This window comes from Alistipes sp. UBA1686 (assembly GCF_002320215.1).
Lineage (GTDB): Bacteria > Bacteroidota > Bacteroidia > Bacteroidales > Rikenellaceae > Alistipes > Alistipes onderdonkii.
Genome location: NZ_DCKA01000004.1, coordinates 1 through 92,325 on the forward strand (window position 1 = coordinate 1; position 92,325 = coordinate 92,325).

The following is a 92,325-nucleotide window of genomic DNA, read 5'->3' on the forward strand; positions in this document are numbered from 1 at the left end:
GTCCAAACTTTGGGGTGCACATCAAGTGATCTTCCCCTTTTCACAGACCGCATCAGCGCTGCGCTTTCATATAATGCTGTTCCAGCAGTTTATAAAGCGATGACTGCGGATAAAGAATCTTTCCACCAAGAGTAGTATAAGGAATTTGGCGGTTGTCCCGGTAATTCTGCAAGGAGCGTTTCGAGATGCTGAAGATGCTGCAAATCTCCTCACTGGTCAGGTACAATTCATTTCCGATGGTCGGGCGGTGCGTGTCGATCAGAATATCGACGGCACGGATGGCTTTGACGATGTCGCGACGCAGTTCCTTGAACGCGGCGCTGTCGCGGGTGATGATCTCTTCGGTCATGCTACAGGCTTTTTATCAGGTTCTTTTCCAGAAGTTGCCGGATGTCGTCGTCCCGGAACAATACTTTATTGCCTAAGGCCGTATAGGGGATGATGCCGGCGGAGCGATAGTATTGCAAGGCTCGCTTGGTGATGCTCAAGGCCTTGCAGACCTCCTCAGCCGTAAGCCACCGGACAGTTGTCGGTTGGGCGGAGAGGGAATGGAGCGCAGACACTCGCTCCAGAAGACGTTGAAGGTGCGCCTGCATCTCTTTATAGGCGCTCGTTTCCATAAGGACGCAATCCATAATTGTTGGGTTTAGGTGATTTCTGCGTTAAGGATGTGCAAGATAATCCAAGTCTTCAGAAAACGATTCCCATGTCCGCTCCAGACCGTTCCAGTCCGCTCAAAGGAAAAAATGATCCGCGGTGACGCTGATGTCCGCCATAAATCGGCAAATAAGGTGATAAAAATCCTATTTGCTTTTTTATCAGATATTTCGTATATTTGTATAGAGTTGTTTGACAGGATGAACCTCGATGTAAGTTTATTCAAAACTTGCGTTTCTAAATCATTACCTCATAAAAAAACAACGCCGTAACTTATTCAGTTACAGCATTGCTTTGTAAATCCCCGGAACCCCGCTGAGGCTCCGGTTTTTGTTTTGCCGCGAAGCGGTCGAAGCGGCATTCTCCGGCGCCGCGGGCGGTTGGCCGGGAGGGGTTCCGTCCGGGGCGGCGGGTACTTCGTTGGCCGCAGGGCTATTCCTGTCCGCACATTTGCGGTTCGGCATCTATCATATGCCGGCCGAGCCGATCTGTGCCCCGGCGAATTGCCCGGGCTTGTAGTGTCGGCTGCGTCTTTGTCGCTCATGCGCCCGGGAGCCATGAGCCGGGTGTGTGGCAGTCCGAAATGCCGTCGATGCGATAGGCCATTGCCATGACCGGCAGGCCGAATGCGAAAATTACAGCCTCAGGTCCTGCCGGTGCGGCAGGCGGCCCTTGAAAATGAAATTGGGCTGTATTGAGTGCGTTTTTGGCTGATTTGTTTGGTATTTGAGGCGGGAATATCTAACTTTGTCCGAGCAAAATAATCGGTTCCCAGGAGTGGGGAAGAGGTGCAACGGGAGATGCGGAACCATTTTATTAATCTAACACACCCACAATGAAGAAAATTACCATCTTAATGCTGGCCTTCCTGGCCGTCTCCTGCATCGAGAAGAACGATGTCCGTCCCGGCAGCCCCTTGGATGTGGACATCGACCATTACCAGACGGCCCGCACGTACGATGTCCCCGTGAAAGAAGGTTGCATCACCGTAGTGAAGGCATACGGGGTGACGCTGGCCGAGGCCGAAAGCCCCATGACGATCTGGGTGCCGCGGATGACCCTGACCCGTTCGGACGAGGGGCTGACGACGACGTTCGTCCCGCGCGATGAGTACCCCAATTTCGCAGGCAACAAATCGCAGTTGTTCCAGGTAGTATGTTTCGAGGACTCCAGGCGCGGGGATTACGATTACAACGACCTGGTCATCCATGTGTTGTACCAGACCCGGCAGAATATCTTCGGGTTCGGCGTACAGCCCGTGGCGTTGGGGTCGACGAAATCCATCAAACTGGGATGTGTCGTTTACAAGGGCGGCAAGCGTGTCTTCAAGGGGTTGATCACCCCCGACGGTGCCGATTGCAGGTCGCAGTATTTCAAGTCGATGGAAGGGACGCTCAACACCTACGACAAGGTCAATATCAAGGTCGGGGAGTACCTGGGGTCGACGATCCGCAACTGGGACGTGTCGAAGATCGAAGGGAACGGCCCGATGCGCGTTGAGTGGTATATCGAGGTGGATAACGGCGTGGAACTCTATGCCTTGTCGACTGCCTACCTGAACGATTCGTTCGACAAGGACAAATTGCCCTACGGGCTGGTGATCACCGCCACGGGGACGGAGTATGTCGACGAGAACGGCGGCTACCTCTGCGGGTTCGACTGGTTCAACTATCCGCGCGAATCGGTGCATATCAAGGAGGTTTATCCCGAGCTGTGGAACTGGCTGACTACGGACAGCAGCTATGATTTTGCCGATATTTACGATGGCAGAAATGTCCCTGCGAATGCTTGCCCTGCCGCCGACCTGGGGCTGTTCGAAGCCCGGACGATCGACGTCACCAACAGGAAATACCGGGCTGACTGAGCCCGTGCCGATAGCGGCCGAGGCGGGCTGCGGTGCCGTCGCCGATTGAAAAAAGCAACCCTGCGGGGTTGCTTTTTTTTATGTGCGGGCTTGTTGTCATGCGCTGCGTGCCCCGGGGATGCCGGATTGCCTGATGCACGGTGTTGAATGCCCGATACTGGCGGCGTGTGTTGCGCCATTGCCGGCCCTGTTCGATCCTTCCCTTGTAGGACGGGGCTCCACTTTTTGTCAGGGCATCCACTCCAGAATCCCCGTCACGGGGTGGGCGGCGCGCCAGGCTTCGAATTCCGCATAGGTACCCACGCCATCGCGCAGTACGGCCTGGTAGTATTCGATACCCATGATCTTCTCCGCCTCCGGGGTTTCGTATTTGAGCCGGAGGATCGTTTCGCGCGTCCGGTCGGTCAGCACGGCGGCGATGCGGTCGGCTACCCGTTCGAAATAGCCGTCGTAGGCCGAACCTTTCGGCATGTGGATCATGTCGATCTGCCATAACTGGGCGTCGGCATCGGCATACCAGGCATGCCATTCGAGGCATTGGTCGGGGGCGTCGAGCAGGTTGTTGAAGGTGATGCTGCGGATGCGGTTGTTTTCGGCCAGGCGTGCCATGGCGGCGAAGCTGTCCGCAAGGCGCAGCGGCGAGGAGTAGATGTGGAAGTCGATGTCGCGGTGCGTCATCAGCAGTCCCGTGCGGAGCGATCCGACCAGATTGGGTTCGGCACCGACGGAGCGCCATGCGGCTTCGAGCCCGGAGTCGCGGATAACCTCGCGGGCGCGCTGCTGGTTGGCGGCCGCGATCTTCGTCAATTCATTCATCGTGCGGTAAATTCGGGGTTAATATACGGAGTTCATAAAGTGCGCCGGACAAAAGGTTCGTTCTGGCCGGCGGGTAGTTGCGTGTGCGGTTATTTGCCCAGCAGAATGCGTGCCTGGGCTATGGCGGCATCGGTGATGCGGCTGCCGGAGAGCATCTTGGCGATCTCGGTGATGCGCTCCTCGTCCGTCAGGCGCGTGATGTCGGTGCGCCCGTCGCGTTTGTAGACCACGAAATGGGCTGCGCCTTTCGACGCCACCTGCGGCAGGTGGGTGATGTCCACGACCTGCAACGTCGCGGAGAGTGATTCGATGATCTCGCCCATGGCGTCGGCGATGCGCCCGGAGACGCCCGTGTCGATCTCGTCGAAGATGACCGTCGGCAACTGCATCCGCCGGGCAAGCAGGGCCTTGAGCGCCAGCATGACACGCGAGAGCTCACCGCCCGAAGCGATACGCTCGACACTCTGGGGCGTCGCGTTGCGGTTGGCCGAGAAGAGGAACGCCACGCCGTCGCCTCCCGTGCGCCCGAGGTCGGGGAGCGGGGTGAGCGCCACTCGGAATACGGTTTCGGGCATGCCCAGCTGCGCGAGCGTCGCCAGTATCTGTTTTTCGAAGGCCGGGGCGGCTTTTGCGCGTGCCTTGTGCAGCCTGTCGGCCAGCGCGCCGGCCTTCTGTGCGGCCGCGTCCAGTTCTTTTTCAGCCGCTGCGATCTCTTCGTCGCCGTGTACGATGGCGGCGAGCTGTGCGGCATAGCGGTCGCGGGCTGCGATCAGCTCCGCTTCGGAGGCGACGCGGTGCTTTTGTTGCAGGGCGTAGAGGGCGTCGAGGCGTGCGGCGAGTTTGGCCAGCCGTTCGGGGTCGGCGTCGAGGCGTTCGCTGTCGGAGGCTACGGCGTTGTCGATGTCCTTCAGCTCCTCGAGTACGGAGTGCAGGCGTGCGGCGTATTCCCCGGCCGCGGGGAAATGTTCGCGGATGCGTGTCAGGTCGTTCTCGGAATTTTTCAGGAGCGTGAGCACCCCAGTTTCGTCGGCATCGAGGGCGTTGCGGAGCGTAGTGAGCACCTCGCCGATGCGGTCGGCGTTCTCCAGTACGGCCAGTTCTTCCTCGATGGCGGCCTGTTCCCCTTCGCGCAGGTTGGCAGCCGTGAGTTCTTCGCTCTGGAAGCGGAGCCACTCCTCGTCGCGGCGTCCGCCGGCGGCGGCTTCGCGCAGGGCGGCGAGCCGGCGCCGCAGTTCCGTAAGCCGCGTATACTGCGCGGTATATTGTGCGAGCAGTTCCCCGTTCCCGGCCACGGTGTCGAGTGCCGAGGTGCGGAACTCTTCCGAGGAGAGGATCAGGTTCTGATGTTGCGAGTGGATGTCGATCAGGCGGGTGCCGAATTCGCGCAGCTGCGCCAGCTGCACCGGGAGGTCGTTGATGAAGGCGCGGCTCTTGCCGGCCGGAGTTATCATGCGCGTTACGGTAGTCTCCGGCGCATAGTCGAGGTCGTTCCCGGCGAAGAAAGCCTCCATGTCGCGCCCCGAGAGGTCGAAGGTGCCTTCGACCACGCAGTTGCGTGCGGCGTCCTTCATGGCCGAGCCATCGTTCTTGGCGCCCAGCAGCAGGCCGAGGGCACCGAGCAGGATGGATTTGCCGGCTCCCGTTTCACCCGTGATGATGTTCAGGTGGGGATCCAGCTCCATTTCGAGCTTGTCGATAAGCACGTAGTTCTCAACCGACAGACGGCGTAACATGGCGGTCTTTATTTTAACAGTGATTCGATTTTGTCGACGATACGTCCGGCTACTTCGCTCTTCGGCATCAGGGGCAGCGGCTCGCGGCCGTTGCGGTCGATGAAGGTCACCTTGTTGGTGTCGCCGCGAAATCCCGCGCCGGCGTCGCGCAGCGAGTTGAGGACGATGAAATCGAAGTTCTTTCGCGCGAGCTTTGCCTCGGCGTTGGCCTGTTCGTCGTGTGTTTCGAGGGCAAAGCCGACCAGCAGGCGGCCGCCTTTGGCGGCTCCCAGCTCTGCGGCGATGTCGCGCGTACGGCGCAGGGTGATGTGCATTTCGCCCTCGCCCTTCTTGAGCTTGGTCTGCGAAACCGCGTCGGGCGTATAGTCCGCCACGGCGGCGCACATGACAGCGCCGTCGGCGCCGTCGAAAGCCCCGGTCGCGGCGTCGTACATCTCGGCGGCAGAGAGCACGTCCACGCGCTCCACGCCCGGAGGAGTCGGCAGCGACGTGCGCCCCGTGACGAGGGTCACCTGCGCACCGCGTGCGGCCAGCGCTCCGGCGATGGCGTAGCCCATTTTGCCCGACGAGTGGTTCGAGATGAACCGCACGGGGTCGATGGCTTCGATCGTGGCGCCTGCCGTTACGACGAAGTGTTTACCGGACAGGTGCTTTTTTTTTTCGGGGTTTTCCGCGGCGAGGAGGGTGCCGACATAAGCGGCGATTTCCGCAGGTTCGGCCATGCGTCCCTTGCCCGTGAGCCCGCTGGCGAGCTCCCCTTCGGCGGGTTCGGCGATCCGCACGCCGTGTCCGGCCAGCCGGCGCAGGTTCTCCTGGGTCGTGGGGTGGGCGTACATGTCCAGATCCATGGCGGGGGCGACGACCACCGGGCAGCGGGCCGAGAGGTAGGTCGTCAGCAGCAGGTTGTCGGCGATGCCGCATGCCATTTTGGCCAGCGTATTGGCCGTGGCGGGGGCGATCAGGTAGCAGTCTGCCCACTCGCCGAGCGAGACATGGGAATTCCAGGCCCCGTTCTCGGGGTCGAAGAACTCCACGAGGATCGGGTTCCTGGAGAGCGTGGCCATCGTCAGCGGGGTGATGAACTGCTTGGCCAGCGGGGTCATCACGACACGCACCTCGGCGCCCGCCGTCCTCAATAAACGACAGAGCACAGCCGCCTTGTAGGCCGCTATGCTTCCCGTGATGCCCAGCAGTATGTGCCGTCCGGCCAATCCTTCGGCCGGACAGGCAGTGCCTGCGCCGGGGCCCTGTATGCCACCTCCCTGCAAATTCATGGCGGTATCGTTAGGACTCCTTGGCCTCTTTGTTCTCTTTGTAGAAGAGTTCGCCGTCGAGGAACTCCTCGGTGGCGATGATCGCAGGCTTGGGCAGGCGTTCGTAGTAGCGCGAGATTTCGATCTGCTCGCGGTTCTCGAAGGTCTCCTCCATGGTGTCCGTCGGCGAAGAGAAGTCGGCGAGCTTGCGGCTGAGCTCGGTCTTCAGTTCGGTCGAGATCTGGTTGGCACGGCGGGCGATGATGTTCACCGTTTCGTAGATGTTGCCCGTTTCCTTGTCCAGATCCACCAGCTTGCGCGTGATGGTGTTGTTGGGGATGTTCTTCTTGATTTCCATTGTTATATGTTGTTGTCTTTGTCTTCGTCCTTCTTGTTGCGGTCGAGGTAGTCCCGTGCGTGCTTGGCCATGCGGTCGACCTCCTTGGTGTATTTCGATTCGGGGAACTCCTCCTTGAACGAGAGGTAGGAGTCGAGCATCGAGAGATAGCGGTCGGTCTGCTTGTTGGCGATCGAGTTGTTGGCGAAGCGGTAGCTGGCGTCCACGATCATGTACATGATCTCTTCGCGGTGATTGCTGTCCGGGAATTGTTTGAGCGCATTTTTCAGCGATACGATGGCCGATTTGTAGCGGCCTATCTTATAGTAGGTGTATGCGTTCAGGTAGGACTTGTCGTGCAGGCGCTGCGTCAGTTCGCCGTTGATCTGCTTGAAATCCTCGACGCGGTCGCTGTGAGGGTAGCGCGACATGAACTCGTTGATGGCGATCAGTGCCTGCCCGGTCATCGTCTGGTCGCGCGAGGGGCCGGGCGAGAGGTAGTAGAAGCAGAGTGCGTACATGCCTTCGGCGTCTTCGATGAAGGCGCTGCGGCCGAACTTGCGGCGGAAATCGTCGAACAGGGCCGAGGCGGTGTCATAGTCGCGGTTCTTGAACTTGCAGCGGGCGTTGAAGAACGAGACGCTGTCTTCGCGCGGCGTGCCGATGTAGTAGTGCTGGACGCCCTCGAAGAGCGTCGAGGCACGCGACCACTTCTCTTTCTGGTAGTACTCCAGCGCCTTGCTGTAAATCAGTTCGGGTTGTCCGCTTTTGAGCAGGGAGTTGATGCCTGCGCATCCGCTAAATGCGGTGACCAGAATCACCCCGCACACGGCGTATAAAAAAGTCTGCTTCATTGATAAATCTTTTACGGCGCTTTATCGCGCAAAGTTACGCATAAATTAACGATTTCCAAAAAAAATTATTGTGCGTAACAATAAGGTGCCGCGCCGTATTTCCCGCTCCCGCCCGGGCGGGAGGCCTGCGGGCCACCCGGGATGCCGCACGGCGGCATCCGAATCCGTGGCCGGAGGTGCTTCCGGCGCCGGTGGCGGACGGAGGGGAGCCTCTGCCCGGCGGTGGGGGCAGACAGGCGGCGAGAGGGAAAAATTACGGAAATCAGGGGGGCTGCGCGCCGGGCCCGGTGCGGAAATGCCGATCCGCGGCTTGCGCTACATCAGGGGCGAGACCAGCCGCAGCGCGTCGCCCAATGTGCGCCGCCACGCCGCGGGCCGCCATGTTTCCCGCGCGATCCGGCGGCACGAGGCCAGGTCGTCGTCGTAGGTGGCCGAGAGTGCCCGCACGACGCTCCGGTCGCGGATGAAAGCCGTGACTTCGAGGTTGTCCAGCAGGCTGCGGTAATCCATGTTCGCCGTGCCGACCGAGGCGGTATCCTCGTCGACGATCAGCAGCTTGGCGTGCAGGAAGCCGTTGTCGTAGCGGTAGAGTTCGACCCCGGCGTCGAGCAGGTCGCCGATGTAGGAGTCGGAAATCAGGTCGGTGAACGGCGAGTCGCTGCACGAGGGGATCATCACCTGTACCCGCACCCCGCCGCGCGCTGCCAGCCGGAGCGCGTCGAGCAACATGGCAGGGGGCAGGAAATAGGGCGAGGAGATGCGTACGGTGCGGTGCGCCCGGACGATGGCCGAGGCAAAGGCGTCGGCGATGGTCAGCCGCGAGGGCCCCTCCTCGGCCCAGGCCAGCTGGATCGGCAGCTGCCGCCGGATGCCGTGCGGGGCGATGTAGCGGCGGCTGTCGAGGTATTCGCCGCGTACGCGCGCCCAGTCGGCGATGAAGAGCCGTTGCAGGTCGGCCACGGCGTCGCCCTCCACGCGCAGGTGTTCGTCGCGCCATTTACCCATGTAATCCCCGTCGAGGTAGTATTTGGCGATGTTTATGCCGCCCAGGTAGGCGACCTTGCCGTCGGTGACCACTATCTTGCGGTGGTTGCGGTGCGTGACGCGCGTGGTGAACCACGGGAAGCGAACCGGTTCGAAAGCCGCAGTCTCGACCCCCGCGTCGTGCATGCGGCGCAGTGTCTTGCGGCTCAGGCGCCACGAGCCGACGGCATCGTAGATCACCCGCACCTCGAGCCCCGCGCGGGCTTTGCGGATCAGTATTTCGGCGATGGTGCGCCCGATGCGGTCGTCTCGGATGATGTAGTACTCCATGTGGATCGAGCGCGTGGCCCGTTGCAGCGAGGCGATCAGTGCCGTGAAGGCGTTGTTGCCGTTGTGGAGCAGCCCGACGCGGTTGTACCGGGTCGGGCGTGTGCCGCATCCGTGGGCGATGATCTGTTCGAGGCGGTCGCCGCGGCAGGCGGGGCAATCCGCCGTGGGGCCGTTGCGGCGGTAGCCGGCCAGTATGTAGAGCAGCGTGCCGGCGACGGGCAGCAGCAGGATCAGCGCCAGCCAGGTCGCTGCCGAGGCGGGGACGCGTTGCTGGCGCGTGACGACGGGGACGGCCATGAGCGCCCAGGCTAAGTGGAGCAGGAGTACGATATACATATCCCGCGCGAGACGCATACTCCGTGCCATGCGCCGCGAAAAAAGATTTGGAAATTAGAAAATAACTTTTTATCTTTGCTGTATACAATGGAAACAGGGTTCTGGCCTTCACCGGTCAGGATTCTTATTTTTTTTACGTTGTTTGTTTTACAGGGTTCCCCCGCCGCAAAGGGGAATACAGGAGGATTTTGGATGTGGGACGGGCATCTGCGGATGCCTAATGTGAGTTCGACGGGCCCCATGTTCGGAATCTTTCGCAGCGTTATGAAATTCAAGTGCGTCGGACTCGTTTAATATTATGGCAAAAGAGATTATTTATCTGACAGCGGAGGGTTACAAAAAACTCAAGGATGAGCTCGACCACATGCGTTCCGTCGAGCGTCCGGCGATATCGGCGGCTATTGCCGAAGCGCGCGACAAGGGTGACCTTTCGGAGAACGCGGAGTACGACGCCGCCCGTGAGGCGCAGGGTCTGCTGGAGATGCGTATCGCCAAGCTGGAGGATTCGCTCGCTAATGCCCGCGTGATCGACGAGTCGAAGATCGACAAGAGCAAGGTGCAGATACTGAGCAAAGTGTCGCTGCTGAACCACAACACCAAGAAAGAGGTGGCCTACACGATCGTCGCCGAGCACGAGGCCAACCTGCGCGAAGGCAAGCTGGCGATCGGTACGCCCATCGCCAAGGCATTGCTGGGGCACAAGAAAGGCGACCGCATCGACGTGGAGGTGCCTGCCGGGACGATCCATTTCGAGATCCTCGACATCAGCATCTGAGGCGCCCGATCCGCAGGGTGGCGGCGCCCATCGTCCGCCTCCCGGCATCCGGGTACGTGGACACGACATATATCCCCATTTTAGGGTATTTTTGCAGGGCCGTTTTGAACGGCCCTTTTTTATTGCTATCTTTGGCTCGGAAAGATGATACGCTACGCACCCAAAAGACTGTATGCGGCTTTGCTGCTGTTGGTTCTGCTCGCGGCCTACGCGGGGCAGAAGGTGCATATCTACAACGAAGACCATGCGCATTTCTCCGCGCACTGCGGCGATCTGGTGCCCGACAACGGTGCCCATACGATCATCGTCGACAGGTGTATCATCGACGATTTCTATTTCTTCCCCTACCTCGACATCGCGCCGACCGTGCACTCGTTCTATGCAGAGATGCTGGCCGTGCTGCTGCCCGAGGCAACCCGCTGCAAACTCTATGAGCAGGCGTCGGGCATTTCGCTGCGTGCGCCCCCTGTCGCGTAACCGGCGATCCCCTCCATTTTCCTGATTCATATTCCGGGTGCATGCAGCCCGGCCCATACTATTTATTATCTGACAAGCAATGAAAAAATATATTTTGCTGGCACTCGTCATGTGCCGGTGTGTACTGGTACTTGGTGTCGAGGCGCCGAAGAAAAGTACCGACGCCAATATCTTCGGCCATGTGGTCGACCGCGACACGCATGAACATATTCCCTATGCGACCATCGCCGTGACGGGCACGGCATTCGGCACCACGACCGACGCTTCGGGGCATTATTTCCTGAAAAACCTGCCCGAGGGCGCGCTGACGCTCGAAGTCCGCGCGTTGGGTTATGCCTCGCAGACGCAGCAGGTGACACTCAGGCGCGGGCAGACGGCCGAACTGAATTTCGAGGTGGTGCAGAGCGGCATTTCGATGGACGAGGTGGTCGTATCGGCCAGCCGTTCCGCCCGGCTGCGCCGGGAGGCGCCTGCGCTGGTGAGCGTGCTGGACGCCGGGTTGTTCGAGAAGACCAATGCCTCGTGCCTGGCACAGGGGCTGTCGTTCCAGCCCGGCGTGCGTGTCGAGGACGACTGCCAGAACTGCGGCTTCACGCAGGTGCGCATCAACGGCCTCGACGGCCATTATTCGCAGATCCTGGTCGATTCGCACCCGGTATTCTCGGCCCTGACGGGCGTATACGGCCTGGAACAGATCCCGGCCAACATGATCGAGCGGGTCGAGGTGCTGCGCGGCGGCGGCTCGGCGCTGTTCGGGTCGTCGGCCATCGGCGGCACGATCAACGTCATTACGAAGGAGCCTTCGCGCAATTCGGCGCAGATGTCGCATACGCTCACTTCGATCGGCGGCAGCAATTCCTATGACAACAATACGATGCTCAATGCTTCGCTCGTCACCGAGAGCGGCCGGGCGGGGCTTTGCGTCTTCGGCCAGAGCCGCCACCGTTCGGGCTACGACCACGACGGCGACGGCTTCACCGAAGTGCCCGTCATCAACAGCCAGTCGGTGGGCATGCGTACGTTCTTCCGTACGGGCGCCTATTCGCGCATCACGGCGCAGTACCACCATATCAACGAATTCCGCCGCGGGGGCGACATGCTCGACCGGCCGCCCCACGAGGCGCTGATCGCCGAGCAGATCGACCATTCGATCGACGGGGGCAGCCTTTCGTTCGACATCTCGTCGCCCGACCGCCGCAACCGCTTCAATGCCTATGCCTCGTTTCAGAATACGGCGCGCAAGAGCTACTACGGCAGCAAACAGGATCCCGATGCCTACGGGACGACGCACGACCTGACCGTAGCGGCGGGGATGCAGTATATCCACGAGTTCAGGAAGCTGCTGTTCATGCCCTCGGAACTGACCTTCGGTACGGAGTACAGTTACGACGACCTGGGCGACCGTTCGATCGGCTATGATATCCACACCGACCAGACGGTGCATATCGTGGGTGCCTATCTGCAGAACGAGTGGAAGACCAGGAAGTGGTCGCTGCTTGTCGGCGGCCGCCTCGACAAGCACAACCTCGTAGACCATGTGATTTTCAGCCCGCGCGTCAACGTGCGTTTCAACCCGTCGGAAGCGGTGAACCTGCGCGTGAGCTACGCCGGGGGCTACCGGGCCCCGCAGGCGTTCGATGAGGATATGCACATCGCCATCGTGGGCGGTAAGCGGGTGCGCATCCGGCTGGCGGATGACCTGAGGGAGGAGCGCTCGCACAGCGTGAGCCTCTCGGCCGACCTTTACCATACGTTCGGGAAAGTGCAGACCAACCTGCTGGTCGAGGGGTTCTATACGATCCTCGACGATGTGTTCGCGCTGCGCGACATGGACGATGCGGCCGACGGCGGTAAGGTCAAGGAACGCTACAACGGTTCGGGGGCCACGGTGCGCGGCTTCAATGTCGAGGGGCGCGCGGCCTTTACCCGCTGGTTCGAGTTGCAGGCGGGCGTGACGCTTCAGCAGAGCCGTTACAAGGAGCCCGAATTCTGGAGCGAGGACGCAGAGGTGCCGCCTGTGCGCCGGATGTTCCGCACGCCCGATGCCTACGGCTATTTCACCGCGTCGTTCAAACCGGTGCGGAATTTCACGGCCGACCTGTCGGGAACCTGCACCGGGTCGATGCTGGTGCAGCACATGGCCGGGTCGGGCGTCGCGCAGGACGTGGCCGTCTCGACCCCGTCGTTCTTCGACATGAATATTCGCCTGTCGTACGACGTGCGGATTTACAAGGAGATAACCATGCAGCTTTACGGTGGCGTGCAGAACCTGTTCAACGCCTACCAGAAGGATTTCGACAAGGGCGTAGACCGCGATTCGGGCTACATCTACGGCCCGTCGCTGCCCCGCAGCTGGTTCGTCGGTGCGAAGTTCAGTTTCTGATCCGCAAAGAGGGATGCCCCAAAGGAGGCCGTCCGGCGTCCCGAAGGGAATACGAAAAAGCGCATGCAGCATAGCTGCATGCGCTTTTTTCGCGGCTCCCGATCCCGGATACGAAAAACGTCCCGAAATCCGGGACGTTTTTCTTTCGTATCTGTCGCAGCGCGGAATTAAATCGCCTTGATTTCGTGGAGCACGTTGTTGGTCTTGCGGACTGCGTCGGCCGAAGCTGCGAATTTCTCGGCCTCTTCTTTCGAAAGGTCGATCTTCACGATCTTCTCGATGCCCTTGCGGCCGATGATCGCCGGTACGCCGATGCAGATGTCCGACTGTCCGTATTCGCCTTCGAGGTAGCACGAACAAGGAACCATTTTCTTCTGGTCGTTGAGGATCGCCTCGACCATCATGGCCGAAGCGGCTCCCGGGGCATACCAGGCCGACGTGCCGATGAGTTTGGTCAGCGTCGCGCCGCCCACCATCGTGTTGGCTACGGCCTCATCGAGTTTTTTCTTCGATGCGAACTGCGAAACGGGTACGCCGTTGACGGTGGCCTTCGAGACGAGCGGAATCATCGTCGTGTCGCCGTGGCCGCCGATGACCATGCCGTCGACGTTGTTGATGTTGGCGCCCGTAGCCTTGGCCAGGTAGCACTTGAAACGCGACGAGTCGAGTGCGCCGCCCATGCCGATGATGCGGTTCTTCGGAAGGCCCGACGCCTTGAGCGCCAGATAGGTCAGCGTATCCATCGGGTTGGCGACCACGATGATAATGGCGCGGGGCGAATATTTCACTACGTTCTCGATCACGCCCTTCATGATGTTGGCGTTGGTGCCTATCAGCTCCTCGCGCGTCATGCCCGGCTTGCGGGGAATACCCGAGGTGATGACTACCACGTCCGAATTGGCGGTCTGCTTATAGTCGTTGGTGACGCCCACGAGCTTGGTGTCGAAATCCATCAGCGTCGAGCACTGGTACATGTCCAGCATCTTGCCTTCCGAAAGACCTTCCTTGATGTCGATCAGGACGACTTCGCTCGCAACTTCGCGGCAAGCCATCACATTTGCGCAGGTTGCGCCTACGGCACCTGCACCTACTACTGTAACTTTAGACATAGCTTTTTATTTTTTGTGTTTAGCCTATCAGCTTTTCGTAATCCGCGGCGCTCAGCAGTGCGTCGTACTCGGCCGGGTCGGACATCCTGACCTTGATGAGCCAGCCTTCGCCGTATGCGTCCTTGTTGACGATGGCGGGGTCGGCGTCCACGGCGTCGTTGAATTCGAGGATCTCGCCGCCGATGGGCAGGAATGCGTCGCTCACGGTTTTTACGGCTTCGATCGAGCCGAATACTTCGCCCGCGGCGAGGGTTTCGCCTACGGTCGGCACGTCTACGAAGACGATGTCGCCCAATTGGCTCTGTGCGAAGTCGGTGATGCCGATTACGGCCGTGTCGCCCTCGACGCGGCACCACTCGTGGTCGTTCGAGTATTTCAGATTTGCGGGTACGTTCATGGTGTGGTTATCGTTTAAAATTCAAATGCGGTTTTTTCATTGCAAATATAACTGTTATTTCCGTAACAGCAAGGATTTATGTTATATTTTTAACTCAATAACCGTAAGGGTATCCGAAGTTTTTGGGATGTCGTAAATATTTGTTAATTTTAAAACAACTTACGTCACGACGGAAACCCTGAAACCACAGCCTATGAAAAAACGATCCTATTTGATTGCCGCAGGATGTACTGTTGTCCTGTATGCCCTTTCGGCCTGTTCCGATCATGCGGCGAATGATACCGCGCAGGCCGGAAATCCGGAAACTATGTCCGTGGCCGAGGCACGCCGCTATTTCGAGCGTGTTGCGGCACCGACCAGAGCCGGGAGTGAAGAGGGGACGCTGACGCTCGGGACTTATATGCCCGACTGGTCGCTGGCGACGGTCTCGGCCGGGGAAGTGCTTTCCAGTACCGATGTGCCTGTCCGGGGCGAGTTCCGCTATTTTCGTTATCGGATCGACGAGTACGGCGAACCGCGTTTTACCCCGATCTACCACAAACTGGTCGTCGTAAAGGATTCCCGCAGCGGTGTCATGAGCAGCTATCTGCGTTTTTATGTTCCCGATCCGGACTATGCCGCGGGGCGCACGGCCGACGACTACGACAGGCTGCTCAACAGCGGCTCCAAGGGGGATTTCACCGGGCTGGCGGTTTACACCTCGCTCGACGGATTTCCGGTTCATGCGGTTCGTTATGCCGGAGGAGCATGCCAGGCTGAAGCGTTCCTTTACGATAAGTCGCGGACACAGGCGGAAAATACTGCCCGCCTGGGCGAAATGCTGGATGGCCTGAGTGTCGTGTGCAGCCGGGAAACAGCGGTGACACGTGCGGAGGCGGAGTCAGAGAAAAGCGAGCCGGTTGACGGCGGCGGTATAGAGGCGGTTGTGGTTTCTGCCAAGCGCCCTGTAAACCATATCAAATATGAGCGTTCGGATACGGATCCCGTCAAGCCTACCGAAGAGGATCGGGGCCCTTCGGGCAGCGGTGGCGGCGGTGGCGGTGCCTCCTCTAATCCGGGAAGTCCGGCCAACACCCGTTATCGGGAAAATGAAAATATAATGCTTGCTTCCGACAGCAGGGAAAAACTGGAACCGTTGCTGGATTCGTTGCGCCAGGATTGCATGGCCGGGAAGATTATCGGTTCGATCCGGGGGAATGTAACGATCCGCACCGGTTTTTTCGGAAGTTCGGTGATGATCCCGACTGCCTATACTTTCGAAGGCGGTACCGTATGGGACGATTTCGAGATCAGGATGGGGTCTCGGCTCGACGATATCACTTTGCTCGAAGAGCTTTTCCATACGCACCAATGTTCGGGCAAAACCCCCGAAGAGTACAGGGGCATGCGGCTCAATAACGAGATCGAGGCCAAACTGTGCTGGTATATGTATCGGTTGAAAATCGGGAATATGAACGGAGTCAGTAAATATATCAGTGAAGGCGAGGGGCGACGGATATTTGGAACTTTGAGTAAATATATTATGGCCGGAAATATAAAAAGTGATAATTTTCGAGAAGAATATCGGAATGCCGCGTCCTTGCTAAGGAGTATGAGCCGTTCATACGCGGATGTTACGCTATATCCTTTTTCCGAGGATGCTGTGAACGTCGATGTTTTAATGAAAATGATGGAGGATTGTCCGGAATATAAAAATGAATAGCATATGAAAAGAGTGTTTAGCATCATTATTATTTTGGGGCTTGGATCAACTGTTTCCGCTCAGGATTACTATACGGGCCGGGATCGTATTACTGCAGACGGGATTACATTTTTGGCTTCTGTCTACCAGGGCGTAATTCTATCTTTGGCCAATATAACCAATACCCGGGAAAATGCACCGGAAGTTTATAAGGATGGCAGCCCTATCGAACCGGAATTCGAAGAATACGCCGTTGCGAATACGATCCCCGGATGTGTGGAAAAGGCTTTTACAGAGACTTTTACGCGGGAGGAGTATGAACTGTTGCGAACAGATGCAGAAGCCGTTCTTACAATAGGTTATGTCATTTCACCAGCGGGTGTTACGGAAGAAGTTTCGTTTACAATAGATTATGTTCCTTGTATGTTGGCTATTCCGCCATCCAAATTCGCATTGCTGGAAAAGAATCTCAAGCGATATGTGAAATGGGACGTTAATCTTTTCGGCCGGAAATTGCAGTTTATGCATGGGATGAGTTTTGTCAACTTTTCGAAGATACGCCTTCAATATCCGTCATCGGAACCTGAAATTCCGGACTTGACGGTGCCGACAGGGCCCCGCAATCCCGGGGATGAAGAGTTGAAACCTGCTCCGTGGAATTGACGTTGCCTTTTCGAGCGTGCGGCCCTCCGGGAGTTTTGCGATCGATTCTAATGATTATGGCAATTCAGCTTTTCCCGGCGATCACGAATTCGATCTCCCGGAAGAGGTATGCGTGCCGCGTGCCGTCGGCGTGGCGCAGGATCAGCTCGCCCGAGGGGCGTACGCCTTCGAGGACGGCCTCGACGAGCGTGCCGTCGGGGCGGCGGTAAGGGTGTGTTTCGCCCAGCCGGTACATGCGCTTCCGGTACTCTTCCTGCAAGGCCGCCTTTTCGCCCCGTACGAGCTGGTCGTAGCGGCCCATGCAGCAGGCATGGAAGGATTCGAGCACCTCGCGGCGGTCGAACGTGCGGCCGCTGGCGACCGCCATCGACACGGGGTTGGGCAGTGCGGGGTCGAACGCACGCTGGTTGACGTTGATGCCGATGCCCGCGATCGTCCGCGCGAGGGTCGGGCCCGAATAGCTGTGTTCGATGAGGATGCCGACCAGTTTTTTGTCGCCGACATAGATGTCGTTCGTCCATTTGATGCGGGCGTCGATGCCGAAGGCGGCGAAGGTGTCCGTAAGCGCCAGCGTGACGGCTTCGGAGAGCAGGAACTGTTCGCCGACGGGCAGGAACACGGGTTCGAGCACCAGCGTGAAGGTGAGGTTCTCGCCTTCGGGGCTCGTCCACGAATGCCCCCGCTGCCCGCGCCCGGCGGTCTGCCGTTCGGCCCAGACGATGTCGCCGTGGCGGTATTCCGGCCGCTTGGCGTCGTCGTTGGTCGAGGTGGTTTCTGCGATGCGGTAAATCATGTTATTGCTTGAAAAGTTCTCCGAGGGTTTCTGCGAGCGCCTTGCCCCGCAGTTCGCGGGCGACGACTTCGCCCGTCGAACAGTCGATCAGGTAGTTGGTCGGGAATTTGGTGACGGAGTAGAGGTCGCAGACACGCCTGTCGGCGTCCGTCAGGTTAATCCACGCCATCCCGTCTTCGGCGATGGCTTTTTTCCATGCCCCGGCGTCTTTGTCCGTCGACAGCCCGACGACTTCGAATCCCTTGTCGTGATAGGCCTCGTAGGCAGTCCTGATATGCGGCATCTCGCTGCGGCAGGGCACGCAGTCGGCGAACCAGAAGTCGAGCAGGAGGTAGCGGCTGCGTTTCATGACCTGGCTTAACGTGACCGGGTTGCCGCTGGCGTCGTTCGCCGTGAAATCCACGTATCGGGCGAGTTCCCGCGACCGGAGCACGCGCTCGATATGTTCGAGGGGGCGTTTCATCAGCCGGCAGGTGCGCAGGTGAGGCGGGAAGAGGCTGACGATCGAATCGACCCGGGCCCGCGAAATGTCCTTGTCGTAATGGATAACGCCGTCGACCATCGCCACTCCGAAGATATTGTCGGTGTTGGCCGCGAGGTTGCGCGCCGAGGAACCGATCAGGCTGTCGAGCAGCGCGGCGCGGTAGGCCTGGTCGTGGTCTTCGAAATTGTAGGCATGCAGCGCCCGGTTCACGAATCGCAGGTGCGCCCCGAAAGCGTCGTTGGCCGGGGTGCCGGAGGGATAGTACTCGATTTTGTCGTGGTTGCTGGACTCCTCGGCATTCAGGCGTCCCTCGATGCGGATATTGCCCGGCTCGATATAGAGCACCGCGGCGGTTTGTCCGTTTTTACGCACGAGGGCGGCTGCCGTCGGTTCGTCGTAGCGCCCCTTGTAACGGAACGAGCCGTCGGGGGCGGGAAGCACGGCGAGCGTGTCTTTCGTGACGGATTCGACCAGTGCGACCGAGTCGTTCAGCCCCTCGATATGTCCCGTAAGGGTATAGCGGAAGCCTGTCGGGCGGCATCCGGACAGCAGTGCCGAGGCAGTCAGCAGGAACAGTGTCTTTTTCATGGGGGGGGCGGTTCGCAGACCGGGGGTTATACCGATACGCCGAAGTCGCGCAGGGCGTCGTTGAGCGAGGTTTTCTTGTCGGTGGACTCCTTGCGCTGGCCGATGATCAGCGCGCAGGTGATGCTGTATTCGCCCGCGGGGAACTGTTTGCGGTAGCTGCCCGGGACGACCACCGAACGCGGCGGCACGTAACCCTTGTAGGTGACGGGCTCCGGCCCCGTGACGTCGATGATGTGCGTCGAGCCGGTGATGACGGTGTTCGAGCCGAGCACCGCCTCGCGGCAGACATGCGCCCCCTCGACCACGATCGAACGCGAGCCGATGAAGCAGTTGTCCTCGATGATGACCGGGGCGGCCTGCACGGGTTCCAGTACGCCGCCGATGCCCACGCCGCCCGATAGGTGGACGTGCCTGCCGATCTGGGCGCAGGAGCCTACCGTGGCCCACGTGTCGACCATCGTGCCCGTGTCGACATAGGCGCCGATGTTGACGTACGACGGCATGAGGATCGCACCCGGGGCGATGTAGGCGCCGTAGCGCGCCACGGCGTGCGGTACGACGCGCACGCCCAGCTCCTCGTAGCCGTGCTTGACCTCCATCTTGTCGTACCACTCCAGTTCCCCGGCCTGCATCTTGCGCATGGGCTGGATCGGGAAATAGAGGATGACGGCCTTTTTGACCCACTCGTTGACTTTCCATTCGCTTTTGGCCGGGTCGACGGGCTCCGCCGTGCGCAGTTGTCCTTTGTCCACCAGTTCCACGACTTGCCGCACGGCCTGCCGTACGGGTTCTTCGCTGAGCAGTTCCCGGTTTTCCCAGGCCTGTTCGATTATCTTTTTGAGTTCGCTGTACATGATTTTCGGTTGTTTTTGCAAGCCAAAGTTACGCAAAAACTTCGGTTTCCCGGCTTGTAGGGTGAAAAATAACCCTTTTGCAGGCCGGTAAGGGGAAAAATGTGTGTGGTTTCTTATTTTTTCCTAACTTTGCCACGATATTCACCCAAACTCCGGAATGCTATGATGAAATTGACACGCAAGGCCGTGGCCCTGGCGGGCGCGGCGGCGATGATGGCAAGTTGCAACCACATGAAGCAGATAAAACACATGCCCTACCCCGAGACGCAGCGCACCGACGTGGCGGACGACTATTTCGGGACGAAGGTCGCCGACCCCTACCGTTGGCTGGAAGACGACAATTCGGAGGCGACGGCGGCATGGGTCAAGGCCCAGAATGCCGTGACGCAGGATTACCTGTCGCAGATTCCGTTCCGCGACGCGATCCGCGGGCGGCTGACCCAGTTGTGGAATTACCCCAAGGAGGGCATCCCGGCCAAACACGGCGATGCGTGGTACTATTTCTACAACGACGGGCTGCGGAACCAGTCGGTGCTCTACCGTACGACGGCTCCCGGTGCGGAGGGCGAGGTGTTCCTCGATCCCAATACGCTCTCGGACGACGGGACGGTGGCGCTTTCGTCGGTGGCTTTTTCCAAGGACGGGAAATACTGCGCCTGCGCGGTGGCCGAATCCGGCTCGGACTGGGTGGAGATTCGTGTGATGAACACCGCCGACCGCACGTTCACGACCGATAAGATCAACTGGGTCAAGTTCTCCGGCGCCGAGTGGGCGCCCGATTCCAAAGGTTTCTATTACAGCGCTTACGACGCTCCTGAAAAAGGAGTGTTCTCTTCGCAGAACCAGTTCCAGAAAGTCTATTACCACCGCCTCGGTACGCCGCAGTCGGCTGACAAGCTGATTTATAAGGATGCCGAACATCCGCTGCGTTACTTCTCGGCATGGCCCTCGAAGGACGGCAAATGGCTCTTCATCTCCGCTTCGGAGGGTACGTCGGGAACCGAGATACTTTATAAGAAAGTTTCCGAGCCGAAATTCCGCACGCTGCTGCCGGGCTTCGAGGCCGATTACGCGCTCGTCGAGTGCCGTGACGACCAGCTCTATTACATAACGAACAAGGACGCGTCGAACTATGCGCTGATGAAGGTCGACCTGAACGCCCCTTCGGGCGTAACGGCGGTCATTCCGGAAAATGAAAAGAGCCTGCTCGAAAATGTGACCGCCGCCGGGGGATACTTCTTCGCCTCTTATTTGCAGGATGCGCAGAGCAAGGTCGTTCAGTACGGCTTCGACGGCCGGCCGGTGCGCGATGTCGCACTGCCGGGCATCTGCACCGCCTCGGGGTTCAAAGGCGAGGACGAGGCTGCCGAAATCTATTATTCGGTGTCCGGATACACGGCTCCCGCCACGATTTACAGGTACGATGTCGCCTCGGGCGAATCGACGCTGTTCAAGGCCCCGGAAGTGAATTTCGATCCCGCGCTGTTCACCACCGAGCAGGTGTTCTACACCTCGAAGGACGGCACGAAGGTGCCGATGTTCATCACGCACCGCAAGGATCTGAAGCTCGACGGCAAGAATCCGTGCTACCTCTATGCCTACGGCGGGTTCCAGATCAACCGCACGCCCGGTTTCCGTCCCTCGGCCATCATGTTTGTCGAGCAGGGCGGCGTCTTCTGCGAAGCGAACCTGCGCGGCGGCTCGGAGTACGGCGAGGCCTGGCACAAGGCCGGGATGCTGGAGAACAAACAGAACGTCTTCGATGATTTCATCGCGGCGGCCGAGTACCTGATCGCCAACAAGTATACCTCGAAGGACAAACTCGCCATCGCGGGCGGTTCGAACGGCGGACTGCTGGTCGGCGCCTGCGAGGTGCAGCGCCCCGACCTCTATGCCGTCTGCCTGCCGGCTGTCGGGGTGATGGACATGCTGCGTTACCACAAATTCACGATCGGCTGGGGCTGGGCCGTGGAGTACGGCTCGAGCGAAAACGAGGAACAGTTCGACTACATCTATAAGTATTCGCCCCTGCACAATATCCGCGAGGGCGTGCAGTACCCTGCGACGCTCGTGACGACCGCCGACCACGACGACCGCGTCGTCCCGGCGCACTCGTTCAAGTTCACCGCCCAGATGCAGCATTGCCAGGCGGGCGACGCCCCGATCCTGATCCGCATCGAGTCGAAGGCCGGGCACGGCGCAGGCAAACCCACTTCGAAGCGTATCGACGAGGAGGCGGACACCTATGCGTTCCTGTTCCAGAACATCGGGGTGCCTTATAAACCCGTTGCGAAGTAGTTTTCGGTATATTGCCGGCTGCCTTCACTGGCCATGGAAGGCACCGGCCGATTTTTAGTCAGGTTAGTAAAATAAGGTATAATGAAAGTCTATAAATTCGGAGGTGCGTCGGTGAGGAATGCCGACGGGGTGCGCAACCTGCGCAAGATTATCGACGATGAGCAAAACCTCTTCATCATTGTTTCGGCCATGGGCAAAACGACCAATGCGCTCGAAAAGGTGTTCGAAGGGGTGCAGAAGGGCGACAAGAATCTTTCGCTGGAGCATGTCGCGGCACTGCGCGAGTACCATGCCGGGATCATCGGCGACCTGTGGCACGGCCCCAAGCGGCTGGAGAAGGTCGATGCCCTGTTCGACGAACTGGAGCGCGTGGCTGTCGGTACGGTCTACAAGCCCGGGGATGCCGAACTGTGGTACGATACGATTGTGGCGTTCGGCGAGCTGGTGTCGACGACCATCATTTCGGAATACCTCAATTATGCCGGGGTGGCGAACCGCTGGATCGACATGCGCCGCTGCTTCCTCACGGAACAGCGCCACAAGGATGCGGGGGTCGACCTCGAAGCTTCGGAGCCGCTGCTGAAAAACGCACTGGCCGAGTGCGTCGAGAACATCTTCATCGGGCAGGGCTTTATCGGCGGGGCACCCGACGGGACGACCACGACGCTCGGCCGCGAAGGCTCGGACTACTCGGCGGCCGTGGTGGCGAACATCCTCGACGCCGAGTCGATGTCGGTGTGGAAGGATGTGGACGGCGTGCTGAATGCCGACCCCAAGATTTTCCCCGACGCCGAGCAGATTGCCGAGCTGAACTACCTCGATACCATCGAACTGGCATACAGCGGCGCGCAGATCATCCATCCCAAGACGATCAAGCCGCTGCAGAACAAGAATATCCCGCTCTACGTGCGTCCCTTCGGCGACAAACGCAAGCCGGGCACCGTGATCCGCGGCATGTCGGCGCCGGTCGTCGTGCCGATCCTGATCCTCAAGAAAGACCAGGTGCTGCTCACGATCCGCTCCCGCGATTTTTCGTTCGTGCTGGAGGAGAAGTTCGCCACGATCTTCTCGCTGCTGGAGCGTTTCCGCATCAAGACCAACCTGATCCACAACTCGGCCGTGAACCTGAGCCTGTGCGTCGATAATTCGTGGCATATCGACGAGGCGATCGAGGCGCTGCGCGAGGCGGGCTTCGACGTGATGAAGGCCGAGAACATGGAGTTGCTGACCGTGCGCGGCTATACCGACGAACTGTGGCGCAAGTACGCCCGCGGCCCGCAGGTGTTCGTGCGGCAGGCGACGCAGTCCACCGTGCGCGTGGTGCGCAAGCGCAGTTAGCGGCGGGATCGGACGGGGAACGGCGGATGCGCCGTGCCTGTATAAAACCGGAAGCGGCCCCGCGGGGCCGCTTCCGGTTCGCTATTTTATTTCGGAGCCTTGCCGCATGTTGCGCAGCACCGTCCAGGTCGAATCGTCGCGGATCGCGCCGCTGCGTTTCATGTTCCAGATCGTGCGGGCGATGTATTTTTCGATGTCGCGCTGGAGGCGTTTGTAGAGCGGGCATTTGGTGTAGTTCTCGTTGTCGAGCAGTACGTCGCGGATCGAACGCAGCGAGTTGGTGTAGTTCGCCATCTCGTTCTTGAGCGCCACGCCCTGCTTCTTCGAAGCCGTGATCTTGGCGATCGACATCGCCCGCAGCTTCTCGCACACGGAGTTCAGCAGGATCATCACCACGTTGTCCATCAGCGTGTGCCCGTGCATGAACAGGTAGGCGTTCTCGGGTGTCAGGCCGCGGCCCTTGAGCTGCTCCTCGAACTCCTTCATCGGCTCGATCATCTTCGGGTTGCGCTTGCGGAGCATCTCCTCGCGTTTGGCCACGTTGCGCCGGAGCCATTCGAGCGTTTTTTCGCCGTTGTCCGCCAGGTCGAGGTAGCCGATGCGCACCGCCGACTTGAAGTCGATGAGCGGAAAGACGTTCTCCGAGGAGAGCTGCGCCGAATAGGCGTACCAGAGGAACAGCGGGTAGATCGTGCAGGAATATTCATGCATGAAACGCACGAAATCGAAGATCCGGGTATCGTTCTTGGTGGCCTTGACGCAGACGTTGTGCAGCGAGGGGGCGTAGCAGAGGAAATTCTCGGTGGCGTAGGCGTAGGTGTGGAACATGTAGCGGGCGTTGTTGACCTCGCGCGACTGCTCCGTACGGTCGGCGAACAGGAAGTCGAAATCCGAGTCGACGCACAGGATCAGTTCGTCCGACGAGCGGGGGATCATGCCCATCAGCACCTTCTTGCCCTTGGGCAGGTCGGCGCGGTTGGGAACCGAGATTTCGAAACGCATGTAGGGGTTCTGGAAATGGTCGAAGATGCCGCGCCAGAAAGCCACGTCCTCGTAGCCTTCGACATAAACCTTCACGAGCCGCTGGTCGGGGTTGGCCGGCAGCGGTTTGGGCAGCTCTTCGAGCGTGGCCGGGCGCGTGAACGGGTTTAATTTGCGCAGTTTTTCGCGGAACTTTTTCGCCATACGCTAACAAAGGTAATATTTTATTATTTTTGCACAAAATAAGACGTCCTAAAAGGACGTTCGATTCCTACTATTCGAACAATATGGCAGACAACGATTGGAAAGCGAGGCTCGGGATGGTCTACTCGACCAACCCCGATTTTCAATATGACACCGGCACGGCCGAAGGGCCCGCGACATTGCCCCCGGCGCAGCAGGATCTGCGCGTGTGGCTCGACCGCAAGCAACGCGGGGGCAAGGTCGTGACGCTCGTCAGGGGATTTGTCGGGTGCGACGCCGACCTGCAGGAGCTGGCACGCCTGCTGAAAACCCGGTGCGGCGTCGGTGGCACGGCCAAGGACGGGGAGATCATCATCCAGGGCGACCACCGCGACCGCGTTGTGGAGATCCTCGCCAAGGGCGGCTACCGCTGTAAAAAAGCCGGCTCCTGAGATGCGCAGGCTGCTGTATACCGCACTGTTCCTGTGCGCCCTGGGTGTCGCGCCGAAAGCCCGGGCGCAGTATTACACGTGGGGTTCCGACCCCACGGGGCTGAAGTGGAGCACGATCCGCACGCCCGACGTGCGGATGATCTATCCCGATACCGTGTCGGGCGTGGCACGCCGCACGCTGTTCTACATCCGCACCGTGCAGCCCGACATCTCGTACGGGTTCCGCCACGGCCCCATGCGCATCCCCTTCGTCATGCACCCCGAGAATTTCCAGTCGAACGGGCTGGTGATGTACCTGCCCAAGCGTGTGGAGTTCCTCACTTCGCCGGCCATCGACGGCTATTCCATGCCGTGGTACAAGCAGCTCGTGGCGCACGAATACCGCCATGCGGTGCAGTATAACAACCTGAACCGCGGCGTGATACGCGCCCTGAGCTATATCCTCGGGCAGCAGGGCTCGACTATCGGCCTGTTGTGCATGCCGATATGGGCGATGGAGGGCGATGCCGTGATGTCGGAGACCGCCATGTCGTCGTTCGGCCGCGGGTTGCAGCCTTCGTTCTCGATGGGCTACCGTGCCATGGGGCGTGTGGGGCGCGATTACAAGGGGCGCCGCGACCGCCGCAACATCGACAAGTGGTTCTGCGGATCCTACCGCGACTACATCCCCGACCATTACGAACTGGGATACCAGATATGTTCTTATGCCTATGCGCGTTACGACGAGAACGTGTGGGACAGGGTGGCGTGGTTCGGTTCGCGCAACCCCTATATGCTGGCCACGACCCGCATCGCGCTCGAAAAATATTACGGCACGAATGTCCGTGAGCTTTTCCGCGAGACCTTCGACGCGTTGGAACGTCATTGGGATTCGCTGCCCCGAACCGGGGACAGCGCCGCGCCGCTCGTGGCGATGCCCGAAGGAAACTACACGACCTACCAGTGGCCGCTGCCGCTCAGCGACACGACGGTGCTGGTGCTCAAGACCGATTACGACCGTCCGTCGCGTTTCGTGCGGCTCGACACCCGTACCGGTGCCGAGGAGCCGGTGTGTTATACGGGGCTGGTCTCGACCCGCCCTGCGATGTACGGCGGGCGCGTATGGTGGACGGAGTACCGCCGTTCGAAGCTCTTCGAGCAGCGGGTCAACTCCCAGCTTTGCTACATGGATCTGGAGCGGGGGACGGCACGTACTTTCGTCGGGCGGCGCAATGCGCTCTATCCGACGCCGGCACCCGGGGAACTGGCCTGGGTCGAGTATAATCCCGACGGGACTTATACGGTCGTAGTGCAGCGCGACGGGCAGCCCGAGCGGCGTTTCGGCACGCCCCGCCATACCGAGATACACGGGCTGGCGTGGGACGACGTGACGCTGGCCTACTATGTCATCGTGACCGACGACGCGGGCATGTGGCTCGGACGCATCGACGACGAAGGGGTGTTCCCCCTCACCGAGGGGGCTTATATCACACTGAGCAACCTCAGGGCAGGCGGCGGAAAGCTCTATTACGGCTCGATCGCCTCGGGCAGGGACGAAGCCCACTGCTACGACCTGATGGCCCGCCGCGAATACCGCATCACCACGTCGGCCTTCGGTTCGTTTTCCCCGGCGCCGTGGCACGACGCCGCGGACGGCGAAGGGGTGTTGCTGACCACGTATGACCGCAGGGGGTACCGCGTCGCCGCACAGCGGGTCGCGGACAGTACGCTGGTCCCGGTCGCCCCCTCGAAGCTGCCGCTTAACGTCGTGAACCCCGAACGCAAGCGCTGGGACGTGGTGAACCTCGACACGGTGCGGTTCACCGGGGCCGATTCGCTACGTCAGAGCGGTACGTTCCGCGCCAGGCGCTACCGCAAGGTGCCCAACCTGGTGAACGTGCACAGCTGGATGCCCGTGGCGTTCAATCCCTTCGATGCCGTGGACGAGCATAATATCAACCTCAATCTGGGCGTTACGCTCCTGTCGCAGAACCTGCTGTCGAATACCGAGGCTTATGCCTCCTACGGCTGGAACCGCAACGAAGGGTCGCTCTTCAACCTCGGCGTGCGTTACTTCGGGCTGGGCGTGCACCTCGACCTGGACGCATCGTACGGCGGCAACCAGCTTTTCTATTCGCTGGTGTCGTACGATCCGCAGACGGGCGATCCCATTTACCAGAAGCGTCCCAGTCCCGACAAATACTACTCCATAGGGCTCGCCGCGACGCTGCCGCTCTATTTCCAGCGGGGGTACCACACCCGCCAACTGTCGGTGTCTGCCGGCTGGAACTATTCGAACGGCATGGTCGCCAACCTCGACAAGATCGAATGGGATCGCGGGCAGATCTCCAATATCCAACGCATCGGCTTCCGCAAGGGACTGCACAAACTCTCGTTCGGGCTCGGTTATTCCGACCAGGTGCGCATGGCGCACCGCGACATTGCGCCCCGGTGGGGTTATACGCTCAGCACGCTGTATACGTTCAACCCCGCGAACGTGCATTTCAGCGACCTGATCTCGTTCTTTGGTCAGGCCTACCTGCCTGGCCTGGCCGCCCACAACTCGCTGAAGGTGGCGGCCACCTACCAGACTTCGGTCGGCGGGTACAAGTTCCCTGCGGGCTATGCGCCCCTGAGCTACAAGTCGACGCGGCTCATCCCGCGCGGCTTCTCGTCGGCGGACATCGTGTCGAACAATTATACGGCCGTGTCGCTCGACTACCAGCTGCCGGTGTGGTATCCCGAGGGCGGCATCGGGTCGGTGCTCTATTTCAAGCGTATCCGGCTCAACGCAGGCGGCGACTACGCGCAGTTCCGCCGCCCTGCGGGCAAAGGCATGGATTGGCGGCGGATATGGTCGGTCGGCGGCGACATCGTGTTCGACATCAATGCTTTCCGCCAGCCTGCGTCGGCGACGTCGACCTTCAAGCTGTCGGTCTACCATCTCAGCACCGGGGGCGTCTGGTGGGCCGCGGCCGTGGGGCTGCCGTTCTGATTGTAATAAATTTTGTATCTTTAGCGCAAATTTCAGGCCTATGGCACAAAGGAAAAAGGCGGGCGTCAGCCCGAAAACGATAAAATGGATATGGGGGGTGGTCTTCGCACCCTTTGCGTTGCTGGCGGTCATGTTGCTGCTGACGGCCCTGGGGCTGTTCGGGCGCATGCCTTCGTTCGAGGAGCTGGAGAACCCGCGCAGCAACCTGGCCACCGAAATCTACTCCGAGGACGGCAAGGTGATCGGTTCCTTCTTCGTGCAGAACCGTTCTTATGTGCAGTACGAAGACCTTTTCCCGGCCGATTCGGCATTCCACATCCGGCTCGACGGGCATGACATGCCGCCGATCGTCGCGGCGCTGATCGCAACCGAAGACGCCCGTTTCCGCACCCATTCGGGGATCGACATCCCTTCGCTGGCACGTGTGGCGGTGAAAACCGTGCTGTTGCAGAATACGTCGCAGGGCGGCGGTTCGACCATCACGCAGCAGTTGGCCAAGAACCTTTTCCCGCGCGACACGGTGCGCAACCGGGGGCGTATCGTCCGTTCGTCGAAACTCGTCGTGTCGAAACTCAAGGAGTGGATCACGGCGCTGAAGCTCGAATACAACTATACGAAGGAGGAGATCGCCGCCATGTACCTCAATACGGTCGAATACGGCTCGAACGCCTATGGCATCAAGTCGGCGGCGCAGACCTTCTTCAACAAGGAGCCGCACGAACTGAACGTGCAGGAGGCGGCCGTGCTGGTGGGGGTGGTGAACGCCCCGACGCGGTATTCGCCCGTGCGCAACCCCGAGAACGCCCTCGCGCGGCGGAACCTGGTGCTTTCGCGCATGGAGGATGCCGGGGCGCTGACACGCAAGGAGCGCGACTCGATCAGCGCCCTGCCGATCGTGCTCAACTACAAGCCCGTGTCGCATAACGAGGGCACGGCGACCTATTTCCGCGAGATGCTGCGCCTTGTGATGAACGCCGAGCGGCCCAAGCGCAACCAGTTCTACACCGAATGGGATTACGACCAGGCCGTGAAGGAGTACGAGGAAAACCCGCTCTACGGCTGGTGCCGCAAGAACCGCAAGGCCGACGGTACGCCCTACAACATCTACCGCGACGGGCTGAAGATCTACACGACGGTCAACTCGACGATGCAGAAATATGCCGAACAAGCCGTGCAGAAGCAGATGCAGAGCGTGATCCAGCCCCGTATGGACGCGCAGTACCGCAATACGAAGACCCTCTTCATCGACGCGACGCGCGAGGAGCGGGAGCGGATCATGCGGCATGCCATCCGTTATTCGGATCGCTACCGCGAGATGGAGGATGCCGGGGCGAGCGCGAAACAGATCATGGCGGCGTTCGACAAACCCTGTTCGATGAAGGTCTTCACGTACCGGGGCGAGCGCGACACGCTGATGACCCCGCGCGATTCGATCCTGCACCACAAACGGATCATGCGCGCGTCGTTCGTGGCGCTCGATCCCCGCACGGGGTATGTCAAGGCGTATGTCGGCGGCCCCAACTTCCGCTATTTCAAGTACGACATGGCCAAGCAGGGCAAGCGGCAGATCGGATCGACCATCAAACCCTTCGTCTATACGTTCGCCATCGACCACCTGGGGCTGACGCCCTGCACGATGGTGCCGAACCTGCCCGTGACGATCGAGACGGCCAACGGTACGGCCTGGTCGCCCAAGGAAGCGGGCAAGGTCGAGTACGACGGCGTGATGCACCCGCTGCGCTGGGGGCTCGCCCGCAGCCGCAACAACTACTCGGCGTGGATCATGAAGCAGGCCAAGCAGCCCGCCGCCGTGGCCGACTTTATCCATAACATGGGCATACGCAGCTTTATCGACCCCGTGCCGGCTCTCTGCCTCGGTTCCTCGGAGTCGAACGTCTTCGAGCTGGTGAGCGCCTTCTCGACCTTCGCCAACGAGGGCGTGCATACCGATCCCATCTTCGTGACGCGCATCGAGGACAGGCAGGGCAACGTCATCGCCAACTTCATCCCCCAGTCGCAGGATGCCGTGAGCGAGCGCACGGCCTATACGATGCTGACGATGTTGCAGGACGTGGTCAACTCGGGTACGGCCGGGCGGCTGAAATGGCAGTTCGGGCTCAACGACATGGAGATCGGCGGCAAGACGGGCACTTCGAACAAGAACCGTGACGCATGGTTCATGTGCGTGGCGCCCAAACTGGTGGCCGGCGCATGGGTCGGCGGCGAAGACCAGGCAGTGCATTTCGTGGCGGGCGGCGAGGGCAGCGTGATGGCGCTGCCGATCGTGGGCGACTTCATGAAACGGGTCTATGACGACGGGCGCCTCGGCGTGAGCCGCGCCGACCAGTTCATCCGTCCGGCGATGATGCCGCGCTACGACTGCGACGAGGAGGTCGATCCCGACGAACGCCCTACGGAGCCCGGGATCGCCGAGGACGACAATTTCTTCGATTGACAGGGTTGCCGATGGATATGGCGAAGGGGCGGATCTCAGATCCGCCCCTTCGCGTTTTTTCCTGCGGGGAGCCTGCCGGGAGACATCTTTACGGGATGTCCCGCCGTGCAGCCTGCCCCGGGTTACTCTTCGGCCCGGAAGGGAACCTTCACGTCGTGGGGCATGGTAACGGCAGTTGCGGCCTGCCGTTCTTCGATGCCCATTGCGTTGGCTACCGAACGTCCCGACGGCCCGTAGTCCGTGGATTTGCGTACCATCGTGTAAGGCCCGACGAAGAAATCCTGGTAGGTGTAGGGATCCATGGCCTGCAAGTAGTAGTTCGACCCGTTCTTGACGTTCCAGAAGTCGGCGGACACGATCGTGAACGTACCGCCGCCGGAGAGCGAACCCTCACGGCCCGTGATGTTGCCCTTGCCTTCCCCGTCCGGTTTCGCGTAGAGCAGGTACGCACTCGTGTTGAGCAGCCCGTAGGCGTTTGTCTGGTGGTTGAGGATACGCGGGAGCAGCGTCAGTGCCCCGCCGTCGCCGAGCGTGCCGACCTCGCGTTTGAACAACTGGAAGCCTTTGGTCGAACTGACGTAATTCGCATCGACTTCGTAGTCGTCCTTGATGACCGTATAACCCCATCCCCGTACGAGATAGGTGCCGTCGATCGTCCTCGGACGAATTTCGATGTCGAAGCTGTACGCGGTCTTCGATTTCTCGGACGAGGTCGATGTGACAGTCCATGTACCCAGCCATGCCTTGTACCCGTCGGCCATCGTATCCGGCAGTGTGCCCGTCGTCACGCTCTGGCGGAATATCTTGGTCGTTGAGGCCATGGTCGTTGCGTCGATACCGAAACCGACGAGGATATATTCCGCCTGGTCGTACAGGTAGTTGAACGTGAGTGTTTTCTCACCCGAGTAGAGGTCGCCGGCCGCAAGCAGGTCGCAGATCGCGTTCCGCAGTTGCTTGTCGGTATAACCTGCGATCTCCGAAGGCAGGAACGCCGCCACGTAGTAAGTGTCGGAATTGGATGGGGTTACAGTCACTTTGACCGTATTGAAGGTCGTTTCGACCGCCCCGTATGTGAGGATATTGTCCGAGGTAACGGGTTTGGGGCCCGAAATGATGAACGAATCGTCCTCGTTGGCAAAATAGTACTCCTCCTTCAGATCGAGCTTCTGGGCAGTGACCCCGTTGATCGTCAGCGGTTCGTACAGCTCGATGCCGGTCTTGGTGTAGATGAACGGCGCGGCGTAGCTTTCGATGCCTTTGTCGGTTTCCTGCCTGATCGTGAGGTTCCGGTAGAGGAACTTGCCCTCCGAGGTGGTGATACACTCCAGCGAGTCGCCCTTGACGACGCAGACATAAGAGGGGAACTCCATGTCCGAGGCAGCGTTCTTGTATGCCTGCATTTCGGATGCCCAGTCGCTGGTTTCCAGCGGCGTGAGGGTGTAGAGGCTTCCAGATTTGACACCTCGCAGCATCACCTTTTCGGGTGTTGCGCTCAGGACAGTCCACAGGTAGTCGCCTTCCAGCCCCTTGTAGTTCGACCCGTACCCGTCCGGATTGCGCGGGTGGGCGAAATAGTTGATCAGCTCGTTTTTCGTGTCGATCGCCAGCGTGGGACCCGCTTCCTGCCCTACGGAATAGAGGCTGGTGGCGGTCGTCGACGCGCTTTCGATCTCCGAGCTGACGGTTACCGTGCCGTCGTCGAATTTGAAGAAAAGGTTGAACCCCCCGAAGGTCTGTGTGGGGTTGGGGTAGTATTTCACGGCCCAGCCGTTCTCCGCGCCTTCGAGCACGGAGATGGCGTTCTTGACGGCCTCTTCGATCCGGGCGCTGGCGCTTTTGTCAAAATAATCCTCCTCCTCTTTCAGGCACGAACTCAGCACCAGGGGGAACAGCCCCAGAAGTATTATCGCTAATTTTTTCATGGCTCAGTTTTTTTTAGTTAGTCGTCGAGGGATTCCAGATCCATGTCGGGGACTTCGTCCGCACGGCGCAGTACCGACTCGCGCAGTTCGTCGATGTTGATGTTCCAGCTGTTTTGCAGGTAGTTGCGGACGATCTCGAATTTCTGGTTGATGATGGCCGCACCGTCGGCGCCGGCCGTCGTGAGCAGTTTGTCCCAGGCTTCCTGCGGGCGGGTGACGTAGATCGAGATCAGTTCGACGAAGTCTTCCGTATCTTCGGAGCCTGCATAGCGGCTGATCAGCCCGACCTGGAGTGCCGAGGCGTCCGTTTTGTAGGTATCCCAGCAGGAATCGCCCACATAGAGCGTTCCGGTGATCTCCTTGAAGTCGGTGGTATAGGGCTTGGTCTGGTTGAGGATGTGCCCGAACTCGTGGTGGATCGTCTTGAAGTAGTTCGTGCTGGCGTCGATCGAGGCTATTTGCAGGGCATCCACATTGAAGAGCGTGATCTTCTTGCCTCCTTCCGCCGTGCCGAGGATGATCGAGCCGTTGCTCTTGTAGGCCGGCGAACCGGTGAGGAAGATGATCTTCGGGAAGTAAGCACGGATGAAGTCCCGGCTGCCCGTCACTTCGTCATAGGGCTCAAGGCAGAGTGCGATGACCAGCTTGGCCAGCGCGATCGACTGGTTGTAATCGGCGGGCGTCAGGTAGTAACCCATGCTCGACTCGATGTCCGTGTAGCGGTATTGGAATTCGATGTTGTAGGGCGCGAGGTAATGCCTGTCGAGCCAACGGTCGAAATCGTTTTGCACGACTTGCGGCGGCTGGATCACGCTCGTGGAACTCAGGTCGTCTTCCGAGCAGGCTGCGAGTACCGCGGGGAAGAGAAGCAATACGAGGAAATATATGAGGTTCTTTTTCATAATCGAAAATCTTTTTTATCGTTTTTACCGGGGGTTGGCCGTCAGTCCGGCGGCGATGACGTCGGGCGGCAGTTGCAGGCAGCGGCGCGGGTCGCGGTTGCCGCCTTCGTCGGTCATCGTGTCGGTCACCTTGATCAGAGTATCCTCGTCCTGGTCGATCAGGCGGCGGTAAAGGGTGATTCCGTAGCGGCGGGTGTCGAACCAGCGCATGCCCAGGTGCATGAATTCGATGCGACGCATGAAGAGAATCGCATGGATCATGTTCTCCTGCGTGCCGGGGTCGATAACGAAGCCCGGGTTGAGTTTTTTCTTGGCCGTACGATACATGTTCTTCAGGTCGTCCTCGGGTTTTTCGGGATCCTTGGGCGTCATGTCGTAGCCCAGGGCATCTGCCCATTTGTTGATCGACTCTTCGGTCAGTCCTTTGTAGTAAGAGGCGGTGAGCTGGTTCTGCGCCCACATGTTCATGTCGGCCAGGGCGGCCGGATAGTCCTTTTTCATGATATAGGCCTCGGCACGGTTGAGCAGCGCTTCGTCGCCGCTGGCCACCACGAACAGCGAGTGGGTGAAGCCGATGGCCTGCACGGGGTCGGAGTATTCGAAGAGGTACGGCACCCGCGGAAGCAGGTAGCGCCCTGACCCGTATACCCATGTGCGGAGCTTCCAGCCGTACTTGCTGCCCAGGGGGCTCATCGTGGTCGCGGATGTCTCGATCGTCTCGTAGGCGGCGATCGACTTGCCGTGCGTGTAACGGTTCTGGCTCCCGTAGTTGCAGAAAATCGCGCCGGCATTGGAAAGTCCCGTCGAGATAAGGTAGTTGGCCTTCAGCGACGTGGAGTTGTACGCTTTCGAAATGTCGTTCAACGGGTTGCGCGGGAATGCGGCCAGGTAATCGAGGTCGCGGAGCTGCGATTTGGGATCCGACCCGAGCGCCATGCTTGCGTATTTGATGGCGTTGTCCCAGTCCTCGTGGAACAGGAAGACGCGCGATGCGAAGCAGCAGGCGGCCTTGTAGTTGAAATGGTACTTGGGAGCCGAGTAGATCGCGTCGTCGATGAGCGGGATGCCGGTTTCGATGTCCTCGATCATCTTTTCGTAGACCCCGGCTACCGTTCCCCGGCTGTATTTCGGGTTCAGCTCGGTTTCGGCGTGTTCCATATAGGGTACTCCGAGGTCGTCCGGGTGGTTGGTGTTGTAATGCATGCAGAACATGTTGACCAGTACCCAGTGGGCGTATGCGCGGCAGATGAGCGCCTCGCCTTTGGCGGCCTGGAGCTTGGCTGTCTTGGCACCGCCCAGTTCCTCGATGGCCGCGAGCGCCTGGTTGGCCGCGGCGATCGCCGTATAGGCATCGCCCCATACCGCGTTGGGGTTTTCATTGGTTTCGACCGAACTTACTTCCTGCCAGTTGTAGAGCTCTTCCTGAAGTTGGTTGTAACTCTTTATCGAACCATAGTCGTCGACGTTGTCCGACGAGAACTCGGCGCACATGTTATAAGTATTGTCCGGGTAGGCCGACACCAGCATCTTGACGACCTTTTCTTCGGTATCCAGTTCGGCGCGGCTGTCGGGCATCTTGTCCAGGAAATCGTCGCATGACGCGAAGGCAATGGCAGCCAGCGCGAGGCCGAACGTATAGAATATGCTTTTTTTCATCTTGTTGTTCTCTTTGAAGTGTTAGGGACTATAAGCCGATGCGGATGGTCAGCGTGAACTGGCGGGGAACCGGTGCCGCGACACCTCCGGTGTTGAAGAACTCCGGATCCTGGCCGTTGAGTTTCTTGTCCGCGTAGATCAGGAAGAGGTTGGTCGCCTGAAATTTTACGGAGAGGCTCTGGAACTTCAGCTTCGAGATCAGCTTTTTCGGGAAATCGTAGGTCAGCGATATCTCCTTCATGCGGATGAAGTCGCCTTTGGCGATGCGAGCCGTCGAATAGTTGTAGGCGCTGTAAGCGCGCGACAGGTTGTTGTTGTCGTGGTACATGCGCTGGGAAAGGATCGTCGGGATGTTTGTTTTCTTTTCGTCGCCCGTTACCATCCAGCGGTTCTTGAATTCGCGCGGCATAGCCGTGAGATCCGAATAGTAAGACTTGAATACGGGGTTGAGGCGCACCACGTTGCCGAACGAGTAGGTGATGAAGACGTTCAGCTTGAGCCCTTTCCACTGGAAGACGTTGCCGAACGACCCCATGTCGGTCGGGTCGACCGAACCCGAGTACTGGAGGAAAGAGAGGTTTTCACGCTCCTGGAAGTTGATGCCGGTCGTCGAGACGTCGCCGTTCTGGTCGAGGAATGTCGGGAGACCGATCTCGTTCAGCCCCATGAAGGGGATCGAGAAAAGCGACCGTACGGGGTAGCCTTCCAGCGTGAACCCGCTGCCCGCCACCAGATCCATCACGCGCACCGAGGTCTCGAGTTTGCTCACCTCGTTGTGGATGTGCGAATAGATGAAATCGGTCGTCCAGCTGAAATTCTTGGTTTTGATGTTCTTGGTCGAAAGGCTGATTTCGATGCCGTTCGATTTCATCTCGGCGACGTTGCCCTTCTTCTTGATGATACCGCCGATGCCCTGCGTTGTCACGTCGCCGATCAGGTCGAAGTTGTTACGTTTGTACCAGTCGACTACCAGGTTGATGCGGTTGTTGGCAAAGCCCATGTCGGCCCCGATGTTGAGCTCGTGTTTCTTCTCGTAGGTGAGCGACGAGTTCTCGAGGTCTTCGATCTTCAATCCCGATTCGCCGTCGCCGGCCGACGGCCTCCAGGGGGTGTAGGCGTTGATCACCACGCGCGAGTTGGTCACCGTCGACGGGCCGCGGTCGGCAGTGAGCGAATAGGACGCCTTCAGCGACAGGTGCGACAGCGCGGGCTGTGCCTTCTGGAACCAGGACTCTTCATGCAGGTTCCATGCGCCTGAAATATTCCAGGTGGGCAGCCAGCGCGACTTGCGCGACTTGCCGAGCTTGTTGGTGCCTTCGTAGCGGAACGTGCCGTTCACGGTATAGCGCCCTTTGTAGGAATAGGTGCCGTTGAAGTAGTAGGCGTTGTTGCGGTAGTAGGTGTCGCCCAGCGTGTAGTATTTAGACCCTTCTTCCTGTCCCTTCTTGAAGATCCGGTAGTCGTAGAACGGCGTCATGCCCATGTCGTATTGCAGGCCCCAGCCGCGGAACCAGGTGTTGTGGCGGTCGGCCGAGTTGACCTCCATACCCGCGAACAGGTTGATGATGTGGGCGTTCTTGATCGTCGTGTTGTAAGTCGCCGTAAGACGGAAGTCGTACGAGTACATCTTGCGGTCGTCACGTTCGTAGATGCCGCCCACCGGCAATACGACCTCTTTTACGGCATAGGGGTTGTCGGGATCCTTATAGAGGAACGGGTTGTTGTTGCGCACGGTCGTCGGGGAGTCGGTGCGGTAGGCCGTCGCCTGGTTCGATTCGTCGGTGATGTGGTGTTCCTGCACCGTCGCGTTGTATTTCACGGCGGCCAGCGCAGCCAGCTCGAGTCCCTTGACGGGCTCCCACTTCAGTTCGGCCTGGAATTTCGTGTCCACCACGTCCAGATCCATGTAGTTGGCATCCAGTTCGTGGAGGATGTTGAAGGGGGCGTAGTTGCGCGTGTAATAGGCGTCTTTGTCCAGCGTACGCGAGGTGTTCATGGCGTACGAATAGGGGTTGATGTCGAAGTCGCGCTTCACGGTGCCCGTTACGGCGTCCGTAGTGCTGGAAAGCGTTCCCGGCGCTTTCTGTTTACGGTAGGACGCATTCGAGATCAGGTTGAGGGTGAGGTTGTCCAGAATGTTATAGGTCGCGTTGAGGTTGGCCGTGTAGCGCGAAACCTTGCTGGTCTTCGTCCATCCCGGGTCGTACAGGGCGCTCAGCGAAGCGTAGTAGGACGATTTCTCGGTTCCGGAAGTGAGGCTCACCGAGTGGCTGTGCATGATATTGTTGTTGAACAGCGCCTGGAACCAGTCCGTATTGCGGTATTCGGCCGAACGCAGATAGCCTGTGATCGCTTCGGGCGTATTCTCCATCAGGGAGGCGGAGATCAGGTTGTACATCCTGCCGTAAACGCCGCTCTCGGAACGGTTGGCCGTTTCGGCGAGGTTCAGCCAGCCCTTTTTGCGCATCTCTTCGTAAACGGCCATCTGATCCTGCGAATTCATGATGTTGAATTCGTTGTACGAGGGGATCATGCGGTAGGTGAACTCACCGGTGTAGTTGATGCGGCTGACGCCTGCACGGCCTTTCTTGGTGGTGATGACGATGACGCCCGCCATGGCGCGTGCGCCGTAGATCGAGGTGGCGGAACCGTCTTTGAGGATGTTGAAACTTTCGATATCCTCGGCATTCAGGCCTGCGATGGCCGAAGAGATCAGTGTCGTGGCGTCGCCCGACGAGAGCGCATCGGCGTCGATGTCCACTACGTCTTCCATAATGATGCCGTCGACGACCCACAGCGGTTTCGAGCTTCCGAAGATCGACGTGGCACCGCGGACTCGGATCTTGGGTGCGGTACCGAATGTACCGGAAACATTCTGGACGGAGACGCCGGCCGAACGGCCTTCGAGGCCGCGGCTGATGTCGGCCATGCCGGAAAGTTTCACGTCATCGGCGACGAGCTGGTCGGATGCCCCGGTGAAGAGGCGCTTGTCCGTCTTGGTCATACCCGTGACCACGACTGCTTCCACGGCCTGGGCATCGGGTTCGAGCTTTATACGGACATTGGGGGTGATGGCTATTGTCCGGGTCTTATAACCCACATAGGAAACCTGTAATTCCCCCCCCCTCCGGCGGGAAGGTCTTTGAGTACAAACTCACCATTGACATCGGTCGAAGTGCCGAGTGTCGGGCTGTCTTTCACGATCACGGTCGCCCCGATTACCGGGGTGTCGTTCTCGTCGACAACGCTACCCCTGACCGTTCTGGTCTGGGCCGACGCTGCCGCCATGAAGAAGACTGCCATCAGCGATAGGAGGATCTTTCGTCTCATAGGCAATAATTATTAATTAAAGGATTAAGTATGGGGGCCTTTGCAGGCCGGGTTTGAAAACGAGCAAACATTCCCTGTACGGAGACGGGAGCGAGTTCCGTGTACGGTTCGCGGGGATTGCAGCGTGCCGGAAAGGTTGCTGGCGGCGGTTTGCCGTGGCAAACGGATTTTCCGGGAGCCGCAAATTACGGGATCGCCTGTGTGGCAGGTTTCCGTAAGCAGACATTCGTAGAGTTGATGGAGGGTGCCGAATCCGGGGCAATGAACCGTCCGGGTGTTTGCGAAGCAGGATGGTCGGCAGTTCGACTGTGGCCGTTGAATACCGGAGGATTCGGCGTGGCGGAGAGTGTTCCCCTTTTATTGCCTTTATATTAAAGGTCCCTTATATACAAGGTTGTTTCCGGCGAAAATACGGAAGGCGGCCTGTGCCGCCGGATAAATCTGGCACTTAATCACTTTCCGCGAATCTCCCGTGCGGAGCGGCAACGAGTAGAAATTTTTCATGGCTTCCAGATTTTTGATGGGTGTTCTGTCCTGCCGGTAAATTTTTAGTATATCCGGTTATACAAAATTATGTTTTTGTATCCTTTGTGGAGTATGAATTCATCTGAAAATAGTATGATTATATATCGGAAATACGGTTGTTGTGCCCTGATTTATTGCCGATTTGCTTTCTTTTCCCTATTTTTACATGGAAACGGAGTATGTTTTTATCTAACCGTCTTATGCACCTGAGGTATCTGTTGCTGGTCGCCGTGTGCGTCGCGGTACCGGCGTTGTCCCAGAATATTTGCCGTATCTCGCACCGCGAGGGGTTTTCGAATTGTTCCATCCTCTCGCTTGCGCAGGATGCGGACGGATATGTCTGGGCCGGGAGTTGTGACGGACTGAACCTTTGGGACGGGCATTATGCCTGGAACTTCCGGCTTTCCGGTAACCTGGTGCAGGAGATCGTCGCTACGGACGACGGCTACCTGTGGGTGCGCACCAACTATGGGGTCGACCGGGTCGATGCACGGGCCCGAACCGTCGAACTGCATGCCGACTTCCCGCGTGTTTACCAATATACGGCACGGAGCCGTGACGAGGCGTTCTTCCTGTATAAAGGGCGTTTGTACGGGTATGTCGCCTCCGAGTCGCGTTTCGAACCGCTCTGCGGAGTCGATGCCGACGATGTATTGCGCATTTGCCTCGACCCGGACGGGGTGCTCTGGTTCGTGCGGCGCGACGGCATGGACTGCGCTCCGGTAGTTTATGACGCCGAGGGGCGTGCGGTGCTGGGGGCGTGGAAACACATTCCGGTGCGCAACGGTATTTCGTTCGTCCGCTATGACGGTGACCGCACGGTCTATTTCGTCGACGGTGCGGGCCGCCTCTGCCGTTTCGATACCGGGCGGCAGTTGACGTCGGCCATCTGCGGGCTCGCGCAGGAACTGGAACGGCGCGGGGAGCTTGCGGCCGTTATCCGCGACGGGGACGACTATGTATTGGCGTTCGAAATGGGCGGGGTGTTGCGCCTCCATGCTTCCGGGTCGGAATCTGGGGGCTATACGCTGCGGGAGATAGATGTCGCTTGCGGCGTTTTCTCGCTGCTCAAGGATCGGAACCAGGATATCGTATGGATCGGGACGGACGGCAGCGGCCTGCTCCGCCAGTCGGCCGGGGATATCGCGGTACGCTCCATAACCTATGACATGCTGCCTTACAAGCTTACCAAACCGATCAAGGCGCTGTTCGTCGACGAGCGCGGCAACCTGTGGGTCGGGACGAAGAACGACGGGATCCTGTGCATCCGCGATTTCTATGCACAGCGGGCGTTCGGACGGGAAAATACCCGGAATTTTATAGCCGAGAATACCGCCCTGCGTAAGAATTCAGTCTATGCCTTTGCCGCGAGCCGGCGGGGTGTGCTTTTATTCCTACGGCGACGGACGCATCCATGCCCTGGCGGGCTGTGAGCAGTTGGCGAATGTACACGGCTTGCATGAGGATGCTGCCGGGGTGCTGTGGGCGGCAACGATCGGTAGCGGAGTATACCGCATCGAGCTTGCAGGCCACGCAGGCGCCCCCGTTGCCCGGCTGGCCGAGTCCGTGGATCTGGGGAGCCGGGAGCGGAGCCGGAATTTCTTTTTCTCGTTCTGCGAGGAGTCCGATTCGACGTTGTGGTTCTGCAACCACGGCATCGGGGCGGTGCGATACCATAAATACGCACGCCGGGGCGAGGTGATCCCGCTGGACGGACGCCGTGGGTTGGCCGCGAACGACGTGACGGTCGCCGTGCGCTGTTCCGACGGGACGCTCTGGTTCGGAACGGGGTGCGGCATGGGGTGTTACCGCCCCGGGGAAGGGGCGGTTGCCGTCGAGTTCGCCCACGACCAGTTGCAGGCCGGGGTGATTCACGGACTGCTGGCCGATTCGCTCGACAATGTCTGGGCCGCCACGAATGCCGGGATTGTCCGCTATAATCCGGCTGCGCACCGTTCGGTGGCCTATGGCGCTTCGTACGGGCTGGAGGTCGTGGAGTTCAGCGACGGTGCTTATTTTTACGACCGCCGTGCCGGGAAGCTGCTGTTCGGCGGCATCAACGGTTTGGTCGTGGTCTCGGGCGGCGAGTCGCTGCACCGGGGGTATATGCCCCCGGTGCGGTTTCGGGATGTGACCATCGACGGCACGGATCACAGCATTTCGAAGCTGATGCGCAAGGGCAAACTGGTGCTTACCCACCGGCAAGGGGCTTTCGGTCTTTCGATCGTGGCGCTGGACTATATCAACGGCGGCAACTATTCGTACCTGTATAACCTCGAGGGGTTCGACAGCCAGTGGAATGACAACCGCCATAACAACCGGCTGCTTTTCGCCAACCTTCCGCCCGGCAATTATTCGCTCAACGTCCGCTACCGGAACAATATGACCGGGGAGCTGAGTCCCGTAGGCCGGCTGGCGATCCGGGTGTTGCCGCCGCCCTATGCTTCCGCTTGGGCATGGGTGGTGTATGGTACGGCCGCGTGTGTGTTTGCTGCGTTCACGGGGCGCTATCTGGAGCGCCGCCGCCGTGAACGCATGCACAGGCGGCAGGCGCTTTACGACCAGCACTCCAAAGAGCTGCTCTACGAGTCGCGTATCCGTTCGTTTGCCAGCCTGACCAACGAACTTTCGGTGCCGCTGACGCTTATCAACGGTTCCTGCCAGCAGATCCTGGAGTGCGGGGCCTCCGACGGCTTCGTGCTCCGGCAGGTGGGATTCATTCATCGCAATGCCCTGAAATTGAAAGATCTGACCTGTTTGCTTAATGAGCTCAGGGCGGCCGGGGCGGCGGATCGTCCCGACGACGTCGAGCTGCTCGATGTCACCCGGATGTGCAACGGACTGGTGCAGACTTTTGCCGAGTATGCCGAAACACACAAGGTAGGCTACCGTACCGAGGTGGGGGAAGGTATGCTCTTCCCCTCGGCGCGCGGTACGTTGAGCATGGTGCTGAATATCGTGCTGTCCAATGCCTTCCGGCGCTCGGAGACGGGCGGGGAGGTTTTCTTCGGTGTATCCGTTGTACAGGATAGGCTGCGGGTTGTGGTTTCCAATCGTGGGGAGGGCGTAGACCTGGGGCAGATCGAGTTCCTCTCCGACCGTTACCGGCTGCTGGACTATCTGGAAAGCCGCGGTAAGGGCGGCCTTTCGCAGAAAGGGGATATGGAGCTGGCGATCTGCCACAACCTGGCAGCGAAGCTGGGCGGGGAGTTCCGGATCGCATCGGAAGGCGACGTTACGACTGTCACGTTGTCGTTTCCCGAACTGGAGATCGCCCGGGTAACGCAGCCAGTCCTGCAGGTGGACATGGCTTCCGACCGGCAGTTCGGGATGCCCGGCGCCCCGGCTGTTTCCGCCGTAACCTCCCGCGATGCGTTGCCGACGATGCTCGTGGTGTGCGAAGACCCCGACATGGCTTCGTTCCTCGCGCAACTCTTCGCCGGCGCCTATGACCTTAAGGTCATGGGAGAGCTCGGGCAGGCTGCGGAGCAACTGGCAGCGTTGCGGCCACAGGTCGTCATTTGCAGTGCGGTGACGCTCGATCCGGCCATGACCGGTGTGATCCGGCATATCCGCAGGAGCAGGCACATGGCACAGGTGCCGGTCATCCTGCTGACGTCGGCCTCGCGTTCCGGGATGAAGATCGAGGGACTGGAGTCGGAGGTGGACATCTGCCTGGCCTTCCCCTTCGACATCGCGCACCTGAGAAACGTCGTGGGGCAGTTGCTGCGCCGTTATGAATCGCTGAAGGATTACGGCCGTTCGGCATACAGCGCGTTCGACCTGGCGCAGGGGCACCTGCTCCACAAGGAAGACAAGGTTTTCCTGGACAGGATGCTCGAGATCATCCACGGCAATATCCTCGACACGTCGCTTTCCACACAGTTCATCGCAGACCGGATGGGGATGAGCCTGCCCAACTTCTATCGCAGGCTGGGGGGCGTGACCGATCGAACCCCGGCCTGCATCATCCGGGAATACCGGCTCGGTCTGGCCGAACAGCTGCTGGTGACCACCCGGCTGTCGATCGACGAGATCATTTACAAATCGGGTTTCTCGAATCGCAGTACTTTCTTCCGGGGGTTCGTGCTCCGTTTCGGATGTACGCCGAAGGTGTACCGCGAACAGAAAGTCCGTGAGGCGATGGAAACGGATGCAGGGCCGGGCACAGAGGCGGGAGTGGAAGCCGAGACAACCTGAGGTGGCTGTTCATCCCGCCGGCCGCGCGTTTCGCGGCGGGGCGGGGCCGCGCTTTTTTGTTATTCGGCCCGAAATCGCTATATTTGCCTCCGGAGTTTCCGTGTACGGTTCGTCCGAGCGGGAACGATGGTCATTTTTTAACGATATCAACATGAAAATTGCGATTGTGGGCGCCAGCGGGGCTGTGGGCCAGGAATTTTTGAAAATTTTGGAGGAACGCGACCTGGGGATCGACTCCCTGTTGCTGTTCGGTTCGGAACGCAGTGCGGGACGGACGTACAAATTCCGCGGAGAAGATATTACCGTCAAGCTGTTGCAGCACAACAACGATTTCAAGGGGGTGGATTTCGCCCTGACGTCGGCCGGTGCCGGGACATCGCGCGAGTTTGCGGAAACGATCACCCGGCACGGAGCCATTATGATCGACAATTCGAGCGCCTTCCGCATGGATGCCGACGTGCCCCTGGTGGTGCCCGAGGTCAATCCCGGCGATGCGAAGGACGCTCCGCGCCGCATTATCGCCAACCCCAACTGCACGACGATCCAGATGGTCGTGGCGCTGAAGGCGATCGAGGATCTCTCGCACATCCGCCGCGTACACGTTTCGACCTACCAGTCGGCCAGCGGGGCGGGCGCTGCGGCGATGGACGAACTGGTCGCGCAGTATGCCGAGCTGGGGGCCGGCAAGCAGCCGACGGTCAGCAAGTTCGCATTCCAGCTGGCCTACAACGTAATTCCCCATATCGACGTGTTCACCGATAACGACTACACGAAGGAGGAGATGAAGATGTTTCACGAGACGCGCAAGATCATGCATTCGGACATCGCCGTGTCGGCGACGTGCGTGCGCGTGCCGGTGATGCGTGCCCATTCGGAGAGCATATGGCTCGAGACGGAGCGTCCCGTGTCGGTCACCGAAGCCCGCGAGGCTTTCTCCAGGGCACAGGGCGTGGTGCTGATGGACGACCCGGCGGGCAAAGTTTACCCGATGCCGCTGTTCATCGCGGGCAAGGAGCCGGTATACGTGGGGCGTATCCGCAAAGACCTGACCTGCGAGAATGGCCTGACGTTCTGGTGCGTCAGCGATCAGATCAAAAAAGGGGCGGCGCTCAATGCCGTGCAGATATTGGAGACACTGGTCTGACGGCCGGAAATTTAAAAAACAGGAAAAGGGGAGACTGCGGGTCTCCCTTTTTTTCATACCTTTGTTTCCAGCGTAAAGTTCGTGCCCTATGGAATCCAAGTTTTCAGCCCGTATCGCTGAGTTGCCCGGCCCGGTGTGGGTGTTCGGGGCTTATGTCGTTTCCCGTATGGGGGAGTGGGCGTTCGGGCTGCTCATGCAGTTCGTTTCGGGCTCGTGGCGGCTGGGCGGTGGCACGGCTTTGATGTTCCTGATCCCTGCGGCCGGCGTGGCGCTGCCCGTCTGCGTGCTGTGGGGCTTGGTCGGCCGGAGCCCCTACGGGTTGTCGCTGGCGCGCTGGTATGCCGGGCTGCGTGTGGTGTTGCATTTCGCTGCGCTGCTCATGCTGCTCTTTTCCGGATACGATCCGCATCTGTACGGAGGTACCGAAATGTTTATCCGGGGCATTGCCCGGAATGTCGTATATGGTGCCTTGTGGTTCCTCTTCCTGCTTTATCTGGAGCGCTCCCGTGCGCTGGATGCCGCGATGTCCGGGGAGCGCTGCGACCTGCCTCTGTGGTGCGTTGCCCTGATGGTCGTGGTGTTGGCGCTGGCGATGTAGGGCGTGCTGCCGGAGCCTTGGCACGGGCGTGTGCGTTTTATTCTGCCGGCGATCGGAGAAGGCTCGTTTCCGGGTCTTCGTATGGCACATTTTGGGTCTGAAGTTAGCGAATTAGAATTTTTTATTGTAATTTAGGGTCGCGACAGTCCCGAAAAAGAGGTGCCGAAGTTGTATTTTTCGAATATATTCACTATATTTGTGATACATACTGACTAACACGGAAAGTGTAAGTTTATTCTCGAGTGGTAAATCTTGCAAATTAATACTGAGAAGAGAATAAGCCGGCATTTCTCCGCGTCTTATCCGTTTACGGATATAGGCGTGGGACTGTTGCTTATTTTATTCTCGAGGTTTTGCAAGAACCTTCCCACTCTGAAATATAGCTACAGCACCACGCTTTCCTTTTTTTTAATTTTACATTTATTGCTTAGTTCCCAGGTGCGGGGGACTGTAGGAGCTATGTCCCATCATAAAGCATGCGATTCCTAACCCTTTTAATCTCAGCTATATTTATGAAAAACTGTTTCAAAACCGTTTTGGCCGCTGTGGCCGTGCTTGTTTGGCTGGGCGCCTCTGCCCAGGACGATCCTTCGAAGGAGACTGTCATCATCAATCCTTTTACGCACACCTCCGCTGTCAGCCAGGCAGCCTGTGACAACATCCGGGCGGCCGTCCTGTCGGGTTTTGCCGACCGTGGCCGTTTCCACATCGTCGACGCACTGACCGACGATACGCTGTCGAAACTCTATGCCGACCGCAACGTCGAGGACGTGGTGAACGATGCCAACTGGAAGAGCGAAAGCGAAGCCGCCTACAAGGCGTTGGGCGCCAAGAAGGTCGTCATCGGACAGGCCAACAACGTTTCGTTCTCGCAGTTCAAGTCGGATATCGACGGCAAGATGTACAACAAGGCCGAGGTAACCTATTCGCTGAAGGTATATAACATTGCCGACGGCGCCATGATCGGTTCGGAAGACCTTTCGGTTTCGGGTATCGACGCCGATTCGAAGGACGGTGCATTCAACGACGCGATGAAAGACCTCCGCAAGGGCATGGTCGGGTTCGTGGACAAGCATTTCAAGTTCGAGACCTATATCCTCGAGCTGGGCGAGGCCGACAAGAAAGGCCGCGTCAAGGAGCTCTATATCTCGGGCGGTACGGAGATGGGCGTTGCCAAAAAGACCCGTTTCAAGGTATTCCTGGAGCGTAAGATCGGCCCGAAGGTAACCAAGTCGGAGATCGGCACCATCGTGGCCGTCGAGGTGATGGAAGGCGTTACCAAATGCCAGGTCGCTTCGGGCGAGGACGCCATCAAGGAGAAATTCAACAACGGCGACAAGCTGGTCGTCATCCTCGACAAGCAGGGGACGGCGGCGGGCGGTTTCTTCAAAGGGCTCGTCGGTGCATAAACTTACCGTATATAATTCTTCTGGAAACGATCTCCGGGGTGTCGCCGACGGTACCCCGGGGATTTTATCCGTTCAAACTTAAAATAATTATCAGATGTTTAGGAAGTCCGTATTGTCAGTCATCGTCGTGCTCCTGTCGGCGCTTTTCCCCGCCTCGGCACAGAATTATACGACCGATGCCATCCTGAAACGCACGACCGGAAAGATCGCTACGCTGGAGTGTTCGGGAATCGCCCGCACGAAGAAGGAGGCGATCGAGATGGCGAAGAAATCGGTGATCTACACTTATTTATATAACGGTATAGACGGCCTGAACGACAACAAACCCCTGCTGGGCAGCAAACCCTCGGCCGGGGCGGCCCAGTATGTCGGACAGTTGCTCGGCACGACTCGCTATGCCAACTACATCCGCAGCTGCACCATCGCCGACAAGACCAACAAGACCGCCGCCAAGGACATCCAGGTCTTTGCGACGATCGACCTCTACACCGAATCGCTCGAGCGCGACCTGATCAACAACGGTGTCATCGGGCGCAATGCCGCCGATATAGCGCTCTCCGAAACCCAGGAGATGATCGCCATGCCGACGGTGATGGTCGTGCCCTTCCGCAAGAGCGGCCAGTCCTACGAAGAGGCCATCCGCGACAATTCGGACATGCGCATGGCCATCTCGAAGGTCAACGAAGGCTTCATCAAACAGGGCGTGGAGACCAAAGACCTGCTCACGTCGCTCAATAACGCCAACACCTATCAGGTGCGCATGGGCGACGGCATGTCGCTCGACGACGCGATCCTCGTCAACTCGGGTGCCGACGTCTCGGTGAGCGTCGATATCAACCAGGATGTGAACGACGGCGGGGTGCGCGTGTCGCTGACCCTGCAGGCGATCGAGATCGCCACGGGCAATACGCTGGCCACCAAATCCGAAATTTCGGGGCGCAAACGCACGACGGCCGACGTGCTGTGCGGCGTGATGGCGCAGGCGATGGTCGGCGACTTCATGAAGCAGATATCCACACGCATGGCGACCAAGATTTCGACCGGGCAGAGCGTGGCCGTGCGCTTTACGATCGACCCCGGATCGGCCATCAACATGGATACCGAGATCAACAACATCATGCCCTTGTCGGACATCCTCGTTTCGTGGGTGAAGCGCCATGCCAAGAACGGCAAGTACCATACGCAGGGCCGCACGAGCACGCTGCTGGCCTTCAGCGATATTTTTGTGGACAACTCCATGGAGGACGGTATGCAGTCGGACGTCAATGATTTCGCGCTGGCGCTCTACCAGTACCTCAAGGGGCTGAACCTCTCCGTGTCGCGTACGATCACGGGTAATTCCATCGACGTAATCATCTACTAAACAACAGACCATGAATCTGCTTTGTAAACTATCGTTCTCCCTGGTGTTCGTGCTGGCCGCGCTGTCGCTCCGGGCCCAGGCCGTAATCGACCTCTCGGCCTATATCGACGACGAGACGGCCGCGCAGCTCGGTGACAACAACGCCGCGGCCCTCAAAAACAAGATCAGCAAGATCATCACCCGCAACGGCATGGCCGATGCCGCGGGGCTTTTCGTCGTCACGCCGACGCTTACGATCACCGACGACGGGGCGGTCGATACGGGGATGACCACGCTGCACGTGCTGCGTGCCGACCTGACCCTGTCGGTCAAAAATCTCTTCGAAGATACGGTTTTTGGCAGCCAGACCATATCGCTCCAGGCCAATGGCAAAAGCATGGAAGCCTGTATGCGGTCGCTGATCAATAAGGTGAACGTCAACGACGCGCGTTTCGCCAAGCTGATCGGTGACGTGCAGCAGGGCATCGCCGACTATTATACGCGCCAGATGCCGAAGATACTCGCCAAGGTCAACTCACTCGTCGCCCGTGAGGAGTACGAGGATGCGATGGCGGCGCTGGCCGTGATTCCCGAGAGTGTCGACGAATACGAGGCGGTCGAGGAGCTCAAGGTGCAGGTCTACGACAAACTGCTCGCCGGCGAGGTGACCCGTGCCGTTGCTCAGGCCGATATTCTGGTGCGCCAGGGCGATATCGACGGGGCGCTGGAGTTGTGCCGTGCGTGCAACCCCGTGAGCCCGAACTACGGTGAGGTGATCCGGTTCCTCAACCGCCTCGATGCGCAGGCTGCGGCGGCCGAAGCCGCGGCGATGGAGCAGGAGTTGCGGAAAATGGATGCCGAGGCAATGCGCGCGCGGACGCAGCAGGAGGCTGCCGTCGAGGCGCAGAGCCTCAAGGCCGAGCGTGCCGAGTCCTCTGCCAAGAAGGGCAAGTCGCTGGGTGAATGGCTCTTCGGACTCTGACCGAACGATTGTCTGATTAATCTGGAAGTACGATGAAAACCTGTCCTGTTTGCGGAAATAGAATGGAGGATTCGCAGCACCTATGCCCGGATTGCGGCGCCGACTACGTCGAGGCCGTCGTCAACGATATTGCCTCCGGTGCGGGGGCGGATTCCCGGCTGATGCTCGCGAGCCTCGAAGAGGGGCTTGCCGGGCTGGATGCCGTGCCGCTGCCCGCCCTGGGCGATACGGCCCGTAAGATGCTCCCTGCGCTGTGCGCTGCGGCGCTGGTATTTTGCCTGCTCGCCGGGGTCGCTACGGGCGCCAATATCTTCTACCTGCTGGTCGCCGTCGCGCTGGTGCCGCTGGCCGTGTCGCTGCTTGCCCGTATGCAGGGGAAACTGCGGTTGAGTGCCGGCGAAGTGGTCGTAAGGGCCGCAGCGCGGGTCTTTGCCGAGGATGCCGCTTCCGTGCGGGAGCGGTTTGCCGGAGATGCCGAGGTGCTGGCCCGGCTCGATGCCATGCAGCTGCGGCTGGATGACGCCCTTGCACGGCAGGCGTCGGCGCATGCGCAAAACCGCCGCAAGGTGACGGTCATTGCGGCCGTCGTGCTGATTTGCTGCTCTGCGGGTGCAGGGGCGTTGGCCGTGCGAAACCATGCTGCCCGCAAGGCCCAGGCCGCCTATGCGGCGCAGCCCGAGTGGGTCAGGTTGCGCGACAGCTACGCCGACACGGCCGGGGACGACGAATATGCGGGCAAAGACCTGCGGATCGCCGTCGTGCGTGCCATGCTCGCCGACGGGCAGAGCGCTGCGGCCGAGGATTTTTTCTTCGCCCATTGCCAGGGCAAGGTCGGGGATGCCGATTGCGCCATGTTGATCGCCGGCCATTACAAAGCGAAGAAGGATGCCGTTGCGCTCGACGCCTTTGTCGGCAAGGTGTCGCTGCGCTACGATTCCGATACGCAAAAGGTTAAATCCCTAACGAAGTGACCCGATGAAGCGTTTATTACCTATTTCGCTGCTTTTGGCGGCACTCTGCATCTCGACGGCGGCTTTTGCCCAGAAGGACAAGGTCGTCGAGGCGAGCAGCAAACGGAAGCCGGCATGGATCGGCAGTTCCGACCGGTCGCATTTTGCGGTGACGGAGGTGGGGGAGACCCTTGCCGCCGCCTCGGGGAAATGCATGGCCTCGATCCGGCAGTATATCGTCAATGCCGTGGCCGTGAATGTCTCGTCCGCCGAGAAGATGGCGACGCGCCAGATCACGCGCGACCAGCTGGTCTCGGCGATGAGCGATTATTCGTCGGTGCTGATGACCGAGGCCGGACAGCTGCCCTACCTGAACGACATCACCCTCTCGAACGCCGAGGCGGTCTACTGGGAGCGGATATACAGCAAGAAGACCAAGACCTACCGCTATGAATATTCGGTGCTGTACCCCTTTCCGGAGCAGACGCGGCGGCAGCTGATCGAGGCTTTCGTGGCCATCGACGACGCCAAGCAGGCCGAGTATGAACGGCTGCGGCGCGAACTGGGCACGATTACGGACATAGACCGTATCCGGCTGGCGGTAAACGAGCTGGACGGGTTGTACGACTATTTCTTCGACGCCACCCGCAAGGGCGATGTCGAGACCCTGCGGCGCAATTACCGGGCACTGTACAATGCCGTGTCGATCGAGGTGGAGTCCGAGGCGCCGGGCGAGTGCGTCTATTCCCTGCGGCTCGACGGCCGTCCGGCCACGACCGCCGTGCAGCCGCGCCTGAAAAGCGAATCGGTGCTGGAGATGGCCGTCAAGCCCTATGGCGACGGCCGCTACCTGCTCTCCTATGACCCGCAGTACGCTTCGCCGACCGATATCAACAAGATCGAAGTGCTCTACCTGTTCGGCGGTGCGCGCGTGTCGCAGACGATCTTTTTCAATCCGGCCGGGGACGCCGTTTCAGTCCGGCCCAAGGGCACGCTCAGGATCGAACAGTCCGGCGGGGTGATCCGCGGGACGATGCAGCTGCGCGTAAGCGGGACGGCGGCCGAGGTGCGGCGGATCGTGCTGTTCAACCCGGCCGACGGGGCCCGGATCGTGGCTGAAAGGATCGAACCCCCGCAGCTCGCCGGGGGCGATTGCAGCGTAACGTTCGAGGCGCAAGGCTCGATAAGCCCCGCAACCGACGGGGTGGACGTACTCAGGGGAAGCATCGGATTCGGGAATTCCGCCGACGGGAAGGCCTCCGAAGCCGATTTTACATTGCACTATAAACTTACAACCAAATAATCCGAAAGATGAAAAGAACCCTTATTGGAGCTATCGCTCTCCTGCTCGCTGCCGGCGCCGTGTCGTGCAGTTCGTCGAAAAAGGCCTCCGGGCCCGCTGCCCCTGCGGGCATGGTCGAAGAGGCTATTCCGCTCAGCGGCGCACAGTACCGCAGCAATGCCGAATATTACCGTGCCGTGCAGAACGGCGTGAGCACCGAGCGCAGCACGGCGCAGAAGATCGCCATGCAGAATTGCCGCCAGGATCTTGCCGCGGCCATCCAGGCCGATGTGAAGCTCGTCATCGAGAACTATGTGAAGAACCAGGATACGGGCGTTTCCGCCGAGCACAAGTCGCAGTATCAGGAACTGGCTTACACGGCCGTCGGCCAGCAGTTGCGCGACGTGCAGGTCGTCGAGGAGAAGATGTTCCGCCAGGACAACGGCTCGTTCCGTTACTATGTCTGCATGCAGCTTCCCAAGGCTGCCCTGGAGGCAGCCATCGAGGATGCGATCGCCAAGGATGCCAAACTCAACCTGGAATTCGACCGCGCCCAGTTCAAAAAGATCTTCGAGGAGCAGATGGCTGCTTTCTCGCAGCAGTAGCCGTATTGGCCGGCACATGTCCAATCGAGAGACGGCGCTCCCCTCGGACGAGGGAAGCCGCCGTCTTTTACCCGTAACAGTTCCGCCTATGAAACGCTATCTGACCCTGTTGCTGTCGCTGCTTTTCGTGCTTCCCCTGCCGGCGCAGTCCCGCCGGGAGGCGTTGCTGGAATACCAGGCGCGCCGCAGGCAGGCCTATACCGAATTCCGGGACAACTACCGCAAGGCGTGCGCCGACTTCATGCGCAAGCGCTGGGAGGCTTTCCGCGCCGAGGCTCCGGTACCCGTGCCCGAACGCCGGGAACCCGACATCCCCGTTATGAAACACCCGGATGCGCCCTCTGTGCCGACGCAGGACAGGATGCCTTACGACAAGGTGGTCGACCTGCCCGAGCCGGCTCCGGAGATGCCCGATGCGCCCGGGATTGCGGAAACTCCTGTGCTTCCCGGCAAACCCGCCGCGGGAAAGGGGGCCGGGGATAACGGTGTGCAGCAGGGGCGGAAACCCGTCGCGGGGACGGACGACGCGGCTCCGGCGGTGGACGTTTCGCATCCCTTCAAGTTCACGTTCTACGGCACGGGCTGTTCCGTATCGCTGGCTGCGAAACACCGCTTCAACCTCGCCTCGGTGCAGGAGAACAGCGTGGCCAATGCCTGGGAGGGTGTTTCGGGAGGTGCATACGATGCCGTGGCGGCGGAGTGCGTGGCGCTGAAAAAGGCGCTGGGGCTCAACGACTGGGGCTATTACGACCTTGTGCGGACACTCGCCGACGGATTCTGCGGCCCCAAAACGAACGAATCGGTCGTCCTGCAATCGTTCCTGATGGCCGAGGCGGGCTATAAAGTGCGCATGGCGCGCGGCGGCGGCCGGCTGTTCCTGTTGCTGGCCACCGACGGGCAGGTCTATGCCCGTCCCTATTTCAATATCGACGGCCAGGTATTTTATATCCTGGACGATGTCCCGCGGGCCGCGTCGTACAATATCTGCAATTTCACGATCCCCGGGGAGCGGCCTTTGTCGCTGGCGATGCCCGCGCCGCCCCTCTTCGCGCAGAACCCCGCGGCGCCCGCCGTCCGCAATTTCGACGGCGTGGTTTCGACGACGGTGACGGTAAACCGCAACCTGATGGATTTCTATACGAATTATCCGCCCTGTCACTGGAGCGTCTATGCGGCCACGGCGCTTACTGCCCCGGTGTGCGGGCAACTCTATCCCCCGCTGCGCGCCGCAGTGGCCGGGAAGGGCGAGCGCGAGGCGGCGGAACTGCTGCTGCACTACCTGCACAGGGCTTTCCCCTACAAGACCGACGAAGCACAGTTCGGCATCGAGCGGACACTCTTCGCCGAGGAGATGTACTACTATCCGTACAGCGACTGCGAAGACCGTTCGATCCTCTTTGCGCGGCTGGTCAAGGATCTGCTGGGGCTGGATGTCGTGCTGCTCTATTATCCGGCGCATATCGCCGCGGCGGTATGCTTCAAAGGCGAGGTGAAGGGCGACTACATGCAGCTCGGCAACAAACGCTATGTAATCTGCGATGCGACCTATATCGGTGCCGGCGTGGGCGAGGCGATGCCCGACCTGAAGCGTACGCCGGCCCAAGTCGTCCGGATTGATTAACCCTTTAAAACCGATTCGCGATGTTTTGTCCCAATTGTGGAAAGAAATGCGGTGATAACGACCTTTTCTGCGGGGGCTGCGGCACCAGGCTCCCCGCCCGCCCGGTGACGGCATCCCCGGCGGCAGATGCGGCACCCGTTGCCCCGGCTGTCCGGGCTGCGGGCGATACCCCGGCGGCTTCGGCCTCGCATGGCGCCGGAATCCCCTCGGGATGCGGGGCGGCATCCGCCGCAAGCGCCCGGGCAGCCGCCCGGGCCGGAAGCGGCGCGGCCGCGGGCTCGAAGGAGCCGGCGGGGCCTATGGCCGAGGGCGTCATCTTCACCAACCTGCAGGCTCTGGCCCGCAAATTCGGAACCGATGCCGCGGCGGTGCGCAAGTTGCTCGCCGCCTATGCCGAAGCATCGGCGGCACACGGCATCCGTTACCGCATCGTCGATGCCGGCGACTATGTTTTTCGCAACCCCGAGGCCGGGCGCAACCGCGCCGTGACGCTTTCACCGGCCGATTCGTGGGTCGAACACGGTTACCTGCTGGCGGACTATTACCGTTTCGGGCGCAGCACGGCCGACGATGAAACCAACTACCTGTTCATCGTCGGAGGCGCCGATGTCATTCCCATGCCCGTCCTGCCGCAGTATATCACCGATCCCGATTACAGCGATACGGATATCGACTCCGATATCCCTTATGCCTACCTGCTGGGCGAGCGGACTTACCCCATGCTGGGGACGGCCGAAATTTTCCAGTACGAACAATATTTCCATACGGGACGCCTGCCGCTGGCGCATGACGCGTCGCTGGACGACCTGGCCGGATACCTGCGCCGCGCGGCCAAAGCCCCCGGTTCGATGGCCGTGGGCAGGGCTTACGGGCAGACCGACCTCACGTGGCTTTCGGCCTCAGCTTCGGTCAGCGAGCCTTTCCGCCGCAACCGACTCTTCCGGGGCGACGTGCGGCTCGATGAGCGTATCTATATGCAGAACCTTTTTGTCAGCCCCTGCGTCGAGCGTTCGATCGTCGACAAGGTTTTCGACCGGGGTGCGGACTTCTACTATTTCAACCTGCACGGCAGCGATGCCCCGACCGCATGCAGCTTCTATGCTTCCTACCAGCAGCAATGTTACGAGGCAGTCACGCCCCGGCAGCTGGCGTCCGCTGAGAAACCGAACGTGGTGGTGACCGAGGCGTGCTATGGCGGAAAATTCCAGGATTACGGCCGCGGCGAGACGATGCTGCTCGCGGCGATGGGCGACATGACGCTGCTCTACCTGGGGTCGTCGCGCATCGCGTGGGGTGCTTCGAAGAGCAGTTCGGCAGCCGACCTGGACAATGCCGACCGCCTGACGAACGTCTATATGGCCAAATTGCTCGAGGGGTATACGGCCGGCGAGGCATTCTACATGGCACGGCAGAGCTTCTTCGATTATAACGACGGTTACTTTACGCCCCACCAGGCACTTACGATCGTCGAGTTCAACCTTTTCGGCGATCCGTTCCTGCATGTGGGCGTGCGCCGGGAGGGGGCGAAGGCGCATCCCCGGGCGGTCAAGGCGCTGGCGAAAGGCGCAGTCAACGCGGTCGTCGAACGCAAGTGCGTCTATGAAGCCGCTCCGGCCTCGTTGCTCGACCGGGTGCGCAGCGCCGTCGACCGCAACCTGTCGCTGATCCGCGCCGCTGTCGACCGGCAATTGTACGAACAGCTGGGGGTCGAACCGCGCAGCCTGTCGACCGTCACCCGCATGAAATACGGCAACGGCGACGAGTTTTATGCCTTCAATTACCTGCAGACGGACGGTACCATAAAGAGCTGCCATACGGCGACCGCCGACCTGAACGGAAACGTGAAATCAATCATATCAACCAAATAGAACGACTACTATGAAATGCCAGAATTGTAATTCCGAACTCCTGGAGGATGTGAAGTTCTGCACGACGTGCGGTACGCCCGTCGCCGCTGCGCCCGCAGGCCCCGTGTGCCCGAAATGCAATGCCCCGATGCTGCCCGACGCCAGGTTCTGCACGACGTGCGGCGCGGCGGTCGAACCCGCCGCTGCACAGGCGTCCCAGGCGCCGGACGGGCAGGCTGCCGGAGGCGGCGAGCTCGCCACGGTGAAACAGAAGATTTTCTGGAATATCCAGAAAGGCGAAGTCGCCTGCCGGGTCAATGAATCGGAGTTTATCCGCTACGATTCGGCGCAGGGGCTGATCGTAAACGACGGCACGACGGCGTATATCAAGGCCAACGGCAAGGTGCTGGCCGAAATCCACGGGGGCATCTACGATTTCGTAGACCCCGACGAGCTCAAGCGCGTACTCGAAAGCCGTACGGGCGGGGCTGCGGGGCTGATGGCCGGCAGCGGCCGTTTCCTGATAAACGCCCTGCTGGGACGCCGCGTGAAGGACAAGTTCGACGACAAGGACGCTCCCGAACGGCAGCGCTCGCTCGATGCCGTGATCGAGAGCATGAAACGGCACGAGGCTTTCTCGCTGCTGCTCAAGCTCGACAAGAGTTTCTCGCTGGTATTCGGTTCGGGAACGGCCGAGGATATGGCCGAGTTCAGGCCGATGTCCGTGCGCACGAAACTGCTGGACTTGCAGGTCGGTCTGCGCGTGATTTTCCGTATCGCAGATTTCAATCGTTTCGCCGAATATTTCCTGACGGACGAGCCCGTCGCCACGACCCGCAGGATTGCGGAGAAGTTGCAGCCCGTAATGCAGAATGCCGTGCAGGCCGTGATGCAGGATCGCCAGGTCGAAGGCACGTCGATCCCGGCGGAGGTCGCCGAGGCGATCACGGCCAGGATTGCCGCTTCCGGCGACCAGTTCTACGGCCTTGCGCTGGAGCGCGTGGCCGAAGTGGTGGCTTCGAACGAAGACCTGGAACGCCTGCGCAGCCTGAGCCGCGAACTTTACCTTTCGGAGCAGGAACTCGACTACCTGCGCCGCACCAACGATTTCCGCAACCGCCTGGCTGCGGAGACCAATTCGCAGGCTATTGCCGATGCACGCAGTGACATGCAGCTCTATGAGGGGTTGCAGCAGGTCAATAAAGACCGCCTGCTGGCCGACGACGAGCTGGATAAGTTCTACACCGTGCTTTCGCGCGAGAAACGGATCCGCGATGCCCGCAGCGAGGACGAGGTGGAGGCTGCACTGGCCGACATCGAAAAGACCGGGCTGCTGCGCGAAGAGGACGTCGACAACCTGCGCATCGACGTCGCCGAGCGCCGTTACCGCCGGGGCGAGGCGATCAAGCTCATGCAGCTGCGCGACCAGATCGAGTTCGAGAAAGTCCGCACGGCGGGCGAAGGGCAGGTCGCCGTGGAGCAGATGCGCCAGGGGCTGGAGTTGCAGGAGCTGACGCTCGCGCATCGCAAGCGCGAGGACGAGTATTCCGACGAACGCCGCGCCCGGGAGCGCGAGCTGCAGCGGGCAGACCGCCAGTCGGAGATGGAACTGGACAATGCCGAGATGGATGCCCAGATCGAACGCCTGCGCAAGGTCAAGGAGCTCAACCGCGAGGACAAGAAGATGGATTTGGATCACGAGCGCGAGATGGAGCGCCTGAAGCAGGAAGCCCTCGACAAGAAGGCGCGGATGACGGCCGAGCAGCTGATGGCCGTGGCTGCGGGCGAGAACCTCGATTCGCAGGCCGCGGTGAAGTTCGCCGAGTCGTTCTCGGCGGGAAAGAACGCCGAACAGGTGCAGCAGGCCGCCGATGCCCGTATCGCCGATTCGCAGCGCCACGAAGACCGTATGTTGGAGATGATGCGCGAGATGAAGGATATGGCCACGACCATGACCGGGCACATCGTCCAGAACAAGGATGCCGAACGCGACCGTTACCGCGAACGGATGGAACGCCAGGAAGACCGGGTGGACAAGACGCAGGACAGTGCCCTCGAATATGCGACGCGCAACAACCAGCAGGCGGCCGCAAAGCCCCAGGCGCAGGCTCCCCAGTCCGTCGGGCGGGTATGTCCCGACTGCGGTACGGTAGCCGTGCAGGGCGTGCGTTTCTGCGCCAACTGCGGGCGGGATCTAAAATGAGCACGGCCATGGAGAGATACCAGGGAGTAATACTGATCCGGTTGCAGAATGCCGGGTCGAAATCCGAAGGGCATTATGCCTTTCTGGTGCGTGACGACGACATGAGCGTCGTGAAGCTCTGCCGCGAAGGCGCGGCGCCGGCCAACGACCCCTATTTCGTGCCGTTCGACCGGCAGGAGGTCGTCGTCACGGGAACCATGAGCCACGGGTGGCTGGTCGCCTCGGCGGTCGAGCAGGCCGTTGCCGGGGATGAGGCTGATAGTGAAACCGAAGAAAACAACGAACAAGCATGAAAACATGTCCCAAGTGCGGTTACGATAAACTCGCCGATACTGCCCGCTTCTGCCACAAGTGCGGTTGCGACTGCGCCGCAGCGGAGGTGAAACGCACGCCGGCGGCCGAGGCGCCGGAAGCCGCGCCGCTCGTCGGCGATAAGAACCTGATCAATGAAAGTACGATCATCGGCAAGCAGGAGAAATACGAGGCGTCGAACATCACGATCCACAACAACATTACCGAAGACGACTCGCGCAAGACCATCGTGTGTGCGGTTTCCGGTAAGTGTATTTACGTCGACCACAGTGTCGTATGTCCGAAATGCGGCAAGCAGGTGGCGTTGGAATATTATGTCGAGGCGTCGAAGCGCTGCGAAAACTGCGAGCGGCAGGCGCACGAGGAGTACCGCGCATTCGTCGTGCGGACGACGGGGGCCGGGCCGCTCGATGCGGCGTGCAAGCAGCAGTTGGATGCCGAGGCGCAGCGGTTGCGGATAGACGCCGCGACGCAGGCTTCGATCCTCAGGGCGCGGCAGCAAAAGCCCGCCGGGAAATCTGCCGAGCTCACTTCCGTGCAGCGTGCCGAACTGGAGGCGGCCGTGTCGCGCCTGATCACGGCGACGGAGCCCGAACCGGCGCAGAAAAGCCTCGAAGCCCTCACCGTGCTGCACGAAAATTCGTCGAACTACGAGGCCGGCTACTGGTATTTCCTCGCGCGGGCGGTCGTCTGCCCGGAGGAGTCGGTGAAGGCTTACGAAGAGGAGCTCACCGACGATTACTGGCAGCGGTTCTGGGGGTTCCTGGGCTACTGCAACACCGGGTCGCCCAAAGGCGGGGCTGCGGTCGACCGCCTGAGGTCGGTGTTCGGCCAGCGCGAGGACGACATCCGGCTGGCCGAGGCGGTCTATTACCTTGCACGGGGATTCGATGCGTTCGAGACCTCGATGCTGGGACGTGCCGGGGAGCTAGCCTCGTCGGTGCGGCGGGAGTACCTTTCCAAGCCGTTGATACCCATCTACGATACCTTGCAGCGGCTTGTCCGCGAAAATATCCGGCTGGAGGAGAAATACACCCCGATGGAGACTTTTGTCTTGGTGGATGTTTTCCGTGCCGGGAAGTATATCGAATACCTTTGTGCCGAGCAGGCGCGCAAGGAGCAGGAAGCCCGTGAGGCCGAGGCGAAGCTGGAGCGCGAACGCCGGGCCGCCGAGCAGGCCCTCCGCCGGAAGCAGGCCGAGCTGTCGGCCGACCGCTCCAAACGTATGGAGCAGGAGATGGCGCGCCTGGGCGGTGCCAAACCTGCGGCGACGCAACAGGCGGATTCGAAAGCCTTTGCGGGCTACGAGACGGTCGTGCCGGGGACGAAGAAGCGGAACTGGGGAAAGACGATCCTGATCGTGGTGGTATGCCTGATCGCGCTGATCGGGCTGCTGTTCCTGATCCCGGCTCCCGAATCGCTGCAATAAGAGGCAGGGGTGCGGTTGCGGGCCCGTCGGGGGGGGCTGTTCCCGGTAGATGGACTCGGGTTGCGGACTTCGGGGGCGGGCCGTTGCGGCCGACGAAAATAAACCGGGTAGGGTTTTTCCCTGCCCGGTTCGTTATATTCTATTCCGCGGATGCTGTCCGGTGGAGCGGCGGACGCATCTTCGGGTTCAGATTTTGTCCAGTTCGACGGTGAAATGCCGCAGGATCGGGGCTTCGAAGGTGATGCGGTAGCCGGTGGTGATCTCTGCGCGGCGCTCGTAGATGTTGCGGCAGGCCGCGGCGATCACGCGGATGTGGTTGTCCGAGTAGACCCGCCGCGGGATCGCCAGGCGCAGCAGTTCCAGCCGCGGGTAGCGGTTCTCGTGCGTGTCGGGGTCGCGGTCGGCGAGGATCGAGCCGATCTCCACGCCGCGGATTCCCGCCTCCAAATAGAGTTCCACGGCGAGCGTTTGGGCGATAAACTGTTCCTTCGGCAGGTTGGGGAGCACTTTTTTCGCATCGACGAAGATGGCGTGTCCGCCGGCCGGCCGCTGGTAGGGTACGCCGTAGTCGTCCAACAGGTCGCCCAGCAGCTTCACCTGGCGGATGCGGGCGTCGAGCTGTTCGTATTCGGTATTTTCGTCCAGCCCCACGGCCAGCGCATCCATGTCGCGGCCCGACATGCCGCCGTAGGTCACGTAGCCCTCGAACATGATGCTGAAGGTCATGGCCTGCCTGTAGAGCTCTTCGCTGCGCATGGCCACGAATCCGCCCATGTTCACCACGCCGTCCTTCTTGGCCGAGATGGTCATGATGTCGGCATAGGTGTAGATTTCGCGGACGATCTCCTTGATGGTCTTGTCGGCGTAGCCTTCCTCGCGGGTCTTGATGAAATAGGCATTCTCGGCGAAACGGGCCGAGTCGAGCAGCAGGGGTACGCCATAGCGGCGGCAGACTTCGGCCGTTTCGCGGATGTTGCGCATCGACACGGGCTGCCCGCCTGCCGTGTTGTTGGTGATGGTCAGCACGACGCACGGGACTTTTTCGCGCGGGTTCTCGCGCAGGATTTTTTCGAGCTTGGCGATGTCCATCTCGCCCTTGAAGGGCAGCTCTTTCTGGGTGTCGGCCGCATCGTCGATCGTGCAGTCCACAGCGTGGCAATGGCGGAATTCGATGTGCCCTTTGGTGGTGTCGAAGTGGGAGTTGCCCGGGACGATGTCGCCCGCCTTGAGCAGTGCCGAAAAGATCACGTTCTCCGCAGCACGCCCCTGGTGCGTGGGCAGGAAATAGGGCATCCCGAAGATGCTTTCGATCGTCTCCTTGAGCCGGAAATAGGACGAGGCTCCGGCATAGCTTTCGTCGCCGGTCATCATGGCCGCCCACTGGCGGTCGCTCATCGAGCCTGTGCCCGAGTCGGTCAGCAGGTCGATCGTGACCTGGTCGCTGCGCAGCTTGAAAAGGTTGTAGCGGGCTTCGCGGATCCATGCTTCGCGCTCCGCACGTGTGGAGGTGCGGATGGCCTCGGTCATCTTGATCTTGTAAGGTTCTGCATACGGAAGTGTCATAGAAAAGAGCGTTTTAGGTTATAAATTGTTGTTCTTTTCCTCAAAATTATAAAAATATTTTGAGATATTTGACATCGGTATTATATTTGTGTAGGCCGGTGTGGATTTTCTTAAACTTTTTTACCGCATGGAAAAGTATCGTTGCACCGTCTGTGAATACATTTACGACCCGGAGTCGGGTGACCCGGAGAACGGCATCGACCCCGGTACGGCTTTCGAAGACCTGCCCGACGATTGGGTATGCCCGGTCTGTAACGAGGGCAAATGGGCATTCGAACCGCTCGAAGCAAACTAAAACGGGATGGCTATGATTAAGTTCAACCTCATTGTTTCACTTTTAATTTTACCTATTATGGCAACAGACATTGCAGCACAGGCACGGTTTACCCCCAAGGAGCTGCCTTATGCTTACGACGCTCTCGCACCGCAGGTCTCCGAAGAGACGCTGCGCTTCCACCACGACAAACATTACGTGGGGTATGTGAATAAACTCAACGAGCTGATTCTCGATACGCCTTACGCCCGGCAGCCGCTGGAGGACATCGTCGTTTCGGCCGACGGCGCGATTTTCAACAACGCTGCGCAGATGTGGAACCACGAGTTCTTCTTCGACCAGCTTTCGCCCGATGGCGAGGCGCGTCCGACAGGGGCGTTGCTGAAGGCCATCGACGCGGATTTCGGTTCGTTCGAGCAGTTCAAGGCCCAGATGGAGAAGGCTGCCGTCGGCCTTTTCGGTTCGGGATGGGCCTGGCTCGCCGAGGACAAATCGGGCAAGCTGGCCATCGTCACGGAGCAGAACGCCGGCAACCCGATGTGCCACGGCATGAAGCCGCTGATGTGCTTCGACGTATGGGAGCATGCCTACTACATCGACTACCGCAACCGTCGCGCCGACGCCGTCGCCGCCCTCTGGGATCGCATCGACTGGAAGGTCGTCGCAGACCGTTACGAAAAGAAATAAGGGTTTGTTTCTGTTGGAAATGCCGCCTCCGGTTTTCGGGGCGGCATTTTCTTTTGTGCTGCAGGCAAACCTTTCGGGCACGGCCTTTCGCAGTTGCCGGGGCGGAATATACCGGGCGGGGCTCGTTGCTATCCGCCGGGCCTGTTTCCGGAGTATTACCTGAATCCGGCTATGGGTGTTTTTGTACTCAAAATTCATCATTATGTACGTTTTTTCGTCCATGGATTCCGTTTTCTGCGCGAAAGAGTGTATCTTCGCAGCACGAAAATAGTAAGGTCGAAATGCTGGAGAGGATTCAATATGCTTTGTTCATCTTGCTTTTTGTCTTGGCAGGAAGCCTGGATGGCGCTCAGGTTCAATCCGGTAGGGTAGTTTCGCAGCCCGACCGAATTTGCCAGTCCACTCTCCGGACGCCGGTTCCGGCACACAATTGTTTCACGGCGGCAGTCTTCACCTGCGACGCTCCGATCGAAAATCCCGTCCAACCGTCCGCCCAGAAGGCGATCGTCCGTCTGCGCCATGATGCCCGGGCCATGGCGTCGGCCCGCGGGCTGTCCTGCCGTCCGGCTTATTCGGACTGCTTCGACCTGCATCCCAAGCCGGTCGATTATTATGTCTTTTCGCTGGGGCGTATCCTGATTTAGCCGCTGTTCCCGTTCCCGTTTTGCCGCATGTTCCCGGATGAGGATTTTTTCTCCCGGAGATGCGTTCGTGTTTTCGTGTTCCGAGTAAATTCGTAAAAACGATAGGTTATGTATTTTACGCTATTGGTGGTCGTCATCCTGACGGCTATTGCGCTGGTCGCAGTCGCGCTGGGTATCGCCCGCGCCATATCGCCGCGCTCGTACAACCCGCAGAAAGGCGAGGCGTACGAGTGCGGTATCCCGACGCGCGGACGGTCGTGGATGCAGTTCAAGGTGGGGTACTACCTGTTCGCGATCCTGTTCCTGATGTTCGACGTGGAGACCGTCTTTCTCTTTTCGTGGGCGGTGGTCGTCCAGGATCTGGGGATTTACGGGCTGGTGAGCATCCTCTTCTTTTTGGTCGTACTGGTTTTGGGCCTTGCATACGCATGGCGGAAAGGAGCTTTGGAATGGAAATAAGGAAGCCTGAGATAAAGGCAATGAAATACGAGGATTTCAATGACAACGAATACCTCGAAAAGATGGCGGCCGAGCTGCGCCGCGAGGGTACGAACGTGATCGTAGGGTGCCTCGACGAATTGATCGAGTGGGGGCGCAGCAACAGCCTCTGGCCGCTGACTTTCGCCACGAGCTGCTGCGGGATCGAGTTCATGGCCGTGGGGGCGGCCCGCTACGACTTTGCCCGGTTCGGGTTCGAAGTGGCCCGCGCCTCCCCGCGCCAGGCCGATTTCATCATGGTGGCCGGGACGATCACCCACAAGATGGCCCCTGTCCTGAAGCGCCTCTACGACCAGATGGCCGACCCGAAGTATGTGATCGCCGTCGGGGGATGCGCCATCAGCGGCGGCCCGTTCAAGAAGTCGTACCATGTGCTGAACGGCGTGGACAAGATACTGCCGGTCGATGTCTATATCCCCGGGTGCCCGCCGCGCCCCGAGGCGATGCTCTACGGGCTGATGCAGTTGCAGCGCAAAGTGAAATTACAGCGGTTTTTCGGCGGGGTGAACAAGCAGATCGGCAAGCAGGAGTACGAAGAGCTGCTTCGCCGGGATCTGACGGCCGAAAAAAACGATTTGAACGTGGAAGGAGGAGAAAAACAATGAATATCAGAGAGAAAATAACGGCCTGGGAACCCGGGGCCGTGTGGTCGGAGGCCGGGGACGGGATGTTCACCGTCCCGGTGGAGAAATTCCACGCCCTGGCTGCACGCCTGAGGGCCGAGGGATTCGATTTCCTGCGCAGCCTGACGGGCATGGACTGGGGCGAAGAGGGGTTCGGGGCGGTCTACCACCTCGAAGCCACCGCGACGGGCGAGAACGTCGTGTTGCGGACGCTGACCCCCAGCCGCGAGAAGTGCGGGCTGCCTTCGGTCTGCGACCTGTGGAAGGCCGCGGAACTGAACGAGCGCGAAGTCTTTGACTATTTTGGCATCGGTTTCCTGAACCACCCCGACATGCGGCGCCTGTTCCTGCGCGACGACTGGGTGGGGCACCCCCTGCGTAAGGATTATGACCCGGGGCTCAACCCGTTGCGCATGACCAACGAAGTGTCGAAGGACAGCGCCCCGAGCTTCGAACTGACGGCGGACGGCAGCTTCATCCGCCACCGCAACGTCTTGTTCGAGGAGGACGAATATGTCATCAACATCGGCCCGCAGCACCCCGCCACGCACGGCGTGCTGCGTTTCCGCGTGTCGCTCGAAGGCGAGATCATCCGCAAGCTCGACGTGCATTGCGGTTACATCCACCGCGGCATCGAGAAGATGTGCGAAAGCCTGACCTACCCCCAGACGCTGGCGCTTACCGACCGCCTCGACTACCTCGGGGCGTCGCAGAACCGCCATGCGCTCTGCATGTGTATCGAGAAGGGGTTGGGTGTGGAGGTGTCCGAGCGCGTGCAGTACATCCGCACGATCATGGACGAGTTGCAGCGTATCGACTCGCACCTGCTGTTCTTTGCCTGCCTCTGCATGGATATGGGGGCCCTGACGGCCTTTTTCTATGGGTTCCGCGACCGTGAGAAGGTGCTCGACATCCTGGAGCAGACCACCGGCGGGCGCCTGATCCAGACTTACAATACGATCGGCGGCGTGCAGGCTGACATCCATTCCGATTTCGTACGGCGCGTGAAGGAGTTTATCGCCTACATGCGCCCGACGCTGCGCGAGTACCACGAGGTGTTCACGGGGAACGTCATCGCCCGGGAACGCCTGAAAGGCACCGGCGTGCTGACCCGCGAAGACGCCATCTCGTTCGGTGCCACGGGCGGTACGGGGCGTGCTTCGGGCTGGGCGTGCGACGTGCGCAAGCGCCATCCCTACGCCATGTACGGCAAGGTGGATTTCGAGGAAGTGCTCTACGACGAGGGTGACTGTTTCGCCCGTTACATGGTGCGTATGCGCGAGATCGAACAGAGCATGGACATCATCGAACAGTTGATTGACAACATTCCGGAAGGCGAATACCAGTTGAAGATGAAGCCCGTGATCCGCATACCCGAAGGCAGTTACTACGCCGCCGTCGAGGGCAGCCGCGGGGAGTTCGGGGTGTTCATCGAGAGCCGCGGGGAGAAGTCGCCCTACCGCATGAAGTTCCGCTCGACGGGGCTCCCGCTCGTGTCGTGCCTCGAAACCATTGCGCGGGGGACGAAGATCGCCGACCTGATCGCCATCGGCGGTACGCTGGACTACGTCGTGCCCGATATAGACAGGTAGCCGGATGTCGCTTCCGGGTTTATAAGCCCCTCCCCTTGAGGCGGGAGCGGGATAAAAAAGGAAAAACTTACAGGTATGTTTGATTTTAGTATAGTAACGAGCTGGGTTCACGGGCTGCTCACGTCGCTGATGCCCGTGGGGCTGGCGGTCTTCCTGGAGTGCGTGATCGTCGGTGTCTGCCTGCTGCTGATGTACGCGGTGATCGCCATCCTGATGATCTTCATGGAGCGTAAGGTCTGCGCGGCGTTCCAGTGCCGCCTGGGGCCCGTGCGCGTGGGGCCGTGGGGTACGTTGCAGGTGATCTGCGACGTGTTCAAGATGCTCACCAAGGAGATCATCACCATCCGCCGCTCGGACAGGTTCCTCTACAACCTCGCGCCCTACATCGTCATCCTGGCGTCGGTGCTGGCTTTCGCCTGCCTGCCTGTGAACAAGGGGCTCGAAGTGCTGGACTTCAACGTGGGCGTCTTCTTCCTGATGGCGGCCTCGTCGATCGGCGTGGTCGGCATCCTGCTGGCGGGGTGGAGCTCCAACAACAAGTATTCGCTCATCGGCGCCATGCGAAGCGGTGCGCAGATGATCTCGTACGAGCTGTCGATCGGGCTGTCGATCCTGACGATCGTCGTGCTGACCGATACGATGCAGTTCTCGGAGATCGTCGCCCGCCAGGCCGACGGCTGGTTCATCTTCAAGGGGCATGTCCCGGCGCTGGTCGCCTTCGTGATCTACCTGATCGCGGGCAACGCCGAGGTCAACCGCGGGCCGTTCGACCTCCCGGAGGCCGAGTCGGAGCTGACGGCAGGGTACCACACCGAGTATTCGGGCATGCACTTCGGCCTGTTCTACGTCGCCGAGTTCGTCAACCTGTTCGTCGTCTCGGGCGTTGCGGCCACCATCTTCCTCGGGGGATGGATGCCGCTGCACATCCCCGGCTGGGAGGGCTTCAATGCCGCCATGGACTACATCCCCGGCTTCGTCTGGTTCTTCGGCAAGGCGTTCTTCGTGGTGTGGCTGCTGATGTGGATCAAGTGGACTTTCCCGCGCCTGCGTATCGACCAGATACTGACGCTGGAATGGAAATACCTGGTGCCGATCGGGCTGGCAAACCTGCTGCTGATGGTCATCGTCGTCGTATTTAAACTGCATTTTTAGTCATGAGTAGCTATATCAAAGGACTTTTCCACGGGTTGGGAACCTTGCTGACGGGTATGAAGGTGACCGGGCGGGAGTTCTTCACCAAGAAGGTCACCGAGCAATACCCCGAGAACCGGGCCACGCTCAAGATGTTCGACCGTTTCTGCGGCGAGCTGACCATGCCCCACGATGCCGGGGGGAAGAACAAGTGCATCGCCTGCGGCCTCTGCCAGTCGGCATGTCCCAACGAAACCATCCGTATCACCACCGAGATGGTCACTGATCCCGAGACGGGCAAGTCGAAACGCCGCCTGGTGCTTTACCAGTACGACCTGGGGTCGTGCATGTTCTGCCATCTGTGCGTCAACGCCTGCCCGACGGGGGCCATCCGTTTCTCGACCGATTTCGAACACGCGGTATACACGCGCTCCAAGCTGGTCAAAACCCTGAACAAACAATAAGCCATGGAGATAACACTCGAATTAATCGTCTTTACGGTGTTGGCGGTCTTTACGGCCGTGAGTGCCGTGCTGGCCGTGACGACCAAGCGTATCCTGCGCGCGGCGACCTACCTGTTGTTCGTGCTGTTCGGTACGGCGGGCATCTATTTCCAGCTGAACTATTCGTTCCTGGGCGCCGTGCAGCTGCTGATCTATGCCGGCGGCATCACGGTGCTGTACGTATTCTCGATCCTGCTGACCTCGAGCCAGGGCGACAAGTCGGAGGACATAAAGGGCTACAAGCTGTTCGTGGGGCTGGCGGCGACGCTGCTGAGCCTCGGGGTATGCCTCTACGTGACGCTCCGGCACGATTTCATGCCGTCGCATTTCGTCCACGGCGAACTGGACGTGCAGACGATCGGCCACGCGCTGATGAGCAGCGGAAAATACGGCTACGTGCTGCCGTTCGAGGTCATCAGCATCCTGTTGCTGGCCTGCATCGTCGGCGGAATCCTCATCGCACGCAAACGCTAAAAAGAGTACGACTATGATACACATGGAATATTACCTCGTCCTCTCCACGATCATGATGTTCGTGGGAATCTACGGGTTCGTGACGCGCCGCAACCTGCTGGCGATGCTGATCTCCGTCGAGCTGATCCTCAATTCGGTCGACATCAATTTCGTCGTATTCAACCGCTTCCTGTTCCCCGAACAGCTGGAGGGATTCTTCTTCACGCTCTTCGCCATCGGCATCAGCGCCGCCGAAACGGCCGTCGCAATCGCCATCATCATCAACATCTACCGGAACCTGCGCAACATCGGGGTGAAGAGCCTGCGGGAGATGAAGTGGTAACGATTCTGAAAAAACGATTGTTATGGAATATACGATCCTTATCCTGCTGCTGCCGCTGCTGAGCTTCCTCTTCCTGGGGCTGGCCGGCATGAAGCTCAAGCCCGTCGTCGCGGGCGCCATAGGCACGGCGGTGCTGGCCGTAGTGGCGTTGCTGAGCTATTGTACGGCGTTCGAGTATTTTTCCGCAGGGCGCGACGCCGCGGGGATGTTCCCCACGCTCGTGCCGTGGAACACGGTATGGCTGCCGATCAGCCGGACGCTGCATATCGACCTGGGCATCCTGCTCGACCCGATTTCGGTGATGATGCTCGTGGTGATTTCGACCGTCTCGCTGATGGTGCACGTCTACTCGCTGGGCTACATGAAGGGCGAGCGGGGGTTTCAGCGTTACTATGCCTTCCTGTCGTTGTTCACGATGAGCATGATGGGGCTGGTGGTGGCTACCAACATCTTCCAGATGTACCTCTTCTGGGAATTGGTGGGCGTAAGCTCCTACCTGCTCATCGGTTTCTATTACACGAAGAAGGAGGCCGTCGCGGCCTCGAAGAAGGCGTTTATCGTGACGCGCTTCGCCGACCTGGGGTTCCTCGTCGGCATCCTCTTCTACGGGTACTATGCCGGGACGTTCTCCTTCACGCCCGACGTGCAGCTGCTGGCTGCCGCCGGTGCGATGATCCCGCTGGCGCTGGGGCTGATGTTCATCGGCGGCGCGGGCAAGAGCGCGATGTTCCCGCTGCATATCTGGCTGCCCGACGCCATGGAGGGCCCGACGCCCGTGTCGGCGCTGATTCATGCCGCGACGATGGTCGTGGCGGGCGTCTACCTCGTGGCGCGCATGTTCCCGCTCTTTGTCGGCTATGCGCCCGAGGTGCTGCACTGGACGGCCTATATCGGGGCCTTTACGGCGCTGTACGCCGCCGTCGTGGCCTGCGTGCAGAGCGACATCAAGCGTGTGCTGGCGTTCAGTACCATTTCGCAGATCGGCTTCATGATCGTGGCGCTGGGCGTCTGCACCTCGGCCGATCCCCATACGGGCGGGCTGGGGTACATGGCCTCGATGTTCCACCTCTTCACGCACGCCATGTTCAAGGCGCTGCTGTTCCTCGGTGCCGGGTGCATCATCCATGCCGTGCACTCCAACGAAATGTCGGCCATGGGCGGCCTGCGCCGGTACATGCCCGTGACGCATGCGACGTTCCTCATCGCCTGCCTGGCCATCGCGGGCATCTGGCCTCTGAGCGGTTTCTTCTCGAAGGACGAGATCCTGACGGCGTGCTTCGCCTTCAGCCCCGTGATGGGGTGGGTGATGACCGGGATCGCCGGCCTGACGGCGTTCTACATGTTCCGCCTCTACTATAACATCTTCTGGGGACGCGAGAACCGGGAACTGCATGCGGCGCACAGGCCGCACGAGGCGCCGCTGACGATGACCCTGCCGCTGGTGTTCCTGGCCGCAGTGACCTGCGTGGCGGGGTTCATTCCGTTCGGGAAGCTGGTCAGCAGCGACGGGATGCCCTACACGATCCATATCGACCGCAGCGTGGCGGGCGTGAGCCTCTGTGTGGCTGCCGTTGCCATCGCGTTGGCGACGTGGATGTACCTGCGCGAGCGCCAGACGGTGGCCAATGCCCTGGCAGCGCGCTTCAGAGGGCTGCATAAGGCGGCCTACCACCGTTTCTACATCGACGAGGTTTACCAGTTCGTTACCCACCGGGTGATCTTCGCCTGCATCTCAGCCCCGGTCGCATGGTTCGACCGCCATGTGGTGGACGGCCTGATGAACATGCTGGCGCGGGCGACCAACGGCGCGGCATACGTGATCCGCGACATGCAGAGCGGCAGCGTGCAGCGTTACTGCATCTGGTTCCTCGGCGGTGCGCTGGGACTTACGATCTTCTTGCTTTTAATCTGCTAAACTGTAGCTGTTATGAATATGTTATCACTGTTTCCCGCCATCCCGGTGCTGATGATGCTGGGGCTCTGGCTCTCGAAGTCCGCGCGGCAGGTGCGTGCCGTGATGGTGGCGGGTTCCTCGCTGCTGCTGGCGCTGGCGGTGGTGCTGGTGTTCCGCTACCTCGGCCTGCGCGAGGCGGGCGAGCAGGCCGCCATGCTCTTTACCGAAAGCCATGTGTGGTATGCGCCGCTTAATATCCACTATGCCGTGGGGGTAGACGGCATTTCGGTTGCCATGCTGCTGCTGTCGGCCATCATCGTGTTTACGGGGACGTTCGCCTCGTGGCGGATGAAGGAGCAGGTCAAGGAGTATTTCCTCTGGTTCTGCCTGCTGAGCGTGGGCGTCTTCGGGTTCTTCGTTTCGGTCGACCTCTTCACGATGTTCATGTTCTACGAGGTGGCGCTGATTCCGATGTATCTCTTGATCGGCGTGTGGGGCAGCGGTCGCAAGGAGTATGCCGCCATGAAACTGACACTGATGCTCATGGGCGGTTCGGCGCTGCTGCTGATCGGCATCCTGGGCATCTACTTCGGTGCCGGGGCCACGACGATGAATATCCTGGAGATCGCGCAGCTGCATAACATTCCCCTGGCGCAGCAATATATCTGGTTCCCGCTGGTCTTCGTCGGATTCGGTGTGCTGGGCGCTCTGTTCCCCTTCCATACGTGGAGTCCCGACGGCCATGCTTCGGCCCCGACGGCCGTGTCGATGCTCCATGCGGGCGTGCTGATGAAGCTGGGCGGCTACGGCTGTTTCCGCGTGGCGATGTACCTCATGCCCGAAGCGGCGCACGAACTGAGCTGGATATTCATCATACTGACGACGATCTCGGTCGTGTACGGCGCTTTTGCGGCGTGCGTGCAGACCGACCTCAAATACATCAACGCCTACTCGTCGGTGTCGCACTGCGGACTGGTGCTGTTCGCCATCCTGATGATGAACACCACGGCCGGCACGGGCGCCGTGCTGCAGATGCTGAGCCACGGCCTGATGACGGCGCTCTTCTTCGCGCTGATCGGCATGATCTACGGCCGCACGCATACGCGCGACGTGCGCGAACTGAGCGGGCTGATGAAGGTGATGCCCTTCCTGGCGGTGGGCTACGTCATCGCGGGCCTGGCGAACCTGGGCCTGCCCGGCCTGAGCGGGTTCGTCGCCGAGATGACGATCTTCAACGGCGCGTTCATGGACAACGACACGTTCCACCGTGTGGTGACGATCATCGCCTGCACGTCGATCGTCATCACGGCGGTCTACATCCTGCGGGTGGTCGGGAAGATACTCTACGGCACCTGTACCAACGAAGCGCATCTCCGGCTCTCCGACGCCACGTGGGACGAACGCCTGTCGGTCGTCTGCCTCGTCGTCGCCATCGCCGGCATGGGGCTCGCGCCGCTGTGGGTGAGCGACATGATCCGGGGCAGCGTTTCGGAGATCATTACACACTTAATGAATTAAGCGACTATGGATTACAGCAATATATTCTCGTACATGCAGGCCGAAGTGACGCTCATCGCGGTGATCGTCCTGCTGTTCCTCTATGACCTGATCGCCGGGGAGCGCGGAAGGCGCTGGTTTTCGGCGGTGGCCTGCGGGCTGCTCGCGGTGCAGGTGCTGGCCAATGTCGTTCCGGGGACGGCGGGCGAGGTATTCGGCGGCATGTTCTGCTATGTGCCGATGCACACCGTCGTCAAGAGCGTGCTGGCCATCGGGGCGCTCATCGTCTGCCTGCAGGCCGGTACGTGGCTGCGGCGCGACGACACGGCCCACAAACAGGGCGAATTCTACATCCTGCTGCTTTCGACGCTGCTGGGCATGTATTTCATGGTCGGGGCGGGCAATTTCCTGCTCTTCTTCCTGGGCATGGAACTGGCTTCGGTGCCGATGGCCTGCCTGGTGGCGTTCGACAAGTACAAGCACCATTCGGCCGAAGCGGGTGCGAAATACATCCTCTGCGCCTTGTTCGCGAGCGGTCTGATGCTCTACGGCATCTCGTTCTTCTACGGGACTACGGGGACGCTCTACTTCGGCGATATGGCGGCGCGCATTACGGGGTCGCCGTTGCAGGTCATGGCGATGGTCTTCTTCTTCGCCGGGCTGGGGTTCAAGATTTCGCTCGTGCCGTTCCATCTCTGGACGGCCGATACCTACCAGGGGGCGCCGACGGCCGTGACTTCCTACCTCTCGGTCGTGTCGAAGGCCTCGGCGGCGTTCGTGCTGATGACCGTGCTGATGAAGGTCTTCGGCCCGATGGTCGGGCAGTGGCAGACATTGCTCTATGCCGTGACGGTGCTTTCGATCACGGTTGCCAACCTCTTCGCCATCCGGCAGACCGACCTGAAGCGTTTCATGGCCTTCTCGTCCATCTCGCAGGCCGGCTATATCATGCTGGCCGTGATCGGCGGCAGCGCCATCGGAATGACTTCGCTCGTGTTCTACGTGCTGGTATACATGGCGGCCAACCTCGCCGTCTTCGGCATCATTTCGACCGTCGAACAGCATAGCGGCGGCAAGGTCGCGCTGGCGGATTACAACGGATTCTACCGCACCAATCCCAAGCTGGCGCTGATGATGACCCTGGCGCTCTTCTCGCTGGCGGGCATCCCGCCTTTTGCCGGGTTCTTTTCGAAGTTCTTCGTCTTCGCCGCGGCATTCAAGGGCGGTTTCCACCTGCTGGTGTTCATCGCGCTGGTCAATACGGTGGTTTCGCTCTATTACTACCTGCTGGTCGTGAAGGTGATGTACATTACGCCCAACGAAGAGCCGATCGCACCGCTGCGCAGCGACCGCTATACGCGCCTCAGCCTTGCGCTCTGCATGGCGGGGGTCTTGCTGCTGGGTGCCTTCAGTGTGGTTTACGACAGTATCAACGTATTCTCGTTCGGGCTTTAGCCGGACGGGAATGGGTAAGGAGGGGGCACTTGCTTTAGCAAGTGCCCCCTCCTTTATTCGTGCGGTCTTCCGCGGTGCTTTTGGGAATGTGCATTCCGAAGTCGGGAAGTTTGCCGCCCGTCTTCCCGTTTGCAGGGCGGCGGTTTTTCAGCCCTCGGTTTCCCGTTCGAGGCCGAGCAGGTAGGCCTTGGCCTCCAGTCCGCCCGCATAGCCGACCAAAGCGCCGCCGCTGCCGACCACGCGGTGGCAGGCGACGACGATGGCGATTCAGGGTATGGCGGTTTAAAGGTGTTCGAGCGTGTATTCGATCATCTTCTGCCGGACATTGGCCGTGTCGTCGGGCTGCATCGAATGGTTCTGGTCGGGGTAGACCATCATGTCGTACTGCTTGCCGCAGCGGTTCAGGGCGCGCGCCATCTCCACGCTGTTCTGGAAATGAACGTTGTCGTCGGCCGTGCCGTGGATGATGAGCAGTCGGGTCTTGGTGTCGTCGAGCATCCGGGCGAAGTTAATCGGGGAGTTGTCGTCGTAGCCTGCGGCGTTGTACTGCGGCAGGTTGTTGTAGATTTCGGTGTAAATCGAGTCGTAGTAGCGCCACGAAGTGACGGGAGCCACGGCGATCGCCATGCGGAATAGTCCGTGGCCTTTCATCGCGCAGCCCAGTGCCATGAACCCGCCGTACGACCAGCCGTAGATGCCGATGCGCGCAGGGTCGACGTAGGGCTGCGCGGCCATGTAGCGGGCGAACGAGAGCTGGTCTTCGACCTCCTGCGCTCCGAGGCGCCCGTAGGTCGATTTCTTGAACTTCTCGCCCCGGAACCCGGTGCCCCGGCCGTCGGCGCAGACTACGATGTAGCCTTTGTCCGTGAGCGCATCCTCCCAGTCGAGCGACCAGCGGTCGCTTACCGACTGCGAGCCGGGCCCCGAATACTGGGTCAGCAGCACGGGGTAGCGCTGCGAGGGATCGAAGCCGCGGGGCTTGACGATGTAGGCATTGAGCGTGTCGCCGCGCTCGGTCGTGAAGGTGAAGAACTCCCGGACGGGGCGCTGTACGACCGCCAGCTCTTCGCGGAGTTTGCGGCTGTCGGCCAGCGTGCGGATGGGGTTGCCTTCGTTGTCGCAGACCTCGACCCGGTTGGGGGTCGTGGCGTTGGAGAAGGTCGAGATGTAGTATTTCATCCCGGCGCTCGGGGCGATGGCGTAGTAGCCTTCGCCGGTCGTCAGGCGGCGCTTGTCCTTGCCGTCGAGCCGTACGCTGTACAGGTTGCGGCGCAGCGGAGAGGTTTCGGTCGAGAGGTACCAGACCCGTTTGCCGTCGGTGCCGACCACGTCGGTCACCTCCCAGTCGCCTTTGGTTACCTGGGCGAGCAAACCCTTGCGGATGCTGTAAAGGTAGAGGTGCATGTAGCCCGTGTGTCCCTCCTGCCGTACGAGGAAGCGGTCGCCGTCGATGAAGGTAATGGTCTTGTCATCCACGCGCTCGACGTATTGCTGCGAGCGTTCGTCGTAGATCGTGCGCTGGGCGCCGTTGGGCTCGCAGAGGATCACCTCGAAGGTATTCTGGCGGCGGTTGAGGCGGAAAAAGTAAAGCCGTCCGTCGGGTGTCCAGCCGATACGGGGAATGTACTGGTCGGTCACGCCGCCCGTGTCGATGCGCTCCCGTGTCCCGGTCGCAAGGTCGCAGACCCACACTTCGACCGTCGAATTTCGCTCCCCGGCCTTGGGGTATTTGAACGAGTAGGCCTGGTTGTAGAGCTTGCCGTCGAAGCGCATCATTTCCATCAGGGGCACTTCCGATTCGTCGAAACGCAGGTAGGCGATGCGGCGGCTGTCGGGCGAGAAGGCATAGGCTCTGGTGAAGCCGAACTCCTCCTCGTAGACCCAGTCCGTGGTGCCGTTGATGACCGAGTTCCACGCCCCGTCGTCGGTGATGCGGCGCGTGCGCTTGCCCGCGGTATCGTAGACATAGAGGTCGTTGCGGTCGGAATAGGCGATCAGCTTGCCGTCGGGCGAGAACGAGGCGTCGCGCGGGGCTTCGGCCTCGCGGAGTATGGGCATCAGACTGTTGCCCGAGGCCAGGAAATAATCGGTCGTGTAGGAATGGCGGTAGATCGGCCTGGCGCCCGAGGCGATGAGTATCTGCCGTTCGTCGGGCGAGAAGGCGTAGTCCGTGACGACGAGGTTGGCCGTCGGCTTGGGGAGCATCTGCTCGCCCTGCCCCGCCGCGGCGTAGCCGTAACGGACGATGTTGTTGCCTTCGAGGATGGTATAGTGTTCGCCGTCGGCCATCGAGCGGATGCCGCGGACGGTTTCGTTCATCGAGCGCAGGCGTGCGATCTCGGCATATTCGCCCCGCGCCTGTACCGTACCTGTGCCGACCGCTGCGGCTGCGAGGAGTGTGAAAAGTTGTGCCTTCACGTGGGAATCGGGTTTAAATGTCCTCTACTTCGAAATCGTAGCCGAGGCGTTTGCCCGTGACGAATTTCGAGTTGTCCATCTTGGTGTTGAACTGGTCGACCGTCACGCGTTTGTTGTCCTCGTAGGGCGGCATCAGCAGGTCGAAGTTCAGGGCGAACCAGATCGCCGGTTCGAGGATGCCGATCAGGGCTTCGCGGTCGATCTCGGCCTTGCCGAAGTTCATCGCCCGCATCGAGGTCTGCTGTTTGCCCTCGACGAAATAGCGGCGCTCGCGGTTGATGAAGATACGCCCGATGAGGTATCCCTCGTCGGCGTTGCGGTTGAACTTGAACGAGTCGGAGAGGAAATTGTAGATGTTGATCAGGCCGCAGTAGGAATTTTCGCGGTCGGACTGTACGTAGGGGTTCTGCCAGATCAGGTGGTTGGCGTCGAATTCGAAGACGTCGGTGTGCATCTGGAAAATGAGGATGTCGTTGGCCACCTGCAGCTGCGCCTCGAATTTTCCGCGGTCGCGGTATTCGAGCCTGACGCGGCGGTCGAGCTTGCCGTCGAGTTCGTCGTCCATCTCCGATGCCATTTCGAACAGCGTTTCCTTCAGTTCGTTGAAGGCTGCGAAGGTGTTGTCGAAGACCCGTTGCTTGAGGGTCGACTTGCGGATGATCGTATCCAGGATCTTGCTCCTGAGCGGTGTCGTTTCCATGCTATGCTGTTTTTATTTTATGCGTATCTGTTGCCCCTTTTCGAGCGTGCTGCCGGGCTTGAGGCGGTTGAGTTTTTCGATCGAACGGGTGCGGATGGCGTAGGACTGGCCTACGGCATAGGCCGTTTCGCCCTGGCGGCAGATGTGGGTGTGGGCATTGCCCTCCCAGCGCTTCTTTTTGCGCTCGATGTAGACCACCTCGCCGGTCAGCGGCTGTGCCTTCTTGTCTTTCAGGTCGTTGAATTTACGCAGGTTGCGAGCCGAAATGCGGAACTTCTGCCCGATATTCTCGAACGTGTCGCCCTCCTTGGCCAGCACGTAGTGTACGCCGTTGGTCTGGTAGACGTTGTAGCCGTTGTGGGCGTTGATCGTCACCCGGTAGTTGTCCGGGTCGATGGCCGGCGAAGCTCCTGCGGCCGGTTCGACGCTGCTCTGGTCGGCGAACCACCCTTCGGGGTCGGTTACCTTGCGTCCCATGCGCGAGGCGTAGAGCCGCTCGCCGTCGGGCCGGTCGAGCAGGTAGAGCTGGTTCTCCTCGATGATGCGCGTGAGCCGTTGCGCGTAGTCGGGTGCCGTGGCGTAGCCGGCGGCTTTGAGCCCCCGCGCCCAGCTCTTGTAATCGTCGGACGAGTAGGCGAACAGCGAGTCGTAGCGCGGCTGCGAATCGAGAAATTCGGCATGATCCCTGTACGACGCCTCGACCGAGGGGTAGCTGCGGAAGCACTCCCCCTTGGCGTCGTCGTCGTAATAGACCTTGTCGCCCGTCCAGTTGCGTTTGCACTTGATGCCGAAATGGTTGTTCGATTGCAGCGACAGCCAGCTGTTGCCGCAGTCGGACTCGAGGATGCCCTGCGCCATGGTGATGCTGGCGGGGATGCCGTACCGCTCCATGTGGGCCACGGCGATGGATTTGTAGCGGTCGATATATTCCTCGCGGGTCTGCCGCACCTGTGCCGGGAGGCTTTGTACGACTATCAAAAGGATTCCTGCGAGCGATATTGCTTTTTTGGAAAAATTCATTATCTTTGTTTAATCTTTACGGACAAAGGTATGATTTTCCCACGAGAATTACAATATAAAATGTACTGCTGAGCTATGTTTACCGAAACCGCAAACAAGATCTTCAACCGCGCCATCGGGGATTACCATCGGTGGGACGATGTGGATCATCCGATCGAAAATCCCTATGAGCCGGGTTCGCTCGAACACCTGTTATACCATAAAAACTGGATCGACACCGTGCAGTGGCACCTGGAGGATATCATCCGCGACCCGCAGATCGACCCCGTGGCCGCACTGGCCATCAAGCGCCGTATCGACAAGTCGAACCAGGATCGTACCGATATGGTGGAATATATCGACTCGTACCTGCTCGATAAATACAAGGACGTGGAACCCCGGCCCGACGCCAGGCTCAATACCGAGACCCCGGCGTGGGCGATCGACCGTCTGTCGATCCTGGCGCTGAAGATTTACCACATGGCATGCGAAGCCGAGCGTACGGACGTCGGCGATGCCCACCGCGCGGCGTGCCGGAAGAAGCTTGACGTGTTGCTGGCGCAGCAGGTCGACCTTTCGGGGGCGATCGAAGAGCTGATCGGGGATATCGAGGCCGGCCGCAAGTATATGAAGACCTATAAGCAGATGAAGATGTATAACGACCCGGCGTTGAACCCGGTGCTTTATGGGCAGAAAAAATAAGAGACTTCCGCGTCATCTGGTCGTTTTCCGGACTTCGGCGATGGGGGATGTGGCGATGCTGGCGCATGCGCTGCGGGCCTTGAAGGAGGCCTATCCCGACCTGAGGGTGACGGTAGCGACAAGACCCGTGTTTCGAGCCTTTTTTACAGGGCTCGATCTCGGTTTTATGGATGTAGATATCAAGGGTGTGCACCACTCCCTGCGGGGAATGTGGCGCCTGGCCGCCGATGCGCGGCGCCTGGGGGTGGATGCCGTGGCCGACGTGCACGGCGTGCTGCGTTCGGTGATGTTCCGCACCGCCCTGTGGCTGCGCGGAGTCCCCGTGGCGGCCATCGAGAAGGGGCGCGAGGAGAAAAAGGAGTTTATCCGCAAGGGCGGCCGCGGCGTGAAGCCCGCCAAGCATACCGTCGTCCGCTATTGCGATGTGTTCCGCAAACTGGGGTTCGTGTTCCACGATCCCGTGCCGGCCCTGCGGCGCTGCCGTCCCAACCCGATGGGGGAGAAGACGGGTACCTGGATCGGCTTCTCGCCGTTTTCGGCACAGCAGGGGAAAACCTATCCCACGGCGCTCGGGCGGGAGGCGGTGCGTCTGTTGGCCGAACGCTACGACCGGGTGTTCATACACAGCGGAGGCGGAGCCGAAGCGGAGTTCGCGCGGGAAATGGAGCGTGCGTACCCCAATGTGACGGCATTGTTCGGACGGGTCGGGATGGACGGCGAATTAGACCTGATCGCCAACCTGGACTGCGTGGTGGCGATGGACTCGCTCGTCATGCACATGGCCTCGCTCGTGGCGACGCCCGTAGTGTCGGTATGGGGTGCTACCCATCCCGGGCTGGGGTTCTTCGGCTATGGTTGCGACCCGCGCGGCATCCTGCAGGCCGATATGGAATGCCGTCCCTGTTCGGTCTTCGGGAACAAGCCGTGCCGTTACGGGGATTACCGCTGCCTGTATGCCGTGACGCCCGCCATGATTGCGGAGCGGGTGGCCGAAATGGTCGGTGAATAGGTTCGCCGTGGATATGCAAACAGCCCTCCGGATCAGGGGGCTGTTTTTTTGTGACTACTCTGTGCCGGGCACCTTTTCAGGACTGCCCCTTTATTTCCGCGGACGGGCGACGATGCCGTTCGGTACGGCGCGTTCGCCGGCATGGTCGAAGCGGCGGTTGTCGCTGGGGTGGCTGACCACCCCTTCCTGTGCTGTCCAGAGTGCCGAAGAACCGCCGCCGTCGAGGTTGAGGGCGTCCGTGAGCCCCAGCAGGCGGGCGATGTAAGCCGTTTCGGCGATCGTAGCGCCGGCAGCCTGGCCTTTGGCGCGGCCGTCGATTACGGCCATCACCACCTCGCCGTTCGGGCGCTTGCCGATCAGCGAACGCGGGTGGCGGTGGGTATAGAAGCTGTCGCCGGAGTCGTATTCGATGATCTTGCCTCCGCTGACCAGCAGGGGCCCGGCTGCGAGCGCCGCGCGGTAGCGGCGGGCTATGCGGGGGTATTGGGTGGTGTCGCAGGCGAAAATGGCGACGTCGTGCCCCTGTTTGTCCCGGATGGCGATGATGCCGTTGGTGCGCATGAGTTCGCCGGGTGTCGTGCGGCCCAATACCCGGCAGTCGACCATCACGAAGGTGATGGGCGTAAAGGTTTTCATGTTGAAATAGCTGCCGTTGATGGCTGCTGTGGCGTCGGCGGCTTCGCCCATGCGGCCCGTGGTTTCACCCTTGCCGTCGAGCTGTACGATCTGCGTGGCGAAGTGCCGCGCGGGGTAGCTGACGACCGAGATGCTCTGCCGCGAACCGAACATCTCGACCTGGGCGTAGCGGCACGCGGCACCCCGGCCGAGGTCGGTGGTATGCCAGTCGGCGGTGACGAAGGCGATGGAGTCGCCGGGCGTCTGTGCCGCGGCCGGGAGGGTGAACAGGAGCAGCAGGGCTGCGAAGAGTATTCTGGCCATAGTTGCAGTGTGGTTGACGGATGCAAATTTAACGAATAAACCGGTTCGGCAAGCCGTTTCACGGAACTGTTTGCGGGGCGGGGCGCGTTTTGTGCGGGGCGATCGTCCCGGCAGCCCGGGCTGCCCGTCCTGCAAGGCTTGTAGTGTCCGCCCGGTAAAGCTTGTGGCGCCCGCTCTGCAAGGCTTGTGGTTGCCTCCTTCGAAAACTTGTGGTGCCCGTCCGGTTGAAAACGGTGGGCGTCCTCCGGCAAATAAAACGCGCCCTCCGGGATTGCGGAAGGCGCGTGTGACCGCAGGGGGCTGCGGCTATTCGTTGGCTTTGGTGTAGACGGCGCCATTGCCCTCTACCGTCAGCGTATAGATACCGTCGGCATCCTTGGCGATGGTGGCCGTTTCGGTGAAGTCGATGGTCTGACCGTTGCCGATACTTTGGCCTTTGAGCAGGATTTTGCCGGCTTCGCCCTGCAATTCCCACGATGTGTAGTGCAGTGTGGCCATGTTGATCGACTGCGCCTCTCCTTCGACCATGATCCGGATGCCCATGACACCGTCGGGGTCGATCGGGTCGGGCATCGTCCAATTGCCGACGGCCTCGGCATAGGTGGGGTCGGTAGACACTTTCGAGGCGGTGGTGCCGTCTGCGAGTTTACCGCTGTAATTGACCGTGACGGGCGCTCCCAACAGCAGGCCGTTGGCCTCGCTTTTGTCGGCGTCCATGGTCGAGAAGGTGAATGTCCCCTCGGCGTTTTCGACGGTTACGGTGTTCATCGACGCATCGGTGATGGTGCCGGTGAAGCTCTTGGGGGTGTTGTCGTTGCAGGCTGCCAGGCCGCACAGGGCGATGGCCGCGACCATGATTTTCATGCGTTTCATCGTTCGTATGGTGTTTTAAAGGTTTAACGCTTTCGGATATATTCGTCGATGGCCTTTGCCGCCGTACGGCCGGCACCCATCGCCAGGATTACCGTGGCGGCTCCCGTCACGGCGTCGCCGCCCGCGAAAACTCCTTCGCGTGACGTGGCGCCGCGTTCGTCGGCGGTGATGCAGCCGCGCCGGTTGGTTTCGAGCCCTGCGGTCGTGGCGGCCAGCAGCGGATTGGGCGAGGTGCCCAGTGCCATGACGACTACGTCGCAGGCGATCCCGAACTCCGAGCCGGCCTTCACGACGGGCGAGCGGCGGCCGCTTTCGTCGGGTTCGCCCAGTTCCATCTCCACGCACCGGATGCCGGTCACCCAGCCGCGCTCGTCGCCGAGCACCTCGGTGGGGTTGGTGAGCATCCTGAAGCAGATGCCCTCCTCCTTGGCGTGGTGTACCTCTTCGGCGCGTGCCGGGAGTTCCTTCTCGCTGCGGCGGTAAACGATCGTCGCCTCGGCACCCAGCCGCTTGGCCGTGCGTACGGCGTCCATCGCCACGTTGCCGCCGCCGACCACCACCACCCGTTTGCCGACGTAGATCGGGGTGTCGTAGGCCTGGTCGTAGGCGTGCATCAGATTGGCGCGCGTGAGGAATTCATTGGCCGAGACCACGCCGTTGAGGTTCTCGCCCGGGATACCCATGAAGCGGGGCAGCCCGGCTCCCGAGCCGATGAATACGGCGGCGTAGCCCTCTTCGTCCAGCAGCGAGTCGATGGTCACGGTACGGCCGACGATGACGTCGGTCTCGATCTCCACGCCCAGTTTTTCGACCTCGGCGATTTCGCGGGCTACGATACGCTCCTTCGGAAGCCGGAACTCGGGGATGCCGTAGACCAGTACGCCGCCCGCCTTGTGCAGCGCCTCGAAGATTTTCACTCCGTAGCCCAGTTTCGCAAGGTCGCTTGCGCAGGCCAGCCCGGCCGGGCCGCTGCCGATGACGGCGACCTTGTACCCGTTGCGGGGTGCGGTCTGTGCCGCGGCGGCGCCGTGTTCGAGCTTCCAGTCGCCGATGAAGCGTTCGAGTTTGCCGATGGCGACCGGTTCGCCTTTGATGCCCAGGATGCAGGAGCCTTCGCACTGGCTCTCCTGCGGGCAGACACGGCCGCAGATCGAGGGCAGCGAACTGTCACCGGCGATGATGTCGGCGGCCTGCTGTAAATCACCGGTATGCAGGGCACCGATGAAGTCGGGGATGCGGATGCTGACGGGGCAGGCTGCCACGCAGCGGGGGTTTTTGCAGTGCAGGCAGCGCGATGCTTCCAGACTTGCTTCGTCGAGGTCGTAGCCATAGCAGACCTCTTCGAAATTGGTCGCTCGGATTTGCGGGTCTTGTTCGCGCACGGGGACGCGCGGTATCTTGTTTGCCATTGTCGTGTATGCTTTGGGGATTTCCGGGGTGTGCGTCCCGGACAATGTCTATTTATCCAGTCCTATTTTGCATTGGTGCCCGGCGGCGCGTTCGGCCTCGATGGCCGCGGCGCGCTGTTCCTGCGTGCGGTACATGCCCTGCCGGCGCATGGCTTCGTCGAAATCGACCTCGTGGCCGTCGAATTCGGGGCCTTCGACGCAGGTGAAGCGCGTCCTGCCGCCGACCGTCACGCGGCAGGCACCGCACATGCCCGTGCCGTCGACCATCAGCGCGTTGAGCGACACGGTTGTCCTGAGCCCGTATTTTTTCGTGGTGAGCGCCACGAATTTCATCATGACCATGGGCCCGATGGCGACACATTCGTCGTAATGCCGGCCCTGTTTTTCGACCAGCTCCTCGACGACCTGCGTGACGAGCCCCTTGAACCCTTCCGAGCCGTCGTCGGTGGCGATGTGGAGGTTTTCGGCCACGGCGCGCATGGCGTCGGTGTAGATGAGCATGTCGCGGGTCTTGGCGCCGATGATGACATCGGCCGCGACGCCGTGCTCGCGGAGCCATTTGACCTGGGGGTAGACCGGGGCGGTGCCCACGCCGCCCGCTACGAAGAGGTAGTGCCGCCTGCGGAGCTCGCCGGGCTGCATCGTTACGAATTCCGAGGGGTGTCCCAGCGGGCCTGCGAAATCGGCGAAGGCATCGCCCGCATCCAGCGAGCATATTTTGCGTGTCGAGGCGCCGATGGCCTGCGTCACGATGGTGACGCTGCCCTGCGCGGGGTCGAAGTCCGAGATCGTGAGCGGGATGCGTTCGCCGTGCTCGTCGACGCGGACGATGACGAACTGCCCGGGTTGCGCCGAATGTGCGACGCGCGGTGCGAGGACTTGCATCAGCCAGATGCCCTCGGCGAGGAGTCTTTTTTCAAGTATCGGGTACATTACTATATTTTTTCCGGCCGCTGCCCTCGGGCGGAAGCCGCATATTGTCGTTATTCTTCGATGATGGCCGTCACCCTCAGCCGCCGCATCGGGCGCAGCGGGTCGTTGGTGACGATCATCACGAAATCGGTCAGCACGCCGAAATCCTGTTCGCCCGGGTCGACGGACACCCTCGCCGTGAAGGAACTGCCCGCCGGGATGCGTTGTCCGGGGACGAGCGTCGTGGCGATCCTGCCGTTGGTTTCGACGGCCCGCACGACCAGTTCGGCACTGCCCGTATTCGAGAGCGTAAAGGTACGTTCCTGCCTGGGGGCACCATGCTTTACCGGGCCAAATTTAATAATATTTTCGATTATCTGCGCTTTCGGGGCGTTTTGTCCTCCGGTACCCGCCTCCGCCCGGTCGATGCCGATGCCGTGGGTGACGATCGCCGTGCCGTTGGTGCGGCCGTCGACGCGCACCTCGAGGGCGTCACGCAGCGTGCCGTAGCGGGGATCGGCCTCGGGGATGAGGTAGGCAACGTTGATCGATCCCTGTTCGCCCGGTGCGATCTCGCGCGGGGCGGTCACCGTCAGCAGCCCGCTCGATTCCAGCGGGCGCAGTTCGAGCCGGATGGTTTTGCCCGAGGTGTTCGCATAGCCGATGGCAGACTGTACCTGTTGCCCGGGGCGGATGTAGGAGAAGGCGTTGAGGGTCGTGGAGAGCCGCAGCCCTCCGCCCGCATCGACCGGGTAGAGCTCCTCGGTGGATTTCATGCGCGGCGTGACATTGCCCCGGATGGTGAGCGTGGCGACCTTTTTCCGCTCGGAGGAGTAGACGCCCAGTTCCTTGGTGAAGGCGCCGGGGCGGTTGGCCGGGTCGAATGTCACCTTGACGGTGGTTTTCTCGCCGGGGCGGATCGGACGCTTGGTGAATTGGGGTACCGTGCAGCCGCAGGTGGTGACCACGTCGAGGATCACCACGGGCGTATTGCCGCGGTTCTCGCCCGTGAAGGTATGGCTCACGCGGCCGTCGGTCTCGCGGATCGTGCCGAAATCCCAGGTGTCGGGGGTAAAGACCAGTTGTGCCTGCGCCGCCGTTGCGAAAGCGCAAAGAGCCAAGAGTGTGAGGAGGATATGTCGTCGTGCCGTCATGGTGCTGATTGGTGTCTATGATGCAAAGGTACATTTTTTGAGAAAAAATCGTGCAATAATTTTGCGGGAATGAAATTTTGCTATATATTTGCACTCCGAAACGGTTGAAAAACCGATTTCCGAATGCCTGAATAGCTCAGTTGGTTAGAGCACATGACTGTTAATCATGGGGTCCTAGGTTCAAGTCCTTGTTCAGGCGCAGATGCGCGAGGGTTGCGTAAGGTTCTTTCAGAAACGCCTGCAGGGTAGGTGATAAAAAGAATGAAAAATTTCGATGAAAAATTTGGAGTTCATATATTTTGAATTACCTTTGCAGTCCCAAGCCATTCACTACGGGAGCTTAGCTCAGCTGGTTCAGAGCGTCTGCCTTACAAGCAGAGGGTCGGGGGTTCGAATCCCTCAGCTCCCACTAATCAAAAAGCGGTCAGAGATGCGTGTAGAACGTATTTTTAGCCGCTTTTCTCTTTTTTATCCCTGCGTTCTGTAAGAGGAGAAAAGTGTGCAAAAGTGTGCTATTTTGTGCAAATGGTTTTGCTACTGGTTTTGCTAAAAAATTTATGGCTACATTAAAACCATTTCTGGATCTTAGGGTTCAGCGCAAAAAAGACGAATTGTATCCGTTAAAAATTTCAGTTTCGGCGACACGCTCGATCGTATTCCAGATCCCTGTGAAAATCTACCTTGCTCCGGAGAACTGGAATTCCCAGACGTGCCGAATCGTCAAACACAAATCGAAAAGGCTATTTAACATGGCCCTTCAGGAGCAGTTGTTGTCTCTTGAGAAAAAACTGACCGTGCTGGAGGTTTCAGGCCAACTCGCCAATATGTCGACCCGCGAGGTGAAGCAATATCTTGTTGCATCGCAAACGGTGTCCTGCTCGGCGCGGGGTGACCTGATCGACTATTACGAGCAATATATCGACCGCATCGCAAACGCATCGACGCGGGGCACACACGAACATACGCTGAAGAAAATCTTGGCATACGATAAAGGAAAGTTGTCTTTCAGAGATGTCGATAAGGCTTGGCTGCTGGGCTTTGAGCGTTTCCTCTTCTCGCAGCACCTCGATGCCAAGGGGCGGGCTATACCTGGTGTGCGAAGACTGACTCCCAATGGTGTAAACCTTCATTTGCGAAACCTGCGAACCCTGTTTAATGATGCAGTGACCTATGGTGTGGCGGAAGCGAACTGGTATCCCTTCAAAAAATTCGAAATGCCATCGGAAGAGCCTGTGAAACTGGCGCTGCCGGTAAAGGATCTGCGAATTATCCGGGATTTTCCCGCTGAGGAATTCTGCCAGCGGTATTTGGATGTGTTTATGCTCTCTTTTTACCTGATTGGAATTAATATCGGCGATCTGCTTCTGTTACGTCCGACTGATATGGTGGGCGGTCGAATAGAGTTCAGTCGTCAGAAAACGAAGAAACGCTATTCGATCAAGGTTGAACCCGAAGCCCAAGAGATCATCAACCGCTGGAGGGGAAAGAAATATTTGCTTTGCTTCATGGACGAACGTGCTGATTACAGATCGTTCCTGAAGATGATGAACAAGCATCTGAAGGAGTTTGGCAGGGTTGAAGTTGATAAAGCACGTTGGGGGAAAAAAACGAAAACCGGCCTCTACCCTTTTCTGCGATCGTATTATGCGCGCGACACGTGGGCGACGTTGGCCTCGGTTCTCGATGTTCCGGAAGATACGATCGCTGCTGCTCTTGGTCACGGTAAAAAAAACGTGACAAAAAGCTATATCTCATTTAATATGAAGAAAGTAGATATTGCAAATCGCATGGTTCTCGATTTTGTGGCCAGTAATTTGTCTGAAGATGAAATTTTTGAGATCAAGGCAGCCCAAATGTATAGAAACCTGTCATTCAGTAAAAAATATGCCAGTTTGAACGAATCGTATATGGCCATGCCGATGCCTATGTATGGCGTTGGGAATATGTAACATTTTTGCAAAAAACTATTTTTGGGCGGAATAATAGGTAATATTTCTGCAAAAAAACAGGTAACATTCTTGCAAATTTCCGGGGACAATACGTAACATTTCTGCAAATTCTACTTTATATATATATTTATCAAAGAATTTATCTTTGATAAATTCACTATTCAACATTGGTAAACATTTTATTCAATTTGTTATACAACAAAAACATTACTACGGTAAGTTACCGTAATACGCGCGCGCGAGGCCGAATAAGGTTTTTTTGCTCGATATATTGACAAAATGGCTGGGAAAAGATGTTGAATCGTGAAGGGAAGAAAATAGATTCGTGTTCCTCGAATAGGTAACATTTTTGCAAAAAAATCGGAGACTCGTTTCCGAAGTCTCCGACGCTTACTATATTTTGAAGAAAAAGCCCCAGATAAACGGTGCGTTTTTTCTTCCCTTCATTGCAAAAGTAGCTTTGTGTTTTCTATTCTGCAAATAATCCGCTGATTATTTTTTTAGAGGATAATATTGTAATACAGATAGTATTATAATATAATAATATCTGTTGTATTGCGCAGATAATCAGCTCTGTATTGTTTTTGAATATTATTCTAATATAAATATTACAATAATATTTGCACTCTCGTTCCCGTCGCGTACAACCTATGTGCCGGATATTATAATATTACGAGTATTACTATAATATCGGTATTATAATAATATTACGGTATATGCTACCTCTTCGGTATGATTCGTTCGATAATGATTATATTTGCGGTAAGGGAGACAGCAGTAGATTAATAGTGTTTGTGCTGGAGACAAGTAGGAACTGTGGTTCTTCCGTTTTGTAAAGGTGCTTTGGATAATATTCGAGGTGCCTTTTTTCGTACTCACCATCGAATATATTATTATATTACAATAATATTCAAATGGATAATGAACTACACAAACTCCATTATTGGGCATATATAGTGAAGAACTAAAGCTGCTTTCTTCCCTTCACCCATCAACATCGCGTCCCGGCTGGTTAGAACCAGCCGGGACGCTTGTTTTTCGCGCCGCGCCTTGGGGGCGCGGTTCTCACGGAGTTTGCGGATGCTGATATTATTATACGGGAATAATATTCGTGCGGAAGCGGAACCGGCCATAGCCGGCTGCCGGATCCCCGGCTATGTCGCCGCGCGGATCTGTGATCCCCATGCGCGGCCATGCGCCCCCTGAACTCGCGCCTCCGGGCGACGATGCCGCCCGGCACGCTCGCGTCCGCCGTCGCTCGACAAGCGAACTCGTCGTCCGGGGGAGAGCGGTATTCTCACTCACAACATTGATGCAAAGTTAGCCGACATCGCGTCGACAGCGGCAAGGATCGACCGTCCTGTTCAGGCCGGCCGCCCGTGGGCCCAGTGCGGAAATATTGATCCGCTTCGCCCTCCGGCCGCGCCGTCGGTAAATATTTCCTTCTGTGTCCTTGCCTTCGGGCAGTCGCCGTGATCGGCTTGAGCCGCATCGCTGTTCCGAGTGTTTCGGCAGCATTAGAACTCCGGCGCAGGAGGATAAACACTGCAAATCATTTTATGCCAATTTACAAATTTTATCAGGATGTGCTATGCACAAGCTGGGAACGCAGACACTTCACTGTCACGGCCCAAAATCAGGAAGAAGCCGACATGATCGCCGCGCAATGCAAGGATACGCCTCTGTGTTTTGATCCGGATGCGGAACCCGGAAAAACCGTCTATTGTGTCTTCGAGGATGAAACACTTCTTGAGACGGTGGAATCTCTGCCTATCACAGATAATCATGGCAAACCGACGATCGAGGTGTACCGAAGCAACGACGACCTGTTCATTGCCGATAACTATAAAAATCGGGAGCTATGAGAGACGAGATCAGACAAAATGGTGAACCGTTCCTTTGGGCCGAAGGCGAGGAGTGGACAAGTATTCCGATGATCTTCCGGAATATCACCGGCAAGAACTTCACCGGTAAGGAGTATCGGGATTATATCGAATACTGGATCTTATCACATGGCTTTGAACTCGGCCCCGTCGAGCTATGGTGTGACGGCCGGTTCGTAGAACGCGGTGAGATCAAACTGCCCGGAAAGGAGGTGTATCATGTCTAAGATCCAGATTCCGGCCGAGTACAAGGCGTTTGAGGATAAGTTCTCGGCACTTGCCTATGGCCAAGACGACAGCAAGGTGTTTGACGATATGTTGACCTTCATCATTGACCTGTTCAGCTTCGACAATCCCTGGAAGCCTCACGGCCGATATAAAGACCTGGAGATTCGCAAGCGTTTCTTCGAGCTTTTTCAGGAGATAGTACTCCTGATGAACAAGAAGGTACGCGACGACGGGGAGTGGTACGACCCCTTCGGGAATCTTTATGAAACTCAAATTGCCTCACATGGCCGGCGTGCAAACGCTGGCCAGTTTTTTACTCCAGAGAATATTGTTGATTTTATGGTTTCCATCAATAGTGGTGGACGGGATTTGACAGGAAAAGGGTTGAATTTCGGAGATCCTGCCTGCGGTAGCGGCCGGTTCTTGATTGCTGCCCATGCGAAATTCCCTGGTAACTACTGCTGTGGCGAGGACATCGACCGAACCTGTGCCCTTATGACGGTCTGCAATTTCATCCTGCATGGCGTGAACGGCGAGGTTATCTGGCATGATTCGCTTAGGCCGACCAAAGATTACTTCTATGGAGCCTGGCGTGTCCGCCCACGTCCGGAACTGATGGGTATACCTGAAGTTTCCAAAATGGAATGGGAAGACACGCTGTGCTATGCCGTCTGGGAGAGCCGCCGCATAAAGGCCGATCCCGCCAAAACATCAGAGTCACCGGCTGCTGAAGCACCGCAGATCGTGCAACTCAACCTCTTCTGATCGAGAAGCCCGCCGGGAGGCGGGCTTCTCTTTTTTTTTGTTCGTAAAATTCTCGCAACGGCAACCGGCCGCCGGCAGACTTCGCCTGCCGTTCGCGGCGACCCGGCCGCAGCCCCCTGAACTCGCGCCTCCGGGCGACGATGCCGCCGGGCCCGCTCGCGTCCGCCGTCGCTCGGCCAGCTCGCTTGTCGGCCGGGGGAGAGCGGTAGTGCTCACTCACAACACGACACAAAGGTAGCCGAAGTCGCGGTGACAACGGTACGGACGGCAGGCCGCGGGGGCCTGCCGCGCAAGCGTCCGGTGCAAATAATTTGTCCACTGCGCCCTCCGGCGAGCCGTCGGCAAATTTTTCTTCCGGCTCCTACCTGATGTCACCGAGACCGGCTGCGCTCGCATCGCTGTTCCGAGTGTTTCGGCAGTATTAGAACTCCGGCGCAGGAGGATAAAGTCTGCAAAAAAGTTATGGATAACGAGCGTTTAATTCGGATTCTCACGAAGAAACTGCGGGGCAAGTACAATTTACCGCACTGGCCCTTGCGGTTGGATGTCGAAAACGCAGTCAACGAAGCGTTACAGCAAACGGACGAACTGGATAATCTCCTGATCCAGTTGCGTAACCGGGCCGTGAGATTCAGTTACCGCAAACAGGACGGGACACTCCGGGAGGCTTTCGGGACACTGAAGCCCTGCTTGCTGGAAGAGTACCGGGCCGGAAGTAAATCCCGCAGCCGTTCGACAAACGACTGTGTGCATTATTTCGACCTTGAGCGGAATGCCTGGCGTTGCTTCTGCCCTGAGAATTTCATCACAATTCACGAGCTTCCGTAACTTGTTGCCCCGGAGTAGAAACTCCGGGGTTTTTTCTGTTCCGTTCACCTGCAAGGGGAAAGTTTGTGATTCATCACAAAGAATTCCTTTGCCGGTAGGGCAGCCGGTCGCCCGGCAGACTTCGCCTGCCGTTCGCGGCGACCCGGCCGCAGCCCCCTGAACTCGCGCGGCCGGGCGACCATGCCGCCCGTCACGCTCGCGTCCGCCGTCGCTCGACAAGCGAACTCGGCGGCCGGGGGGAGCGGTACTCTCACTCACAACACGACGCAAAGGTAGCCGACATCGCGGCGACAGCGGCAAGGATCGCCCGTCCTGTTCAGGCCGGCCGCCCGTGGGCCCGGTGCGGAAATATTGATCCGCGCGTTGCGCCCTCCGGCCGAGCCGTCGGTAAATATTTCCTTGCGTGTCCTTGCCTTCGGGCAGTCGCCGTGATCGGCTGGGGCCGCATCGCTGTTCCGAGTGTTTCGGCAGTGTAGAACTCCGGCGCAGGAGGATAAAGTCTGCAAAAAGCTATGTCTACATCAGATTTAATTATGTCGATTCTCGCTGAAAAACCGTTGAATCTCATGAGTTGGAATGTGACCTGCGGTGCTGGTGGCACCCTTGCTGGTCGGAAGGCTTTTATACTCAAGGTCAGTGGGTTCAAACATCAGGGAGCCGTTGTGATTTTCCCCAATTCTTTGGATGGTTATTTCGACATTGAACTTATCGATGAGAGTGGTGAAGTTGTCGAATCGGTCGAATATATTTCTGCCTGCAAATTGTCAGAAATAATCGACCAGCTGGTTGAAGTGACGGAAAACTATTCCGATGACATCGTACGTTGGTTGCGTAAATGTACGCCTAACGAAAATCAGATTCAAAAAATTGGACGTATGGCAAAAGTGTGTCCGGAAGTGGCCGCCGAGATCAAGTTGAAGACATTATTTTCCAAAAGGTAATGTAGAGGGCCGGTTCGCCGGCTCTCTTTTTTTGCTCGTAATTTCATACCATGCCCCGCAGGCGGGGCATTGGTCGCTCCTAAAACGTACGACTTGCAGGGCGTTGCAAGTCGTTCGTTTCTCCACGTCGCGGCAGGACACCCCTCGCGTTGCGAGGGAGAGCGGTATTTTCTCTCTGGGTCTGACCGGGCTGTGGTTTCGCACTCCGGCTGAATTCAAGATTTCTGCGACCTGACGGGTCTCATCCCTTACACGTTGCCTTCAGACCATTCTGATACAAAGTACGAACACTGCATTTTGCCGGGCAATGAACCCGCGAAATATTTTCTTAGGAGTCCTTTCGGGAACTATGTTTATGATGAAAAAATTTACCCCGGCAGGCCGGGGCACGCTGAAGAAATTTTTTCAAAAATATTTCCCGGAACCCTTGCGCCGGTTTAGCGGTAGAGAGCGACCGCCTATGCCCATTCCAGAGGAACGGGCGGCCGCTCCATTTTTATTTCAAAATGTCAGTGTTCGATACGAGTATCAGAAAGGCTCTGAAGGCAACGTGTAAGGGGATGACCCCTCGTTCTTTGAAATCTTGAAAACATCCGTCGGCTGGGAAACCACAGCCCGGCAAACCTTCGAGAAAATGATATGTTTGATAGAAAGGATAAAGGGCGTGACGAGGATGTTAGCGAGATTTCAGCAATAAAGTTCTTTGACGTATTAACCAGCTCCGCTCGATGTGATCGGCGGATGGCGGGGAGCGAAGCCCCAGCGGAGCACACTATTTAACCTTTTAAAATTTTACAATTATGAAAACTTATTTAGCAACAGTCTGTCTTACGAAAACCTACACCGACAAGATGTGTAACCAAGTGTTATTACAAAAGGAGTTCCCCGACGAGAAAGCCGCCCATGCTTGGCTGAATAAAGCGCTTGAGCGCTACAATTATGTCGCAGGGATCAAAGGCTTGTGTTATGTGTCTTGGTTTTCGCTGGATGACGAGAACGGCACCCAGCTCCTATATTTCGATTATTTCGCTTCCGACGCACCACACGAGATACAGGCGCGCGTAACACTTACGAAAAAGTATCCGGCACAAAAACAAACGATTGTTTTAACTCATAAGTGCGCGTGCTACAACCACGCGATTTTGTGGATTGACTGGGCGTATCTGAAATTTGAAAGTAGTGGAAATGCGACTTTTAGCAGTGGTGAAATGATTGATGCAAAGACCGAAATTGTCATTGACAAGTGAAACATTTTTCGTAAATTTGAGGTGCAGTGCCTCGCAGAACCTCACGATGTATAGGTTAATCGTTCAAATTTCTATGAAGAGAATCACGATTACCGGTAATCTCGGTAAGGATGCCGAATGCCGCGAGGGGCAGGGCGGTCACAAATTCGTATCGTTCAGCGTGGCGTATGCAGAACGGGATACGGATGCCAAAGACGAACAGGGCAACCCGATCAAGGAAGCCCAGTGGGCGGAGTGCGAAATTTATGTCAAGCCGGAGAACTCAGCCGAGGGAATCGTCAATCTGCTGAAGAAAGGCCGTTTTATCTACGTGGAAGCCTATGATAAGGTCGAAGCGTGGTTGGATAAAGAGAACAAGCCCCGTGCCCGTGTGATTTACCGGGTCACGAATTTTCAGGTCTGACCTTATGAACATCGACGGCCATTGCGCCGTCGATGTTTTCAAAGTCTATCTATTTCGGTGAAAAATTTGCTATATTTGCACCTATGAGAAAGGAATTGGGTAAATGGTTCATGGATATTGCCAAATATCTTCTAACGGCAGTTGTCGTTGGGGCCTTAATTAGTGATATAGAGAATTCGCGATGGCTTGTTTATGTCGGAGGGATCGGGGCGACATTGAGTTGCTTGTTTATTGGCTTGGGGTTACTTCGGCAGAAAGAAACAAATAAAACACAGGAGGAATAAGTATGGCGGCATTTTGGATTTTTATTTTTATTATTGCTTTTGCAGTGGCAATATTAATTTGGAGTAAGACAGATAAGGGAAAGAAATGGCTCTTGTAATTTCTTCCCTTCACCTATCAACATCGCGTCCCGGCTGGTTAGAACCAGCCGGGACGCTTGTTTTTCGCGCCGCGCCTTGGGGGCGCGGTTGCTGGGAGCCTGATAGAATATTATTTCGGTTAGAAATTTGCATATGACACAATAAGTACGTATATTTGTACGTATTTAAGTACAAAATATAAAGTTGAGCAATGAGAACAGCAAACTATTCCGATTTAAGGCAGAATCTCAAAACCTATATAGATTCTGTTATCGAGGATTCGGATACGGTTATCATTAACCGCGGCGGGGGAGCCGGGGTCGTGTTGATGTCTTTGGATGAATATAACTCCATCAAGGAAACCGAGTATCTTATGAAATCCCCCGAGAATGTGAAGCGTATCAAAGCTGCCGAGCAGGAGATCCGCGACGGCAAAGGAAAGGTTATCGCTCCTGAAGATATATGGAAATAGTCTTTTCGGAACAAGCGCAGGCGGACATCGCTTTTTGGAAGAAAAGCGGCAACAAGGCGATTATGAATCGTATATCCGCATTACTGGCGGATATAGCGGAACATCCGTTCACCGGTATCGGTAAGCCAGAACCCCTGAAGTATGATCTGGCCGGGAAGTGGTCTCGGCGTATCAATACTGAACATCGCATCGTTTACTCGGTGCACGATGAAATGATCGAGGTCTATATCCTCTCGATGCGTTATCATTACAGTAAGTAATATTTTCTTCCCTTCACTCATCAACATCGCGTCCCGGCTGGTTAGAACCAGCCGGGACGCTTGTTTTCGCGCCGCGCCTTGGGGGCGCGGTTCTCACGGAGTTTGCGGATGCTGATATTATTATACGGGGAATAATATTCGTGCGGAAGCGGAACCGGCCATAGCCGGCTGCCGGATCCCCGGCTATGTCGCCGCGCGGATCTGTGATCCCCATGCGCGGCCATGCGCCCCCTGAACTCGCGCCTCCGGGCGACGATGCCGCCCGGCACGCTCGCGTCCGCCGTCGCTCGACAAGCGAACTCGGCGGCCGGGGGAGAGCGGTCGCCTCACTCACAACACGACGCAAAGTTAGCCGAAGTCACGTCGACAGCGGCAAGGATCGACCTCGGCATGATGCCTCGGCCGCC

The 92,325-nt window shown here is 59.1% G+C and carries 80 protein-coding genes, 2 tRNA genes and 1 pseudogene; 55 read left to right on the top strand and 28 right to left on the bottom strand.

Annotated features, from left to right (window positions below):
* Positions 1-52 precede the first annotated feature (52 nt).
* On the bottom strand, positions 53-349 hold the full coding sequence (locus B3C38_RS00785) for a helix-turn-helix domain-containing protein (protein WP_009598243.1): 297 nt from the start codon (positions 347-349) through the stop codon (positions 53-55).
* Position 350: 1 nt separating this feature from the next.
* Positions 351-635 (bottom strand): helix-turn-helix domain-containing protein, encoded by a 285-nt coding sequence (locus B3C38_RS00790; RefSeq protein ID WP_026076620.1) that lies wholly within the window; start codon positions 633-635, stop codon positions 351-353.
* 857 nt (positions 636-1,492) lie between these two features.
* Between B3C38_RS00790 and B3C38_RS00795 the strand changes: the two genes are divergently transcribed.
* Entirely contained in the window at positions 1,493-2,521 is a 1,029-nt protein-coding gene (locus B3C38_RS00795; RefSeq protein WP_256166511.1) for a hypothetical protein, read from the top strand.
* A 228-nt stretch (positions 2,522-2,749) separates the two neighbouring features.
* Here the strand turns inward: B3C38_RS00795 and B3C38_RS00800 are convergent, their stop codons facing one another.
* The 6 genes from B3C38_RS00800 to cls all read right to left on the bottom strand — a co-directional run bounded on the left by B3C38_RS00800 (position 2,750) and on the right by cls (position 9,194).
* Complete coding sequence (locus B3C38_RS00800) at positions 2,750-3,337, bottom strand: phosphoglycerate mutase family protein (RefSeq protein ID WP_286724305.1); 588 nt, start codon at positions 3,335-3,337, stop codon at positions 2,750-2,752.
* Positions 3,338-3,426: 89 nt separating this feature from the next.
* Complete coding sequence (recN, locus tag B3C38_RS00805; RefSeq protein WP_286724307.1) at positions 3,427-5,070, bottom strand: DNA repair protein RecN; 1,644 nt, start codon at positions 5,068-5,070, stop codon at positions 3,427-3,429.
* Positions 5,071-5,078: 8 nt separating this feature from the next.
* On the bottom strand, positions 5,079-6,344 hold the full coding sequence (coaBC, locus tag B3C38_RS00810) for a bifunctional phosphopantothenoylcysteine decarboxylase/phosphopantothenate--cysteine ligase CoaBC (RefSeq protein WP_286724309.1): 1,266 nt from the start codon (positions 6,342-6,344) through the stop codon (positions 5,079-5,081).
* Between the two features lie 10 nt (positions 6,345-6,354).
* Positions 6,355-6,681 (bottom strand): DNA-directed RNA polymerase subunit omega, encoded by a 327-nt coding sequence (locus tag B3C38_RS00815; protein WP_055204191.1) that lies wholly within the window; start codon positions 6,679-6,681, stop codon positions 6,355-6,357.
* A gap of 2 nt (positions 6,682-6,683) precedes the next feature.
* Positions 6,684-7,514: an outer membrane protein assembly factor BamD gene (locus B3C38_RS00820; protein WP_141405255.1), complete on the bottom strand. Its 831-nt coding sequence runs from the start codon at positions 7,512-7,514 to the stop codon at positions 6,684-6,686.
* 315 nt (positions 7,515-7,829) lie between these two features.
* Positions 7,830-9,194: a cardiolipin synthase gene (cls, locus tag B3C38_RS00825; protein WP_286724321.1), complete on the bottom strand. Its 1,365-nt coding sequence runs from the start codon at positions 9,192-9,194 to the stop codon at positions 7,830-7,832.
* Between the two features lie 268 nt (positions 9,195-9,462).
* Between cls and greA the strand changes: the two genes are divergently transcribed.
* From greA to B3C38_RS00840, 3 genes are all read left to right on the top strand, one after another.
* Positions 9,463-9,939, top strand: a complete 477-nt coding sequence (greA, locus tag B3C38_RS00830; RefSeq protein WP_276656011.1) for a transcription elongation factor GreA — start codon at positions 9,463-9,465, stop codon at positions 9,937-9,939.
* Positions 9,940-10,083: 144 nt separating this feature from the next.
* Positions 10,084-10,416: a hypothetical protein gene (locus B3C38_RS00835; RefSeq protein WP_022332578.1), complete on the top strand. Its 333-nt coding sequence runs from the start codon at positions 10,084-10,086 to the stop codon at positions 10,414-10,416.
* A gap of 79 nt (positions 10,417-10,495) precedes the next feature.
* Positions 10,496-12,799: a TonB-dependent receptor gene (locus B3C38_RS00840; RefSeq protein WP_141405259.1), complete on the top strand. Its 2,304-nt coding sequence runs from the start codon at positions 10,496-10,498 to the stop codon at positions 12,797-12,799.
* 167 nt (positions 12,800-12,966) lie between these two features.
* Here B3C38_RS00840 and mdh read toward each other — a convergent pair whose 3' ends face one another.
* Together mdh and gcvH are read right to left on the bottom strand one after the other, a co-directional pair.
* Positions 12,967-13,908, bottom strand: a complete 942-nt coding sequence (mdh, locus tag B3C38_RS00845) for a malate dehydrogenase (protein WP_022332576.1) — start codon at positions 13,906-13,908, stop codon at positions 12,967-12,969.
* Between the two features lie 19 nt (positions 13,909-13,927).
* Complete coding sequence (gene gcvH / locus B3C38_RS00850; protein WP_195998587.1) at positions 13,928-14,305, bottom strand: glycine cleavage system protein GcvH; 378 nt, start codon at positions 14,303-14,305, stop codon at positions 13,928-13,930.
* A 193-nt stretch (positions 14,306-14,498) separates the two neighbouring features.
* On the opposite strand from gcvH, the gene B3C38_RS00855 reads away from it, so the two are divergent.
* Complete coding sequence (locus B3C38_RS00855; RefSeq protein WP_196012338.1) at positions 14,499-16,007, top strand: hypothetical protein; 1,509 nt, start codon at positions 14,499-14,501, stop codon at positions 16,005-16,007.
* Positions 16,008-16,010: 3 nt separating this feature from the next.
* On the top strand, positions 16,011-16,649 hold the full coding sequence (locus B3C38_RS00860; RefSeq protein ID WP_022332573.1) for a hypothetical protein: 639 nt from the start codon (positions 16,011-16,013) through the stop codon (positions 16,647-16,649).
* 64 nt (positions 16,650-16,713) lie between these two features.
* On the opposite strand, the gene B3C38_RS00865 is transcribed toward B3C38_RS00860, so the two are convergent.
* The 3 genes from B3C38_RS00865 to B3C38_RS00875 are packed head-to-tail and all read right to left on the bottom strand — an operon-like array spanning position 16,714 to position 19,368.
* Positions 16,714-17,442 (bottom strand): biotin--[acetyl-CoA-carboxylase] ligase, encoded by a 729-nt coding sequence (locus tag B3C38_RS00865; RefSeq protein WP_032135336.1) that lies wholly within the window; start codon positions 17,440-17,442, stop codon positions 16,714-16,716.
* Between the two features lies 1 nt (position 17,443).
* Complete coding sequence (locus tag B3C38_RS00870) at positions 17,444-18,514, bottom strand: TlpA disulfide reductase family protein (RefSeq protein WP_286724333.1); 1,071 nt, start codon at positions 18,512-18,514, stop codon at positions 17,444-17,446.
* Between the two features lie 26 nt (positions 18,515-18,540).
* Entirely contained in the window at positions 18,541-19,368 is an 828-nt protein-coding gene (locus B3C38_RS00875) for a 2,3,4,5-tetrahydropyridine-2,6-dicarboxylate N-succinyltransferase (protein ID WP_055204173.1), read from the bottom strand.
* Positions 19,369-19,530: 162 nt separating this feature from the next.
* On the opposite strand from B3C38_RS00875, the gene B3C38_RS00880 reads away from it, so the two are divergent.
* On the top strand, positions 19,531-21,666 hold the full coding sequence (locus B3C38_RS00880; RefSeq protein ID WP_286724340.1) for a prolyl oligopeptidase family serine peptidase: 2,136 nt from the start codon (positions 19,531-19,533) through the stop codon (positions 21,664-21,666).
* 81 nt (positions 21,667-21,747) lie between these two features.
* Positions 21,748-23,004, top strand: coding sequence for an aspartate kinase (locus B3C38_RS00885; protein WP_286724343.1), 1,257 nt, complete (start codon positions 21,748-21,750; stop codon positions 23,002-23,004).
* Between the two features lie 81 nt (positions 23,005-23,085).
* On the opposite strand, the gene B3C38_RS00890 is transcribed toward B3C38_RS00885, so the two are convergent.
* Entirely contained in the window at positions 23,086-24,189 is a 1,104-nt protein-coding gene (locus B3C38_RS00890) for a DUF4435 domain-containing protein (RefSeq protein WP_286724346.1), read from the bottom strand.
* 83 nt (positions 24,190-24,272) lie between these two features.
* Here B3C38_RS00890 and B3C38_RS00895 point away from each other — a divergent pair, with 83 nt between their 5' ends.
* Genes B3C38_RS00895 through B3C38_RS00905 form a run of 3 tightly spaced genes read left to right on the top strand, consistent with a single transcriptional unit; the run spans position 24,273 to position 30,049 of the window.
* Entirely contained in the window at positions 24,273-24,620 is a 348-nt protein-coding gene (locus tag B3C38_RS00895; RefSeq protein ID WP_117507143.1) for a translation initiation factor, read from the top strand.
* 1 nt (position 24,621) lies between these two features.
* Positions 24,622-27,594, top strand: coding sequence for a hypothetical protein (locus tag B3C38_RS00900; protein ID WP_286724348.1), 2,973 nt, complete (start codon positions 24,622-24,624; stop codon positions 27,592-27,594).
* A 40-nt stretch (positions 27,595-27,634) separates the two neighbouring features.
* Positions 27,635-30,049 (top strand): transglycosylase domain-containing protein, encoded by a 2,415-nt coding sequence (locus B3C38_RS00905; RefSeq protein ID WP_117507141.1) that lies wholly within the window; start codon positions 27,635-27,637, stop codon positions 30,047-30,049.
* 122 nt (positions 30,050-30,171) lie between these two features.
* Here the strand turns inward: B3C38_RS00905 and B3C38_RS00910 are convergent, their stop codons facing one another.
* The 4 genes and pseudogenes from B3C38_RS00910 to B3C38_RS00925 all read right to left on the bottom strand — a co-directional run bounded on the left by B3C38_RS00910 (position 30,172) and on the right by B3C38_RS00925 (position 37,859).
* Positions 30,172-31,971: a DUF4302 domain-containing protein gene (locus tag B3C38_RS00910; protein WP_022332564.1), complete on the bottom strand. Its 1,800-nt coding sequence runs from the start codon at positions 31,969-31,971 to the stop codon at positions 30,172-30,174.
* A 17-nt stretch (positions 31,972-31,988) separates the two neighbouring features.
* A complete protein-coding gene (locus B3C38_RS00915; RefSeq protein WP_022332563.1) occupies positions 31,989-32,873 on the bottom strand; it encodes a zinc-binding metallopeptidase in 885 nt (294 codons plus the stop codon).
* Between the two features lie 24 nt (positions 32,874-32,897).
* Positions 32,898-34,529 carry a RagB/SusD family nutrient uptake outer membrane protein gene (locus B3C38_RS00920; protein ID WP_286724356.1) on the bottom strand — a complete coding sequence of 544 codons (1,632 nt, stop codon included), beginning with the start codon at positions 34,527-34,529 and terminating at the stop codon, positions 32,898-32,900.
* Between the two features lie 28 nt (positions 34,530-34,557).
* Positions 34,558-37,859: pseudogene (locus B3C38_RS00925) on the bottom strand (SusC/RagA family TonB-linked outer membrane protein).
* Positions 37,860-38,584: 725 nt separating this feature from the next.
* Between B3C38_RS00925 and B3C38_RS00930 the strand changes: the two are divergent.
* The 15 genes from B3C38_RS00930 (at position 38,585) to B3C38_RS01000 (ending at position 58,308) form a co-directional block, all read left to right on the top strand.
* The gene (locus B3C38_RS00930) at positions 38,585-39,817 is read left to right on the top strand and encodes a ligand-binding sensor domain-containing protein (protein ID WP_286724359.1); all 1,233 of its coding nucleotides are present in this window, start codon (positions 38,585-38,587) and stop codon (positions 39,815-39,817) included.
* A complete protein-coding gene (locus B3C38_RS00935; RefSeq protein WP_286724362.1) occupies positions 39,741-42,584 on the top strand; it encodes a helix-turn-helix domain-containing protein in 2,844 nt (947 codons plus the stop codon). Before B3C38_RS00930 ends, B3C38_RS00935 begins: the two co-directional genes overlap by 77 nt.
* A gap of 151 nt (positions 42,585-42,735) precedes the next feature.
* Entirely contained in the window at positions 42,736-43,728 is a 993-nt protein-coding gene (locus B3C38_RS00940; protein ID WP_286724364.1) for an aspartate-semialdehyde dehydrogenase, read from the top strand.
* 88 nt (positions 43,729-43,816) lie between these two features.
* Positions 43,817-44,326: a hypothetical protein gene (locus B3C38_RS00945; RefSeq protein WP_022331868.1), complete on the top strand. Its 510-nt coding sequence runs from the start codon at positions 43,817-43,819 to the stop codon at positions 44,324-44,326.
* Between the two features lie 545 nt (positions 44,327-44,871).
* On the top strand, positions 44,872-45,735 hold the full coding sequence (locus B3C38_RS00950; RefSeq protein ID WP_286724367.1) for a hypothetical protein: 864 nt from the start codon (positions 44,872-44,874) through the stop codon (positions 45,733-45,735).
* Positions 45,736-45,829: 94 nt separating this feature from the next.
* A complete protein-coding gene (locus tag B3C38_RS00955; RefSeq protein WP_286724368.1) occupies positions 45,830-47,098 on the top strand; it encodes a DUF6175 family protein in 1,269 nt (422 codons plus the stop codon).
* A 10-nt stretch (positions 47,099-47,108) separates the two neighbouring features.
* On the top strand, positions 47,109-48,059 hold the full coding sequence (locus B3C38_RS00960; protein ID WP_286724371.1) for a hypothetical protein: 951 nt from the start codon (positions 47,109-47,111) through the stop codon (positions 48,057-48,059).
* Positions 48,060-48,091: 32 nt separating this feature from the next.
* Positions 48,092-49,030 carry a hypothetical protein gene (locus tag B3C38_RS00965; protein ID WP_286724374.1) on the top strand — a complete coding sequence of 313 codons (939 nt, stop codon included), beginning with the start codon at positions 48,092-48,094 and terminating at the stop codon, positions 49,028-49,030.
* Between the two features lie 4 nt (positions 49,031-49,034).
* Positions 49,035-50,312, top strand: a complete 1,278-nt coding sequence (locus B3C38_RS00970; protein WP_286724377.1) for a hypothetical protein — start codon at positions 49,035-49,037, stop codon at positions 50,310-50,312.
* An 8-nt stretch (positions 50,313-50,320) separates the two neighbouring features.
* Entirely contained in the window at positions 50,321-50,896 is a 576-nt protein-coding gene (locus B3C38_RS00975) for a hypothetical protein (protein ID WP_130065212.1), read from the top strand.
* An 88-nt stretch (positions 50,897-50,984) separates the two neighbouring features.
* Positions 50,985-52,517, top strand: a complete 1,533-nt coding sequence (locus tag B3C38_RS00980; RefSeq protein ID WP_286724381.1) for a hypothetical protein — start codon at positions 50,985-50,987, stop codon at positions 52,515-52,517.
* A 20-nt stretch (positions 52,518-52,537) separates the two neighbouring features.
* A complete protein-coding gene (locus tag B3C38_RS00985; protein ID WP_153918840.1) occupies positions 52,538-54,385 on the top strand; it encodes a C25 family cysteine peptidase in 1,848 nt (615 codons plus the stop codon).
* Positions 54,386-54,395: 10 nt separating this feature from the next.
* The gene (locus B3C38_RS00990; protein ID WP_286724385.1) at positions 54,396-56,567 is read left to right on the top strand and encodes a zinc-ribbon domain-containing protein; all 2,172 of its coding nucleotides are present in this window, start codon (positions 54,396-54,398) and stop codon (positions 56,565-56,567) included.
* Positions 56,568-56,575: 8 nt separating this feature from the next.
* Positions 56,576-56,860 (top strand): hypothetical protein, encoded by a 285-nt coding sequence (locus B3C38_RS00995; RefSeq protein ID WP_286724387.1) that lies wholly within the window; start codon positions 56,576-56,578, stop codon positions 56,858-56,860.
* Positions 56,857-58,308, top strand: a complete 1,452-nt coding sequence (locus tag B3C38_RS01000) for a zinc ribbon domain-containing protein (RefSeq protein WP_286724389.1) — start codon at positions 56,857-56,859, stop codon at positions 58,306-58,308. Before B3C38_RS00995 ends, B3C38_RS01000 begins: the two co-directional genes overlap by 4 nt.
* A gap of 186 nt (positions 58,309-58,494) precedes the next feature.
* Here the strand turns inward: B3C38_RS01000 and B3C38_RS01005 are convergent, their stop codons facing one another.
* Positions 58,495-59,871, bottom strand: coding sequence for a tryptophanase (locus tag B3C38_RS01005; protein ID WP_195664590.1), 1,377 nt, complete (start codon positions 59,869-59,871; stop codon positions 58,495-58,497).
* Positions 59,872-59,998: 127 nt separating this feature from the next.
* Here B3C38_RS01005 and rd point away from each other — a divergent pair, with 127 nt between their 5' ends.
* From rd to B3C38_RS01070, 13 genes are all read left to right on the top strand, one after another.
* The gene (gene rd / locus B3C38_RS01010) at positions 59,999-60,166 is read left to right on the top strand and encodes a rubredoxin (RefSeq protein ID WP_022331860.1); all 168 of its coding nucleotides are present in this window, start codon (positions 59,999-60,001) and stop codon (positions 60,164-60,166) included.
* Positions 60,167-60,223: 57 nt separating this feature from the next.
* Entirely contained in the window at positions 60,224-60,832 is a 609-nt protein-coding gene (locus tag B3C38_RS01015; RefSeq protein WP_167496245.1) for a superoxide dismutase, read from the top strand.
* A 281-nt stretch (positions 60,833-61,113) separates the two neighbouring features.
* The gene (locus tag B3C38_RS01020) at positions 61,114-61,476 is read left to right on the top strand and encodes a hypothetical protein (RefSeq protein WP_018694682.1); all 363 of its coding nucleotides are present in this window, start codon (positions 61,114-61,116) and stop codon (positions 61,474-61,476) included.
* A 108-nt stretch (positions 61,477-61,584) separates the two neighbouring features.
* Complete coding sequence (locus B3C38_RS01025; RefSeq protein WP_018694683.1) at positions 61,585-61,935, top strand: NADH-quinone oxidoreductase subunit A; 351 nt, start codon at positions 61,585-61,587, stop codon at positions 61,933-61,935.
* The gene (locus tag B3C38_RS01030) at positions 61,926-62,579 is read left to right on the top strand and encodes an NADH-quinone oxidoreductase subunit B (RefSeq protein ID WP_026318159.1); all 654 of its coding nucleotides are present in this window, start codon (positions 61,926-61,928) and stop codon (positions 62,577-62,579) included. Before B3C38_RS01025 ends, B3C38_RS01030 begins: the two co-directional genes overlap by 10 nt.
* A gap of 62 nt (positions 62,580-62,641) precedes the next feature.
* Positions 62,642-64,189 carry an NADH-quinone oxidoreductase subunit C gene (locus tag B3C38_RS01035; protein ID WP_055202947.1) on the top strand — a complete coding sequence of 516 codons (1,548 nt, stop codon included), beginning with the start codon at positions 62,642-62,644 and terminating at the stop codon, positions 64,187-64,189.
* 75 nt (positions 64,190-64,264) lie between these two features.
* Positions 64,265-65,341, top strand: coding sequence for an NADH-quinone oxidoreductase subunit NuoH (gene nuoH, locus B3C38_RS01040; protein WP_022331857.1), 1,077 nt, complete (start codon positions 64,265-64,267; stop codon positions 65,339-65,341).
* Between the two features lie 2 nt (positions 65,342-65,343).
* Entirely contained in the window at positions 65,344-65,784 is a 441-nt protein-coding gene (locus tag B3C38_RS01045) for a NuoI/complex I 23 kDa subunit family protein (protein WP_022331856.1), read from the top strand.
* A gap of 3 nt (positions 65,785-65,787) precedes the next feature.
* A complete protein-coding gene (locus B3C38_RS01050; protein WP_018694688.1) occupies positions 65,788-66,297 on the top strand; it encodes an NADH-quinone oxidoreductase subunit J in 510 nt (169 codons plus the stop codon).
* A gap of 13 nt (positions 66,298-66,310) precedes the next feature.
* On the top strand, positions 66,311-66,619 hold the full coding sequence (gene nuoK / locus B3C38_RS01055) for an NADH-quinone oxidoreductase subunit NuoK (RefSeq protein ID WP_022331855.1): 309 nt from the start codon (positions 66,311-66,313) through the stop codon (positions 66,617-66,619).
* 22 nt (positions 66,620-66,641) lie between these two features.
* Complete coding sequence (nuoL, locus tag B3C38_RS01060) at positions 66,642-68,534, top strand: NADH-quinone oxidoreductase subunit L (RefSeq protein WP_286724433.1); 1,893 nt, start codon at positions 66,642-66,644, stop codon at positions 68,532-68,534.
* Positions 68,535-68,546: 12 nt separating this feature from the next.
* Positions 68,547-70,031 (top strand): complex I subunit 4 family protein, encoded by a 1,485-nt coding sequence (locus tag B3C38_RS01065; protein ID WP_026318162.1) that lies wholly within the window; start codon positions 68,547-68,549, stop codon positions 70,029-70,031.
* Between the two features lie 6 nt (positions 70,032-70,037).
* A complete protein-coding gene (locus B3C38_RS01070) occupies positions 70,038-71,465 on the top strand; it encodes an NADH-quinone oxidoreductase subunit N (protein ID WP_286724437.1) in 1,428 nt (475 codons plus the stop codon).
* Between the two features lie 147 nt (positions 71,466-71,612).
* Here the strand turns inward: B3C38_RS01070 and B3C38_RS01075 are convergent, their stop codons facing one another.
* Genes B3C38_RS01075 through B3C38_RS01090 form a run of 4 tightly spaced genes read right to left on the bottom strand, consistent with a single transcriptional unit; the run spans position 71,613 to position 75,603 of the window.
* Entirely contained in the window at positions 71,613-71,732 is a 120-nt protein-coding gene (locus B3C38_RS01075) for an MGMT family protein (protein WP_390130221.1), read from the bottom strand.
* A 15-nt stretch (positions 71,733-71,747) separates the two neighbouring features.
* Positions 71,748-73,883 carry a S9 family peptidase gene (locus B3C38_RS01080; RefSeq protein ID WP_117507124.1) on the bottom strand — a complete coding sequence of 712 codons (2,136 nt, stop codon included), beginning with the start codon at positions 73,881-73,883 and terminating at the stop codon, positions 71,748-71,750.
* Positions 73,884-73,896: 13 nt separating this feature from the next.
* Positions 73,897-74,583, bottom strand: a complete 687-nt coding sequence (locus B3C38_RS01085) for a hypothetical protein (protein WP_022332002.1) — start codon at positions 74,581-74,583, stop codon at positions 73,897-73,899.
* Between the two features lie 12 nt (positions 74,584-74,595).
* Positions 74,596-75,603, bottom strand: a complete 1,008-nt coding sequence (locus B3C38_RS01090) for a glucosaminidase domain-containing protein (protein ID WP_022332001.1) — start codon at positions 75,601-75,603, stop codon at positions 74,596-74,598.
* A gap of 75 nt (positions 75,604-75,678) precedes the next feature.
* Here B3C38_RS01090 and B3C38_RS01095 point away from each other — a divergent pair, with 75 nt between their 5' ends.
* Entirely contained in the window at positions 75,679-76,284 is a 606-nt protein-coding gene (locus B3C38_RS01095) for a DUF4254 domain-containing protein (protein ID WP_022332000.1), read from the top strand.
* Positions 76,268-77,293, top strand: a complete 1,026-nt coding sequence (locus B3C38_RS01100; protein WP_256166567.1) for a glycosyltransferase family 9 protein — start codon at positions 76,268-76,270, stop codon at positions 77,291-77,293. The genes B3C38_RS01095 and B3C38_RS01100 overlap by 17 nt, the downstream gene beginning before the upstream one ends.
* Positions 77,294-77,383: 90 nt before the next feature.
* Here B3C38_RS01100 and B3C38_RS01105 read toward each other — a convergent pair whose 3' ends face one another.
* The 5 genes from B3C38_RS01105 to B3C38_RS01125 form a co-directional block, all read right to left on the bottom strand.
* Positions 77,384-78,232: a phosphodiester glycosidase family protein gene (locus B3C38_RS01105; protein WP_055210816.1), complete on the bottom strand. Its 849-nt coding sequence runs from the start codon at positions 78,230-78,232 to the stop codon at positions 77,384-77,386.
* 306 nt (positions 78,233-78,538) lie between these two features.
* A complete protein-coding gene (locus B3C38_RS01110; RefSeq protein ID WP_022331997.1) occupies positions 78,539-79,105 on the bottom strand; it encodes a lipocalin family protein in 567 nt (188 codons plus the stop codon).
* 23 nt (positions 79,106-79,128) lie between these two features.
* Positions 79,129-80,514, bottom strand: coding sequence for an NADPH-dependent glutamate synthase (gltA, locus tag B3C38_RS01115; RefSeq protein WP_286724456.1), 1,386 nt, complete (start codon positions 80,512-80,514; stop codon positions 79,129-79,131).
* Positions 80,515-80,562: 48 nt separating this feature from the next.
* Positions 80,563-81,447: a sulfide/dihydroorotate dehydrogenase-like FAD/NAD-binding protein gene (locus tag B3C38_RS01120; protein ID WP_286724460.1), complete on the bottom strand. Its 885-nt coding sequence runs from the start codon at positions 81,445-81,447 to the stop codon at positions 80,563-80,565.
* 50 nt (positions 81,448-81,497) lie between these two features.
* Complete coding sequence (locus B3C38_RS01125) at positions 81,498-82,580, bottom strand: DUF1573 domain-containing protein (RefSeq protein WP_278499384.1); 1,083 nt, start codon at positions 82,578-82,580, stop codon at positions 81,498-81,500.
* A gap of 125 nt (positions 82,581-82,705) precedes the next feature.
* Between B3C38_RS01125 and B3C38_RS01130 the strand changes: the two genes are divergently transcribed.
* From B3C38_RS01130 to B3C38_RS01195, 14 genes are all read left to right on the top strand, one after another.
* Positions 82,706-82,779 (top strand) — tRNA-Asn (locus B3C38_RS01130).
* A 135-nt stretch (positions 82,780-82,914) separates the two neighbouring features.
* A tRNA-Val gene (locus B3C38_RS01135) sits at positions 82,915-82,989 on the top strand.
* A 148-nt stretch (positions 82,990-83,137) separates the two neighbouring features.
* Positions 83,138-84,529: a tyrosine-type recombinase/integrase gene (locus B3C38_RS01140; protein ID WP_014774895.1), complete on the top strand. Its 1,392-nt coding sequence runs from the start codon at positions 83,138-83,140 to the stop codon at positions 84,527-84,529.
* 1,559 nt (positions 84,530-86,088) lie between these two features.
* Positions 86,089-86,394, top strand: coding sequence for a hypothetical protein (locus tag B3C38_RS01145; RefSeq protein ID WP_022331830.1), 306 nt, complete (start codon positions 86,089-86,091; stop codon positions 86,392-86,394).
* A complete protein-coding gene (locus tag B3C38_RS01150) occupies positions 86,391-86,639 on the top strand; it encodes a DUF7688 family protein (protein WP_022331829.1) in 249 nt (82 codons plus the stop codon). Before B3C38_RS01145 ends, B3C38_RS01150 begins: the two co-directional genes overlap by 4 nt.
* Positions 86,632-87,405 carry an N-6 DNA methylase gene (locus B3C38_RS01155; RefSeq protein WP_286724469.1) on the top strand — a complete coding sequence of 258 codons (774 nt, stop codon included), beginning with the start codon at positions 86,632-86,634 and terminating at the stop codon, positions 87,403-87,405. The genes B3C38_RS01150 and B3C38_RS01155 overlap by 8 nt, the downstream gene beginning before the upstream one ends.
* A gap of 462 nt (positions 87,406-87,867) precedes the next feature.
* Positions 87,868-88,233: an SH3 beta-barrel fold-containing protein gene (locus B3C38_RS01160; protein ID WP_022333566.1), complete on the top strand. Its 366-nt coding sequence runs from the start codon at positions 87,868-87,870 to the stop codon at positions 88,231-88,233.
* Between the two features lie 512 nt (positions 88,234-88,745).
* Positions 88,746-89,174 carry a hypothetical protein gene (locus tag B3C38_RS01165; protein WP_130063065.1) on the top strand — a complete coding sequence of 143 codons (429 nt, stop codon included), beginning with the start codon at positions 88,746-88,748 and terminating at the stop codon, positions 89,172-89,174.
* Positions 89,175-89,529: 355 nt separating this feature from the next.
* Positions 89,530-89,730: a hypothetical protein gene (locus tag B3C38_RS01170; protein WP_130066107.1), complete on the top strand. Its 201-nt coding sequence runs from the start codon at positions 89,530-89,532 to the stop codon at positions 89,728-89,730.
* 244 nt (positions 89,731-89,974) lie between these two features.
* Entirely contained in the window at positions 89,975-90,421 is a 447-nt protein-coding gene (locus tag B3C38_RS01175; protein ID WP_286724478.1) for a hypothetical protein, read from the top strand.
* A 73-nt stretch (positions 90,422-90,494) separates the two neighbouring features.
* Positions 90,495-90,824: a single-stranded DNA-binding protein gene (locus B3C38_RS01180; RefSeq protein ID WP_022332159.1), complete on the top strand. Its 330-nt coding sequence runs from the start codon at positions 90,495-90,497 to the stop codon at positions 90,822-90,824.
* A gap of 83 nt (positions 90,825-90,907) precedes the next feature.
* A complete protein-coding gene (locus B3C38_RS01185) occupies positions 90,908-91,108 on the top strand; it encodes a DUF6722 family protein (protein WP_014774889.1) in 201 nt (66 codons plus the stop codon).
* 289 nt (positions 91,109-91,397) lie between these two features.
* On the top strand, positions 91,398-91,658 hold the full coding sequence (locus B3C38_RS01190) for a type II toxin-antitoxin system Phd/YefM family antitoxin (RefSeq protein WP_014774403.1): 261 nt from the start codon (positions 91,398-91,400) through the stop codon (positions 91,656-91,658).
* Positions 91,649-91,918, top strand: a complete 270-nt coding sequence (locus B3C38_RS01195; RefSeq protein WP_014774404.1) for a Txe/YoeB family addiction module toxin — start codon at positions 91,649-91,651, stop codon at positions 91,916-91,918. Before B3C38_RS01190 ends, B3C38_RS01195 begins: the two co-directional genes overlap by 10 nt.
* Positions 91,919-92,325 lie beyond the last annotated feature (407 nt).

Bases quoted from the DNA above. Each gene is read 5' to 3' on its own strand.
- B3C38_RS01190 (WP_014774403.1), top strand. From the start codon at position 91,398: ATGAGAACAGCAAACTATTCCGATTTAAGGCAGAATCTCAAAACCTAT.
- B3C38_RS00895 (WP_117507143.1), top strand. From the start codon at position 24,273: ATGGCAGACAACGATTGGAAAGCGAGGCTCGGGATGGTCTACTCGACC.
- B3C38_RS00820 (WP_141405255.1), bottom strand. From the start codon at position 7,514: ATGAAGCAGACTTTTTTATACGCCGTGTGCGGGGTGATTCTGGTCACC.
- B3C38_RS00915 (WP_022332563.1), bottom strand. From the start codon at position 32,873: ATGAAAAAGAACCTCATATATTTCCTCGTATTGCTTCTCTTCCCCGCG.
- recN (WP_286724307.1), bottom strand. From the start codon at position 5,070: ATGTTACGCCGTCTGTCGGTTGAGAACTACGTGCTTATCGACAAGCTC.
- B3C38_RS00900 (WP_286724348.1), top strand. From the start codon at position 24,622: ATGCGCAGGCTGCTGTATACCGCACTGTTCCTGTGCGCCCTGGGTGTC.
- nuoK (WP_022331855.1), top strand. From the start codon at position 66,311: ATGATACACATGGAATATTACCTCGTCCTCTCCACGATCATGATGTTC.
- B3C38_RS01020 (WP_018694682.1), top strand. From the start codon at position 61,114: ATGCTGGAGAGGATTCAATATGCTTTGTTCATCTTGCTTTTTGTCTTG.
- B3C38_RS00835 (WP_022332578.1), top strand. From the start codon at position 10,084: ATGATACGCTACGCACCCAAAAGACTGTATGCGGCTTTGCTGCTGTTG.
- B3C38_RS01085 (WP_022332002.1), bottom strand. From the start codon at position 74,583: ATGGAAACGACACCGCTCAGGAGCAAGATCCTGGATACGATCATCCGC.
- coaBC (WP_286724309.1), bottom strand. From the start codon at position 6,344: ATGAATTTGCAGGGAGGTGGCATACAGGGCCCCGGCGCAGGCACTGCC.
- B3C38_RS00995 (WP_286724387.1), top strand. From the start codon at position 56,576: ATGGAGAGATACCAGGGAGTAATACTGATCCGGTTGCAGAATGCCGGG.
- B3C38_RS01125 (WP_278499384.1), bottom strand. From the start codon at position 82,580: ATGACGGCACGACGACATATCCTCCTCACACTCTTGGCTCTTTGCGCT.
- B3C38_RS00945 (WP_022331868.1), top strand. From the start codon at position 43,817: ATGGAATCCAAGTTTTCAGCCCGTATCGCTGAGTTGCCCGGCCCGGTG.
- B3C38_RS00865 (WP_032135336.1), bottom strand. From the start codon at position 17,442: ATGATTTACCGCATCGCAGAAACCACCTCGACCAACGACGACGCCAAG.
- B3C38_RS01195 (WP_014774404.1), top strand. From the start codon at position 91,649: ATGGAAATAGTCTTTTCGGAACAAGCGCAGGCGGACATCGCTTTTTGG.
- B3C38_RS01110 (WP_022331997.1), bottom strand. From the start codon at position 79,105: ATGAAACGCATGAAAATCATGGTCGCGGCCATCGCCCTGTGCGGCCTG.
- B3C38_RS00990 (WP_286724385.1), top strand. From the start codon at position 54,396: ATGAAATGCCAGAATTGTAATTCCGAACTCCTGGAGGATGTGAAGTTC.
- rd (WP_022331860.1), top strand. From the start codon at position 59,999: ATGGAAAAGTATCGTTGCACCGTCTGTGAATACATTTACGACCCGGAG.
- nuoL (WP_286724433.1), top strand. From the start codon at position 66,642: ATGGAATATACGATCCTTATCCTGCTGCTGCCGCTGCTGAGCTTCCTC.
- B3C38_RS01070 (WP_286724437.1), top strand. From the start codon at position 70,038: ATGGATTACAGCAATATATTCTCGTACATGCAGGCCGAAGTGACGCTC.
- mdh (WP_022332576.1), bottom strand. From the start codon at position 13,908: ATGTCTAAAGTTACAGTAGTAGGTGCAGGTGCCGTAGGCGCAACCTGC.
- cls (WP_286724321.1), bottom strand. From the start codon at position 9,194: ATGGCACGGAGTATGCGTCTCGCGCGGGATATGTATATCGTACTCCTG.
- B3C38_RS00870 (WP_286724333.1), bottom strand. From the start codon at position 18,514: ATGAAAAAGACACTGTTCCTGCTGACTGCCTCGGCACTGCTGTCCGGA.
- B3C38_RS01120 (WP_286724460.1), bottom strand. From the start codon at position 81,447: ATGTACCCGATACTTGAAAAAAGACTCCTCGCCGAGGGCATCTGGCTG.
- B3C38_RS01030 (WP_026318159.1), top strand. From the start codon at position 61,926: ATGGAAATAAGGAAGCCTGAGATAAAGGCAATGAAATACGAGGATTTC.
- greA (WP_276656011.1), top strand. From the start codon at position 9,463: ATGGCAAAAGAGATTATTTATCTGACAGCGGAGGGTTACAAAAAACTC.
- B3C38_RS01090 (WP_022332001.1), bottom strand. From the start codon at position 75,603: ATGAATTTTTCCAAAAAAGCAATATCGCTCGCAGGAATCCTTTTGATA.
- B3C38_RS01180 (WP_022332159.1), top strand. From the start codon at position 90,495: ATGAAGAGAATCACGATTACCGGTAATCTCGGTAAGGATGCCGAATGC.
- B3C38_RS01100 (WP_256166567.1), top strand. From the start codon at position 76,268: ATGGGCAGAAAAAATAAGAGACTTCCGCGTCATCTGGTCGTTTTCCGG.
- B3C38_RS01175 (WP_286724478.1), top strand. From the start codon at position 89,975: ATGAAAACTTATTTAGCAACAGTCTGTCTTACGAAAACCTACACCGAC.
- B3C38_RS00975 (WP_130065212.1), top strand. From the start codon at position 50,321: ATGAAAAGAACCCTTATTGGAGCTATCGCTCTCCTGCTCGCTGCCGGC.
- gcvH (WP_195998587.1), bottom strand. From the start codon at position 14,305: ATGAACGTACCCGCAAATCTGAAATACTCGAACGACCACGAGTGGTGC.
- B3C38_RS00905 (WP_117507141.1), top strand. From the start codon at position 27,635: ATGGCACAAAGGAAAAAGGCGGGCGTCAGCCCGAAAACGATAAAATGG.
- B3C38_RS00890 (WP_286724346.1), bottom strand. From the start codon at position 24,189: ATGGCGAAAAAGTTCCGCGAAAAACTGCGCAAATTAAACCCGTTCACG.
- B3C38_RS00860 (WP_022332573.1), top strand. From the start codon at position 16,011: ATGAAAAGAGTGTTTAGCATCATTATTATTTTGGGGCTTGGATCAACT.
- B3C38_RS00800 (WP_286724305.1), bottom strand. From the start codon at position 3,337: ATGAATGAATTGACGAAGATCGCGGCCGCCAACCAGCAGCGCGCCCGC.
- B3C38_RS01170 (WP_130066107.1), top strand. From the start codon at position 89,530: ATGATGAAAAAATTTACCCCGGCAGGCCGGGGCACGCTGAAGAAATTT.
- B3C38_RS01015 (WP_167496245.1), top strand. From the start codon at position 60,224: ATGGCAACAGACATTGCAGCACAGGCACGGTTTACCCCCAAGGAGCTG.
- B3C38_RS00910 (WP_022332564.1), bottom strand. From the start codon at position 31,971: ATGAAAAAATTAGCGATAATACTTCTGGGGCTGTTCCCCCTGGTGCTG.
- B3C38_RS01035 (WP_055202947.1), top strand. From the start codon at position 62,642: ATGTTCACCGTCCCGGTGGAGAAATTCCACGCCCTGGCTGCACGCCTG.
- B3C38_RS01000 (WP_286724389.1), top strand. From the start codon at position 56,857: ATGAAAACATGTCCCAAGTGCGGTTACGATAAACTCGCCGATACTGCC.
- B3C38_RS00970 (WP_286724377.1), top strand. From the start codon at position 49,035: ATGAAGCGTTTATTACCTATTTCGCTGCTTTTGGCGGCACTCTGCATC.
- B3C38_RS00955 (WP_286724368.1), top strand. From the start codon at position 45,830: ATGTTTAGGAAGTCCGTATTGTCAGTCATCGTCGTGCTCCTGTCGGCG.
- B3C38_RS01065 (WP_026318162.1), top strand. From the start codon at position 68,547: ATGAATATGTTATCACTGTTTCCCGCCATCCCGGTGCTGATGATGCTG.
- B3C38_RS01160 (WP_022333566.1), top strand. From the start codon at position 87,868: ATGGATAACGAGCGTTTAATTCGGATTCTCACGAAGAAACTGCGGGGC.
- B3C38_RS00885 (WP_286724343.1), top strand. From the start codon at position 21,748: ATGAAAGTCTATAAATTCGGAGGTGCGTCGGTGAGGAATGCCGACGGG.
- B3C38_RS00940 (WP_286724364.1), top strand. From the start codon at position 42,736: ATGAAAATTGCGATTGTGGGCGCCAGCGGGGCTGTGGGCCAGGAATTT.
- B3C38_RS01095 (WP_022332000.1), top strand. From the start codon at position 75,679: ATGTTTACCGAAACCGCAAACAAGATCTTCAACCGCGCCATCGGGGAT.
- B3C38_RS01140 (WP_014774895.1), top strand. From the start codon at position 83,138: ATGGCTACATTAAAACCATTTCTGGATCTTAGGGTTCAGCGCAAAAAA.
- B3C38_RS00935 (WP_286724362.1), top strand. From the start codon at position 39,741: ATGCCTTTGCCGCGAGCCGGCGGGGTGTGCTTTTATTCCTACGGCGAC.
- B3C38_RS00840 (WP_141405259.1), top strand. From the start codon at position 10,496: ATGAAAAAATATATTTTGCTGGCACTCGTCATGTGCCGGTGTGTACTG.
- B3C38_RS00980 (WP_286724381.1), top strand. From the start codon at position 50,985: ATGAAACGCTATCTGACCCTGTTGCTGTCGCTGCTTTTCGTGCTTCCC.
- B3C38_RS01145 (WP_022331830.1), top strand. From the start codon at position 86,089: ATGCCAATTTACAAATTTTATCAGGATGTGCTATGCACAAGCTGGGAA.
- nuoH (WP_022331857.1), top strand. From the start codon at position 64,265: ATGTTTGATTTTAGTATAGTAACGAGCTGGGTTCACGGGCTGCTCACG.
- B3C38_RS00880 (WP_286724340.1), top strand. From the start codon at position 19,531: ATGATGAAATTGACACGCAAGGCCGTGGCCCTGGCGGGCGCGGCGGCG.
- B3C38_RS00965 (WP_286724374.1), top strand. From the start codon at position 48,092: ATGAAAACCTGTCCTGTTTGCGGAAATAGAATGGAGGATTCGCAGCAC.
- B3C38_RS00985 (WP_153918840.1), top strand. From the start codon at position 52,538: ATGTTTTGTCCCAATTGTGGAAAGAAATGCGGTGATAACGACCTTTTC.
- B3C38_RS01185 (WP_014774889.1), top strand. From the start codon at position 90,908: ATGAGAAAGGAATTGGGTAAATGGTTCATGGATATTGCCAAATATCTT.
- B3C38_RS01155 (WP_286724469.1), top strand. From the start codon at position 86,632: ATGTCTAAGATCCAGATTCCGGCCGAGTACAAGGCGTTTGAGGATAAG.
- B3C38_RS01050 (WP_018694688.1), top strand. From the start codon at position 65,788: ATGGAGATAACACTCGAATTAATCGTCTTTACGGTGTTGGCGGTCTTT.
- B3C38_RS01165 (WP_130063065.1), top strand. From the start codon at position 88,746: ATGTCTACATCAGATTTAATTATGTCGATTCTCGCTGAAAAACCGTTG.
- B3C38_RS00920 (WP_286724356.1), bottom strand. From the start codon at position 34,529: ATGAAAAAAAGCATATTCTATACGTTCGGCCTCGCGCTGGCTGCCATT.
- B3C38_RS00795 (WP_256166511.1), top strand. From the start codon at position 1,493: ATGAAGAAAATTACCATCTTAATGCTGGCCTTCCTGGCCGTCTCCTGC.
- B3C38_RS01025 (WP_018694683.1), top strand. From the start codon at position 61,585: ATGTATTTTACGCTATTGGTGGTCGTCATCCTGACGGCTATTGCGCTG.
- B3C38_RS00930 (WP_286724359.1), top strand. From the start codon at position 38,585: ATGCACCTGAGGTATCTGTTGCTGGTCGCCGTGTGCGTCGCGGTACCG.
- B3C38_RS01005 (WP_195664590.1), bottom strand. From the start codon at position 59,871: ATGACACTTCCGTATGCAGAACCTTACAAGATCAAGATGACCGAGGCC.
- gltA (WP_286724456.1), bottom strand. From the start codon at position 80,514: ATGGCAAACAAGATACCGCGCGTCCCCGTGCGCGAACAAGACCCGCAA.
- B3C38_RS00815 (WP_055204191.1), bottom strand. From the start codon at position 6,681: ATGGAAATCAAGAAGAACATCCCCAACAACACCATCACGCGCAAGCTG.
- B3C38_RS00855 (WP_196012338.1), top strand. From the start codon at position 14,499: ATGAAAAAACGATCCTATTTGATTGCCGCAGGATGTACTGTTGTCCTG.
- B3C38_RS01045 (WP_022331856.1), top strand. From the start codon at position 65,344: ATGAGTAGCTATATCAAAGGACTTTTCCACGGGTTGGGAACCTTGCTG.
- B3C38_RS00875 (WP_055204173.1), bottom strand. From the start codon at position 19,368: ATGTACAGCGAACTCAAAAAGATAATCGAACAGGCCTGGGAAAACCGG.
- B3C38_RS00785 (WP_009598243.1), bottom strand. From the start codon at position 349: ATGACCGAAGAGATCATCACCCGCGACAGCGCCGCGTTCAAGGAACTG.
- B3C38_RS01105 (WP_055210816.1), bottom strand. From the start codon at position 78,232: ATGGCCAGAATACTCTTCGCAGCCCTGCTGCTCCTGTTCACCCTCCCG.
- B3C38_RS00790 (WP_026076620.1), bottom strand. From the start codon at position 635: ATGGATTGCGTCCTTATGGAAACGAGCGCCTATAAAGAGATGCAGGCG.
- B3C38_RS01150 (WP_022331829.1), top strand. From the start codon at position 86,391: ATGAGAGACGAGATCAGACAAAATGGTGAACCGTTCCTTTGGGCCGAA.
- B3C38_RS00960 (WP_286724371.1), top strand. From the start codon at position 47,109: ATGAATCTGCTTTGTAAACTATCGTTCTCCCTGGTGTTCGTGCTGGCC.